The 115,343-nt window shown below is 46.6% G+C and carries 91 protein-coding genes and 8 tRNA genes (2 of these 99 running past the window's edge); 70 read left to right on the top strand and 29 right to left on the bottom strand.

All coding sequences use genetic code 11. The features are described 5' to 3' along the window. Nucleotides 1–42, bottom strand: partial view of a DNA polymerase IV gene (gene dinB / locus FHW36_RS22970; protein ID WP_145672423.1) — the beginning only. Its footprint begins 1,173 nt before the window's first position; only the first 42 of its 1,215 coding nucleotides appear in the window; the start codon lies at nt 40–42; its stop codon lies beyond the left edge, outside the window. Nucleotides 43–359: 317 nt separating this feature from the next. Here dinB and FHW36_RS22965 point away from each other — a divergent pair, with 317 nt between their 5' ends. Continuing rightward, a complete protein-coding gene (locus tag FHW36_RS22965; protein ID WP_145672421.1) occupies nt 360–1,028 on the top strand; it encodes an SdpI family protein in 669 nt (222 codons plus the stop codon). A gap of 95 nt (nt 1,029–1,123) precedes the next feature. On the opposite strand, the gene FHW36_RS22960 is transcribed toward FHW36_RS22965, so the two are convergent. Further along, nucleotides 1,124–1,570: a hypothetical protein gene (locus FHW36_RS22960; RefSeq protein WP_246121217.1), complete on the bottom strand. Its 447-nt coding sequence runs from the start codon at nt 1,568–1,570 to the stop codon at nt 1,124–1,126. 109 nt (nt 1,571–1,679) lie between these two features. On the opposite strand from FHW36_RS22960, the gene FHW36_RS22955 reads away from it, so the two are divergent. From FHW36_RS22955 to rpoC, 21 genes are all read left to right on the top strand, one after another. Further along, a complete protein-coding gene (locus FHW36_RS22955; protein WP_145672419.1) occupies nt 1,680–2,432 on the top strand; it encodes an XRE family transcriptional regulator in 753 nt (250 codons plus the stop codon). 323 nt (nt 2,433–2,755) lie between these two features. Next, nucleotides 2,756–3,082, top strand: coding sequence for a cupin domain-containing protein (locus FHW36_RS22950; RefSeq protein WP_145672417.1), 327 nt, complete (start codon nt 2,756–2,758; stop codon nt 3,080–3,082). Between the two features lie 70 nt (nt 3,083–3,152). Next, nucleotides 3,153–3,350: a 30S ribosomal protein S21 gene (gene rpsU, locus FHW36_RS22945; protein ID WP_145672416.1), complete on the top strand. Its 198-nt coding sequence runs from the start codon at nt 3,153–3,155 to the stop codon at nt 3,348–3,350. Between the two features lie 88 nt (nt 3,351–3,438). Further along, nucleotides 3,439–4,380, top strand: coding sequence for a tyrosine-type recombinase/integrase (locus tag FHW36_RS22940; RefSeq protein ID WP_394349244.1), 942 nt, complete (start codon nt 3,439–3,441; stop codon nt 4,378–4,380). 161 nt (nt 4,381–4,541) lie between these two features. Beyond that, nucleotides 4,542–4,841, top strand: a complete 300-nt coding sequence (locus FHW36_RS22935) for an HPF/RaiA family ribosome-associated protein (RefSeq protein ID WP_145672412.1) — start codon at nt 4,542–4,544, stop codon at nt 4,839–4,841. A 251-nt stretch (nt 4,842–5,092) separates the two neighbouring features. Then, nucleotides 5,093–5,166 (top strand) — tRNA-Thr (locus FHW36_RS22930). A 56-nt stretch (nt 5,167–5,222) separates the two neighbouring features. After that, nucleotides 5,223–5,307: transfer RNA gene (locus FHW36_RS22925), tRNA-Tyr, on the top strand. 189 nt (nt 5,308–5,496) lie between these two features. Beyond that, nucleotides 5,497–5,569: transfer RNA gene (locus FHW36_RS22920), tRNA-Gly, on the top strand. 20 nt (nt 5,570–5,589) lie between these two features. Continuing rightward, nucleotides 5,590–5,661, top strand: a tRNA-Thr gene (locus FHW36_RS22915). Nucleotides 5,662–5,926: 265 nt separating this feature from the next. Beyond that, nucleotides 5,927–7,114, top strand: coding sequence for an elongation factor Tu (gene tuf / locus FHW36_RS22905; protein WP_145672410.1), 1,188 nt, complete (start codon nt 5,927–5,929; stop codon nt 7,112–7,114). Nucleotides 7,115–7,215: 101 nt separating this feature from the next. Then, nucleotides 7,216–7,289: transfer RNA gene (locus FHW36_RS22900), tRNA-Trp, on the top strand. Between the two features lie 107 nt (nt 7,290–7,396). Further along, nucleotides 7,397–7,597: a preprotein translocase subunit SecE gene (gene secE, locus FHW36_RS22895; RefSeq protein ID WP_106527941.1), complete on the top strand. Its 201-nt coding sequence runs from the start codon at nt 7,397–7,399 to the stop codon at nt 7,595–7,597. After that, nucleotides 7,598–8,164, top strand: coding sequence for a transcription termination/antitermination protein NusG (gene nusG / locus FHW36_RS22890; RefSeq protein WP_145672408.1), 567 nt, complete (start codon nt 7,598–7,600; stop codon nt 8,162–8,164). Nucleotides 8,165–8,239: 75 nt separating this feature from the next. After that, nucleotides 8,240–9,439 (top strand): transglutaminase domain-containing protein, encoded by a 1,200-nt coding sequence (locus FHW36_RS22885; protein ID WP_145672407.1) that lies wholly within the window; start codon nt 8,240–8,242, stop codon nt 9,437–9,439. Between the two features lie 82 nt (nt 9,440–9,521). After that, a complete protein-coding gene (locus FHW36_RS22880) occupies nt 9,522–10,727 on the top strand; it encodes a transglutaminase domain-containing protein (RefSeq protein WP_145672406.1) in 1,206 nt (401 codons plus the stop codon). Between the two features lie 222 nt (nt 10,728–10,949). Beyond that, a complete protein-coding gene (gene rplK, locus FHW36_RS22875) occupies nt 10,950–11,393 on the top strand; it encodes a 50S ribosomal protein L11 (protein WP_145672404.1) in 444 nt (147 codons plus the stop codon). 43 nt (nt 11,394–11,436) lie between these two features. Next, nucleotides 11,437–12,126, top strand: coding sequence for a 50S ribosomal protein L1 (rplA, locus tag FHW36_RS22870; protein ID WP_145672403.1), 690 nt, complete (start codon nt 11,437–11,439; stop codon nt 12,124–12,126). A gap of 59 nt (nt 12,127–12,185) precedes the next feature. Continuing rightward, a complete protein-coding gene (rplJ, locus tag FHW36_RS22865) occupies nt 12,186–12,713 on the top strand; it encodes a 50S ribosomal protein L10 (RefSeq protein WP_145672401.1) in 528 nt (175 codons plus the stop codon). A 95-nt stretch (nt 12,714–12,808) separates the two neighbouring features. Then, a complete protein-coding gene (rplL, locus tag FHW36_RS22860) occupies nt 12,809–13,180 on the top strand; it encodes a 50S ribosomal protein L7/L12 (protein ID WP_145672399.1) in 372 nt (123 codons plus the stop codon). A gap of 217 nt (nt 13,181–13,397) precedes the next feature. After that, a complete protein-coding gene (rpoB, locus tag FHW36_RS22855) occupies nt 13,398–17,207 on the top strand; it encodes a DNA-directed RNA polymerase subunit beta (protein WP_145672397.1) in 3,810 nt (1,269 codons plus the stop codon). 121 nt (nt 17,208–17,328) lie between these two features. Beyond that, complete coding sequence (rpoC, locus tag FHW36_RS22850; protein ID WP_145672395.1) at nt 17,329–21,627, top strand: DNA-directed RNA polymerase subunit beta'; 4,299 nt, start codon at nt 17,329–17,331, stop codon at nt 21,625–21,627. A 198-nt stretch (nt 21,628–21,825) separates the two neighbouring features. Here rpoC and FHW36_RS22845 read toward each other — a convergent pair whose 3' ends face one another. Next, the gene (locus FHW36_RS22845) at nt 21,826–22,383 is read right to left on the bottom strand and encodes a hypothetical protein (protein ID WP_145672394.1); all 558 of its coding nucleotides are present in this window, start codon (nt 22,381–22,383) and stop codon (nt 21,826–21,828) included. 136 nt (nt 22,384–22,519) lie between these two features. Here FHW36_RS22845 and FHW36_RS22840 point away from each other — a divergent pair, with 136 nt between their 5' ends. The 13 genes from FHW36_RS22840 to FHW36_RS22780 all read left to right on the top strand — a co-directional run bounded on the left by FHW36_RS22840 (nt 22,520) and on the right by FHW36_RS22780 (nt 38,882). Further along, nucleotides 22,520–23,212, top strand: coding sequence for a DUF4397 domain-containing protein (locus tag FHW36_RS22840; RefSeq protein ID WP_145672392.1), 693 nt, complete (start codon nt 22,520–22,522; stop codon nt 23,210–23,212). 167 nt (nt 23,213–23,379) lie between these two features. Then, nucleotides 23,380–24,408, top strand: coding sequence for a glycerophosphodiester phosphodiesterase (locus FHW36_RS22835; protein ID WP_145672390.1), 1,029 nt, complete (start codon nt 23,380–23,382; stop codon nt 24,406–24,408). Nucleotides 24,409–24,527: 119 nt separating this feature from the next. Next, a complete protein-coding gene (locus tag FHW36_RS22830) occupies nt 24,528–25,142 on the top strand; it encodes an OmpH family outer membrane protein (protein WP_145672388.1) in 615 nt (204 codons plus the stop codon). A 238-nt stretch (nt 25,143–25,380) separates the two neighbouring features. Next, nucleotides 25,381–26,814: an APC family permease gene (locus tag FHW36_RS22825; RefSeq protein WP_145672386.1), complete on the top strand. Its 1,434-nt coding sequence runs from the start codon at nt 25,381–25,383 to the stop codon at nt 26,812–26,814. Nucleotides 26,815–27,484: 670 nt separating this feature from the next. Next, nucleotides 27,485–28,090 carry a DUF4254 domain-containing protein gene (locus FHW36_RS22820; RefSeq protein ID WP_145672384.1) on the top strand — a complete coding sequence of 202 codons (606 nt, stop codon included), beginning with the start codon at nt 27,485–27,487 and terminating at the stop codon, nt 28,088–28,090. Between the two features lie 12 nt (nt 28,091–28,102). Beyond that, the gene (locus tag FHW36_RS22815; protein ID WP_222429152.1) at nt 28,103–29,143 is read left to right on the top strand and encodes a glycosyltransferase family 9 protein; all 1,041 of its coding nucleotides are present in this window, start codon (nt 28,103–28,105) and stop codon (nt 29,141–29,143) included. A 105-nt stretch (nt 29,144–29,248) separates the two neighbouring features. Then, nucleotides 29,249–29,319 (top strand) — tRNA-Gln (locus tag FHW36_RS22810). A gap of 395 nt (nt 29,320–29,714) precedes the next feature. After that, nucleotides 29,715–30,296, top strand: coding sequence for an RNA polymerase sigma factor (locus FHW36_RS22805; RefSeq protein ID WP_145672382.1), 582 nt, complete (start codon nt 29,715–29,717; stop codon nt 30,294–30,296). 84 nt (nt 30,297–30,380) lie between these two features. After that, nucleotides 30,381–31,355, top strand: a complete 975-nt coding sequence (locus FHW36_RS22800; protein ID WP_145672380.1) for a FecR family protein — start codon at nt 30,381–30,383, stop codon at nt 31,353–31,355. 174 nt (nt 31,356–31,529) lie between these two features. Further along, on the top strand, nt 31,530–35,099 hold the full coding sequence (locus FHW36_RS22795) for a SusC/RagA family TonB-linked outer membrane protein (protein ID WP_145672378.1): 3,570 nt from the start codon (nt 31,530–31,532) through the stop codon (nt 35,097–35,099). Between the two features lie 19 nt (nt 35,100–35,118). Next, nucleotides 35,119–36,948, top strand: coding sequence for a RagB/SusD family nutrient uptake outer membrane protein (locus FHW36_RS22790; protein WP_145672373.1), 1,830 nt, complete (start codon nt 35,119–35,121; stop codon nt 36,946–36,948). A 27-nt stretch (nt 36,949–36,975) separates the two neighbouring features. After that, a complete protein-coding gene (locus FHW36_RS22785) occupies nt 36,976–37,335 on the top strand; it encodes a BACON domain-containing protein (protein ID WP_145672369.1) in 360 nt (119 codons plus the stop codon). A gap of 11 nt (nt 37,336–37,346) precedes the next feature. Further along, the gene (locus FHW36_RS22780) at nt 37,347–38,882 is read left to right on the top strand and encodes a sulfatase family protein (protein ID WP_145672367.1); all 1,536 of its coding nucleotides are present in this window, start codon (nt 37,347–37,349) and stop codon (nt 38,880–38,882) included. 100 nt (nt 38,883–38,982) lie between these two features. On the opposite strand, the gene FHW36_RS22775 is transcribed toward FHW36_RS22780, so the two are convergent. Next, nucleotides 38,983–40,047, bottom strand: a complete 1,065-nt coding sequence (locus FHW36_RS22775) for an SDR family oxidoreductase (RefSeq protein WP_145672363.1) — start codon at nt 40,045–40,047, stop codon at nt 38,983–38,985. A 103-nt stretch (nt 40,048–40,150) separates the two neighbouring features. On the opposite strand from FHW36_RS22775, the gene FHW36_RS22770 reads away from it, so the two are divergent. From FHW36_RS22770 to FHW36_RS22760, 3 genes are all read left to right on the top strand, one after another. Beyond that, on the top strand, nt 40,151–40,999 hold the full coding sequence (locus FHW36_RS22770) for a helix-turn-helix domain-containing protein (RefSeq protein WP_145672361.1): 849 nt from the start codon (nt 40,151–40,153) through the stop codon (nt 40,997–40,999). A gap of 70 nt (nt 41,000–41,069) precedes the next feature. Beyond that, nucleotides 41,070–41,858, top strand: a complete 789-nt coding sequence (locus FHW36_RS22765; RefSeq protein WP_145672359.1) for a TerC family protein — start codon at nt 41,070–41,072, stop codon at nt 41,856–41,858. A gap of 88 nt (nt 41,859–41,946) precedes the next feature. Continuing rightward, nucleotides 41,947–42,339: an acyl-CoA thioesterase gene (locus FHW36_RS22760; RefSeq protein ID WP_145672358.1), complete on the top strand. Its 393-nt coding sequence runs from the start codon at nt 41,947–41,949 to the stop codon at nt 42,337–42,339. A 2-nt stretch (nt 42,340–42,341) separates the two neighbouring features. Here the strand turns inward: FHW36_RS22760 and FHW36_RS22755 are convergent, their stop codons facing one another. Genes FHW36_RS22755 through FHW36_RS22745 form a run of 3 tightly spaced genes read right to left on the bottom strand, consistent with a single transcriptional unit; the run spans nt 42,342 to nt 44,245 of the window. Further along, nucleotides 42,342–42,737, bottom strand: coding sequence for a DUF1634 domain-containing protein (locus FHW36_RS22755; RefSeq protein ID WP_145672356.1), 396 nt, complete (start codon nt 42,735–42,737; stop codon nt 42,342–42,344). A 9-nt stretch (nt 42,738–42,746) separates the two neighbouring features. After that, nucleotides 42,747–43,580: a sulfite exporter TauE/SafE family protein gene (locus tag FHW36_RS22750; protein WP_145672354.1), complete on the bottom strand. Its 834-nt coding sequence runs from the start codon at nt 43,578–43,580 to the stop codon at nt 42,747–42,749. Between the two features lie 11 nt (nt 43,581–43,591). Next, a complete protein-coding gene (locus FHW36_RS22745) occupies nt 43,592–44,245 on the bottom strand; it encodes a FadR/GntR family transcriptional regulator (RefSeq protein ID WP_145672352.1) in 654 nt (217 codons plus the stop codon). Nucleotides 44,246–44,655: 410 nt separating this feature from the next. On the opposite strand from FHW36_RS22745, the gene FHW36_RS22740 reads away from it, so the two are divergent. Further along, nucleotides 44,656–46,590, top strand: a complete 1,935-nt coding sequence (locus FHW36_RS22740; protein WP_145672350.1) for a hypothetical protein — start codon at nt 44,656–44,658, stop codon at nt 46,588–46,590. A 43-nt stretch (nt 46,591–46,633) separates the two neighbouring features. Here FHW36_RS22740 and FHW36_RS22735 read toward each other — a convergent pair whose 3' ends face one another. Further along, entirely contained in the window at nt 46,634–46,966 is a 333-nt protein-coding gene (locus tag FHW36_RS22735; RefSeq protein ID WP_145672348.1) for a DUF4870 domain-containing protein, read from the bottom strand. A gap of 223 nt (nt 46,967–47,189) precedes the next feature. Here FHW36_RS22735 and FHW36_RS22730 point away from each other — a divergent pair, with 223 nt between their 5' ends. Both FHW36_RS22730 and FHW36_RS22725 read left to right on the top strand, forming a co-directional pair. Next, entirely contained in the window at nt 47,190–47,672 is a 483-nt protein-coding gene (locus tag FHW36_RS22730; RefSeq protein WP_145672346.1) for a DUF4126 family protein, read from the top strand. Nucleotides 47,673–47,738: 66 nt separating this feature from the next. Further along, a tRNA-Gln gene (locus FHW36_RS22725) sits at nt 47,739–47,809 on the top strand. 65 nt (nt 47,810–47,874) lie between these two features. Here the strand turns inward: FHW36_RS22725 and FHW36_RS22720 are convergent. Further along, nucleotides 47,875–48,228 (bottom strand): DUF5615 family PIN-like protein, encoded by a 354-nt coding sequence (locus FHW36_RS22720; protein WP_145672344.1) that lies wholly within the window; start codon nt 48,226–48,228, stop codon nt 47,875–47,877. A gap of 213 nt (nt 48,229–48,441) precedes the next feature. Continuing rightward, the gene (locus tag FHW36_RS22715; protein ID WP_145672342.1) at nt 48,442–48,672 is read right to left on the bottom strand and encodes a DUF433 domain-containing protein; all 231 of its coding nucleotides are present in this window, start codon (nt 48,670–48,672) and stop codon (nt 48,442–48,444) included. Between the two features lie 266 nt (nt 48,673–48,938). Between FHW36_RS22715 and FHW36_RS22710 the strand changes: the two genes are divergently transcribed. Further along, nucleotides 48,939–49,622 (top strand): S24 family peptidase, encoded by a 684-nt coding sequence (locus FHW36_RS22710; RefSeq protein ID WP_145672340.1) that lies wholly within the window; start codon nt 48,939–48,941, stop codon nt 49,620–49,622. Nucleotides 49,623–49,745: 123 nt separating this feature from the next. On the opposite strand, the gene FHW36_RS22705 is transcribed toward FHW36_RS22710, so the two are convergent. Next, nucleotides 49,746–50,405, bottom strand: coding sequence for a DUF1349 domain-containing protein (locus tag FHW36_RS22705; RefSeq protein ID WP_145672337.1), 660 nt, complete (start codon nt 50,403–50,405; stop codon nt 49,746–49,748). A gap of 148 nt (nt 50,406–50,553) precedes the next feature. Here FHW36_RS22705 and FHW36_RS22700 point away from each other — a divergent pair, with 148 nt between their 5' ends. The 6 genes from FHW36_RS22700 (at nt 50,554) to FHW36_RS22675 (ending at nt 61,237) form a co-directional block, all read left to right on the top strand. Further along, complete coding sequence (locus FHW36_RS22700) at nt 50,554–51,321, top strand: response regulator transcription factor (protein WP_145672335.1); 768 nt, start codon at nt 50,554–50,556, stop codon at nt 51,319–51,321. A gap of 91 nt (nt 51,322–51,412) precedes the next feature. Further along, nucleotides 51,413–52,498, top strand: coding sequence for a glycoside hydrolase family 43 protein (locus FHW36_RS22695; protein WP_145672333.1), 1,086 nt, complete (start codon nt 51,413–51,415; stop codon nt 52,496–52,498). 411 nt (nt 52,499–52,909) lie between these two features. Further along, entirely contained in the window at nt 52,910–56,128 is a 3,219-nt protein-coding gene (locus FHW36_RS22690) for a SusC/RagA family TonB-linked outer membrane protein (RefSeq protein ID WP_145672331.1), read from the top strand. A gap of 18 nt (nt 56,129–56,146) precedes the next feature. After that, entirely contained in the window at nt 56,147–57,640 is a 1,494-nt protein-coding gene (locus FHW36_RS22685) for a SusD/RagB family nutrient-binding outer membrane lipoprotein (protein WP_145672329.1), read from the top strand. A 27-nt stretch (nt 57,641–57,667) separates the two neighbouring features. After that, nucleotides 57,668–59,980, top strand: coding sequence for an arylsulfatase (locus FHW36_RS22680; RefSeq protein ID WP_145672327.1), 2,313 nt, complete (start codon nt 57,668–57,670; stop codon nt 59,978–59,980). 165 nt (nt 59,981–60,145) lie between these two features. After that, entirely contained in the window at nt 60,146–61,237 is a 1,092-nt protein-coding gene (locus FHW36_RS22675; protein ID WP_145672325.1) for a sterol desaturase family protein, read from the top strand. A 37-nt stretch (nt 61,238–61,274) separates the two neighbouring features. Here the strand turns inward: FHW36_RS22675 and FHW36_RS22670 are convergent, their stop codons facing one another. Both FHW36_RS22670 and FHW36_RS22665 read right to left on the bottom strand, forming a co-directional pair. After that, nucleotides 61,275–62,876 carry an NAD(P)/FAD-dependent oxidoreductase gene (locus FHW36_RS22670; protein WP_145672323.1) on the bottom strand — a complete coding sequence of 534 codons (1,602 nt, stop codon included), beginning with the start codon at nt 62,874–62,876 and terminating at the stop codon, nt 61,275–61,277. A gap of 286 nt (nt 62,877–63,162) precedes the next feature. Continuing rightward, nucleotides 63,163–64,011, bottom strand: a complete 849-nt coding sequence (locus FHW36_RS22665) for a hypothetical protein (RefSeq protein WP_145672321.1) — start codon at nt 64,009–64,011, stop codon at nt 63,163–63,165. Between the two features lie 117 nt (nt 64,012–64,128). Here FHW36_RS22665 and FHW36_RS22660 point away from each other — a divergent pair, with 117 nt between their 5' ends. Both FHW36_RS22660 and FHW36_RS22655 read left to right on the top strand, forming a co-directional pair. Continuing rightward, nucleotides 64,129–67,323 carry a SusC/RagA family TonB-linked outer membrane protein gene (locus FHW36_RS22660; RefSeq protein ID WP_145672319.1) on the top strand — a complete coding sequence of 1,065 codons (3,195 nt, stop codon included), beginning with the start codon at nt 64,129–64,131 and terminating at the stop codon, nt 67,321–67,323. 11 nt (nt 67,324–67,334) lie between these two features. Further along, nucleotides 67,335–68,762, top strand: a complete 1,428-nt coding sequence (locus FHW36_RS22655; protein WP_145672317.1) for a SusD/RagB family nutrient-binding outer membrane lipoprotein — start codon at nt 67,335–67,337, stop codon at nt 68,760–68,762. Nucleotides 68,763–68,884: 122 nt separating this feature from the next. Here the strand turns inward: FHW36_RS22655 and FHW36_RS22650 are convergent, their stop codons facing one another. The 7 genes from FHW36_RS22650 to FHW36_RS22620 all read right to left on the bottom strand — a co-directional run bounded on the left by FHW36_RS22650 (nt 68,885) and on the right by FHW36_RS22620 (nt 82,204). After that, on the bottom strand, nt 68,885–69,283 hold the full coding sequence (locus tag FHW36_RS22650) for an SMI1/KNR4 family protein (RefSeq protein WP_145672315.1): 399 nt from the start codon (nt 69,281–69,283) through the stop codon (nt 68,885–68,887). Between the two features lie 2 nt (nt 69,284–69,285). After that, nucleotides 69,286–71,031, bottom strand: a complete 1,746-nt coding sequence (locus tag FHW36_RS22645; protein ID WP_145672313.1) for an alpha-L-arabinofuranosidase — start codon at nt 71,029–71,031, stop codon at nt 69,286–69,288. 67 nt (nt 71,032–71,098) lie between these two features. Continuing rightward, nucleotides 71,099–72,352 carry a glycan-binding surface protein gene (locus FHW36_RS22640; protein WP_145672312.1) on the bottom strand — a complete coding sequence of 418 codons (1,254 nt, stop codon included), beginning with the start codon at nt 72,350–72,352 and terminating at the stop codon, nt 71,099–71,101. An 18-nt stretch (nt 72,353–72,370) separates the two neighbouring features. Continuing rightward, the gene (locus FHW36_RS22635) at nt 72,371–74,020 is read right to left on the bottom strand and encodes a RagB/SusD family nutrient uptake outer membrane protein (RefSeq protein WP_145672310.1); all 1,650 of its coding nucleotides are present in this window, start codon (nt 74,018–74,020) and stop codon (nt 72,371–72,373) included. A gap of 18 nt (nt 74,021–74,038) precedes the next feature. Beyond that, a complete protein-coding gene (locus FHW36_RS22630; RefSeq protein ID WP_145672308.1) occupies nt 74,039–77,230 on the bottom strand; it encodes a SusC/RagA family TonB-linked outer membrane protein in 3,192 nt (1,063 codons plus the stop codon). Between the two features lie 203 nt (nt 77,231–77,433). Continuing rightward, nucleotides 77,434–81,507 (bottom strand): hybrid sensor histidine kinase/response regulator transcription factor, encoded by a 4,074-nt coding sequence (locus tag FHW36_RS22625; protein WP_145672306.1) that lies wholly within the window; start codon nt 81,505–81,507, stop codon nt 77,434–77,436. A 626-nt stretch (nt 81,508–82,133) separates the two neighbouring features. Next, nucleotides 82,134–82,204, bottom strand: a tRNA-Gln gene (locus FHW36_RS22620). 205 nt (nt 82,205–82,409) lie between these two features. Between FHW36_RS22620 and FHW36_RS22615 the strand changes: the two genes are divergently transcribed. The 7 genes from FHW36_RS22615 to FHW36_RS22585 all read left to right on the top strand — a co-directional run bounded on the left by FHW36_RS22615 (nt 82,410) and on the right by FHW36_RS22585 (nt 92,744). Continuing rightward, nucleotides 82,410–83,933 carry a hypothetical protein gene (locus FHW36_RS22615; RefSeq protein ID WP_145672304.1) on the top strand — a complete coding sequence of 508 codons (1,524 nt, stop codon included), beginning with the start codon at nt 82,410–82,412 and terminating at the stop codon, nt 83,931–83,933. Nucleotides 83,934–84,020: 87 nt separating this feature from the next. Further along, nucleotides 84,021–84,599, top strand: coding sequence for an RNA polymerase sigma factor (locus FHW36_RS22610; protein ID WP_145672302.1), 579 nt, complete (start codon nt 84,021–84,023; stop codon nt 84,597–84,599). A gap of 92 nt (nt 84,600–84,691) precedes the next feature. Beyond that, entirely contained in the window at nt 84,692–85,735 is a 1,044-nt protein-coding gene (locus tag FHW36_RS22605) for a FecR domain-containing protein (RefSeq protein ID WP_145672300.1), read from the top strand. Nucleotides 85,736–85,842: 107 nt separating this feature from the next. Beyond that, nucleotides 85,843–89,199: a SusC/RagA family TonB-linked outer membrane protein gene (locus tag FHW36_RS22600; protein WP_222429149.1), complete on the top strand. Its 3,357-nt coding sequence runs from the start codon at nt 85,843–85,845 to the stop codon at nt 89,197–89,199. An 11-nt stretch (nt 89,200–89,210) separates the two neighbouring features. Beyond that, nucleotides 89,211–90,602: a RagB/SusD family nutrient uptake outer membrane protein gene (locus FHW36_RS22595; RefSeq protein WP_145672298.1), complete on the top strand. Its 1,392-nt coding sequence runs from the start codon at nt 89,211–89,213 to the stop codon at nt 90,600–90,602. 36 nt (nt 90,603–90,638) lie between these two features. Then, nucleotides 90,639–91,682, top strand: a complete 1,044-nt coding sequence (locus FHW36_RS22590; RefSeq protein WP_145672296.1) for a cyanophycinase — start codon at nt 90,639–90,641, stop codon at nt 91,680–91,682. Nucleotides 91,683–91,703: 21 nt separating this feature from the next. Continuing rightward, nucleotides 91,704–92,744, top strand: coding sequence for an isoaspartyl peptidase/L-asparaginase family protein (locus FHW36_RS22585; protein WP_145672294.1), 1,041 nt, complete (start codon nt 91,704–91,706; stop codon nt 92,742–92,744). A 56-nt stretch (nt 92,745–92,800) separates the two neighbouring features. Here the strand turns inward: FHW36_RS22585 and FHW36_RS22580 are convergent, their stop codons facing one another. Beyond that, complete coding sequence (locus tag FHW36_RS22580) at nt 92,801–93,070, bottom strand: hypothetical protein (protein WP_145672293.1); 270 nt, start codon at nt 93,068–93,070, stop codon at nt 92,801–92,803. A gap of 218 nt (nt 93,071–93,288) precedes the next feature. Between FHW36_RS22580 and FHW36_RS22575 the strand changes: the two genes are divergently transcribed. Continuing rightward, on the top strand, nt 93,289–93,870 hold the full coding sequence (locus FHW36_RS22575) for a Crp/Fnr family transcriptional regulator (RefSeq protein ID WP_145672292.1): 582 nt from the start codon (nt 93,289–93,291) through the stop codon (nt 93,868–93,870). A 59-nt stretch (nt 93,871–93,929) separates the two neighbouring features. Further along, nucleotides 93,930–94,328: a DUF4267 domain-containing protein gene (locus tag FHW36_RS22570; protein ID WP_145672290.1), complete on the top strand. Its 399-nt coding sequence runs from the start codon at nt 93,930–93,932 to the stop codon at nt 94,326–94,328. Here the strand turns inward: FHW36_RS22570 and FHW36_RS22565 are convergent, their stop codons facing one another. From FHW36_RS22565 to FHW36_RS22560, 3 genes are all read right to left on the bottom strand, one after another. Further along, nucleotides 94,329–95,309 carry a hypothetical protein gene (locus FHW36_RS22565; protein WP_145672288.1) on the bottom strand — a complete coding sequence of 327 codons (981 nt, stop codon included), beginning with the start codon at nt 95,307–95,309 and terminating at the stop codon, nt 94,329–94,331. Nucleotides 95,310–95,405: 96 nt separating this feature from the next. Next, nucleotides 95,406–95,570, bottom strand: a complete 165-nt coding sequence (locus FHW36_RS30595; protein ID WP_168741659.1) for a hypothetical protein — start codon at nt 95,568–95,570, stop codon at nt 95,406–95,408. A 106-nt stretch (nt 95,571–95,676) separates the two neighbouring features. Next, a complete protein-coding gene (locus FHW36_RS22560) occupies nt 95,677–96,195 on the bottom strand; it encodes an RNA polymerase sigma-70 factor (protein WP_186452564.1) in 519 nt (172 codons plus the stop codon). Between the two features lie 214 nt (nt 96,196–96,409). Between FHW36_RS22560 and FHW36_RS22555 the strand changes: the two genes are divergently transcribed. The 4 genes from FHW36_RS22555 to FHW36_RS22540 are packed head-to-tail and all read left to right on the top strand — an operon-like array spanning nt 96,410 to nt 103,851. Next, nucleotides 96,410–97,411, top strand: a complete 1,002-nt coding sequence (locus FHW36_RS22555) for a FecR family protein (protein WP_145672284.1) — start codon at nt 96,410–96,412, stop codon at nt 97,409–97,411. 21 nt (nt 97,412–97,432) lie between these two features. Continuing rightward, nucleotides 97,433–100,750, top strand: coding sequence for a SusC/RagA family TonB-linked outer membrane protein (locus FHW36_RS22550; protein ID WP_145672282.1), 3,318 nt, complete (start codon nt 97,433–97,435; stop codon nt 100,748–100,750). A gap of 18 nt (nt 100,751–100,768) precedes the next feature. After that, nucleotides 100,769–102,502 (top strand): RagB/SusD family nutrient uptake outer membrane protein, encoded by a 1,734-nt coding sequence (locus FHW36_RS22545; RefSeq protein ID WP_145672280.1) that lies wholly within the window; start codon nt 100,769–100,771, stop codon nt 102,500–102,502. A gap of 11 nt (nt 102,503–102,513) precedes the next feature. Continuing rightward, nucleotides 102,514–103,851 (top strand): alkaline phosphatase family protein, encoded by a 1,338-nt coding sequence (locus tag FHW36_RS22540; protein ID WP_145672278.1) that lies wholly within the window; start codon nt 102,514–102,516, stop codon nt 103,849–103,851. 54 nt (nt 103,852–103,905) lie between these two features. Here the strand turns inward: FHW36_RS22540 and FHW36_RS22535 are convergent, their stop codons facing one another. From FHW36_RS22535 to FHW36_RS22515, 5 genes are all read right to left on the bottom strand, one after another. Further along, nucleotides 103,906–104,844 carry a hypothetical protein gene (locus FHW36_RS22535; RefSeq protein ID WP_145672276.1) on the bottom strand — a complete coding sequence of 313 codons (939 nt, stop codon included), beginning with the start codon at nt 104,842–104,844 and terminating at the stop codon, nt 103,906–103,908. 10 nt (nt 104,845–104,854) lie between these two features. Continuing rightward, on the bottom strand, nt 104,855–105,853 hold the full coding sequence (locus FHW36_RS22530; protein WP_145672274.1) for a TlpA disulfide reductase family protein: 999 nt from the start codon (nt 105,851–105,853) through the stop codon (nt 104,855–104,857). A 139-nt stretch (nt 105,854–105,992) separates the two neighbouring features. Next, nucleotides 105,993–106,745 carry an SOS response-associated peptidase gene (locus tag FHW36_RS22525; RefSeq protein ID WP_145672271.1) on the bottom strand — a complete coding sequence of 251 codons (753 nt, stop codon included), beginning with the start codon at nt 106,743–106,745 and terminating at the stop codon, nt 105,993–105,995. Between the two features lie 6 nt (nt 106,746–106,751). Continuing rightward, nucleotides 106,752–107,246: a hypothetical protein gene (locus tag FHW36_RS22520; RefSeq protein WP_145672270.1), complete on the bottom strand. Its 495-nt coding sequence runs from the start codon at nt 107,244–107,246 to the stop codon at nt 106,752–106,754. A 20-nt stretch (nt 107,247–107,266) separates the two neighbouring features. Next, nucleotides 107,267–107,686: a LexA family protein gene (locus FHW36_RS22515; RefSeq protein ID WP_145672268.1), complete on the bottom strand. Its 420-nt coding sequence runs from the start codon at nt 107,684–107,686 to the stop codon at nt 107,267–107,269. 700 nt (nt 107,687–108,386) lie between these two features. Here FHW36_RS22515 and hisG point away from each other — a divergent pair. The 7 genes from hisG to trpD form a co-directional block, all read left to right on the top strand. Beyond that, a complete protein-coding gene (gene hisG, locus FHW36_RS22510; RefSeq protein ID WP_145672265.1) occupies nt 108,387–109,241 on the top strand; it encodes an ATP phosphoribosyltransferase in 855 nt (284 codons plus the stop codon). A gap of 14 nt (nt 109,242–109,255) precedes the next feature. After that, a complete protein-coding gene (gene hisD / locus FHW36_RS22505; protein ID WP_145672262.1) occupies nt 109,256–110,536 on the top strand; it encodes a histidinol dehydrogenase in 1,281 nt (426 codons plus the stop codon). A gap of 22 nt (nt 110,537–110,558) precedes the next feature. Beyond that, the gene (gene hisC, locus FHW36_RS22500; RefSeq protein WP_145672260.1) at nt 110,559–111,632 is read left to right on the top strand and encodes a histidinol-phosphate transaminase; all 1,074 of its coding nucleotides are present in this window, start codon (nt 110,559–110,561) and stop codon (nt 111,630–111,632) included. Next, nucleotides 111,629–112,765 carry a bifunctional histidinol-phosphatase/imidazoleglycerol-phosphate dehydratase HisB gene (gene hisB / locus FHW36_RS22495; protein ID WP_145672258.1) on the top strand — a complete coding sequence of 379 codons (1,137 nt, stop codon included), beginning with the start codon at nt 111,629–111,631 and terminating at the stop codon, nt 112,763–112,765. The genes hisC and hisB overlap by 4 nt, the downstream gene beginning before the upstream one ends. Nucleotides 112,766–113,000: 235 nt before the next feature. Beyond that, entirely contained in the window at nt 113,001–114,410 is a 1,410-nt protein-coding gene (locus FHW36_RS22490) for an anthranilate synthase component I family protein (protein ID WP_145672256.1), read from the top strand. Between the two features lie 2 nt (nt 114,411–114,412). Continuing rightward, a complete protein-coding gene (locus FHW36_RS22485) occupies nt 114,413–114,982 on the top strand; it encodes an anthranilate synthase component II (RefSeq protein WP_145672254.1) in 570 nt (189 codons plus the stop codon). Between the two features lie 62 nt (nt 114,983–115,044). After that, nucleotides 115,045–115,343: the 5' end (the start) of an anthranilate phosphoribosyltransferase gene (gene trpD / locus FHW36_RS22480; protein ID WP_145672251.1), read on the top strand. The gene runs 697 nt beyond the window's last position; only the first 299 of its 996 coding nucleotides appear in the window; its start codon is at nt 115,045–115,047; its stop codon lies beyond the right edge, outside the window.

Raw genomic sequence — 115,343 nt, 5'->3', positions numbered from 1 at the left:
CAGGTCGAAATGCGCAATGGTGCGCTGTTGTAAAGTAATCATAACTAAGTTGGTTTAAGGGATAAACAAGGACGGATCGGGTACACCGTATAAAAGCGATACGGATGGCGGACCGGGCAATGGGGAAGGATAGTAAGACAATAGGCCTGCCAGCCGGAATCACTTTCATCTGGACCTGCAATTTACTAATTATTTTAGTTTTGCTAATAAAATTAGCAAAAAAATATTCAAAAATCTTGCGCTGCTATTTTTCGTAACTTTAACGTAGCATATCTGGCATTCAATATGTAATGAGTAAGAGAGTGGAAATGAAGGACAAAGGGAGTATGTGAATGGTTTTACCTTTAAACTGATCTCCAATGAAACAACCGGATTTAACCAAAGAATTACTAATTCTCGCATTGTTGCTGGTCCCCATGGCTTACCTCGCCATTATCTGGAATCATTTACCCACCGCCATTCCCGCTGCAGCAAGCCCACTGGGTTCCCCGGAAATAAGGTCTAAAAGTGACTTCCTTTTACTGATGATTTTCCTGTTTTTTACAAACGGCCTGCTGTACTTCCTGTTCCGCTATATCCCTGCTGTGGATGAAAGCCAGTCTGTGCCGAAAGGAGAGGCCGTACATAAGGACTATTACCGTATCCGGTTTTTAATTCATACCTGCCTGGCCGTTTTTACCTGTGTCATCATATTCCTGGTAAGCCAGGGAAACCCGTTCGTCATGGAGCGCTGGGCATTCGTCGGGGTGGGGATATTGATCACCGGAATAGGGCTTTATCTCCGCAGGTTAAAACCCAATAATTACATAGGTGTCCGGACACCGTGGACGCTGCAGAGCCCGCAGATATGGAAAGAAACACACCTGATGGCCAGCAACCTGTGGACAAGCGCAGGTATTGTGACTATTATTGCCGGATTCTTCCTGTCGCTGATTACAGGGGTGTTCATCTTTTTCTTTCTCTCCATTGTACTGGCAGCCCTGCCCTACATTTACTCCTTCCGGTTATATAACAAGGATAAAGGATAATATAAACCTGCTTTGATTCCGTGGTCAATTCATACAAAAAGAAATGGCGTCCCTGATAAGGACGCCATTTAATATTTTTATAGAGAGATGATTGACTAGAACCATCCTTTGCCCAGCGCTTCGCGGAAAGGCCATGGAATGAGCGCCAGTATAATAACCAGTGCAAGTCCGAAGAAAATCAGGCCCAGCTTGTGTTTCTGCGCATCTGTAGCGGCTTTCTTTATTTTGGATTTACCAATATGTACCAGCGCAATGGCAATAACAGCCATGACTTCATGCTCTACGGTAAAAAATCTTAATACCGGTGTTTTCATCGCTACACTCATATCCGCAAAACCTTGTTTGGCCAGCGGGCTCACAAACATAAGGATCAACCCTACTAACAACTGCAGGTCACAGAAGATCATAAAGAAAAGTCCTGCTTTACTGTCTGCCGCGGTAAAGGGTGTTTTACCGGTAACACCTCTGAGAGAGCGGATCACTGCCCATATCCCAGCTAATAATATTGCCCATCTTAAGAACGAGTGTACATAGTTTAACATGTCGAGTTGGATTTTACCGGGCAAAAATAAGCGATGAATGTCGAATATATTTGGTAATTCATAAAAATATTTGCTAATTTTGTTAGCAAGGTACTAAATTATTTAGGTTATGTCCGTAGTATGTCAGAATTTGAAATATCTGCGTAAGCAAAAAGGCTGGACGCAGCAAGAGTTTGCCGATAAACTCGGTATCAAGCGTTCCCTGCTGGGGGCATATGAGGAAGAACGTGCAGAGCCCCGTACGGAGATCCTGGAACAGGTAAGTGATATGTTCCGGGTATCCATCGATGATCTGCTCCGGAGAGATTTGGGTTCCCAGAAAGATAGTTTCCTGGAAAAGCGCCGCCAGCTCAAAATGGGGACTTCCAGGCAAGCCATCCAGTTTGTGCCGGTAAAAGCGGCCGCCGGTTATCTCGCCGGTTATAATGATGATGAATTCATCGAGGAACTGAACACTTTTACCTTGCCCATGCTGGGCGCCGGCGATTACCGGGCTTTTGAAATTGCCGGAGACTCTATGCTCCCGGTTACTTCCGGCTCTGTCATCGTTTGCCACAAGGTAGATGGCTGGGAAGAGATCAAGAACAATGAAACGTATATTGTAGTTACTTCCCGCGAAGGAATTGTATTTAAGCGGATCCAGAAGAACAACCGCGCTAAGTCAAAAATCACCCTGGTATCCGACAATCCCCAGTTTGAGCCATACGGGGTAGAAATGGAAGAAGTACTGGAGCTTTGGCAATCCGACGCCGTTATCAGTAAAGCCGGCCAGCAAAGCCGTATGAGCGTTAACCACCTGGCCGATATGGTCAGCCAGTTACAGGACCAGGTAAGTCTGTTGAAAAAGAAGCTGAAAGACTAAAATAAACGTATTAGCCGTCATCCGGGGAAAGTTATCTCTCTCCGGGTGATTTCATTGATACTCCCACGGATATTGTTTTTTCGGGAGAGAAGGCAAGCCGGGGAGTTGCAGTTACTCCACTATATGCCACGCGTGGGTGGCCTTAATTTCTGTTGCTATTTAATAGGATCCCATTGGTACGGTGCTGCACTATTTGCCGGAATGGCCCCTTTGCAGGCATTTCCCCGGCAATCTTCGCTTGCTGCGGGAAGACATATGCCGCTTTGTTTCGTATTTCTTTCTTAAATTCGGGGTATCACAGCACACGTTAAATCAACCACAGCATGAGGTTTCATGTTTCTTTTGCCGAGTCTTTACGACAATTGCAGAAAAGCGATGATGATTTCGCGGTATTGTTTGAACACGGTTCTATGAGGGGGATTATTTTTGGTCCCGATGAAATAGATGGACAGGAGCCACATATCCAGGATGAAATTTACCTGGTGATACGGGGGAGCGGGGAATTTGAGCTGGAAGACAAAATAGTGCAGGTAGGAGTAGGCGATTTCCTGTTTGTACCTGCAGGGGCTACGCACCGCTTCCGGAATTTTACAGCTGATATACTGTTGTGGGTGATCTTTTATGGCCCGGAAGGCGGAGAATCAGAATAATTCGGCAATCTTTTGTTTTTTAATAAATCTTATATTATCTTTGCGTTCCTAAAAATAAGAGGCAAAAATTATGTTGATCATTGATTCTAAAGATTGCGAAAACATAGACAAGGCGCTTAAAAAGTATAAAAAGAAATTTGAGAAAGCTCGCATTTTACTGCAGCTGAGATCGCGCCAGTCTTTTACTAAACCATCTGTTAAACGTCGTAACGAGGTGTTAAAAGCCGTTTACAAGCAACAGCTGGCTACCGGTAAATTCGATGCTTAATTAATTGCGTTAGCCATAGGCTGACTGCAACTCAAAATATTTGATGATTGTAAGGTTATTTAATAACTTTACAATCATCAATCTTTTTGTGTTGAACGAGCCATTATATTCATTAGCAGAGCGGTTCATCTCCTATATCCAGCTCGAAAAGCGTTACTCCGCGCATACCTGCATTGCCTATCGCAATGATCTTCTCCAGTTTTTCGATTACATTACTGCCAGTTATAGCAACACCCCGGTAGGTGATATCAGTCATGTAATGATCCGCAGTTGGCTGGCCCACCTGATGGAAGATGCTATGACGGCTAAGAGTGTAAACCGGAAAATTTCCACGCTTAAATCCTTTTTCAAATATTGTCTCCGCCAGGGGCTTGTCAAACAGTCGCCTATGGTGAAAGTGATTGCACCCAAAATAAGCCGTCGTTTGCCGGGTTATATTGAGGAAAAGGGAATGCGCGCGCTGGAAGATAATATCAGCCCGGTATCTGTAAGTTCCCTGCATATTTTCGCCGACGATTTTGAAGGGACAACGCATCGCCTCATTTTTGAGATCTTTTACCAGACAGGTATCCGGTTGTCGGAGTTGATTGCTTTACCGGAATTCAGGGTAGACCGCAGCAACCTGTCGGTAAAGGTAATGGGGAAAGGAGGGAAGGAGCGTATTATACCAATCAGTGAACGGCTGTTGTCGCAGATAGCCGTATATATGGAGCAAAAGCGCGTTCACCTGGAGGAATTTGAGAGCGGTGTATTGCTGGTGCATCCGCATACAGGGCAAAGGTTATATCCCAAGTACGTGTACCTGATGGTGCGAAAATACCTCACGGAGCACCAGATCACTACCTTAAAGAAGAAAAGTCCGCATATCCTGCGGCATACTTTTGCTACTCACCTGGCTAATAATGGAGCAGACCTGAATGCGATCAAAGAGTTGCTGGGGCACTCGAGTCTCGCTGCCACACAGGTTTACACGCACAACACTATAGAGCAGTTAAAGAAGGTGTATAAGCAGGCGCACCCAAAGGCGTAGATTTTTTTTCAGCTTTTAACAAAATATTACGCGGTATAGCAGCATTGCATTAATAAAGTGACTATATTAGTAATGAAGTTCTTTTCTACTAAACGAGAGTGCCTATGACCATGGTTTACTAACTAGAACCTAGATTGTTAAATATTTAAAAAATTAGTGCTATGAACGTACAAATTCAAACTGTGCATTTTGATGCGGATGCTAAATTGATTGACCACGTGAACAAGAAAATTCAGAAGTTGAACACTTTTTATGATCGTATTGTAAGCGTGGATGTTTTTTTAAAATTGGATAATATAGCACATCAGGTTAAAGATAAAATAGCTGAAATCAGAGTTCGAATACCCCGTCAGGACCTATTTGTCAAGCACGAGTCCAAGTCTTTCGAAGAGTCGTTTGATTTAGCCTATGATTCACTTGTTAACCAGGTAAAACGTACTAAGGAAAAGAAATTTCAATAATTTTCTGAAATAATTTTGGAAATATTAATCTCTTTGCTACCTTTGCCATCCCGATTCAAAAAGAGGGTTGGTAAAAGTAGCAAAGTTCTTTATAGCAGGGCGTCTTCAGGGAAGTAGATAGATTTTTAAATATTTATAACAAACTGAAAAAAAGATTTTGAGAATTGAAAAAAACTCTTAATTTTGCGCTCTCTTTCAACGAGTTAAACGAACAGAAATACTTTAATTGAAAGAATGTTTTTTGAAAAGATGCCAGCATAGCTCAGTTGGCCAGAGCTACTGATTTGTAATCAGTGGGTCGGGGGTTCGAATCCCTCTGCTGGCTCATCGATTTTTGCTTTGTTCATGAAAAGTGACGGGCGACAAAATCCAAGAATGTTTGGGCAGGTTCCAGAGCGGCCAAATGGGGCGGACTGTAAATCCGCTGACTACGTCTTCATAGGTTCGAATCCTATCCTGCCCACCAAAACAGCGTGTTCCGCTTTTGCCCTTCGCAGAGGCGGAACATACTTGTTAAGTGAAAGGTGAGTAATTTAAGATACTAAGATTACCCTGGCCTTGTGCTACAACAGCCTTTTAAAGCTCTTTTTTTTATTCTATAATTCTATAAGTGAAAAGTTGCTATGTGTTGCTGGAAACTTAGTGAATTACATATGCGGGAGTAGCTCAGTTGGTAGAGCGACAGCCTTCCAAGCTGTAGGTCGCGGGTTCGAACCTCGTCTCCCGCTCGCATTAATGCAATTTTCAAGCTGTTGTAGCTCAGGGGTAGAGCACTTCCTTGGTAAGGAAGAGGTCGAGAGTTCAATTCTCTTCAACAGCTCAAATGAATTTTAGAAGAATAGTTGTAGTGAGTGAATAATCGCCTCAACAAACTCCATAAAATTCGAATTTCGGAATTCGAATTTGTAAATTCCGCACTCCGAAATTAAAACTTAGCGTTGTAGCTCAATGGAAGAGCAACCCATCTTCAACAGAAAACGGGGAGGCCATGAGTTCAATTCTCATCAACGGTACAAGTTTGTAAAACCGTTTTTTTAAAACAACTATCAATACAATCTTTACAAACCATCTAAAAAGAAAATACAATGGCAAAAGAAACCTTCAAGCGGGATAAACCCCACGTAAACATTGGTACCATCGGCCACGTGGATCATGGTAAAACTACTTTGACTGCTGCCATTACTACGATTTTGGCAAATAAAGGTCTGGCAGAGAAGAGAGGTTATGATGAGATCGATGCTGCTCCTGAAGAAAAAGAAAGAGGTATCACTATCAATACAGCTCACGTAGAGTATCAGACAGCTTCTCGTCACTATGCTCACGTTGACTGTCCTGGTCACGCTGACTATGTGAAGAATATGATTACCGGTGCTGCTCAGATGGACGGTGCTATCCTGGTGGTTGCTGCTACCGATGGTCCTATGCCACAAACCAGAGAGCACATCCTGCTGGCTCGCCAGGTAGGTGTACCTCGTATCGTTGTTTTCATGAACAAAGTTGACCTGGTAGACGATCCAGAATTACTGGAACTGGTAGAGATCGAAATTCGTGATCTGCTGTCTTCTAACGGTTTCGACGGTGATAACGTTCCTGTAATCCAGGGTTCTGCAACTGGCGCTCTCGCTGGTGACGAAAAATGGGTTGCTGCTATCGACCAACTGATGGATGCTGTAGATTCTTACATCCCACTGCCTCCTCGTCCGGTTGATCAACCATTCCTGATGTCTGTTGAAGACGTATTCTCTATCACCGGTCGTGGTACCGTTGCTACTGGTCGTATCGAACGCGGTCGTATCAAAGTTGGTGAGAACGTTGAAATCGTAGGTCTGCAGGAAGAACCACTGAAATCTACTTGTACTGGTGTTGAGATGTTCAAAAAACTCCTCGACGAAGGTGAAGCAGGTGATAACGCTGGTCTGTTGCTCCGCGGTATTGAGAAAACTCAGATCCGTCGTGGTATGGTTATCTGCCAGCCAGGTACCATCACTCCGCACACTGAATTCAAATGCGAAGTATACGTACTGAGCAAAGAAGAAGGTGGCCGTCACACTCCGTTCTTCAACAAATACCGTCCTCAGTTCTACTTCCGTACTACTGACGTAACCGGTGAAGTTGAATTACCAGCTGGTGTTGAAATGGTAATGCCTGGTGATAACGTTACACTGACCGTGAAACTGATTCAGCCAATCGCAATGGATAAAGGTCTGAAATTCGCTATCCGTGAAGGTGGTCGTACAGTAGGTGCTGGTCAGGTAACTGAAATCCTGAAATAAGCATTTCACAATATTAAAAGCCATTAGCTTCGGCGATTAAATGTCAGAAAATTTATATAGATTTGCTGACTGCTGAAAGCTCAACGCTAATGGCTTTATACACGGGTATGGTGCAACGGTAGCATACGGGTCTCCAAAACCTTTGATCTGGGTTCGAATCCTAGTACCCGTGCCAGGTCTAACAAAATAATTAAATGGTTGAATTGTTGTTATTACAAAATAAAACAAGTCAACCATTTTTTAGGCTTTAAACAATTGACCATAAATCGTTAACTTTACATAATGAATAAGATCAGAAATTATTTCCGCGAGTCTTATCATGAATTGGTTTATAAGGTGTCCTGGCCTACCTGGCAAGAACTCCAATCATCTACCATGATTGTTCTGATAGCAACAATATTTGTTACCGCGCTGGTTTGGGGGATGGATGCCGCTTCCAATTTTGTGTTAACACACTATTACGAAATTTTCAAAGCTAAATAAATGGATGCAGCCAATCTTCCTGCTCAGGAAACAAAGTGGTATGTACTCCGCGTTGTTAGTGGCAAGGAAAAAAAAGTAAAGGAATACCTGGATATTGAAGTACGCCGCTCCGATTGGGGTAACGTTATCAGCCAGATTTTCCTGCCGGTAGAAAAAGTTTATAAAGTGCAGGCTGGTAAAAAAGTAATGCGCGAAAAAAACTTCTATCCCGGTTATGTGATGATCGAAGCGGTAGATGGTAAAATGACCGATGAAGTAATACAAGCTATACGTAATGTATCCGGTGTTATCCACTTCCTCGGAAAGGAAAAACCTATCGCACTCCGTAAAGCTGAAGTCAATAAAATGTTAGGTAAGGTAGACGAACTGAGCGATCAGGGACTCACTATGAGCGAACCTTTTATCGTTGGCGAAACAATTAAGATCATCGATGGTCCGTTCAACGACTTTAACGGCGTCATCGAAGAAGTGATCGAAGACAAAAAGAAACTGAAAGTAACTGTAAAGATCTTCGGCCGCGCTACCCCGGTAGAACTCAACTTTATGCAGGTAGAGAAACTCGCATAAGTTTTTATAAACTCTTTATTGAAAAAGCGTTCCGATATTTCGGGACGCTTTTTTCTGTTTACCCGTATCACAACAATGAACATTCGATACCTGGCTGTAGCCACCTGTATTGCGCTTAGCACCACCACCTATGCACAAGTCAACATAAAGCAACCGGTAAAGCCAGCTCCCGCGGCAGCCGTTACCTATGCTCCTATTCCTGAGGCAGCTACTAACTCTTCAGCGGCCATGGGAACATATCTGCGCACGCATCTTGCTAGTCAGACGGATATGCTGAAAGCAATCTATGGTTGGATGGCTTCGCACATCACTTATGATATGGTGAATACATTCAAACCCGACTATTATAAAGATACTGCAGATGCTGTCCAAAAGACCCTGCAAACGCGCACCGCTGTATGCCAGGGATATGCCAGCCTGTTTGTGGATATCTGCCGGCATGCTGATATTCCTGCCTGGCTGGTGACTGGATATACCATCACCGGTGGTAAGATGGATAATGCCAGTCATGCCTGGGTAGCCGCATTTACCGGCAATAAATGGCTGCTCTACGACCCTACCTGGGGATCAGGTTATGTACAGAACAATAAATACGTGGCATCGCTCAACTGGAAACACTTTGGCGTAACACCTCCTGAATATATCCATACCCACGTGCCATTTGATCCATTGTTTCAGTTCCTGGATCATCCATTACGTCACGACGAAATCCGGGACAGTAAATGGACCGCAGCAGCCGGCAACCCGGTATTTGCTTACCCCGACACGCTCTCGGCGTTTGCCAGGATGAATGAAAGTCAACGGGCACAAAATGCGATCGACAGGATGGAGCACTACGGGATCACCAACCAGATGATCTCAGTAGAGCTGACTAACCTGAAAAACCTCGTTGCCTATACTAAGCAAAATGAACACGTGGCCACGTATAACCTGCAGGTAAGTGTAGTGAACCGCGCCAGCAGTCAATATAACGACCTGACTAATTCCTTCAACGAATACGTGGTGTTTAAAAATCAGCAGTTTACCCCCAACAAACCTGACCAGGAAATCCGGGATTGGGTGGATGGAATGGCGAAAAAATTGGAAGATATCGACAAATTGCTGAAGAGCGTTACCTCCAATGAGGCGCCGATCAGGAATAACATTGCAGAAATCAGTACAGCCGTGGCTGGTATGCGCCAAAGGATAACGGCGGAACAGGATTTTGTAACGAAGTACATTAAGACAGGCAAATTATTCCGGAAAAGATTGTTTTACAAACTGAGCTGGAAGTAGTTTTGCGGCCGGCATTTTTATATTTTAGTATGTCGGGTTTAGCACAAATATTTTTTTTATACTCCCTATATCTTCATCACATATGAAATCAGCCATTGCTGTACTGCTTGGGTTATTATTATTTATATCCGCAGGTGCACAGAAAGGTAAGCCGGTAAAGCCAGTAAAAGAAGAGGCTACCGCAGCTATTGTTCAGATACCGGAAACTGTAACCACTACGCCGGGGGAGATAGCCACATGGCTGAAAGCCCATACCAGGGGGAGCCAGGCGTTTCAGCAGTCGTTATTCAACTGGATATCCACGCATATTGCCTATGACGTGGAAAACATGAACAGGCCTAATAGCTACCGGGATTCGTTGGTAGCGATGACCAGGACCCTGCGTACCCGGAAGGGGCTTTGTACAGACTATGCAGTGTTATACGCCTGGATTTGCCGGGCGGGTGGAATTAATGCAGTTATAGTGAGTGGCTACGGCTTATTGCCGGATATGATGACGCCTGCAGGTTCGCACGACTGGGTAGCCGTGAAGGATGGCGGGCATTGGACGATTACGGATCCTACCTGGGGAGCTGGCGCCGTGGATAACGGGCGGTTTGTACCTGGTATTAACTGGAGCTGGTTCCAATTATCACCACAGTTGGCCGTAAAAAGACATATTCCATACGATCCGTTGTGGCAGTTGTTATCTTTTCCACTGCGTCATGATGAGCTGAATGCCCAAGGCTTTGCGGCGGCAGCCAAACGTCCGGTGTTTGCCTTTAACGATACCCTGAATGTTTGGGCACGGCAGTCGCGGTTAGAGCGATTGCAGGGAGCGGCGGCGAGGATACGGCGTTATGGCGGAATGAGTAATCCATTTATAGTATCGGAGCTGGACTGGATGGATCAGACCATCCGGGTGCTGGCGGATAACCAGCAAATAGAAGCCAGGAACCGGAGTGTAGATCAATTCAATGAGATTAACAGGAATTATACGGAGGTGGTGAAGCAGTATAACGAATATGTAGCCTTTAAAAACCATCAGTTTCTTCCGGAAATGAAGGATGAGGCGCTCAGGCGGATGATTGATGGGATTTCAGTGAAACTGCTGGGAGCAGAGAAGGCGCTTGCCGGGCTTCCTGTGGGAGATGACAGCATGCAGCATAATATGAAGGAATTATCTGATGCGATAGGAGAGATGAAGGAGAAGGTGGTAAATGAGCAGGTTTTTGTGAATAAGTATATAAAGACAGCCAGGGAGCAGCGGAAGGAATTGTTTTATGTACAAGTGGCGGATAAGTTGTAACTTTGGCGGTTTCGAATGATAAGGAAATTTTCCCGGGAATGCAATAGATTTGTAAAAAAAATGTGAACCAGAGCAAAAAGGATGCCCAATTTCAAATACTTTTTGACAATTTCACAATAATATATACCTTTGCATCCCCTTTAAAAGGTTATTTTAAGTTCCTTTTAGTTTTGGGAGTTCTCTGTTTGACGGGGGACGTTTAACCAAATTAAATCAAAAAACATGGCAAAAGAGATCGCAACGTACGTGAAATTGCAGGTTAAAGGCGGCCAGGCCAACCCTGCACCTCCAATTGGTCCCGCACTGGGTTCCAAAGGTGTGAACATCATGGAGTTCTGCAAACAGTTCAATGCCCGTACCCAGGATAAAATGGGTAAAGTATTGCCTGTGTTGCTGACTGTTTACACTGACAAATCTTTCGACTTCGTAATCAAAACTCCTCCGGCACCTGTACAGCTGCTGGAAGCTGCTAAATTACAGAGTGGTTCTAAAGAACCTAACCGTAACAAGGTGGGTAAAGTTTCCTGGGCTCAGATTGAGGCGATTGCACAAGACAAGATGCCTGATCTGAACTGCTTTACGCTGAACAGCGCTATGAAAATGGTAGCTGGTACTGCGCGTAGCATGGGTATTACTGTTGATGGTAAAGCTCCTTGGGAAAACTAATTGTTTCACCCTGTTGAGGCAGGACTTAAAATCATTTTGACAAATGGCAACTAAAAAGAGAAAAGTAGCTGACACGAAGGTGGAAAAAAATAAGGTGTATAGCCTGAAAGAAGCCTCCAGCTTAGTTAAAGATATCAACTGTACTAAATTCGACAGCTCTGTCGATTTACATATCCGCTTAGGCGTTGATCCTAAGAAAGCAGACCAGGCTATCCGTGGTTCCGTTACGCTTCCACACGGTACCGGTAAAACCAAGAGGGTTTTAGTGCTTTGCACACCTGATAAAGAAGCTGCTGCAAAAGAAGCAGGTGCTGACTTCGTTGGTCTGGATGAATTTATCCAGAAGATCGAAGCTGGTTGGACTGATGTAGATGTAATCGTAGCTACTCCTGCTGTAATGCCGAAAATCGGTAAACTGGGTAAGATCTTAGGTCCCCGTAACCTGATGCCGAACCCTAAGACCGGTACTGTTACTAACGACGTTGCAGCTGCGGTAAACGATGTTAAAGGCGGTAAAATCACCTTTAAGGTAGATAAAGCTGGTATCATCCACGCTTCTATCGGTCGTGTATCTTTCGCATCTGATAAAATTGAGCAGAACTCCCTGGAGCTGATCAATGCTATCATTAAGCTGAAACCAGCTACTGCAAAAGGTACTTACCTGAAAGGGCTGTCTATGGCAAGCACCATGAGTCCTGGTATTGTTATCGATACTAAATCTGTTCAAAACTAAATTGATCACGAGTTGTAGCCGTTATCTGTGAAGATGGGGCTTGCTACAAACGTTTTAATATGAATAAAGATCAAAAAAATGAAGTGATAGAACTGCTGAAAGGCAAGTTCTCTCAATACAGCAACTTCTATATCACTAACACTGAGTCCTTAACGGTTGCACAGGTGAATGATCTGAGGAAGGTTTGCTTTGACAAGAAAGTGGAAATGAAGGTGGCTAAGAACACCCTGATCCGTAAGGCACTGGAATCTCTGGACAGCGAAAAGTACGCAGGTGTTTATGACAGTCTGCATGGTGTAACTGCCCTGATGTTCTCTGACAGCCCCAAAGAGCCTGCATTGATCATCTCTTCTTTCCGTAAGGCTAACGGTAAACTGGAAAAACCAGTACTGAAAGCTGCTTTCGTTGCTGACGAAGTATTCGTAGGCGACAATCAGCTGAAAGCGCTGACCAACATCAAGACCAAGAACGAGCTCATCGGCGAAATCGTTGGTCTGTTGCAATCTCCTGCAAAACGCGTTATCGCTGCTTTGCTGGAAAAAGGCAACAAAGAAGGAGCTGCGGTGGAAGCACCAGCAGCAGAATAGTACGAATAGCTACCCGCTATCCGTATACAACATTGGCTTCCAAGTCACAATATAACTAACAACATTTTACAAACATTACATTAAAACATTATAAAATGGCAGACGTAAAAGCATTAGCTGAACAATTAGTAGGTTTAACTGTTAAGGAAGTACAAGAACTGGCAGACGTTCTGAAAGCTGACTACGGTATCGAACCAGCAGCAGCAGCAGTAGTAGTAGCAGGTCCTAGCGATGGAGCTCCAGCAGCGGAAGAAAAAACTGCTTTCAACGTAATCCTGAAATCTGCAGGTGCTAGCAAACTGAACGTTGTTAAGGTCGTTAAAGACCTGACCGGCTTAGGTCTGAAAGAAGCGAAAGAACTGGTTGACGGCGCGCCTAAAGCTCTGAAAGAAGGCGTAAGCAAAGCTGAGGCTGAAGACCTGAAAGCTAAGCTGACTGAAGCTGGTGCTGAAGTTGAAATTCAGTAATTCTTTGCTTAAGTATACATCTTTTAAAGGTCAAAAGTGCTTTTGCACTTTTGGCCTTATTCCCTTTGGGAAAGTGTCTTTTTCAGAGAGTCAAAACGGGGAATCACGTTAAGTGACTTTGACCATGTGCAGAAGGCATAAATAAATTGGGATGGTATTGGCAAAGAAATCTTAATTTCCCTAATTCTTACAAGTCATATAACTGCTAACTTCGAATATGTCTCTAAAAAAAGCCCAAACAAACGAAAGAGTAAATTTTGGAAAGATCAAACAAGTTACTGAGACACCGGATCTGTTGGCTATCCAAATCCAATCTTTCAAGGATTTCTTCCAATTAGAAACCACACCAGACAAGCGAAACAACGAAGGCCTTTTTAAAGTATTTAAAGAGAACTTCCCGATTACAGATACCAGAAATATCTTTAATCTGGAATTCCTCGATTATTTCGTGGATCCTCCACGTTATACTATTGAGGAGTGTATTGAGCGTGGGCTTACTTATTCCGTACCGTTGAAAGCGAAACTCCGCCTCAGCTGTAATGATGAGGAGCATGTGGATTTCCAGACAATTGTGCAGGATGTGTTCCTTGGGAACATTCCGTACATGACTCCCAGAGGTACTTTCGTTATTAATGGTGCTGAACGCGTAGTTGTATCCCAACTGCATCGTTCACCTGGTGTTTTCTTTGGTCAATCTGTACATCCGAACGGTACTAAAATCTACTCTGCAAGGGTGATTCCGTTCAAGGGCGCGTGGATGGAGTTTGCAACTGACATCAACAACGTGATGTACGCTTACATCGACCGTAAGAAGAAATTCCCGGTTACCACACTGTTGCGTGCCATCGGCTATGAAACAGATAAGGATATTCTGCAGCTGTTTGGCATGGCAGATGAAGTAAAAGCAGACAAAAAGAGTCTTGATAAATATGCCGGCAAAAAGCTGGCTGCCCGTGTTTTAAGAAGCTGGGTAGAAGACTTTGTGGATGAAGATACCGGTGAAGTGGTGAGCATCGAGCGTAACGAAATTATGCTCGAGCGTGATAGCATCCTGGATGAAGCGAACATCGAAACCATCGTAGACATGGGACTGAAGAGCGTTTTCGTTCAGAAGGAAGAGGTGAGCGGTGATTTCTCCATCATCTACAATACATTAAATAAGGATACATCTAACTCCGAGCTGGAAGCCGTTCAGCACATCTACCGCCAACTGCGTGGTGCCGATGCGCCGGATGATGAAACAGCAAGGGGAATCATCGATAAACTGTTCTTCTCCGACAAACGTTACGATCTCGGTGACGTAGGTCGTTATAAGATCAACAGAAAATTAGGTCTTCCTACCCCGTTAGACATGAAAGTGTTAACGAAGGATGACATCATCTCCATCATCAAGTACCTGGTACAGCTGACTAACGGTAAGGCGGAAATCGATGATATCGATCACCTGTCTAACCGTCGTGTGCGTACTGTAGGCGAGCAGTTATATGCTCAGTTTGGTGTTGGTCTTGCACGTATGGCCCGTACCATCCGTGAAAGAATGAACGTTCGTGATAACGAGGTATTTACGCCGGTAGACCTGATTAATGCGAGGACTTTGTCTTCTGTTATCAATTCCTTCTTCGGTACTTCCCAGTTATCACAGTTCCTGGATCAAACAAACCCGCTGTCTGAAATCACCCACAAACGCCGTATTTCCGCTCTCGGACCCGGTGGTTTGAGTCGTGAAAGAGCAGGCTTTGAGGTGCGTGACGTTCACTACAGCCACTATGGCCGTTTGTGTACCATTGAAACACCAGAAGGACCAAACATCGGTCTGATTTCTACCCTCTGCGTACACGCTAAGGTGAATGAAATGGGCTTCATTGAAACGCCTTACCGCAAAGTAAACAGTGGTAAAGTAGACATGCATAAAGTGGAGTTCCTGAGCGCTGAAGAGGAAGATTCTGTGAAGATTGCGCAGGCAAACGCCCCACTGGATGATAAAGGCAATTTCGTAAATGATAAGGTGAAATCCCGCGAAACCGGCGACTTCCCGATTCTCGACAGAGATGAAGTGGAGTTCATGGACGTGGCACCTAACCAGATCGTAGGTTTGAGCGCCTCCCTGATTCCGTTCCTGGAACATGATGATGCCAACCGTGCGTTGATGGGATCAAACATGCAACGTCAGGCAGTACCATTGCTGAATCCTGAGGTACCTATCGTAGGTACTGGTTTGGAAGGCAAAGCTGCACGTGACTCCCGTTTGCAGATTACCGCAGATGGTAATGGTGTGGTAGAATTTGTGGATGCAAACGAAATTCATGTTCGTTACGAGCGTGATGAAATGCAGAAACTGGTGAGCTTTGAAGACGATCTGATCGTTTACACGCTGACTAAATTCGTTAAAACCAACCAAAGCACCTGTATCAACCTCAGACCTTGCGTGAAGAAAGGTCAGCGCGTGAAAGATGGCGACTTCCTCACAGAAGGTTACGCTACCCGCGGTGGTGAACTGGCGCTGGGACGCAACCTGAAGGTAGCGTTTATGCCATGGAAAGGTTACAACTTTGAGGATGCGATCGTAATTTCTGAGCGTGTTGCACGTGAAGACCTCTTTACTTCCATCCACATTGATGAATATGAGCTGGAAGTTCGCGATACCAAACTGGGTGAAGAAGAACTGACACCGGATATTCCTAACGTGAGTGAAGAGGCTACCAAAGACCTTGACCAGAACGGTATTATCCGTGTTGGTGCGCACATCAAGGAAGGTGATATCCTGATCGGTAAAATCACTCCGCGTGGTGAGTCTGATCCTTCTCCTGAAGAAAAACTCCTGAGAGCGATCTTTGGTGATAAGGCTTCTGATGCGAAAGATGCGTCGCTGAAAGCGCCTCCATCAACAGAAGGTGTGGTAATCGACAAAAAACTGTTTAGCCGCGCTAAGAAAGATAAGAATTCAAAAACCCGTGAGAAAGCAGCGATCGAGAAACTGGAGAAAATTCACCAGAAGAATGCCGAAGACCTGCTGGAAGTGCTGATGAGTAAGTTGCTGGTATTACTGAAGGATAAAACCTCTCAGGGTATTACCAACACTTATGGTGAAGTATTGATTTCTAAGGGTTCCAAGTTCTCTCCGAAGAACCTGGTAAATATTGATTTCATGAACGTAAACCCACTGGGCTGGACAACAGACGAAGTGGTGAACGATCAGATCAATACACTCTTGCACAACTATAACATCAAGTTCAACGAAGAGCTGGGTCGTTACAAACGTGAGAAGTTCAACATCTCTATCGGTGATGAGCTGCCAGCGGGCGTACTGAAACTGGCGAAGGTTTACCTGGCCAGCAAGCGTAAGTTGAAAGTAGGTGATAAGATGGCGGGACGTCACGGTAACAAGGGTATCGTTGCCAAGATTGTGCGTGATGAAGACATGCCATTCCTGGAAGACGGTACACCACTGGATATCGTACTGAACCCACTCGGGGTACCTTCCCGTATGAACCTTGGACAGATCTACGAAACCGTATTAGGTTGGGCAGGTCTGAAACTGGGAGTACGTTTTGCTACGCCGATTTTTGATGGTGCTACTACCGAAGAAATTGCTGCTTATATCAGCGAAGCTGGATTACCTAGCTTTGGTCACGCGTACCTGCATGATGGTGAAACGGGAGATCGTTTCCACCAGAAAGCAACCGTGGGTGTTATCTATATGCTTAAACTGAGCCACATGGTGGATGATAAGATGCACGCCCGTTCTATCGGACCGTACAGTCTCATTACCCAACAGCCACTGGGTGGTAAAGCCCAGTTTGGTGGTCAGCGTTTTGGTGAGATGGAGGTGTGGGCACTGGAAGCATACGGTGCATCCAACATCCTGCAGGAACTGCTTACTATTAAATCAGATGATATCGTAGGTCGTGCCAAAGCATATGAGTCCATCGTGAAAGGTGACAACATTCCGAAAGCGGGTGTACCTGAATCCTTCAACGTATTGATTCATGAATTGCGTGGTCTGGGTCTGGATCTGAAATTTGACTAAGAGCTTTTAGCTACCAGCCATTAGCAGCACTGCTAATGGCTGATAGCTTGGATATTTCGCAGGAATAAAATTTTTGTCGCTGGCTTATCACCAACGGCTAACAGCTAAAAGCTAATTACAGATGGCTATCAAGAAAGAAAATCGTCCTAAATCAAATTTTAACAGCATTACCATCAGTCTGGCTTCTCCGGATGTTATCCTGGAGCGTTCATACGGTGAAGTGCTGAAACCTGAAACCATCAACTACCGTACTTACAAGCCGGAACGTGATGGTTTGTTCTGCGAAAGAATATTCGGTCCTGTAAAGGATTACGAGTGCTATTGCGGAAAATATAAGCGTATCCGTTATAAGGGTATTGTGTGTGATCGCTGCGGTGTAGAGGTAACGGAGAAGAAAGTACGTCGTGAGAGAATGGGACACATTCGTTTAGTGGTGCCCGTTGTACATATATGGTATTTCAAATCCCTGCCTAACAAGATTGGTTACCTGCTCGGTATGTCTTCCAAGAAACTGGAAACTATCGTGTACTATGAAAGGTATGTGATCATCCAGGCAGGTATGAAACAGGAAAAAGGTATGAACTACGGTGACTTGCTCACAGAAGAAGAATACCTGGATATCCTGGATACGTTACCAAAAGACAATCAGCTGTTACCGGATGAAGATCCTAACAAGTTTATTGCCAAGATGGGAGCGGAAGCGGTAGAAATGATGCTGGCCCGGATTGACCTGGACAGTCTTTCTTACCAGCTGCGTAACCAGGCTGCCACTGAAACTTCCCAGCAACGTAAAGCGGAAGCGCTGAAACGTTTGAGTGTAGTGGAAGCTTTCCGTGAAGCCAATGGTCGTGTAGAAAACCGTCCTGAATGGATGGTAATGCAATATATTCCTGTGGTACCACCAGAACTGCGTCCGTTAGTTCCTTTGGATGGTGGCCGTTTTGCGTCTTCTGACCTGAACGATCTTTACCGCAGGGTAATTATCCGTAACAATCGTCTGAAACGTTTGATCGAAATTAAGGCGCCTGAGGTGATCCTTCGTAACGAAAAACGTATGTTACAGGAAGCTGTGGATTCCCTGTTCGACAACTCCCGTAAATCCAATGCGGTAAAAGCGGAAGGTGGTCGTGCACTGAAATCCCTGTCAGACGTACTGAAAGGTAAACAAGGTCGTTTCCGTCAGAACTTGCTCGGTAAACGTGTGGATTATTCCGGACGTTCTGTAATCGTGGTAGGTCCTGAACTGAAACTACATGAATGTGGTTTGCCTAAGGATATGGCGGCAGAGTTATTCAAACCGTTTATTATCCGTAAGCTGATCGAAAGAGGTATCGTTAAAACCGTGAAATCAGCGAAGAAGCTGGTAGATCGTAAAGAAGCGGTGGTTTGGGATATCCTGGAAAACGTACTGAAAGGTCACCCGGTAATGTTAAACCGTGCTCCGACCCTGCACCGTTTGTCTATCCAGGCGTTCCAGCCTAAACTGGTGGAAGGTAAAGCGATACAGCTGCACCCGCTCGTGTGTTCTGCGTTCAACGCCGACTTTGATGGTGACCAGATGGCGGTACACGTGCCTTTGAGCAATGCTGCGATCCTGGAAGCCCAACTGCTGATGCTGTCTTCTCACAACATCCTCAACCCGCAGAATGGTACGCCTATCACCCTGCCTTCACAGGACATGGTGCTTGGTCTGTACTACATTACCAAGGGTAAGAAAACTATGGGAGATGTGGTGGTAAGGGGAGAAGGTAAAGCTTTCTACTCTGCTGAAGAAGTGATCATTGCACTGAATGAAGACCGCATCGACCTGCATGCTCACATCCGTGTGAAAGCTGATGTAAGAAATGCAAACGGTGAGCTGGAGAAAAAACTGATCGAAACAACGGTTGGTCGCGTACTGTTCAACCAGTTCGTACCTAAAGCTGCCGGTTATGTAAACGCCCTGCTGACAAAAAAGTCACTGCGTGAAATCATCGGTGATATCATTAAAGCTACCAATATCCCTGCAACTGCCAAGTTCCTGGATGACATCAAACAATTAGGTTTCCGCATGGCGTTCCGCGGTGGTCTGTCATTTAACATTAATGACCTGATCATTCCGGATGTTAAGCAGGACATGATTGATGGTGCTTCCAGTGAAGTGGACGAAGTTTGGGATAACTATAACATGGGTCTGATCACCAACAACGAACGTTACAACCAGATCATCGATATCTGGTCACGTGTGGATACGAAGGTAACAGAAACCCTGATCCGTGAACTGGCAACAGACAAGCAAGGGTTCAACTCTGTATACATGATGTTGGATTCCGGTGCGCGTGGTTCCAAACAGCAGATTAAACAGCTGGCTGGTATCAGAGGTCTGATGGCTAAGCCACGTAAGAGTGGATCTACTGGTTCTGAGATCATCGAGAACCCGGTATTGTCCAACTTTAAAGATGGTTTGAACGTATTGGAATACTTCATCTCTACGCACGGTGCCCGTAAGGGTCTCGCGGATACGGCGTTGAAAACAGCGGATGCGGGTTACCTGACCCGTCGTCTGGTAGACGTTGCGCAAGATGTGGTTATCAATGAAGAGGATTGTGGTACACTCCGTGGTATTGCTACTTCTGCATTGAAAGACAATGAAGAAGTGATCGAAACACTGTACGACCGTATCCTGGGACGTACTTCCCTGCACGACGTATTTGATCCTCATAATGACGAGGAACTGATCGTTGCTGCCGGTGCTGAAATCACTGAAGAAATTGCACACAGAATTGAAGAAAGTGCAATTGAAACCGTAGAAATCCGCTCCGTACTGACTTGCGAAAGCCGTCGTGGTGTGTGTGTAAAATGCTACGGTAAAAACCTGGCCAGTGGTTACACGGCGCAGAGAGGTGATGCAGTAGGTATCATCGCTGCCCAGTCAATCGGTGAGCCTGGTACACAGTTGACACTGCGTACCTTCCACGTGGGTGGTGTGGCCGGTTCTACTTCCGTTGAATCCGGTATGCCAGCTAAGTTTGACGGTACTGTACAATTCGATGGCTTACGTACTACCACCTACGAAAACAACGAAGGTGAAAAAGTACAGGTAGTTATTGGTCGTACCGGTGAGTTGCGTATCATGGACGTGAAAAACGATCGTCTGCTGGTTACCAACAACATTCCTTACGGTTCTACCCTGTTGGTTAAAGACGGACAGAAAGTAACGAAAGGTGAAATGATCTGTACATGGGATCCATTCAACGCCGTTATCGTGTCTGAAATACCTGGTAGCATTCGTTTCGACAGCATCATTGAGGGTATTACCTTCCGTGAAGAAGCAGATGAACAAACAGGACACCGTGAGAAAGTAGTAATTGAAACAAAAGACAAGAATAAGATTCCGTCTATCCTGGTAGAAGGTAACAAGGAAGTGAAATCTTACAACTTACCGGTAGGTTCTCATATCGTTATCACTGAAGGTGACAAGGTGAGAGCAGGTCAGGTAATTGTGAAGATCCCACGTGTTATCGGTAAACTGCGAGATATCACGGGTGGTCTGCCACGTGTAACCGAGCTCTTTGAAGCCCGTAACCCAAGTAACCCTGCTATCGTTTCTGAAATTGATGGTGTGGTAGCATTTGGTAACATCAAACGTGGTAACCGCGAAATCATCATCGAAAGCCGTGAAGGTCAGATCAAGAAATACCTGGTGCCATTAACCCGTCATATCCTGGTACAGGATGGTGACTTCGTGAAGGCCGGTACTTCTCTTTCCGATGGTTCTACTACGCCTGCCGACATCCTGTCTATCAAAGGACCGTTTGCTGTACAGGAATACCTGGTAAATGAAATCCAGGAAGTATACCGTTTACAGGGTGTGAAGATCAACGACAAACACATTGAGGTGATTGTTCGCCAGATGATGCGTAAAGTAAACATCGAAGATCCGGGTGATACCCGCTTCCTCGAGGGCGATACAGAAGACAGGTTCGATTTCTTCGAAGAAAACGATATGATCTTCGACAAGAAGGTTGTAACTGAAGCAGGTGAATCTACTAACCTGAAAGCAGGTCAGATAGTAACCCTCCGTCAGGTTCGCGAAGAAAACTCCTTACTGCGTCGTGCAGATAAGAAACTGGTAGAATTCCGCGATGCACAGCCGGCTACTTCCAGTCCATTACTGCAAGGTATCACCAAGGCGTCACTGGGTACCCGTAGCTGGATCTCCGCTGCGTCCTTCCAGGAAACCACCAAAGTACTGTCTCAGGCAGCTATCAACGGTAAAACCGATGATATGATGGGTCTGAAGGAGAATGTGATCACAGGTCACCTGATCCCAGCCGGTACTGGTTTACGTGAATTCGAAAACATGATCGTAGGTTCTAAAGAAGAATACGATATCCTGGCCTCTTCTAAGGAAGTGTTCCAGTTTGATGAAGAAGAATAGTGCTGCAAAGCATTTCACGAAATAGTAAAGAGGGAGTTTCTATATGAAGCTCCCTCTTTTTTTGCCATATTGTGAATGAATAAAATAGAACAGGCGCCTCAAAATTACTTTCGAGACACCTGTCATTTATTTGGGGCCAGCCATCAGGATGTTAAGAAAAGGGGATGAAATGGATGATGATTGCTTGCCAGCGTATTGTTATGAATTTTTCTGATCCTTTTGCAGGTCTTTCTTATCGTGCTGCAGGTCTTTTACATCATGCTGTTTATCTTTTCTTTCCCGGTTCAGTTGGTGTTTATCCTGTTGAATGTCTTTGTTATCGCGATTTCTATCCTTTCTGTCGGCCGTCAGATCTTTACCATCATGTGATAAGTCTTTTTTATCGTGATGGATGTCGCTGTAATCGTTTCTCAGATCGGCCTTATCTTTTGCCAGGTCTTTGGTATCCCCCTTTTTCCGGTCTTTGGCGATATCTTGCCGGTCTTTACGGGCATCATTGTAGTCATGGTGGAGGTCCTTACGGTTGTTGTTGATATCGTTTTTATCGTGCTGAATATCGCGGTTGTCTTGCTTTACTTCGTTACGATCGTGCTGGATATCCTTTTTGGAACGGTTAATATCCTTGTTGTCGTGTTGGATGTCTTTCCGGTCGTGGTGAATATCGATTTTATCGTGTTTAACATGGTGCTGGGCTTGTGCAGTGAAGGACGTCAATCCTAAAACAAGCGCAGGTACAAGGACAGTAGTGATTTTCATAATTGTTGTAGGTTTTAATATATGATAATTAATTTGTTTGTAAAGAATAGACGGTGCTGGATAATATTTGTTTAATGGGGGACTATTAAAAACCAATTAAAACCTATTTTTGACTTTGTAAAACGAAGTGGATTTCATGAAATACCTGATCATTCCTATAATTATTGGGCTGGTGTTGCTGGGAGCTTGTAAGAAGAACAGCGATAGTGCAGTACCGGATACACATGGCAACCTGATGTTTGTTAATGCTACGCAGATACTTAACGATCAGTTTAATGTAAGGCTGGATAGTATTGACTTTGCCAGCAATGTAGGTTATAAAACCAGTACGGGGTATAAATCTTTCCGGGCACAAAAATATAACCTGATTATTACCACTGCGAGTAATCCAACCCGGGTCATCTTCAATCAACAGCTCTTTTTACGGAACAATCGTTACTACACCGCTTTTCTTGGAGCGGATAGTACCAAAACTCTTCTGACAATGATTGTTACGGAAGATGACCTGGCTGTGCCGGCTGGCCAGGCCAAATTCAGGGTGATTGATTTCAGCCAGGGATTCAAGCCTAACGGAACGCCATTGGGGATAGATGTTTATTCAGATACTCTCCCCCGTTTTTTCCGGGGACTTGGGTTTCCATCGCAAACGGATTTTGCTCCGATAATGGGTGATAGTACCTACACGATTAATTTCCGATGGACAGATTCCCTTAAAGTACTGAAGTCGTATAAGATGCCGACACAAACCGGTAAGGTATACACGTTGATTACGGCCGGGTATCCGCTGGACTCAACGAAAATGGATATATTGCAGGTAAATCATAATTAATAGCCGGCTCTGGCCATCGATATAGCGTGAGGAAGTGTTTCAAATGAATACTTCCTCGTTTTTTTATGCATGACTATTAAAGCTTTATTTTAATTTAATACCCTATTTCCCCCTCCGGGGATGGAAATAAATAAATTGCACGCTATTTTAGAGAAAACGCCAATAACATGAACAATTGCAAAAAAGTATTGCTTATGGCTGGAATCGCCTTTATGGGGACTGGGGCGCAGGCACAACAACAGGCAGCCGGTCCTTACCTCGATGCCTATACGATTCCGGTAAAGCAAAAACAGGCCGTTATAGGAAAGATTTATGATAAGCAAGGTAATGTAGGTCCTGCTACCTTATTGGAAGACAAATCGGGGCTGTTTACCATCAAGAATGGCCTGTTACAGCTTAAGAAGAAGGTTGCCGTGGATGCTTCCGGCGAGGCCGTTTACCCGGTGAAGATTAAAGCGGGCGCAGATACTGCTGACTTTCTGCTAGTAGCCGACCAGTTTATCCGTAATAAGGTAGTAGCGCACCGCGGCGCCTGGAAACACCACGAGGGTAGCCAAAATAGTATTACCTCCCTGAAAGATGCGATTAAACTGGGTTGTGAAGGATCTGAGTTTGACGTGTGGTTGTCTTCCGACGGTCAGCTGGTGATATCCCATGACCCGGAAATAGGAGGGAAGAAGGTAGAAGCATCTACCCTGGCTGATTTACAGACAGTACAGTTAAAGAATGGCGACCGGGTTCCTACCCTGGAAGAGTATATCAATACGGCGATGGAACAGCATAAAACCAGGCTGGTACTGGAATTGAAGCCATCGGCAACAGGTAGGGGTGAATTGCTGGCCACCAAAGCAGTGGAGCTGATTCGCGCCAAAAAAGCCCAGGCCTGGATGTTTTATATCAGTTTTGACTATAATATTTGTAAGAAGTTGAAGCAACTGGAGCCAACGGCGAAGATTGCCTACCTGAATGGCGACAAAACACCAGCTGAATTACAGGCTGATGGGATCTGGGGGCTGGACTATAACCAGGCAGTATTTAAGAAAGATCTGCAGCTGATAGCTACTGCCAGGCAGCAAAAAGTAACCACCAATGCGTGGACAATCGATCATCCGGAAGTGATGGATATGTTATTGAAAGATGGTATCGACTTTATTACCACCAATGAGCCCGAAATCCTGCTGGATAAAGTAAAGTAGCGATATTAGTTAAAACCTAGCTAAAAAACGGTATCCGGAATTTGAAAATCCGGTAAAAGCAGTATTTTAGCCGTTCCATTTTTAAAAATGTACTAAAAGAAGCAAATCCACCTATTAACATGCGCACTCGTAAACAATTAGTGACTAAAGGATTATTAGCGGCATTAGCAGCCGGATTATTGATGTCTTGCCAGGGAAACAAAGCTGGTAACAGCACTACGCCAGCCGCCACCCCTGCCGCAGGAACCAATACTGCTGCTGCGGGCGGTTTCAAAATGGCGTATGTAGATCTGGATTCATTAGAAGCACATTTTGAATATTTTAAAGAGAAAAGAGCGGTACTGGAGCAGAAGCAACAGCAGATGGACAACCAGCTGCAAGGCAAGGCCCGTGCTTTACAAAGCGAATATGCTGACCTGCAGCGCAGAGCCAATACCCTCACACAGGAGCAGGGAGAAACAGCCCAGCGCAGTTTGATGTCTAAACAACAGCAACTGGAGCAGGAAGCGCAGAATTTACGTGCTGCCTATACGGAACAGGAAACTAAGTTCAACGAAGAACTCCAGAAGAGACTGGATGCTTTCCTGAAATCCTTCAATGCCGACAAACGTTACGCGTTTATATTCTCTTATCGTAGCACTGCCAGCAATATTCTGTATAAAGATCCTGCCTATGATGTAACAGCAGATGTTATTAAAGGCATGAACGCACAGGATTCAACGCCTGCTAAATAACTGATTAGCGTCAACAAGCTTTTTATTGTCCCGGTTCGTCAGGAACCGGGATTTTTTATGTCAGTTATGTTATACCGGGAAAATCACGGGAATAGGTTAGCAGTTAACAGCAGATGTTATTATATTGCAGGAAGGAATATATAAGGTGTAACCCTGTATAAGCCCACAAAACAAACTATTTTATTCTACCTTATTCCCCCCGGTCTTTTATGCGCCGGGATTTTTTATAGTGAATCATATGGAAATCAACCAGACTAAATCGTTCAAGCCATCGCTGAGTTTATTGGATGCCACCATGATTGTGGCGGGTTCCATGATAGGCTCCGGTATTTTTATTGTCACTGCAGAAATTGCCCGCAGCGTGGGTGGCGCTGGCTGGATCACCGCCATGTGGGTGCTGGCAGGCGTGGTAACGCTTATTGCGGCCCTGAGTTATGGAGAGTTGTCGGGTATGTATCCCAAGGCCGGTGGCCAGTATGTTTATCTCCGGGAGGCTTACAACCCGTTTATAGCCTTCCTGTTTGGCTGGACACAGTTTGGCGTGATCCAAACAGGAACTATTGCCGCGGTAGCAGTGGCTTTTGCCAAGTTTACCGCCTACCTGATTCCGGGGTTCAGTGAAAAAAACATCTTGCTGGATGCGGGTATTGTACAGATTTCTGCCGCGCAGATAGTAGCTATTATTTCCATCATCTTACTAACGTTTATCAATACCCGTGGTGTACAGCATGGCAAGGTAATACAAACGGTCTTTACGCTGGCGAAGCTCTTATCGCTATTTGGATTGATTATTTTCGGATTCGCCATTGGCGCCAAACAGGAAATCTGGCAGGCAAACTGGCAACATGCCTGGGATGCCACTGCCGTAAGTTCGCCCAATGGAGAGGTGATTACTGCAGCACTGTCGGGGCTGGCGTTATTTGGCGCTATTGCGGTATCTATGAAGGGATCGCTGTTTTCCAGCGATGCATGGAATAACGTAACTTTTATTGCGGGGGAAATTAAGAACCCGGCTAAAAACATTGGCCGTTCGCTGTTCCTGGGAACGTTGATTGTAACGATTATTTATGTGAGCTGCAACCTGATGTACCTGGCGGTGTTACCGCTGAATGACATTGCCTTTGCTGCCAACGACCGTGTGGGCGTGGCTGCAGCGGCTAAAATATTTGGTTCCAGCGGGGCTATTATCATCGCTGTGATGATCATGATCTCTACTTTTGGATGTAATAATGGACTGATATTATCAGGCGCCAGGATTTATTATACGATGGCAGAAGACAAGCTGTTTTTCCGCCAGGCCGGCATGCTCAATAAATACAGCGTACCTGCTCATGGGTTATGGATCCAGTGCGCCTGGGCTTCGCTGCTTTGTTTAACAGGCCGTTACAACGATTTGCTGGCGTTGGTGATCTTCGGCGTATTGATATTTTATGTGTTAACTATACTCGGTATTTTTATTTTAAGAAAGAAGCGCCCTGAAGTTGCCCGTCCGTATAAAGCTTTCGGATACCCGGTGTTACCAATGATTTACATCATTGTAGCTTCCTCGTTGGCATTGTTGCTGCTGGTATTTGAAACCAGTTATACCTTACCCGGACTTGGAATTATCTTGTTGGGTATTCCGCTGTATTACCTGGCCATGGCGCGTCAGCGCAAGGGCAGTTTGAGCTAAAATGGACAAATAAAACAGAGATTTACCACGAACGTTGTATAAAAAAGTGTGGCCACTGCAATCGGTATTGCAGTGGCCACATTTAATTTGCACTAAGACACACGGCGATAGTGATGTCTGAAAAATGAGCCCTAGACGATTTAGAAAACCCGGTAATTATTAGAGAATATTTTTAACATAGGATATTGTCAACGTTAGCGAAGGAATCCCATAAAAAAGATGTAGCAAGAGGCTATGCCATTTTATGAAACGTCTGTGATTTGACCCTGTAATTTGTGACCTGGAATTTGTTAACAATTACAGCAATGATTTATAAACCCTCAATAAAAGTATAGCCATTAGAGTAGTTGATTTTTACTGCATTCAAAAGATATTCAAACAAAAAACAGCAAATAACTATAAAAGTATTTATTGCCAACTATGGTGTGTAACTGCATCATTTTTAGGGTAAAAAAGGAAATAAGGTGGTATAACCTTGACGGCATCTCAACCCCAAGATAACCATTAAAAGCCTTCACGATTTGCATTCTCGAACATTCACATGACAATCTTTTACAATAAGCGTATGGTGTCCACCATGCGCTTTTTTGTTGTAGCATAGTTATCACCGGTATTGTTTCGCATCATGTAAAAACTAATACTGATATTTCCTTTTTTGTACATTTGCGGCATGTTTACAGAACTGTCTATAAAGATATTTAACCAGAGTATCGCCGCCTATCATGAGCACAATGATGTGCATCAGGCTATTTCTAATCCGTATGAAAAAAGCAGCATTGAGCATTTACTTTTCCTGAAAAACTGGATCGATACGGTACAGTGGCACCTGGAAGACATTATCCGGGACCCGAAAATAGACCCGGTCGCCGCATTGGAACTCAAGCGCTGGATTGACCGTTCTAACCAGGAGCGTACGGATATGGTGGAGTATATAGACAGCTATTTCCTGGACAAATATAAAGAGGTAGTGCCGGCGGCAGATGCCAGTATTAATACCGAAAGTCCGGCCTGGGCAATAGACCGTTTGTCTATCCTGGGACTGAAGATTTACCATATGCAGGAGGAAGCTACTCGTGCAGATGCTACGCCTGAGCACCGGGCAGCCTGCCAGCGTAAGCTGGATATTTTACTGGAACAGCAAAAAGACCTTTCCACCGCTATTGAAGCATTGCTGGCGGATATTGCTGCAGGTAGAAAATTCATGAAAGTGTATAAGCAGATGAAGATGTACAATGATCCTTCTCTCAATCCCGTTTTATACAAAACCGAACAATAAATCCGCAATCATTTGGGCACTGTAAAAACGATACTGGTTACCCGGTTGTCGGCCATGGGAGATGTGGCCATGACCATCCCTGTTATAAAGCAGGTGCTGCAAGAGAACCCGGAAGTGGAGATTGTTTTTGTGACCAACCGGAACTGGGGCGCCTTATGCGCAGGTATACCGCGCTTGCACTTTTTCCCTGCAGATGTGAAGGGAATTCACAAGGGGGTGAAGGGATTATATCGCCTGTTCCGGGAAGTGCAGAAGCAGTGGCGCATTCATGCGGTGGCCGACCTGCACAATGTGCTGAGATCAAAGATTGTCCGGACATTTTTCCGTTTCACGGGCACCCCGGTCGCCGCTATCGACAAAGGACGTGCGGAGAAAAAGGCGCTCACCCGCCAGGAAAATAAGGTACTGCAACCACTGACCACTACCATAGAGCGATATGCTATTGTTTTCCGTCAATTGGGACTGCGTTGTCAAATGGGGCAACAACCCGTTTTTCCGCTCCGTTCTTTGCCTGAGAACGTTTTGGCGGTGACTGGTCCAAAAGCCGGTAAAAAGTGGATAGGGGTGGCTCCTTTTGCCACTTACCGCGAAAAAATGTACCCGTTGGAAAAGATGGAAGCAGTATTGTCGTTACTGGTGCAGGAACCCGGGCAACAGCTGTTGCTGATGGGGGGAGGGCCGCAGGAAGTAGCGCAGCTGACCGCTGTGGCGGAGAAATTGCCCGGCGCTATTGTAGTAGCAGGCCGTTTTTCACTGGCAGAAGAAATGGCGATCATCAGCCAGCTGGATGTAATGATCAGTATGGACTCTGCCAATATGCACCTGGCATCGCTGTTTGGCGTACCCGCCGTATCCGTTTGGGGAGCTACACACCCATTTGCCGGTTTTATGGGATATGGGCAATCCCCCAACCATGCTGTACAAATTGATGACCTCGCTTGCAGGCCTTGCTCTGTATTTGGCAATAAACCCTGTTTCAGAGGCGATCACGCCTGTATGGAATGGATAAAACCCGCACAGATAGTGGATAAGGTAAATGGCGTGATTTCCTGATGGGCCATAGTAGCTGGTTTGAAAGGATATTTAAAAAATATTGTAAGTTTTTTTTGCAGAAATAAAAAAAGTTATACTTTTGCCATCCCAAACAATAAAGGGTATTGCCCAATAGTATAATGGTAGTACGACAGATTTTGGTTCTGTTTGTCTTGGTTCGAATCCAGGTTGGGCAACTACAAAAGGACAAAGTGGTGATTCCATTTTGTCCTTTTTATTTTGCCATCTGCCGGGACAAAACTGTCTACCATCGTACTCCCCACGCACCACAAAAATTCGTTGCCACTATTCAGATATTTATCGCATCCTTATCCTTCATATTTTCTCACCAGATATCTTAGAAATTGGCGAAAATCGGTTTCTAAGCTCAGCATACTTTGAAACCGGTGACAACCGCCGGAGAAACGATAGTCCATAGCGGCTATCTCCCCAGGGTTGGTTTGCATTTATTTATTCCCTTCTCTTTGACATATATATAAATCTCTCGCGAATCAATTATCTTCGTTACTTTCTATTGCGGGCACGCGTAAATGTAATTAGTCAACCAATATCAACCGCAATCTCTTAATCTATGCAGGATTTAACAGATGGAGTTTTACTGCAGCGGCTATCGGAAGGAGATGAGCAGGCCTTTACCCTGTTATTTAAGCGCTATAGCCATAAGATATACACGATAGGATTAAAATTGATGAAATCGGCGCCAATGGCAGAAGAGCTGGTGCAGGAAGTATTTCTGCAGGTATGGCAAAAGCGGGTAGATATGCAGAGAGTGGTATCTTTCAGGGCTTATCTTTTCACTATTACGCGCAACCAGGCAATAGATTATTTGCGCCATATACGCAGGCAGGAACTGCGTGAACAAGCCGGGGGAGCTTTGTTGGAAGCATTGGGACAGGATGTGGGAGATTGGTTGGCAGAAAAGGAATATGCCATAGTTATTCACCAGGCAGTAGATCGTTTAAGTATCCGCCAGAAACAGGTATATCACCTGATGAAAGGAGAAGGGTACAAACGCCGCGAAACAGCCGAAATACTGCGTATGTCTCCCGAAACCGTTAAATCACACCTGGCGGAAGCAATGCGCGCCATCCGTCAATATTGCCAGGCATACTTGAAATTCCTCCCTTTACTACTGGCGTTTTTCCGCTCCTGAGAATTTTTTCTTTTCTCCTCCCCCAACATGTTCCGTTGTTTCGTCTTTGTAACGGGATGTATCCACCAGGCATCTATTTAATGTATGTTATCATCCGGGGAAATAAAAAAATTATTAAGTAAATATCTCAACAATACCTGTACACCCGAAGAACGGGCGTTGCTGCTCGATGAGCTGGCCGCAGCCAACATAAACCTGGAGCAGGCGATAGATGAGTACATAGCGTCAGAAACGGGCCAGGCAGCATTGTCAGCAAAGCAGTCGGCTGCCATCTTGCAGCATATCCTGGGGCATCCGGCGAGGCAGCGCGGCGCCGGCATGCGGCGTATAGCTATTAGTGTAGCTGCAGCGGCAGTGCTGTTTGTAGCGCTGTTGCAGATAAAGCGGGTAATAAGTCCTCCGCCTGTAAAGGAAACATCCTATACTATTGTAACTACTGCAAGAGGGGAGCAGCTGGCGTTTACTATGCCAGACAGTACTAAAGTGTGGCTTAGTGCAGATTCGAAGATAATATACCGTTTCGGGGTAACAGATAAGGTGCGGGAAGTGACGCTTAGCGGAGAAGCTTATTTTGAGGTGGCTCCCGATGCACACCGGCCATTTAAGGTACTGTGTAAAAAGGCAATGGTAGAAGTGTTGGGTACGGCCTTCAATATCAGCGGATATGCGCAGGATAGCGTGTTGCGTACTACGTTGTTGTCTGGCAGCATAAAACTGCATAGTGGAAATCAGCAACAATTGGTATACCCCGGTTATACAGTGAGCATCAGCAACCAGCGGGAAGCTATCAGAATTGCCCGTGCAGATACTGCCCAGGTAATGGCCTGGCGCAGTGGACAGATTATTTTTGACAATGCCGATTTGTCAACGGTTATGAATACCATCTCCCTTTGGTACAATGTAGACGTGGAATACCGTGGTGTTATGCCAAAGAAGTATTTCCTTGGCCTGGTAGATCGCAAGGTGGGATTGCCCATGATGATCGCCTTCCTCGAAGAAAATGGGGTACATACCCGGTTGGAAGGAAGAAAGCTGACCATCCTTCCGGGAGGCATATAATTATTAACAACCAAAATACAGTCAAATGAAAACGTAAAGAAGTATCCGACGACAGCATATTACAAAAAGGCCGGAAGCGCTTGCAACACTCCCGGCACAGTCTGAGTATCTGCTGTTAAACCATTCGTTCTCGTAAAACAAAGATTCCACATCAAACCCAAACATTACAAATGTATGGAACTAACCGTTCTTAGCAAAGTCCCGCGCTTTAAGGGACTTGCTGCACCCATCACTATGCCTTCCAAAGGAGCTGATGGCAAACAAATGCTCTTCAAAAAATTACAGTTGACAATGAAACTCACAGCTGTTATCATGCTGGCCATTACCTTGCAGATCAGTGCCAAAAGCGTTGCCCAGCAGGTAAATATCCACGCCTCCGGCATTACTTTACCCAAGGTATTCAGCTTGCTGAAACAACAAACCGGTTATTCTTTTTTATGTGATCAGCAGCTACTTCAAAATGTTGGGCCATTGAAGTTGCAGTTGCGCAACGTATCGCTGAAAGAAGCGTTGGATGCCTGTTTTACAGGATGTTCTCTCACTTACGTAATTCATGAAAAAGAGCAGGTGGTATTTATCCGTCGAAAACCGCTACCGGAAGTTACGGTTGCCGACCAGGATATTCCTGTACGGGGTAAGGTAACAGACGATGCCAGCCAACCTATTCCAGGTGTAACCATCATCGTTAAACGTACTAAGCAAGTATTTTTTACCAACGATAAGGGGGAGTTTGCCTTCAAAGCTGCTAAAAGCGACGTACTGGAATTTACGCATATGGGATTCAAGTCTGTTGAAGTAACAATTAGTCAGCAACAAGAAATAACGGTACAGTTGCTCACTGCCAGCAAAGACCTTACGGACGTGGTTGTGGTGGGCTACAGCACGCAGAAAAAAGTAAATCTTACTGGTGCAGTGACTGCTATTAAAGGTGCGGCTTTGGAAAGTCGCGCTGTGGTAAATGCTACACAAAGCTTGCAGGGAGCGGTACCGGGATTGAATGTCAGCGTTGGTGGCAATACCAAACCCGGACAGAGTTTTAATATGAATATCCGTGGGGTAGGTAATCTGAGTAACAGCGATAAACCTTATGTGCTGGTAGACGGCATGGCCATGTCTTTGTCTGATGTAAATCCCAGTGATATTGAGTCTATCTCTATCCTCAAAGATGCCGCCGCCTCCGCGATATATGGCGCCAGGGCGCCTTACGGCGTGATATTGGTCACTACCAAACAAGGGAAGGCCGAAAAGACTACGCTGTCTTACTCCAATAATTTTGGCGCCACCTCCCCGGTGAAGCTGCCGCAAATGGTGAATTCCTACCAGTTTGCGCAATACTTCAATGCCAGCACTTTCAATGCCATGGGTATACGACAGTATTCCGATGATAAGCTGAAAATGCTCCAGGATTATATCAATGATCCTACCAACAAATCTATTTTCCCTGAGGTAACAGACAACTTCTACTCCAATTGGGAAAATTCTGCCAATGGCGTAGCTAATACCGACTGGTTTCGTTTTCACTATAAGCCGTATTCTCTCCGTCAGTCGCATAACCTCAGTGCCAGTGGGGGAAATAAAGCTACACAGTTTTATGTATCTGGCGGGTACTACGATGATAATGGTATGATGCGGTATGCTGACATCAATTATAAGCGTTTTAATTTTAATGCCAATGTAACGTCACAGCTCACCAGCTGGGCAAAGCTAAAGGCCAATACTAAATTTGTGCAGTCCAGGTACCGCGCACCTTTCAATGGTACTTTTGAAAGCTTATTTTTCCATAACCTGGCGCGTATGCGTCCTAATGTATCTGTATATGACCTGAATGGAAATTTTACGGAGATGTCTGCCGTACCTTACCTGCGTTCGGGTTCAAAAGATGAGGTAAATGGCTATAACGCTGCTTTGCTTACCGGGCTGGAATTACAGCCGGTAAAGAACTGGAAGATATTTGTAGACCTGAATATCATGCGGGATAATACGGAGGAGGAGGTATTAAAGCTGCCGGGTGTGATCTATGGTATCGATGGTACCCCCAAATATGTGAACCGTTCCGAGTTGGCTATCCCTATCCTGGGAAGTTATTCGCGTTCGACGGACGCCAATATGTACATTTCTCCCAATATATATACTTCCTATTCCTATACGCTGCAGAATAAACATTTTTTTGACGTCATGCTGGGTTTTCAGCAGGAGAAAAATACCTATAATAGCATGACCGGTGCGGCACAGGACCTGATCAGCAGTACGCGCCCTGGATTATCGTTATCTACCGGTTCGCAAACAGTAGCGGAGAGTCGTACCCACTGGGCTACGCGGGGCTTTTTCGGGAGATTGAACTATAATTATAAAGGCAAGTACCTGGCAGAAATCAACGGCCGTTATGATGGTTCATCAAGGTTTGCTGCGCAAAACCGCTGGGGATTTTTCCCTTCACTTTCTTTAGGATATAACATTGCAGAAGAACCATTCATGATATCGCTGAAAGAGCAGATCAGCATGTTGAAACTCCGCGCATCCTACGGATTCCTGGGCAACCAGTCGGGTGCCGGGTTATATTCTTTTACACAGGTGATGAACGTAACCGTGCCGCAGCCTGGCGGTACAGGAACCCGTTGGTATTTCCAGAATGGCCGGGAAGCCTACATTGCGGCGCCAGATCCTTTCAACCAGCTGGTGACCTGGGAAAAAGTGGAAAACGGTAACCTGGGGCTCGACTTCCTGCTGCTGAACGACCATCTTTCCGGTAGTTTCGATATTTATCGCCGTACTACCCGCGATATGCTGGGGCCTTCGCTTGATATTGCAGATATGTATGGTGGTACACCTCCTTCTTCCAACAATGCCAGTCTGCGCACTAACGGGTGGGAGTTGTCGCTCAGCTGGAAAGGCCGTATCACCAGGGATATCACTTATTCCGTAGGGGGATTGGTCAGCGATTATCATTCAGTGGTGACCAGCTACCAGAACCCTACCCGCAACGACCCTGCCGGCTCCTGGTATGAAGGGAAACAAATTGGAGAGATCTGGGGCTACCGTACCGGGGGATTAATACAAACAGCAGACGAAGCAACTGCTTTCAATAAACTAAACCATTCCTACCTTTCGGCTGTAGCCTGGATGCCTGGCGATGTTAAATACCTCGACCTGAATGGAGATGGAAAAATAGATCGTGGCAGCAACCGCCTGGGCGACATGGGGGATATGACCATTGTGGGCAATACTACACCACATTATGCCTATTCCTTCAGTGGAAGTATCCAGTGGAAAGGTTGGGGATTTAATATGATGTGGCAGGGCATTGGGAAAATGAATTACGCCCCCAAAGCGGGTGATGCTTACTTCTGGGGCTCGGGCGCTCTGGCACAGGTAACGGTTTTCAAACAACATCTCAACTACTGGACGCCGGATAACCCGGGTGCTTACTATCCCAATCCTTATGCAGCGCCTGCCGGTACGATCAATTCATTTACTGCGAAAACACAACAGGTTGCCGACAGGTACATGCAAAGTGCTGCCTACCTGCGGTTGAAGAATATAGTACTCTCTTACACGCTGCCGCAAGTATGGGTGGACCGGGTACATATGAAGAAATGTAACATTTTTATTTCCGGAGAAAACCTACTCACCATTACAAAACTGGCTGGTATGCTTGATCCCGAAACAATTGTGGGCGGCGTAGACCCGGGTAAACTATACCCATTGAGTAAAGTATATGCCGTTGGTATCAATATAAGTATGTAATCTATAACAATGTAACGCAATGATACGCACTATAAAACTTTTAGTATTCCTGTTTGTATTGCAGTGGTGTTGTTCCTGCAATAAAAATTTCCTGGACCTGCAACCGTTGGATGCATTGAGTACAGTAGGAGGATTGGCATCTCCTAATGAGCTTAGAATGTATCTTAATCAATTTTACCAGGGAACGTTTCCTTCGCAGCCTACAGGGATAGGAGGAACAGGTATTGCTTTCGATGACGCTTCGAGCGATAACATGATTTTCTCAGCTGTTAATAACCGCCTCAATGGGGTATTGGCCATTAGTAATGCTACAGCCATTACAGAGTATAAGTCGATACGGGGTATTAACTACTTCCTCGAGCATGCCGGTAATGCCAAAGGAGATACCACTTTGATTAATCGTTACCGGGGTGAGGCACTTTTTTTCCGGGCTTACTTCTATTTCGGAATGGTAAAGAAATATGGTAATGTTACCTGGGTAAACAAAGTGCTTCCGGAAGACCAGGAGTTGATGCAACAACCACGGGATGAGCGTACGCTGATAATTGACTCTGTATTATCGGACCTGGATAAAGCTGTGCAATTGTTGCCTGTACAATCTAACAGCGCTTCCATGCGCCTGCACCGGGATGTGGCGTTAGCCTTTATATCCCGGGTAGCATTATACGAAGCTACCTGGCAGAAATATCACCGGGCTAAGAATGATGCCTTTTACAGTCCGGGCATTTCTGATGCGAAAATTACCGGTTATTTCACCCAAGCCAAGGTGGCAGCTCAACAGGTGGTGAGTGGTGGTAAATGGTCTATCTACAATACCGGGAGGCCTTTGCAGGATTATGCAGATTTGTTTATCACCACTGATTTATCTGCCAATCCCGAAGTATTGTTCTGGAGGAAATATAATTACAACGATAATATTGGTCACAGCGTGAGCAAGTATATTTCCACCGATGGGGGTGATCTTGGGGTTACGCTTTCGTTGGTAGATGACTATCTGGGCATTGACGGCGCTCCTTTTACAGGCGCTGCACGTCAGCAGGCACAGGAAGTGTATAGCAATGAGTTGTTGTCTTCCCGCCGTGATCCCCGTTTATCGCAAACAGTAGGTATTCCTGGGCAGCCACTGAAACTGGGTGGGGTATTGGTGCCTGCTTATCCTCCATTGAACCAGACCGGGTTTAACCGTAGCACCACTGGTTTTCCGTTGCATAAGTACCTGGAGTATAACAATCTACCGGCCGTTACAGATGATAATCAGAGCACAGCGCCAGCTATTATTTTCCGTTATGCAGAAGTGCTCCTGAATTATGCAGAAGCAGTAGCAGAGCTGGGCGGCAGTGCAGGCGAAATCAGTGCTATCCTGCAGCCGTTGCGGTCCCGTGCGGGCATGCCTGCCCTGGATGCAGACCGGGAATATAATACTGATGCTGCTTATCCATTCCGTACACTCAGTAAAACATTGCAGGCCGTACGGCGGGAACGCCGGGTAGAGCTGGCCTGTGAAGGCTTCCGGATGGATGATATTTTTCGCTGGGCAGCTGCGGATGAATTGTTGACTGGCAAAAGACCACTGGGCGCCTTGTTCGCCGGTAGCGACCTGGATCAGCAGAATAAGCCCGGCGGCTTTTATAGTTCGGCATTATTGTATTATGACACCGCGCCTGCAGGCAAGTCTATCAACTTTTACCTGAGTGGCAGTGCGGGCGACGCATTGCGGTATATTGATCCTTATAAGAATGTATTGCCGTCAGGATATGGCTTTAAATCAAATCGCGATTATCTGCTGCCAGTACAGGACAGAATGTTACAGCTTACCAACGGGCAATGGAAACAAAACCCGGGATGGTGAATTTTCTTCCCAGTAAAAACGTATATTATGAAGCACTTAATGTATATATTGTTGGTGATATCACTGATGTCCTGCGGCAAAGATAAACAGCCGGTAAAGCCACAGCCTTCGCCCTTCAGCGCCGTATTGGAAAATAATGCAAATACTTTCCCTGCATCGGGTGGCACTGCCAATATTGTTATTAGCGCCGGGGCCGATGGTTGGTGGATTACCCTGCCTGCATCCAACTGGTGTAATGTAGGCCGGTTATATGGTTCCGGCGACGTAAAAGTGCCAGTTACTATCAAGCCGAATACCAGTGGGGCAAAGCGTAATATTACCATTACTGTAAAACCTACTTTTAATTTATCACCGGTGACCCTCACCGTAGAACAGTTGAATCAATGAAACAGTGTAACATGAAATTGCCATTCCGTTTCCTTGCTGCAGTCCTTCTGCTTATAGGAAACAGCACCTTGGCCCAGCAACCGGCTCGTCACCCTGCGAAAACAAATATTGTCATCATTGTCTCCGATGATCACGCTTTTCAAACCATCAGCGCCTATGGCAGCAAACTGGTACAAACGCCTGCCATTGACAGGATTGCCCGCGAAGGAGCCATCTTCAACCGGGCTTATGTGACCAATTCCATATGTGGTCCCAGCAGGGCGGTTATCCTGACGGGAAAATACAGCCATAAGAATGGTTTTAAAGACAATCTATCTCGTTTCGACAGCAATCAGGATGTATTTGTGAAACGTTTACAGGCAGCCGGTTACCAAACCGCCTGGATAGGTAAATGGCACCTGGAAAGTACCCCACAGGGATTTGACTACTGGAAGCTATTACCTGGTCAGGGTATGTATTATAATCCTGATTTTCTTACCATGGATGGCAAAAAGGAACGGAAGGAAGGATATGTTACCAACCTGGTGACCGACGAAGCAGAGCAATGGTTGTCGGGCCGCGATACCAGCAAACCGTTTTGCCTGGTTATCGGGCATAAAGCCACTCACCGCACCTGGATGCCAGATACCTGCGACCTGGGCATGTACGATAATCGTACATTCCCTTTGCCTGCCAATTTCTATGATACGTATGATAACCGGTATGCTGCCGCACACCAGGACATGAACATCGCGCATACCATGCGATTAGGGTATGATCTTAAAATGCACCCCGACACCGGCTTTGGTAAAGATAACTTCGGCCGCATGAATATGGCGCAGCGCGCGAAATTTGACGCCTACTACAAACCCATAGAAAGGGAATTCGATGCGCAACACCTGAGTGGTAATGCGCTCACCGAATGGAAATATCAACGCTATATGCGCGATTACCTCAGTACTGCGGCCTCGCTGGACCGTAATATTGGCCGCGTATTGGATTACCTGGATGCACATCATCTCACAGAAAATACCCTGGTTATCTATCTTTCCGACCAGGGATTTTATATGGGAGAACATGGCTGGTTCGACAAGCGATTTATGTATGAAGAATCATTTCGCACGCCTATGGTCATACGTTATCCAGGCAGAATAAAGCCAGGTACCCAAATCAATGATTTTGTGATGAACCTGGACATCGCGCCTACCTGTCTGGATGCTGCAGGAGTAGCTATACCAGCGGCTATACAGGGGAAATCATTGTTGCCGGTATTACAGCATAAGTCAGCCAACTGGCGCAAAACCATGTACTATCACTATTATGAAAGCGGGGAGCATGCTGTGATCCCTCATTTTGGTATCCGTACTTCCCGATACAAACTGATTCGTTTTTACCAGGTCGCAGATAAATGGGAATTGTATGATTTGCAGAAAGACCCGCATGAGATGCACAACCTGTATGGAGAGAAGGGGATGGAGAAAACGACAGCTGCACTGATGAAGGAGTTGCAGATGCAGATCGCGAAGTATGAAGATACGGAGGCGATGGAGATAGTGGGAAAGAAGTAAGAAGAATGAATATTATAAAAGACCACGGCTATACGGCGTGGTCTTTTATGAAAGTAAAGAGGGCAAGGGTCTTATTAGAAATCGCTGCCCTCTGCGCTTATCACGGAATCACTTTCCACTCCCTGAAGTTGTCAAAAATTTCCATAAACATAGCCGGTGTTTCTACAAACTCATGAAACCCTGCCCGGCGGGCTTTGGAGCCATCTGCAAAGAAGTCGTAGTCCCAGGAGAAGACGAAGTCGCCGAATTTCCAGGACGATACTTCGGCGTAAGTATGTTGCAGCCCATATTTTTTCATCATGGTATTCCACAATGCTTCTTTATCGGCCATCACTACTTCCAGTTGCATAGGTAGTGGCGGTGCTACTTCCATATCAAAATAACGGGCAATACGGGGCCAAAGATCCGACCAGCGAAACAGGTCGCCGTTGTTGATATTAAACGCCTGGTTGGCGCCGGCAGGACTGTTTGCAGCCCACGCAGTAGCTTTGGCCAGCAGGCGGGCATCTGTCATTTCCATCAGCTTATCGTAGGCGCCTGGCTTGCCAGGAAAACGTAGGGGAAGTCCCAGCTCTTTGGAAATGGCAGCATATACGGCGATCACCATAGCCAGGTTCATCGGGTTGCCCAGGGCAAAACCACCTACTACGGAGGGACGTATGGCCGACCAGGTCCAGAACTGCCCCTGTTGCTGCTGTTCCAGGTAATGTTGTTGTTCCATGTTGAACTCTGGTGGCATAAAAGTGCCGGCATCTGTTTCTACCGCGGGTGTTTTAAAGGGGCCCAGATGCGCGCCATATACTTTATATCCCTGCATCAGGCTGATGTGTTGCAGTTGTTGGGCTACCGGGGGCACCGTTTCTACAACGTTGCGCAGCATGGTAAGGTTAGGAGCTACCAGCCCTGACCAGCTGTTGCTGTCCTGGTAGGCGGCATAAAATATATGCGTGACCGTAGTCAGTTGCCCGAGTTTTTGCCGGCTGTCTTCTTCACTCAGCAGGTCTACTGCAATATGTGTTACGTGATCGGTATTGCTGCCTCCCCTCCGTGATAACCCTATGACATCCCAGGCCCCCTGCTTTAGCAGGTAATTAATCAGGTTCCGGCCTATAACGCCCTGTGCACCCGCTACCAATGCTACTTTCCGTTGATGATGCTGTTCCATATTATGTTGTATTTTTACTGGTAATTTTTCACCAGACAAAGATCCACCGGAAACGGCTGGCGGCCCTTGTATCAAAGCAGGGTAAATTGGTATATTTTCAACCATGAAGAGATATATACAGCACGAATACCTGAAGGTGTCGCATTTTACCAGCGAAGAATGGCAGCATCCGGTACATAATCATAATCATTTCGAACTTATTTTTATTCACCGGGGCAGCGGTACGCATCATATTGGAGATATGAGTTATCCTTACACCGGGCCTTGCCTGTTTCTGCTGGCGCCCTGCGATGCGCACCACTTCCATATTGCTACTGCAACTACTTTTACTTTCATCAAGTTTACCAATGTATACCTGCATGGTACCGGCAACCTGCAATTACAGCAGAACTGGAACCGGGAGCTGGATAGGCTGTTGCTGCAGGCTCGCGAGCAGAGGGCTTTTACAGATCCTACCGGCCGGATGGCTACCCTGATGGGATTAATTAACGGGGAGTGGAAAGAGGAGAAGCAAGAGAACAGTGAAACCATTTTTTTCCTGTTACAGACATTGTTTGCAATGATCAGGAAATGGACCTTTACCGGTGGTATGGCGTCTGCAGGTCCGCATCCGGGCGCCCGTGTAACAGCTATCCTGAATTATATTCATGAGCATATTTACGATGTAGCCGAAGTACAGGTGGAGCAGCTGGCGCATATTTTCGGGTATTCCAAACATTACCTGGGTACTTTTTTCAAAGAGCAAACTGGAAGCACGTTGCGCGACTATGTGAATCAGTACAAATTACGGCAACTGGAAAACCGGTTGCACTATAGTTCGCTGTCATTAAAGGAAATTAGTCATGAGCTGGGGTTTAACGACCAGAGTCACCTGAATAAATTTTTCCGGAGATATCATACGATCAGTCCTTCCGCTTACCGCGAACAATTACAGGCGCCAGCATCTGAATAAGTGTAATTTCCGCGCTGTTGAAAAAGACACTATCTTAGCCCCACACACAACCTATATATAACTGCGAATTATGGAACAGCTGCTTACCGTGGATGCATTGATAAGCCTTTTTACACTCACTGTGCTGGAAATTGTACTGGGTATCGACAACATTGTATTTATTTCTATCTTATCCGGAAAATTACCGGAGAGCCAGCAAAGGAGGGCCCGGCGACTGGGACTGGGACTGGCTATGTTTGTGCGGGTATTGCTGTTGCTATCGATCAGTTGGATTATGTCGCTCACACAACCGCTATTTAATCCGGGTAGCTGGATCGGCATGCAAAATCCCGAATGGCTGGAAAAAACGGCCCTTTCCGGCAGGGACCTGATCCTGCTGATAGGCGGACTTTTCCTGATTTATAAAAGTACCGCTGAGATCCACGAAAAACTGGAGGGAGGGGAGCATGGCAATCCCAATGCCAAAGCCCTGAAATTCGGGCAGGTGATCATCCAAATACTGTTACTGGACATTGTATTTTCCCTCGATTCGGTAATTACTGCTGTAGGTATGGCCGACCATGTAGAAATTATGATTGCGGCCGTAGTGATAGCTGTTGGCGTTATGATGCTGGCTTCTGAAACGATCAGCCGCTTTGTAAACCAGCACCCTACCGTGAAAATGCTGGCCCTGTCCTTCCTGTTGTTGATTGGTGTATCACTGATCGCTGAAAGCTTTGACCAGCACATCCCGAAAGGATATATCTATTTTGCGATGGCTTTCTCCGTATTTATAGAGGCCCTCAACCTGCGTATGAAAGCAAAATCCGATAAGCCGGTAAAGCTCCATCAGCCCGAGATGCCGGAAACGAAGAAGTAAGCGGGTATCTGCCGGGGAAAATTAATTATAACAGTAACGTATATAAGAAAGAAATAGCTTTGCCATTTTAGCGCATAAAATCATTGTCATGAATTTTTACACACGGAAATGGGTAAAGCCGGAAGACCTGAATGCACACGGAACGTTGTTTGGCGGAAGTTTGCTGCGTTGGATAGATGAAGAAGCTGCCATCTACTCCATTATCCAACTGGGCACCAATCGATGCGTAACCAAGTACATGTCTGAAATCAATTTCATCAACTCTGCCCGCCAGGGCGATATTGTAGAATTGGGCATTAAGGCCACGCATTTTGGCAGGACTTCTCTCACACTCACCTGCCAGGTAAGGAATAAGATTACGCAGAAAACTATTCTAACGATCGATAAGATGGTGTTTGTAAGCGTAGATGAGCAGGGGCGCCCCGTGCCGCACGGCAAAACGGAGATTACCTATACCGATGAGCGGTTACGGGAAGAATAGATTTATATTTTCAGGCCGCCGAACATGCTGAACAAGATAATGCCCAATACGATGGTGGTAATCGCCACATATAACCGGTCTTTTTCTACAGCAAATGCCACCAGCGAAAAAAAGATGCGGAGAATAGGCGTGGCCAGTAATACCAGTACGCCCAGCTGTATAATTTCGGTCGCATTACCAGTGGCTACTCCCCGGAAGATACCGCGGAAAGAGGTATACCCGGCGCCTTCGCCGGTAAACTGAGAATAATCCGGTATGCTGGCAGCTCCTTGTTGAGCGAGGTAGGCGATACCACCCAGTAATGCGATGCTGCTGGCAGTAACGACGCCAACTCTCAACACCTGCCCGATGAAAAGTTCTATATCGCGATCTCTTAATAATTTCCTGACTAGTTTCATTAGCAATCATTAAAACTGGTGATGTAATCCGTTATAGATCATTTCCAGGGCCACAAAAGAAATGGCGATACAAAAAATGATCCGCAATGTTTTGGGATTCATGATGGTGAGCAAACGGGCGCCGGTAAAAGCACCGCCCAATACGCCCAGTACCACGGGAAACGCAATACCCGGATCTATATATCCTCTTTGCAGGTACACCACTGCGCTGGCGGCAGCAGTAACGCCAATCATGAAATTGCTGGTGGTAGTGCTCACCTTAAAGGGAATGCGCATAGCACCATCCATGGCCAATACTTTTAAGGCCCCGGAACCGATGCCCAACAGCCCGGATAATACGCCGGCCAGCAGCATAATAGAGAATCCACCTCCCACATTTTTTAGTTTATAGCTGACTTCTCCTGCAGGAGTAGGATAGCTGCCATTGAGGTTTAACAGGTAAGACAGTTTACTGCCGGTTTGTGCTGCATGCTCATTTTTTTTCCGGATGGTCATCAGGGCGGAAAAGATGAGTACTACGCCGAAGAGGATAGCGATGGTGTTAACCGGCGTAAAAATGGCAATAAGCGCTCCTCCTACAGCGCCTGCCGTGGTGGCTATTTCCAGGAACATGCCCAGTCGCACGTTGGTAATGCCTTCTTTGATATAGGCCGTAGCTGCCCCCGAAGAGTTAGCGATAGAAGCCAGTAGGGCAGCGCCGATAGCATAACGGATATCTACATGAAATACCAGCGTCAGCAAAGGAATGACTACCACGCCTCCCCCCAGGCCGGTTAAAGAGCCCAGCAACCCCGCCAGGTACGCACCTCCCAGGAGGATAAGGCTAAAAATCAGGATATTCATCTTACAAAAAATTAATAGTTGTTGTCTAGTATATCCTCCATAGACTGGCGGGATAATTTGGCGTTTCCACTTTTGATCGCCTTATAGAGTGCCTCATGGATATGGTGACTAATAGCAAAGTGACTGATGCTCTGGGTATCCCGTTTGGCAAAGAAATCACGGATCACGCTGGTGAAGCTGCGGTATAGATCGGCTAGTACGTGGTTGCCCGATGCCTTGGCAATAGCCATGTGAAAGGCGATGTCGGCTTCCATGCAGGGTTGGTATTGTTGGTCCAGGATGGCTTTTTTGCGGTGGTCCAGTTGTAGCCGCATTTCATGCAGGTCGTCTGGGGTATGATTTTCCGCTGCCAGTTTTACAATTTCATAGTCCAGCATGCGCCTTACCTGGTTAATTTCTTCGAAGTCGGCCCGCCTGAGGCGCTGATCCAGGGATTCTGCCTGAACGGATTCATTAATAAAAGTGCCGGCGCCCTGTTGTACCCGGAGTATGCCCGACATGGCCAGGGTTTTGATGGCTTCCCGGATGGTAGAGCGGCCCACCGCATACTGCACCATTAATTCGGGCTCAGCCGGTATTTTCTGGCCAGGCTTGTATTTTCCCTGGGAGATATCTTTCTGGATGGCGTTAATGACCCGGTCCGATAATTTGGAGGCTTGTTCCATATATTCAATTTTACAATTGTAAAGATATGATGTTTATTTAAACATCTGATGTTTAAATTCGAAAAAACGGAAAAAAGCAAAAAAAGGAGAAAAGTCACTATGATGACTATATGTTTTTTAGAGAGATAAAAACAAAAGGGTGTACCTGTTTGGATACACCCTTTATCTTTTCTATAAAGAAAGCATTTGGGACAACTAACAAAGGGAAGAAAGGCCGTATATACGTAATAGTAAGTTCAGACTCAGGATGCAGGTTTTTCAATTTTTCCATATGATCCTTTCCCATAAATGAACTCTGATGCAAAAATACATGCGGGTGGCGGATTACAGGTATTTTGGGCCTCTACAACGTAACTACACTACGTCATTTTTTATATCTACAAAACATCTACAAATAGTATTTTTGCGGAATGAACCATATCCAAAAAGGCCTGGTATTTTTATTATGTACCATAGTTAGCCTGTTATATAAAGTTGATTTGTCGGCCCAAACGGTAGTTGACTCGCTGAAGCGGGTGTTGGTCCAGCCGGGCCTCACACCTGAAGAACAGGTGCTGACAAGGCTGAAACTGAGTCGTGCCCTGCTCAGCACCAATCGAAAGGAAGCGTTTGCTAATGCCCAGGTGGCTTTGTCGATGAGCCGTTCCCTGAAGGATAGTAAGTACGCCGCACAATCCCACTCTTCCCTGGTATCATTAATGTATGGCCAGGAAGATGTAAAGCGGGTAAGATTGCAGTTAGACAGTGCCTTTATGCTGGCCGAACAATCGGGCGACCCTTATACCCTGGAAAATGTGTGGTATAGGAAAGGTTGGCTGGAAAACCGTATCGGTAAACCGCATGATGCCGTGAAGAGTTTCCAGCAGGCATTAAAATTCGGAGAAAAACAACCGCCCAACAGCTACGCTACCAGCATCTATTATAATCTTTCGGCAGTATATGGTGATTGGGACGACCTGGAAAACCAGTCACGGTATGCTTTTGCGAGTCTCGATGCCGCCAAACGTTTTCCCGATCCGGATGATATCTGCAACGCTTACCAGGCTATTGCCACCAGCTATGAGCACCGCTTTGCGGGTGATAGCAGTGCACGTAACCTGTTGGATTCTTCCCTGTATTATAACCGGCTGGCCATTCAATACTACCTGGAAAACAAGAACAGGATCAGCTTTCCGAGTGTATTGGGCATATTGGCATTGAATACGGCTAACCTGTATGCCGAGTATTTTCCGCGTAGCTACCGCGATTCCGCACAGCATTATTTAAGAATAGCCAAGGAGATAGGTGTAGCTACCGACCAGCAGGAGATCATTGCCAGCAGTTACGGGATGCAGAGTAGCTTTGAACTGGCTGATGGGCATTACGATGCGGCGGCTGGCCTCTTATTAAGCGGGTTACATACCTTGCAACAATCGCCTACCCCGGATAATAACCTGATGGCGCATTTTATGAGTTCCCTGTCTGAGGTGGCGGAAAAGAAGGGGGATTTGCCAGCGGCGCTCAATTATGCGCGGGAGCATAGCAAATATTATGCGGCTGCCTTTGATGCGGAAAAAATGGCGATTGCCAAAAAGCTGGAAGCCCAGTACCAGGCGCAACAAAAGGAGCAGGAACTGATATCCTTACAGGAAAAGGCCGCTTTTAATAAAAAGCTGAATATTGTATATGTGATACTAATTGTTGCCTGTATACTGGCGCTGCTATTCCTTTTCCGTTCTTATCACTTCCGGTTGAAATCAACCATTCAACAGCAGGCATTGCTGGAGAAAGAAAAGCGGGATGCGATATTACAGGTTCGGCTGAAGGAAGAAGAAGCAAAAACACTGGAGCTGGAAAAGCAGGAGGCTGCGCTGCAGGCACAGCTGCAAAGCGAAGCTGCTGCCCGTTTACAGGCAGAACAACAGTTGATGCAGGCCCAGAAGGAGCAATTGCAGAAAGACCTGCTGGCAGGTACTTTACAGGTAGAGCAAAAGAATGAACTGCTGCAAACCCTGCAGGCGAAGCTCCAGGAGAAGTCGGGCGACCGTAACCTGATTGGGCAGATCAGCCGTATGATAGACCAGGACCGGCGTTTGGATGAGGATTTTGAAACGTCAAAAACGGAGTTAGAAAATATTCACCCTGAGTTTTTTACCCGTCTTCAGGAAAAGGCCGGGAATTCCCTTACCAGGCTGGATTTGAAGCATTGCTCCTATATTTCTATGGGATTGACTACAAAAGAAATTTCTTCCAGGATGGGAGTGGCGCCAAAGAGTATCCTGATGTCGCGCTACCGGATTAAACAGAAACTGGGGTTGGGGAAAGACGAGGGGCTGGATGCTTACCTGATGACGGTGGCCAGTTAATAATAATGAAACGGGGACGCAGTAAACCCGCGTCCCGGTTTCATCAGGCTTGTAAAAAAGCAAATTTGTTCTCAAACATTTTTCCGATCACCGGTATAGGTTTCTGCACGCCGTTGTTGGCGTTGATAATGCCAAAAATCATGAAGATAAATGGCAGAAAGCCGGCAATCGACAGTACACCAGACAGGGCAGCCGGTAAAATGGCGATAACAATACCCACAGCAATAGACCATACGATGCTTGCGATAGCCAATCCCAGGGCCTGTTCCAGGTGATAGCTTACCAGTGAAGTCCTTTCTTCTTTACTTTTTACAAAAGCGATAATCCATCCTATAATTGTGATGTAAGCAATCATCGCCCATTGATTTGTTTTCATAGCTGTTGAGGTTTTTTTAGTTAAGAATGATTTAGCGCAAAAGTAAAAGGAGGGTGTGGCAATTGGGAAAAAGTAGCTACTACATGATATCTACAATCACCGGGAAATAACACTACAAAAAAGCTACATTGATTTTAATTAATTGATTATAAAAATATTACGAGTTATTTTTTATAATATCATTAAAAAATGCCGGTGGCATAATGATTGATGCGCTGCTGTTATGAAGAAAGCATTATTACCTACCTTTTTCCGGGCTATTGGTTTAGGAATAGTGACCGGGATGCGCAGTGCAATGGGTCCTGCATTTACCAGTTACTTTGTTAACCAGCAACCATCGGGCAAGCTACGCAGATCGCCTTTGCGCTTTATGCAACATCCTGCTACGTTGCATTACCTCCAAACCATGGCGGCGGGGGAACTGGTAATAGATAAGGCGCCGGGCGCTGGAAATCGTATAGCCGCACCCGGTATAGCCGGCCGGGCGCTTGCCGGCGCTTTGTCGGGCGCCACTTTATACCAGGCGCAAAATGGAAAAGCATGGAAGGGTGCATTGATTGGCGGCCTTACGGCCATTGCTGCGGCGTACGCATTTTTCTATTTGCGCCGTGAAACAGGAAGACGACTACCTATAAAAGATGCGGCACTGGGAGGCGTGGAAGACGCCATAGCCGTGGGTATTGCAGCCGTGTCTATCAGGAAATAATGAAATTTATTTTCACAAATGTTGTTTTATTTAAGAAAAAAACTACATTTGCATCCCGTTAAACAATGCCTAATAGTATAATGGTAGTACGACAGATTTTGGTTCTGTTTGTCTTGGTTCGAATCCAGGTTGGGCAACAAAAATCGGATAAGCGCAATAAAATAGCCGCTTGTCCGGTTTTCTTTTTAGGGGAGTACATCGGTTATTGACCTTTCCTGATCTTCACAAAATCTTTGTATACGACGGTAAATGCTCCAGGAAGTTCATGCTTATGTTGATTGACTACAGTCAAACACAAATCAGCCTTAGCAGAAGGATTTAACCCCACTAATCTCAGCAACATCACGCCATGATGTGCTTTGCCTAACCGATAGACCAATTCACCGAAATCTTTATCCTGCGTGATTAACAATGCATCTTTTTCATGGGCTATTGCTAATACTTGTTCATCACTAATTCCATGCGACTGCTCTGCAATAGAAAAGATTTCATAACCATCTTCTCTTAGCTTTTGTACAATAGGTGCGTCGACGCTTTCGTCAGAAACAAACCTCATAACAATATGGATGAATTTTTTTTAAATGAGAACAGATCATAGAAAGATATGAAGGTAGAATAGCCATGTATTGTTACATCGATAACAATATTGATAGTCTTTGTGAAAGGTACGAAAAAGAGTAAATACAGAAAGTGTTTTTGGTAGTGAGGCTCTTCTGATAGCTGGAAATTGTTGCCTGATGCCTTTATGACGAGGAAGGTCTCCGCTTTATCAACTGGCAATGGGATAGTAAAGCGTGTCTTTTAAGTTCCGGGCGGCAAAAGCCAGGGCCGCCTGAATAGCTTCAAGGGTAATATGTGGATGGGCTGTAAGAATATCTTCCATTGTTTCACCTGCAGATAATTTCTCCAGGATGAGCTCAACGGTAATACGTGTGCCCTTAATGACAGGTTTCCCCATCATAATTCCTGGATTTATTTCTATGTATTGTAGTATGTCCATTTGAATATTAGATAAGACACGACCAAGCAGGTAAGAACCCTAATTAATTCCAACTATCGCTTGTGAATAAAGGTACTACAAAAATGATAAAAATTTTGTCAAAAGTTGTGACTGTTTTCAATGTTGATTTTTTTGCTATCATTTTGACTTATATTTACCTATTCTGATTTTTAATGTTGTAATTGGATTTCAATACAATATTAAGTCGAAAAATTAGAATGTTAAAAATAAAAAATCGAAAATTCGACTAATTCTTCAGCCTTACTATGACCCAACTTAACAGATTAAAAGAGGCAGTAGCGATTTTGAAGAAGACCAGAAGAGATCTTACTAATCAATTAATTTCAAGAGAATTATCATATAATTCGCGAAATTATATGTCAGATATTCTTGGTGGATCAAAAGGTATAACCAAGCTTTTCCTGGAAAGGTTGGAGGTCGTATATTCGATTAGTGGAAAATGGATAACGACGGGGAAAGGGAAGATGTTTATTGACGTAGAGACGAATAACAACATTGTAACCGAGCAGCCAATACCTTATCGGCGGAAGCGGCGTCAAGCCGAGTGGATTGGCGTGCCGATATTTGATGTTCCCATAACGCTGTCAGTTATTAATCACGAAAGTACGCCTGTTGGTTATGTAACCATTCCCTTGTTTAAAGACTGTGCATTTGGTATCCGAATTTCAGGAGACGATATGCGACCTAAAATCTGTAACGGCGATTACATACTTTGCAAAGAGGTAAATATAAATGAGATTATCATGGGAGATGATTACCTGGTACTTACTCACAATGGAAATGAAATAGTAAGATACGTATACCCTCATGAAAAGCAAGACGATTGTATTTCACTGAACACGGGAAATCAATCGAAACCTTCAACAACGCTTGCTATATCGGCAATACGTAAAATGTACAAGGTGAAGGGAGTGATTAAAAGCTATTAGAATAAATGTTGGCTACTGCACTGCTGATAAATACTCAAGTCAAAAAAAGGACAAAGTGGGATCAATTCCATTTTGTCCTTTTTTATTACCCCGGCTGGCTGGCGGATCTTTTATTGCTGGCTATTATTTCTCAGGGGTCGCATTATTTTTCAACCAGTTCAACCTGCGCTGATCCGGTAGATGCTTTACGGTGAAGCTTTCAAACTTCGCTTCAAATCCTTGCCCGTCAGGTGATGCCGCCATCAGTCCCACCATTACGGGGTGGTTGTCTTTCAGCGGTGCATTGCGGGTCATGATATAGTTTTGATCATCCAGGGAATAATAAATTTCTACCGCATCTAATCTCCGTACCGCTTTTATCCAGATAAAGGGAGGTATTTTGTTGAGCGGGGTAACGCTCCAGTCGCTTACCGTATGCGTAACTACGGTACTGACATTGAATTTCCCGTCTACAAATTCTACTCCTGTTTTAATATAGTTTTGTTCATCTGTTCTGATCATTAACCCCATTTGATCGAACCGCGCTTTATAATCTCCTGTAATCTTCACTTTGGCTTCAAATTCCCCACCATAAGTGGCATAGTAAAAAGGAGCGTCATCTACGGTAAATCCGTAGTGAGAGATACGCCAGTAATCTGTTTGAGGTGTAACAAACATGGTGAGCGACTTATTCTTTATCTCCCATTTTGCGGGTTCATTGAACCATTGCATTTTTTCAAGGCTCTGGGCAGTAAGCGATTGCATGGCCATGAACGCCACTAAGCTGACAATAATTTTCTTCATATCGGTGATCATAATATTAATGAATGGACGCTGTGTCCTGTGTATGCAACAGAAAATATCCCGGTTAACCATCCCGGTTGGCTACCTTTGCAAAACTAAAATGTTACCGGGTAACGCCCAATGGTGAATAATAACCATTTTGACAGATATGAATAATATTCATACCGCATTGAATGATACGCTGCTCAGTCAAACTTTCAATGATGAGCAGCAGCCGGGGCTGCAATTGGCCACCGGCCGGTTTATAGCACAGATGTATGCAAAACTGGAAAATGCCATCAGCGTATTGAGCGACCTGAGCGCCAATACCAGCTATATCTATAATGGGGGCATAGCAGCTGGTCTGGGACTCCCTGTTACCGGCGATGTAACGGAAATCAACTCAATCTGGGAAGAAGATATATTTAGCCGCATTCATCCCGACGACCTGCTGCAAAAGTATGCACTGGAATTGCAGTTCTTTCAGCTGCTAAAGTCTGTAGCAGTGGCAGAGCGCGGAGATTACCAGGTACAGAGCACTATCAGGATGAAAAACGGGGAAGAGCAGTATGCGGCGGTACAACACCGTATTTTCTATATTTTAAGTGCGGGCAATGGCAGTATATGGCTGGCCCTTTGTTTGTATAGCCATTGTTATCCGCCTGGCAACATAGAGCGGTACCAGGGAATGATTGTTAACACACGTACCGGTCAACTCATCACACCCGATAAGGAGCAATGTAACGACTTGCTGTCGCACCGGGAGAAGGAGATATTAAGGCTCATCAAAAATGGAAGAAGCAGTAAAGAAATCGCCGGAAAGCTATCTATCAGTATCAACACCGTACACCGTCACCGGCAGAATATTCTCGAAAAATTAAAAGTATCCAATTCCCTGGAGGCTTGCAGGGTTGCTGAAATCATGGGGCTGATCTAAACTTGCTACTTACATATATTGAAAATAAGCCATCGTGTTATGTTTTGTGTGTAATAATTGTTATATTGACATATAAAAAATTCCACGTACTATGAAACATACTATCCGATATAGTTTGTTGCTGCTAACTGCAGTGACGTTGATCACCAGCGAAAGTTGTCAATCACCCGGTGTTAGTAAAACCGCGGAGATGAAAGACTCCACCGTGTTTCTTTCGCCGCCCCTGATTACTTCGATGTATACTGCCGATCCATCTGCTCATCTGTTCGAAGGGCGTATATATCTATACCCATCGCACGATACCGCCACCGGCACGCCGGAAAATGATAACGGGGATCATTTCAATATGATGGATTTTCATGTGTTTTCGATGGATAGCGTTGGCGGCAAAGTCACTGATCACGGTGTGGCGTTACACATCAGGGATATTCCCTGGGCGGGCCGGCAGCTTTGGGCGCCAGATGCCGCTTTTGCGAATGGCACCTACTATTTGTATTTCCCCGTAAAAGATAAACAAGACATTTTCAGGATAGGAGTGGCTGCTGCGCAAAAGCCGGGAGGGCCTTTTGTGCCAGAAAAAACGCCTATAGCGGGCAGTTACAGTATCGATCCTTGTGTTTTTAAAGATGACGATGGATCTTACTACCTGTACTTTGGCGGTATATGGGGAGGACAGCTGCAACGCTGGAATAATAATGTGTATGATTCGGCTGCCAGGTTGCGCCAGGGAAGCGAACCGGCTATTTTACCGCGTATGGCAAAGCTGGATAAGGATATGAAACATTTTTCTGAAACAGTAAGAGAGATTAAAATACTGGATAGCGCCGGAAATCTGTTTAAGGAGAAAGATAACGACAAGCGCTTTTTTGAAGCCGCCTGGGTGCACAAGTACAAGGGTAAATACTATTTTTCCTACTCAACAGGTGATACCCATAATATTGCATATGCTGTTGGCGATAACCCTTATGGGCCCTTTACCTATAAAGGCGTCGTGTTGAATCCCGTTAAGGGTTGGACCAATCACCATTCTATTATTGATGTAAACGGGAAATGGTATTTGTTCTACCATGATACGCAGTTATCGGGGAAAACACATTTACGCAATGTAAAAGTAGCGCCACTGGTGTATCATGAAGATGGAACGATTCAAACTATCAGCGCTTACCACGGAAAATAAGTACAAGTAGTTTGTTAACCCAAAATTTTTGCGCAAAGATTTGCGTTTTTGAAAAGCCTTTGTATATTTGTCTACAGTTTTAGTAGACTAATAGAAATTTACCACCACCAGACGCCGGTATCCCGGCAAAAAGTCTTTGTCCCACCACACAAAGCAGGCAAATAATTTATCAACAAATGTTACTTCCCTGAAGTAGCACAGGTCACTATTTTTTAAACATTTTCAACCATGAATCAGCTATTGAACAACAATAGAAAGAAAGCACTGCATACTGACAGGTTACTGTCTGTTGGCTGTTGTTGTTGCTGCTGCTAAACACTTTCCAGGTATTTCCGAAATTATTTAAATGACGGCTCATGCCGTTGTCAGGACCTGTTTTGCCCATATCTCTCCACTATTAATCAATTTTTTATGTTGAAATATTTACGACAAATAATGTTGTACGCATTCCTGTTACTACCAGGAATTATCATGGCGCAGGCGCCCATTATTCTCAAAGGAAAAGTGATCGATCATAAAACGGAAGAAGCATTGCCAGGTGCATCTATTCGCGTGAAAAACGGGAAAGTTGGCACCCTCGCTGATGCCACCGGTAATTATCAGCTTAGCATTACCCAGCTACCACAAACACTGTTGGTCACCTTCATTGGCTATCAGCCGCAGGAAATCGTGGTTACCAAAGACAATCTCCACCAGGTCATTCAACTGGAGCAGCAGCAGTCGCTATCAGAAGTAGTGGTTACTGCGGTAGGCATTAAAAGCGCCACCCGCTCGCTGGGATACAGCGTAGGTGAATTAAAAGGCGCCGCGCTGAAAGATACCCGGGAGCCTAATGTGGTAGCGGCGCTTAGCGGAAAAGTGGCCGGCGTGCAGATCAATAATTCTGGTGGTTCTCCAGGTGGTTCATCTACCATAAAAATAAGGGGTAACAGCTCCCTGCTGGGAAGTAATGCACCACTATTTATTCTCGATGGTATCCCGGTGGATAACTCCATCCAGGATATCCTTCCTATTTCCAACAGCGTGTCGCTGGCTACTCCTTCCAACCGGGCTATCGATCTCAACAGCGCTGATATTGCCAGTGTAACGATATTGAAAGGGCCTGCTGCCGCTGCGTTGTATGGTATCAGGGCGGCAAATGGCGCCGTGGTGATCAATACCAGGAGAGGCAGTTCGCTAACCGATAAAACTTTCGGCGTAAGCTACAGTGGCTCCTTTACGGTAGATAAGATCAACCGCCGTTTACAACCACGCCAAACCAGTTTCTCCAACGGCATTGGCGGGCAGTATGTAAAACCGGGCACCACCGGCTCTGATGAAAACTGGGGCGCTTTACTGGATACCCTTACCTACAGCAATATTCCCAGCAACTTCGACAAGCATGGCACCATTGTCGGTAAAAGTGATCCGGCGTCCAACGGTATCCCTGTGAACAGGTATGATAATATCGATAACTTTTTCGTGAACGGCTATACGAACGATCATAATATCAGCTTCTACGGTAATACGGGGAACGCAGGGTATTATTTTTCTTACGGTAATCTGAAACAAACCGGTATCATTCCCACTACAGATTTTTATCGTCAAACATTCCGGTTTAACGGCGACTATAATGTGAGCAACCGGCTAAAACTTTCCGGTGGCGTTAATTATATTAAAGATGGCGCAGATAATCGCGCGCTCATGGGAGGCTTTAATACCAATGTAATACGGGCATTGATAAATACGCCTTCCAACTTCGATATTACCAATGGCTACTCCGATGCCTGGAAACATCCGGAGTCTTATAAGCTGCCGCCAACCACGGCCAAGCCCTGGGGCGACAGCCGCTCTTACGCCAATGGCATTGGGTGGGATAACCCTTATTGGTCGCTCAATATGAACCCGCAATCGGACGAGGTGAACCGCTTTATTACTTTCGCCGAAGCCAATCTTGATATCACCAGCTGGTTGAAAGGTACGGTGCGGTATGGCATCGATAACTATACCGATGTACGCAAAGGCGCCTTCAGCCGGGGAACTTCCGGCGTGTCTACAGGTACCGTGAATGATGTGAATTACGCCCGTAGAGATAATAACCTGGATGTATTACTGATTGCGGAAAAGAAATTGAGCAAAGACCTGCAGTTGACAGCAGTAGCAGGTTACAACTACTATAATTCCTGGAGAAACCAGGTAAATACACGCGGCGATGGATTAACAATCCCGGGGAATTTCAATATTTCCAATGCAGCTGCTACCCAAACCTTTAACCAGACTATCCGTAAAAAACTGGTGGCCGGATATGCCGATCTGAAGCTGGATTTTAAACGCTGGCTGTACCTGGAGCTAACCGGTAGAAATGAATGGACCTCTACACTCGCCAAAGGAAAGAATGCTTTCTTTTACCCCAGCACCAGCGCCAGCTTCGTTTTTACGGATGCGCTGCATTGGAGCAGCAGCTTCCTGAACTTTGGAAAGATACGCGCTACCTATGCGCAGGTGGGTAACGATGCCGATCCCTACTCATTGGAAACCTATTACGTACCTACCGCCAGCAGTGGATGGATACAAAGCGCCATCAGCTTTCCATTCAACGGTAAACAGGGGTTGAGCTATAGCGCCACTATCGGTAACCCCAACCTGAAGCCAGAACGCATCAGCACCTGGGAAACAGGGCTGGATCTGCATTTTTTCCGCGACAAAACACAGCTGGAAGTAGTATACTATCACAACACCAGTAAAGATCAGATTATCCCGGTTACCCTGCCGTATTCTACCGGCGCCGCCTATACGCTTACCAATGCCGGTAATATTGTAAATAGGGGACTGGAGGCTACTTTACAGCAACGGATTATCAATGGCCGGAAATTTAACTGGACCGCCACCGCTTTGTTCAATAAAAATATCAGTCGCGTAAATTATATCACTGACAATATTTCCAGTGTGAGCCTGGGCGGTATATGGATGGAAGCCCGTGGACAGGCAGGACAGCCTTATGGCGTATTTTATGGCATTGACGTAAAACGCAATGCGGCCGGTAAACCGGTAATTGATGATAATCCTGCCAGTGCCAACTATGGATATCCGCTGGTAAATACCGCATTTACTAAAATTGGCGATCCCAATCCCGATTTCAACGTAGGGCTGCGGAATGAGTTCCGGTATGGTGCTTTTACTTTCTCTTTCCTGCTGGATGGTCGTTTCGGGTTCGATATTTTCAATGCCCCACGCTTGCAGATGGTATTTAATGGCGTAGATGCTGCTACGGTAAACAGGGGCTCTCAAACAGTTTTTGAAGGCGTAACCGCTTCCAAAGGCGAACCCAATACCATTCCTGCGGTATTGTCGCAGGCCTGGTACCGCAATACTTTCAACATACAGGGCCTCTACGTAGAACATGACCTGTATTGGGTAAAACTGAAAGATGTCAACTTTACCTATGCCTTACCACAGCAGCTTTTAAAGCCAGCGCATATAGAAGCCGCCAGTGTAACGCTTACCGCCAGGAATTTCCTGTTGAGCACTAACTATACCGGTAGCGATCCCGACCTGGGTAGTCGTAATGGTTTGTCGAATGCCGCTGGTATTGACTTCTGGACTACGCCCAATACCAAGAGCTATGGTATTGCATTGAACGTTTCTTTTTAACCACCTCAATCTATTAGTATGAAAGTCTATCAATATTTAAATCGTATATTCGTTGGCGTTAGCATTATCATATTGCCGGTGGCCTGCTCCCTGCAGGAAACCAATGTAAACCCCAATGCATCCACAGAAGTATCTGTCAGCGCTGTATTGACCGGGGCGGAGGTAGCCCTGGGATTCAATGTGGGTGTGAACGCGGGGCTTATTGCCAACATATACATACAGCAGGCATCCGGTGCTAATGGTGATGCTGCTTCATTCGATAACTATACTACTTCCAGCCAGTATTTCAACAGTACCTGGAAAGGATTTTATGGGGATGTACTGGATGAACTGAAGATTGTAAAGACCGCCGCCGCGCAACAGCAGTTGCCTTACTACAGCGGTATTGCACGGATACTGAGTGTTTATAGTTACGGTACGCTGACCGATCTTTTTGGAGATATCCCTTATAAGGAATCTCTATACGGGAATAATATTACCAATCCCGCCTATGACAAGCAGGAAGATATTTATAAGGATCTGCAGGCGCAGCTGGATTCAGCATTGTTGGAATTGGCGGCGCCGGCTGCTAATAACAAGGGCGCTTTGCCGGCGTCAGATGATGTTATCTTCGGTGGAAATATAGACCGCTGGAAATCGTTCGCGTATACGTTGAAGGCCAGGTATGCTATTCATCTTTCAAAAATAAACAGTACAGGTGCTGCGCAACAGGTGCTGGCTGCCTTGTATGATGGCAGCAGGTATCGGGGGATAGCCGATAATTCTGCCGATGCCCAGGTGGTATTTGGTGCTTCCACCACCAACGCTAATCCATTTTATCAGCAGAACAGTAACCGCCCGGGCTGGATTGGATTGGGCGCTTCTTTTGTGAACCTGCTTAATGGTAACGCGGTAACAGATGATCCTACCAGGCCGGAAGGGGCACTGGTAGATCCACGCCGCGCCTATTTTGCGACGCCTTATCCTGTAGGCAGCGCCACTTACAGGGGAAGTGCACCTGGTGTACCAGGTGCTTTCTCTGTTATTGGCAGCTATTATGGAACGGCTACCAGCCCGGTTATCCTTACCAGCTTTGTGGAAGCCAAATTCCTGGAAGCAGAAGCACGGTGGCGGATTAACCCGGCTGATCCTTTGGTGAAAGCATCATTGGAAGCGGCCATCAGGGCCTCTTTCGCCAAGGTGATCAGCAATAGTTCCGATCCCTATGCCACACCAGAGAAGCAGCTGGCTTATATAACGGCAAAGACTACCCTAAAAGGAGAGTCGACCACCGACCTTAATACGCTCATTACGCAGAAATATATAGCCCTGTTCCTGCAACCGGAAGCCTGGAGTGATTACCGCCGTACCGGTTTCCCGGCGTTACCATTGGCTAAAAATGCTGCTAGTGTGGCCAACCCGGAAGGTAAGATTCCCCGCAGGATTCCTTATCCGCAAAATGAAGTATCCCTGAATATTCATACGCCCGTTGGCTCCGGTTATCAGACACCAGCACTTTGGTGGGACAAATAATCTAATGGCCAACACAAATAACTTCACATGCAGTATTTACCTTCTTACAAAACGTTTTTTACCATAGCGCTGCTTTCCGGCGCTTCCGCATATGCCCAGTATAGCCCTGAAAAGCCCTATGCAGGCAAGGTAGGTGCTACCTTGTCGCAGTCTACCGTGGCTGCTTCACCTTTTAATCCTGCTGCCCCAAAAGGCGCTCCCAATATTGTTTACATCATGCTGGACGATGTTGGCTGGGGCGCCAGCAGCGCCTTTGGGGGATTGGTAGAAACGCCCGTATTTGATAGTCTCGCCAATAACGGTCTGCGTTATACGAATTTTCATACCACAGCGATATGCAGCCCCACACGCGCTTCCTTGTTAACCGGACGTAATCACCATTCTGTCAATGTGCCTACCGTAATCGATGCGGCTGTTAATTTCCCGGGGCATAATGGTTATATGCCTTTTGAGAAAGGGACTATTGCAGAAATATTAAGGGAAGATGGTTACAATACCTATGCTGTAGGGAAATGGCATATTACGCCCAGCCCTGACCTTACGCCGGCAGGGCCTTTTAACCGCTGGCCTACCGGTCGCGGTTTTGATGCCTTCTTCGGTTTTATGGGGGGAGAAACGGATCAGTATACGCCTGCGCTCTGGGAAAATACCGTGAAAGTAGAGCCAGACCTACATGGCCAGCATCTCACTACGGTATTGGTAGATAAGGCTATCGCCTATATTGCCGCCCAGCATTCCGCTGCACCGGATAAGCCTTTCTTCCTTTATTTTACTCCCGGCGCCACGCATGGGCCACACCAGGTAGATAAATCCTGGGTAGAGAAATACAAAGGCAAGTTTGATGCAGGATGGGATGTATACCGGGAGCAGGTATTAGCCCGGCAAAAGAAACTGGGACTGGTGCCCGCCAATGTAACATTGCCTCCCCGCAACCCCGGCGTGAAACCCTGGGCATCCTTGTCTCCGGTAGAGAAGAAAGTATTTGCCCGCTTTTTTGAAGTATATGCAGGCTTTTTATCCCATACTGATTATGAAGTAGGAAGATTAATCAGTTACCTGCGCGATACCCGGCAACTTGATAATACCCTGGTAGTATTGATTATCGGGGATAATGGCGCCAGCAAGGAAGGAGGACTCAGCGGACACGTACATGGCATTAACGAATATATTAACGGGAACCTGTTTACCGAATCATACGACAGCAGGATTAAAGAGATAGATAGCTTATATGATAAAATAGGCACGCCCCAATCGGGTCCTAACTACCCGGTAGGCTGGGCGCAGGCTACCAATACGCCTTTCCGTTACCTGAAGCAGGATGCCAACAGCGAAGGCGGCACCCGTAATCCGCTGATCATTTTTTGTCCAAAGCTGATTAAACAGGGAGGTATCCGCACGCAGTATTCTCATGTGAACAGCGTTACGCCTACTGTACTGGAACTGGCTGGATTAACCGTGCCGAAAGTAATTAATGGTTATCCACAAGACAACCTGGAAGGTATCAGTCTCGCCTATACGATTAACAATCCCGCAGCAGGGAGCCGGCACCATGTGCAATACTATGAAATTGCCGGTGGGCGCAGCATTTACAAAGATGGCTGGAAAGCAGCCGTGGCACATGAACGGGGAACTCCTTTCAGCAACGATAAATGGGAATTGTACAATCTCAATGAAGACTTTAACGAGCAACATGACCTGGCTGCTGCCAGTCCCGCAAAGCTGAAAGAGTTGCAGGCCTTGTTTGATGAGCAGGCGTATAAGTATAAAGTATATCCTTTGCTGGGCGACAGTACCCGTATTACGCCGGCATTACTCACCCGGGGACCGCTGGATAGCCGGCGCAGCGCTGTTTTGTATCCGGGGCTAACGCAGGTGCCTACACGCTCGGCGCCTTTCCTCAGCGAGCAGTCATTTATCATTAATGCCGATGTAGAATTAAAGGACGACCAGGCGGCAGGGGTGTTACTGGCCATTGGTGGCCGCTTTTCGGGGTTTACCCTTTTTGTGCAGGATGGCAGGTTAAAAGCCGTGCATAACAATAACGGCCGGTTAACAGACCTGACTGCCTCGCGTAAACTTACTGCTGGCAAAGCCATCCTGCGTTATGAGTTAAAATATACACCGGCGCGGCGATTAACAGATCCTGCTGGTACTGAAATACTGTACGTCAACGATGAAAAAGTTGCAGAGCGGACTATTACCAAGGAAGATGCGGTGATTACACCTTACGACGAAGGGCTGGACATAGGCAGGGATCAGGGATCGGCAGTATCGCCGTTGTACAGATCGCCCTATACATTTACCGGTAAGCTGAACCATGTAGAAATTATACATCCTTAACCCATTTAAAAAACGATTTATGACACTGGCAGATATCGTATTGATAACAAAGAAAATTGCTATCGGCATTGTAATTTTTTTAATACCGCTAATAGTAATATCCGGCGCTATTTGGTTTGTATTTAATCTGTTAAACAATTAACGTATCACTTAAAACCTTTCATTATGACAGCACCTGCAAAAACAAGTACACAGGTCATCCTGCGGGATTCGTTGGTGAGCCTGCTGCTATATGTATTGCCCATTGCCCTGATGTTGCTTTCCTTTTATTTTAGTGGAAGCAAACCCTGGTTAACCACTGCCGCAACACAGCTGCCTTTCCGTATGCCAGCCATCCTGGAGGCAGTATTTCAAAACCTGAAAACATGGGGGCTGCCGGCTATTATGATAGCGGTGGGTGTAGTGGAATTTTCAGTAGGGCTATACGAAAACAAATGGACGAAGAATGAGCGAATACTGGATGTGGTATGCTTTATCCTTCCTAAAGTGGTATTAAGACCTATGATTGCCTATTTCGGGTTGAAGCTGTTGCCCTGGGTGTTGCCACAGGCCAAAGATGCCTTTGCCTGGGTACCGTTCTGGTGGGGATTTGCTATCATGGCAGTAGCCGACGATCTTACCCAATATTGGTATCATCGTTTGCACCACCAGTTGCCCATCCTGTGGCGTTTTCACCGTACGCATCATTCGGCGCCCTATATGGGAATGGCGATGGCCAGCAGGCAGAATATTATTTATACGGCTTTCTTTTCCCAGATATATCTCACGGTAGCGCTTACCTATCTGGGTTTAGGGTATCCGGCGCTCTTTGTGGGGGGTATCAAATCTTTGATCACAACCGGTGCACATAGCAGTATCAAATGGGATAAGCCGTTTTACACCATCAAGTGGTTAAAGCCTATCGGCTGGGTCATGGAACGGCTCATATCTACGCCGGCCACCCACCATGCACATCATGCCGATACCACGGATGATGGTATCGGATACTATAAAGGGAATTTTGGAAATATGTTTTTTATCTGGGACCTTATTTTTGGAACCGGTATTGTAACCCGGCAGTATCCCAAGGCCTACGGCTTAAAACATTACAAGGAGGAAGAATGGTATGCGCAGTTGTTGTGGCCTATTTTCAAATCGAAGAAAGAGGGCAGTGAGCTGGCTGCAGACGGACCTATGGTAGGAGATGAAATAGCGGCGCCGCTGCCGGTTGCTTCGCCCAAAGCTGCCCCGGTGGCAGTGCCGGCGCAGGCGATATAAAAATAGCAAGGGCTGATTTTCTGATCAGCCCTTGTTTTTATTTTTTCTCTTCATGATATTCCTGCTCTGTATTGATAGACCAGATATTGTTTTTGGTAACAATACCTTCCGTAATGTTGTCTACGGCCACCATAGCGGTTAGCATGGAGTGGTCGGAGTTGTTGTATTTATGCATACCATTGCGGCCCACGAGGAAAAGGTTTTCGAAGGAATCGATATATGTTTTTAACTCCTCAAACCGGGCATAGGTACCCCAATAGGCCGGGTAAGTTTTTTCCATGCGTAGTACGGTAGCATCCAGCACATCGGAAGGCTGGGCCAGGCCTATTTTGCATAGTTCATTGATGGCGGTCTGGCGGATAGCGTCGTCTGTCAGCTCCCAGAAATCATCGCCTTTATTACAGAAGTATTCCATTCCTACCCAGGTGGTATCCGGATCTTTTACCATATAGGGGCTCCAGTTGTTGAAGAGCTGGAGGCGTCCTACTTTCACATCTTTTTCCTGTATATAAATCCAGGTATCTTTTAAGGTGATGGGTTTGTGTTCTTTCGTTTTCTTATCCTCGAAGCTCAGGTTTTTCAATAAGATACCGATGGTGATAAAGTCGCGGTAATGCAGTCCTGCTGCTATTTCCTGTACATTAGCAGGGATATCTGCTTCCAGGTCGGCTACCAGTTCCTTGATGGGCATGGTAGAGAAAAAGTAATCGCCTTCCAGGGTGATTACTTCGCCGGTGGCGCGGTCCAATGCTTCAATAGCGGTTATCTGGTTGCCGGAGGTATGGATTTTTCTGACATCGTGCTGCATTAATACGGTGCCGCCTTTGTTGATTACCTGGTGTGCCACCTCTTCCCAAAGCTGGCCGGGGCCATGTTTAGGGTATAGGAATTGTTCGATCAGGCTGGTTTCTACATTTTTTTGTTTGAGGTCTTTCGGTTTGCCGGCTTCCACAGCAGATTTTACTGCATGCGCAATGGCTTTACCGATGGAGATCCCTTTAATTCTTTGTGCGCCCCATTCGGCCGAAATAGCTTTGCAGGAAACGCCCCATACTTTTTCGGTATAGTCTTTAAAGAAGAGGTGGTACAAGGTTTTACCGAAGCGGTTGATCATAAAATCTTCCAGGGTGCTTTCATTTTTCCGTTGAAAGACTTGTGCCCACAGATAAGATACCATGATGCTGATGGTAGTGGCGAAGCCGAGTTTACGCAGGGTATCTACCGATAGTTGTATAGGGTAGGTGAAGAATTTATGCATGAAGTAAATACGCGACAGGCGTTTTCTCACCAGCATGATCAGGTCGGGATTGGGTGCTACCAGCGTATCGATACTGTGATTATTTCGCGGGGATTTTATTTCCTTTGTTTTCTGTTGATAGCTGATAGAAAATATTTCTGCGGCTTCTTTATCCAGTGGCATCATGTTCATCCACCAATCCATTACGCGGTCTGATTTTGAGAAGAAACGGTGGCCGCCAATGTCGATGCGGTTGCCTTTATAATTGACTGTTTTGGAGATACCTCCTATGTCGGTACTTTTTTCGAGTACCACCGGAATGATGCTGGTGCGTTGTAATAGTTCATAAGCAGCGGTTAACCCTGCCGGGCCAGCGCCAATGATGATAGCTTTCTTTTGCATGAGCGAATGAGGTTGTTGAGTAAATGGTTTCTGAGGTGAGCTGATATAGCGCTTATTGGTCTGGTATGTTGTGTCGGAGTGGCATTCCCCGCACATGAAAATGATGGAACCTTTTGAACGATGGCATAGCAAAACGGTTTTACGCAGGTATTACCGGCAACAGCAATACCTGTTTTGAGGGTTTATATGATAAAGGGTTAGCAGCAGAAAGTGAGGGCTGCCTGCACTATACAATGATAGGATTAGTTACTGAATTGCGATTGCAGCCATACGGCAAGCGGGGAAACTAGAAATTCCATTTATAAAAATAGATTGGTACATTTTTTCCTTCACTGATGGTAACATAGCCGTCATTACGGGGTGTGATGGTAATACCTTCTCCCTGTTTTTCTTCGATATAGGGAAGCTCTTTGGCTGGTTGCGCCATCGCTTCTTCCACTGTTTCATTGCTGTTGCGGTGCCAGTAGTAAATATGGGTCAACGTTTTTATAACAATGTGGTGGCCGTCTTTAGAAATATCTCCGGAGGTAACCCAGGTATAGGGGAGCTTTATTAACTTTTCCAGCACTACTTTATCTCCATCTTTAAAGAGGATGGAACCGGCTTTATAGAGACTGACTTCCTTTTCTCTTTTACTGATAATATAGATTTGTTTATTGATAGGGTCTATCAGCAACGATTCCGCATCCCGTGGGCCGTTGGGATATTTAAGCGTTAGTATATCTGGTGTAATACTTGTTTTTTCTTCCGGTAATTTTTCTGGTTCCGGGAAACGGTAAATGCGGATATGTTTCCGGATACCGGCGTTGTCGCCAATATCGCCTACATATACATAGTGCTTGCCTTTTACGGGGCCGGCGCCTTCAGCAATATCTTCCCAGTCGCGGTTACTCACGCCTTCCAGCTCAATGGTGCTGATCAGCACCGCTTTACTGTTGAGCAGGTATACTTCCGGTTTGGTGCCGCTGTCGTTATGCGTCCAGTAGCAGCCTTTCAGCGGTACGCTGGAGGCAATGCCTGAAGCCTCCTTCACTTTGTCGGTAGTCAGTTGCCCGAGCACTGCCGGTGGCGCGGTCTGCGCCATTACGGAGGTAGATAAGAGTCCAGTCAGTAGTAACAATATGAGTAAACGCATATGTTAATTTACGGAATTTATACAGGACGGCAGCTGGCATTTTACCTATTGACATTCAGCAATTATTATTATATTTTGTATAACATAATATTTCACCAAGATCTAACCCGCTTATTCATGAAAAAACTATTCACTATCCTATTAGTGTGCTGTACTGTTTCTCTGATGTCTGTAGCCCAATCCCACCTCCTTACCGGTAAGGTTACAGGCGAGAAAGGGGAAGGCTTACCGGGCGTAAGCGTACAAATTAAGAACACTAATAAAGGCACGTCTACAGATCCGGAAGGCCATTACCAGCTGGATGCCGGAAAAAATGATGCCGTACTTATTTTCCGCCTGGTAGGGTACCTCACTACTGAAATCAGTACCTCGGGAAAAAGCAGCATTGATGTGGTATTAAAGCAGGATACCCATAACCTGGACCAGGTGGTGGTTACCGCCCTGGGTATCTCCCGGAAAGAAAGAGCCGTAGGCTACTCAGTACAGGAAGTAAAAGGCAGCAACCTTACGCTGACCAAAGAGCAGAATGTACTGGGCTCTTTGTCGGGGAAAATTGCCGGTGTACAGGTAGTCGGCGCTTCGGGCGCCAGTATGGGAGGTACGCAGAAAATTAAGCTCCGGGGTATCAACTCCATTAATGGCCAGGAAGAGCCGTTAATTGTGGTAGATGGCACACCGGTGAGCAATAACAACTTCGCGGGCAGGAATGGCCCCGATTTGGGTAACCTGGCCCAGGATATTAACCCGGAGGATATTGAATCGGTGAACGTGCTGAAAGGCCCCGCTGCTTCTGCTTTGTACGGGTTAAGAGGACAGTACGGCGTTATCCTGATCACCACGCGGCAGGGAAGCCGCAAGGGAAGCAAGAAGGTAATGGTGGACGTTAACTCTGCCTTTTCCATAGAAAAAGCGGGTAACTTTATGCCGCTGCAAAACATCTACGGGGCCGGTAGTAGTCAGCAGTTTAGTACCATCACCGTAAACGGGCAAACGCAGTTGCTGGCATCCGGCACCGATGAAAGCTGGGGCCCTAAAATGGATGGAACGCCGGTGCGCCAGATGTACAGCTTTTACCCCGCCGATCCTGACTATGGAAAGCTGACGCCCTTCAGTCCGCATCCCGACAATGTAAAAGATTATTTTGTAACCGGTACTACATTCAATAACAACGTCAGTATGTCGGGAAGCGGCGAAAATACTACGTTCCGCCTGTCGTTTAATCATACAGATATCAAAGGAATAGAGCCTAATACTTATCTCAAAAGAAATAACCTGGGGTTTAACGGCTCGCTTAACCTGAATTCCAAAGTAACGGTATCTACCAGTTTTAATTACGCCAATAATAAAGGACAGCGCCCGGCGCAGGGCTACTACAACGGTTCCCGTAACTTTTATCAATGGTTCGAACGGTCGCTGGATATGAAGAAGCTGCGGCAATATAAATATCCCGATGGTACTTTTTATCACTGGAATCATGAAGATGTGGATGACCCGGATTTTCTGAAGAAACCTGGTAGCGATTGGAACAATCCTTACTTCGAAGCCTATGAAAACCTCAACCAGGATGGGCGCGATCGCTTCTTTGGTAATGTAGGCCTTACTTACGACGTGTTGCCTGGCCTGAAGGTAAGCGGCGCGGTAAGAGCGGATATGTTTACCCAGCGCATCAAACAGCGGAAGGCCTATGGTGGCAGGGATCTCAATGAATACTATGAAGCTGAATTTGAGAATAAAGAGATGAACTATGAATTGTTGGCGCAGTATAACAAAACATTTGACAAATGGAGCCTGAATGCCAATCTCGGCGCCAATCTACTTACCCAGCGTTATACCGGTATTATGGGAAGAACCCAGGGAGGTTTATCAGTGGTGAATTTCTACAATCTTTCCGCCTCCATCGATCGACCGGATGTGTCTAATTACCTGCGGAGAAAGGAAGTGCGCAGTGAGTATGCAGCCGTTTCGCTGGGGTATGATAATATCTATTACCTGGATGCTACCATCCGTAATGATATTTCTTCCGCCCTGCCAACCAATCATAACTCTTATTGGTATCCTTCTGTATCGTTGAGCGTAGTATTCAGTGAGCTGCTGAAATGGGAGCCACTTTCCTATGGCAAGTTCCGCATCGGTTTTGCGAAAGCCGGTTCTGACCTGGATCCTTACCAGATTTACGAATCCTATTTACTGGAGGCGCCTTACAAAGGACGTGATAACAATCCTTACCTGCCTATGCATCTGCCTTCCACGCTTAATAACAATGCAATACGGCCATCGCTGGGCAACTCCTTTGAAACAGGCGTGGATGTGAAAATGCTGAAGAACCGGGTGGGACTGGCCTTTACCTGGTATAACCAGCAGAATATCGACCAGGTACTCAGTATCCCCGTATCGGGTGCTATTGGTTATGTGAGTACCGTGATCAACGCCGGTAATATCCAGAACCAGGGCGTGGAGCTGAGTCTGAATGCCACCCCTGTGCAAACAAAATTATTCAACTGGTCGTCTGTACTGAATTTCAGCCGGAACCGGAGCCTCGTAAAGAAATTGTATCCCGGTTTAAACACCCTGCAACTGGATGCCAATACCTATTCCCGCGTGAGCGTTTACCTGAATGCAGATGTGAATGCGGCCTTTGGTACCCTGGTGGGCAATGCTTACCAGCGTGATCCCAAAACCGGTAAGATCCTGCTGGATGCCGCAAATTTGCCCATGTTTAAAGAGAACCACAATTTTGGCAGTGTAGTTCCTGATTTTACCGGTGGATGGCAAAACACCTTCCGCATAGGGCACTTTGATTTGTCGGCCATGATTGATTTTCAATCCGGCGGTAAATTTTTTAGCTGGACAAAAATGCTGAGTGTGAAATCGGGCCAGGCGCCGGAAACAGCCGCCATGAATGATCGCGGTAAGAATGTACGTGATCCGCTGGCAGATGGCGGTGGTGTAAAAGTAAATGGTATTTCCAGTGTTACCGGGCAGGAGGTGACCGCCTATGTGGATGCCAAATCCTATTATCGTACTACGCTGGGCACCTCGATATATGAAGAATGGTTGTATGATGCGAGTTATATTAAGTTGAGAGAAGTACGTGCAGGCTATACGTTTACCCGGGAAGCACATCGCCACCTGCCGTTTAATAGCATCAATGTGGCCCTGATAGCCCGCAACCCGGTGATGATATACCAACAGGCGCCTAAAGGACTGGATCCTTCAGAACTGTCTACCGGCAGGTCTTCTATCAGCTGGCTGGAAACAGGACAGCTGGCATCTACCCGGTCATTTGGTATTAACCTGAATATTTCCCTGTAAACCCGATCATCATGAAGCAGTTACTATATACTATTTTCGTAGTATCGTTTACGTTAGTTGGATGTACAAAGTTCTCCGACGACCTTAACCGGAATCCAAATTTGCCGGATACCTTTTCTAACCCAAAGTTGTTGACGTATGCCATCCTGAAAATGGATACTACCGCCGCTACGCCTTATGGTCTGTTGTACGTGCAGCACCTGTCGGAGAAAGTTTATACCGATGCCTCCCGTTATATCAACAACTCTTTTGAGTTCTCTAATTTTTATGCAGATGCGTTGATGAACCTGAACCTGATTATTAAAACGTCGCACTTCAATACCGATGAAGGATCGGCCAATAACCAGCTGGCAGTAGCCCGGATATTGAGGGCTTATTTTTTCTGGTATATCACCGACCGCTGGGGCGACGTACCTTATAAAGAAGCCTTACAGGGCAGGGCAAAGATAGACCCGGCCTATGATAGCCAGAAAGATATTTATACTGATTTGTTTAAAGAATTGACGGAGGCCGCGGCGCAGCTGGAAAATAGCAACCCGGCCAAAGGCGACGTGTTGTACTACGGCGATACCGGCAAATGGAAACGTTTTGCTGGCACCTTGCATGCCCTGATGGCATTGCGGTTGTCGAAAGTGGATCCTGCCTGGGGTAAACGGGAATTTGCCGCGGCGCTTACTACCGGTATTTTTACGGGGAATGATGATAATGTTATTACCCAGCATTTGCCGGAAACCGCGTACCAGAACTATTGGTACTATGTATACAGTATACAGGGCCGCCGGTGGTACTGTATCAGTAAGCCCCTGGTAGACTTTATGAAGCCCCTTGGCGATCCGAGGTTAAAAGTATATGCGGCCACTAACAGCAGCGGCGATTATGTAGGAATGCCCTATGGCCTGGAAGGCAAAGATGCGCAGAATATTCCGGCAGGTAGTGTGTCGTTCCAGGGAACAGCTATCCGCAAACAGGATGCTACCGCTTACGTAGTTACATATGCGCAGGTGCTGCTGGCACGGGCGGAGGCAGCCAAGCTGGGTTGGATTCCCGGTGGCGATGCCGCTGCTATGGCAGATTACAATGCGGCTATTGAAGCTTCCGTTAATCAGTGGACGGGTTCCTCCACTGGGTTGGCAGCCTATATGGCCCGCCCGGAAGTAGCGTATAATGCTGCTACTGCCATTAAACAAATTGCCTATCAACGTTGGGTGCATTTGTATATGAATGGCTATGAAGCCTGGGCAGAATGGAGAAGAACGGGCTACCCGGAGCTGACACCCGCCCCCGGAAATAATAATGTTCCTATTCCGCGGCGGCAGGGTTATCCTTTGTCGGAGCATAATATCAATACTAAAAATGTGGAGGCCGCCATTGCTGCACAGCCGGGACTGCATGGTAAAGACGACCTGACCGGCCGCGTGTGGTGGGATGTAGAACGATGATTCACGCGAAGGCGCTCACGCAAAGACGCTCACGCAAAGACGCTAAGGAGCAAAGCAGCAAAGAAATTTATAAGCTCCTTAAGAGCTCATGTCTTGACAAATTTTCTTTGCTGCTTTGCTCCTTAGCGTCTTTGCGTGATATTCATCCACTGTATGCCTTCCTTAAAAGTGTCGGCAAATGAAGATTGCTGGTCTGAATTTCTGAAGATCCCTCTTTTGTTTTTTAAGAAACCGATTGTCTGGTGATGCCCGGGAAAATTGGCAAAGCCTATAAAGTTTTTATTGTCGCTTTTCCTGAATTCATGCAATATCCGGTGGATAGGCCATATAACATAACCGCTGCCGGGTAATTCCTGGTGTGCAAATCCGTCTGTTTGCAGGTAGAGTTCTGTGAACTCTACCGGGAATCTAAATCCCAGCGCGGTTTCTGTTTCGGCAATCATTTCTATCAATGCACCTTTATTAAGCGGGATACTGTCTGTTTTCCATTGTTGAATAATGCCCTCTGTCCAACTTTTCATAACTACGGTTGTTTTTTTTCTATCACAACGTATGCCACCGACATTGGTGGCAAGACTACTTTAATACCGTTCTGTGTAAGGGCGGCATTGGCCTTTACATTTTCATAATCCTTAGGGCCTCCGGCGGAGCCATCCGGACCGTTGCCATTTACAAATACTTTTCTGCCAAACCCGGTAACACCTTCTCCGCCGTTGAGTGTATACCAATAGAACCGGTTGCCGGCATTAAAATTTTTGAAGGTAAGCTGTACATTCCGGGGCGTATTTCCTTTGTTGACCAATACCGTAGATATTTCTCCTGAGCTGAAAGTAGAGGCATAGGAGAGAATGCTGGTATTGGTGGCAGTGGTATTGATGCACCTGTCGCCTAATGTTTTTTGCAAGAAGTAGAGGTAATAAAAGGCAGGGCGGGGATTCCATTTTGATTCACCGGAGGCAGCGTCGCCGGTGCTGAAAAGGCCATGGTCATTTCCATTATCCCATGCGTTGGAGAGGTCCCAGCGGCTGGCCATTCCAAACTTATTTTTCATCAGCTCTTCCAGTACCATCACCGCATGCATGCCTGCTACCTGCGACACCATTTGTTGGGAGCCGGTAGCAAAAATATTCCATTCCGTAAGCGCCAGGGGCCTGGCGCTCACGCCGGCAGCCTGGCAGGAGCTGGTAACAAAGTCGCAGATGCCTTTGGTAACGGTGCTGGCAGATGCCAGTATTTCCAGCGGGGTAGAGTTGGTATTGTAAGGCGTATAGTAGCTGTGTACAATAAAATAATCTGCTATGTTGCCGGCTTGTTGTAATACGCCACTGTTCCAGCTTTTATCGGTAGGCGTGGCCCAGCTGGCGGGTTGCTGCTCCAACAGCTGTACGCCAATGTAAATTGGCTTACCAATTTCGGTAGCCGCTTTACGGAGAGAGTCGATAAATATTTTAGCATGGCGGCCATACAGGTCGCCGGTTACCAGTAAGGGTTGCCCGTCCTTATTCTGCGACTGGTCGATGCGATAACCAGCTTGCCAGGTGCCATTGCTTTCGTTGCCTATTTCCCAGTATTTCGTGCGACCATTATCATACCTCACCCAATCGGCGGCGAGATGGGCGGCAGCGGCTACAGGATTCGGCCCTGTACCATACCTGGCATAACCGTAGTTGAGCGTAATGATACCTTCATTGCTGGTTTGTTGCAACATGCGGTAGTAGTTATCCAACGAAAGCGTCCAGCTATCGTTATTACGCCCGAACCAATAACCGGCATTCGCCATGGTGCCATTCATATCAGGAAGGTTGGCCGGTGCATCGGCTGGTAAATTTCCGGGGGCGGCATTCCAGAAGTAAACGCTGCTGAGGTTACCGCCAGGAAACCGGATAATGCCGGGATGAAGTTTGGTAATATGCCCCAGCAGGGCGGGCTCGGTCACCATCTGTGTCATATACAGGTTGGCATTGTTGCCAAACAACGCCGGTGAAATTTTTGTAACAATTGTAGCTGCGTCCACGTTCACCGTGTCATTGGCGCTTGTTGGTACTATCGCTTCTTTAAATGCAGGCGCAGTAAAGCTCCTGGCGGTCCATCCCTCTTTAAAAAAACCTTCTGTCAGTGCGGTAGCCGGATCGGGGGGCGTAACTACGGTAATAACAGTATCAGGATGATTACCGTTGTTATTGTTGTTGGGTAAGGTAGACTTTTTACCACAGGCTGCTAACGAACAAAACAGGAGACAACGTAGTGTGCTATCGTTTATGTTTTTCATCTGAACAGATTATGCTTCCCTTTGAATACCGCGCACCCTGCCCATGAGGCGGGCGCGCGGTTGACCACTATTTTATCTTTACGATCCTGAAGTTGTCGTAGGCGGTATTGTATACGTCTACACCAGCACTTTCTGTGATGATACGGTATCCGAAAGTTACCTTGCCATCGCTTTTCAGCAGGTCGCCCATTACTACAGCAGCTGCACCGGTACCTTCCACCCCGTTGTCGGCAAGCCGGAATGCAGAGAGGTTAACCGTTACCGTTTGCCATTTGTTTTTGGTGTCAAAGGTTTTGTTGTCGGCGTTTTGCCATGGCATATACCGGAAAGCATATTTATCGTTGAAGCGAAGTACGTTGATGCCGGCTGTCCATGGCTCTTTGGTATTGATTTCGAATTTCAATGCATACTGAGCAGCTTCTTTAGTAAGTACATCGGTGGCAAACATGGCTACATCGTTGAAGTTGCCAGACCGGTTGCCATTCCACCATCCGCCATCATTAGCGCCCACGCCACCAAAGATGTTCTGTAGATATCCGCCACGGGTGCCTGGAAATAGCGCAGCGTCGCTGGTTCTGTTAGCGCCCCACCAGGCCCAGTTGAATACAGGTGGTTCACCGCTTTCGCCGCTGTTGGTCAGGTTACTGATCACATCTCCGCTGGCATGGTCATTTAAAGGTCCGTCAGACATCGCAGTACCGAATTTGGCATGTATGACCAGCCGGCCGGTATCGCTGCCCAAATCGGGCATAATGAGGCCTGCACGTGTACCCGCAGCGTTGGTGGCAACCGATGTCACTTCTTTTCCCCCGGGGAACGTGATCTTATCTATCAGGAACAGGCTGGAACCATAAATAATAAGGGAGTCGCCGGGAAGTGCATTTTCATTGGAAATAGCCGCTATAGATGGAGGTGGGATATCCACTACAAAAGTATACGTGAGTTCCCCGTGGGTGGTAACCAGGTGGATCTGGTTGGGCACTTTGGGATCCGTAGCTTCGGTAGGTGCGTTGGACGGGATCGTGAGAATGATATGTGTACTGGTATTGTAAGTAGGATTAAAGTAGGCGTTGGCGCCATTGAAAGCAATACTTACCACTCCTCCCAGGTTTTGACCAGTAATGAGGATCAACGTACCTGGCAAGGCTTTGGTGAACGTGCTGTCTTGCAGGGTAGAATCGAGCATAGTGACTTTATTGATCACCGGCGGACCGGACTGGTCATTGTTTTTAGAGCAGGACAGGAGCAGGCACAAGATGGCCAGCATACCTGTAACCAGGCCGCCATATTGTTTATGAAATGCAGGATTATTGTGCGTCATACAAGTTCATTTTGAAGATTAATAAGGATAAGGTACCGGTGGTTTCCGGAGATTGGGAGCGGCCGATAATTCAGCGGCCGGCAGTGGCAGCAGGAAGTTGCTTTCTGTTACCGGGTAAAATGCCGGTGTATCAGAGGTGACAGTCCAGCTGGTAGCATTGGTTTCCTTATCAGGTACAATGCGGTAGGAGCCTTTGTCCTGTGCATTCAGTATGCTGATTGCCTTTAGTGGATTGTAATAATGCAGGCGCAGGATGTCGTACCACGCTTGTCCTTCCATGGCCAGTTCCAATCTTCTTTCCTTATAGATATCATCCCAGGTAATGCTGGTTTTGGGTAGCAGTCCGGCGCGCTGACGCACGGCATTAAAATAGGTAAGCGCCTCTCCGTCGGCCGTGCTGGCGGCGTTGCCGAGTATTGCTTCTGCATATATAAGGTATACATCTGCTAACCGCAGCATGTATGTGCTAATTTCTGTATGCTGTTGGGTTACTTTTCCATCATTGTCTTCCGGCCGGCCTACTACATATTTTTTCACCCATGCCCGGGTGTTATATCGCTCGGTTCCATTATATCGCCAGGGAACTTGTAGTTCCTGGATGATTTTCTTGCCGGGATTATTGGGATCATCTACCGACTGATGAATATAAGCGTAATGATCACCAGGGTACATAAAGGTGCCTTTACGTCTTTTGTCGTTGGGAGAATATAATTTTAGCTGGTCCAGCGAAGCGCCCAGGTCACTGCCCCATCCATCCGCAAAGCCGGTGATTTCGGAGCCATAGGCGAGGAATGCCTGCACGCTGTTTTGTGTACCCCAGTCGCCATCATATTTCCATTGCAGGGAGAACAGGCTTTCGGCGTTGTTATTATTTTTCGTCAGGAACAGGTCTTCATAATTACTCATGAGTGCTGCGCCGCTGTTGCTGATCACATCTTTGGCAAACCATTTTGCACTGTCGAGATCAGTTTGTCGCCGTGTTTGGCCACTGCCTACGCCTGCGCGGGTAAGGTATGCTTTTGCCAGCATCCCTTCGGCCGACCATTTGGTTAAGCGACCTTTTTGCACCGGTACAGTGGGCAGGTTGGCGGCTGCATAGCGAAACTCGCGGATAATGAAGCCCCATACAGATTCTACGGTATTGCGACTGATAGAAGTATCTGTTACCAATACGTTGTTATCCACAATTACCGGCACCGGTCCCCAGTTCTGCACCAGGTAGGAATAGGCGAGTGCCCGCATAAAACGGCCTTCTGCAATAGCGCCGTTTTTAACGTTGTCGGGTACGCTCTTGGCTGTGTACTTGGTAACGTTGTTGATAGCCATATTGGATTGTGCTACCACGTTGAAGAACGCTGTCCAGGAACTGTATACTTCCGGCGTAACATCGGTGGTTTGCATGCGGATATTTTCTACCTGGTAGGAGCCCGACATAAGCACACCGCCTCTTCCATCGCCTAAGCCGTGGGAGGCTTTGTCGTTGTAGGCAAACCATACCAGGCCATAGAGCGGGGCGGTACCAGCCCATACCTGGTCGGAAGTCTGGTAGAAGTTGGCATCCACAATGCTGTCTTCCGGTGGCCTGTTCAGGAAGTCCTTGCTGCAGCTACCCAGGATAGCCAGTATTACGAATGCGGTCAGGTATTTTGTATATGAACGATAATTCATGGTCATTTTTTTACTGCTTTAAAAATCAACTGCAACGCTGGCAGAATACATCCTGGTTAAAGGATAGCGGCCGCCATCCACGCCATAGAACTGGCTGTTGAGTTGTACTTCTTTACCAATGGAAGCGCCTACTTCCGGATCATAGCCCTTATATTTTGTGAAAGTGGCCAGGTTTTGTACGCCAACAGAAAGCCTTACCGCTTTTATAACCGGTTGCTTTCTCAGGAGCGAGTTAGGTACATTATATCCCAGTTGCACATTCTTGATCCGTATGTAGGAGCCGTCTTCCACGAAGAGATTGGTGAAGCGGTTGCCGTTGCCATTTACATCTGAACCGGTAATCCTGGGTACTTTGGTGCCGGGATTGAGCAGGGTAGATTTATCTCCGTCGTTGGTAAACCGGGCATAGTCGAAAGCTTCTACCAGCAGGTTGCGTCCGAGGTTGATGTTATTGGGGTTGGTATTTTCAAAGCGCAGATAGTTGTAAATATCATTGCCTTGTGAACCGGTAATCAGCACGCTCAGATCAAAACCTTTATAGGAAAAGGTATTGGTGAACCCGAAGGTAAATTTGGGCCAGGGATTCCCGATAAAGGTCTGGTCACGGGAGTCGATTACATTGTCGCCATTCAGGTCTTTGTATTTGATATCGCCTACCCATACGCCGCCGTCTTTTGATACATCGAGGCGACTGCCATCTGCTTTTGTGGGGATAGCGCTCTTGTTGATCTCATCTACGGAAGCGAATATGCCATCGGCCACGTAGCCATAAAACAGCCAGGGTGCTTGTCCTACAGCGGCGCGTTCACTGAAGTTGTTCATATACCAGGCGCTGTGAGAAACAAAGGCGTTGTCTGAATAAAACTGGAGGATTTTGGTTTTAAAGGAAGAGATATTAAAATTGGTTCTCCACACAAAACCGCTACCGCTCTTGATATTCACGGTGTTTAAGGTGATACCGAAACCTTTGTTCTGCAAGGAACCGATGTTGATGGTGGGAGGTGTAATGGCGCCTTCCCCCTGTGTGCCCATGTAGGCGGGTAAAGGATTTAGCAGCAGGAGGTTATCTGTTTTTTTGATGTAGTAGTCGCCTTCCAGTTGTATCCTGTTGTCCAGCACACTGATGTTGAAGCCTATATTTTTTGTGGTGGTAGATTCCCATTTTATGTTTTCATTCCCATATAGCGCCGTAGCGAAACCGGTTCCCCATGGAGTGGTTACGGCGTTGAGCCGTGCATATTGTGCGCCGCCGCCACCGGTGTTGCCGGTGGTGCCATATTCTGCCCGCAGTTTGAGATCATTGATGAAGCTCGCATTTTTCATGAAGGGTTCATTGGAAATGCGCCATGCTGCTGATACAGAGGGAAAGTAGCCCCATTTGTTGTTGGTGCCGAAGTTGGAAGATCCGTCTGCACGGCCGGCCAGCTGGAGAATATATTTATCGTTGTAGATATAGTTGATACGTCCGAGGTAAGACTCCAATGCGCCGGAACCTTTGCCTGAACCGGTGGTTTGTCCCTGGGCATTACCGAGATTGAGTGAAGGGATTTCGTTGCTCGCGAAGCCGGTACGGGAAGCGGAAAAGCTCTGGTAATTCCAGGCCTGTGCTTCATGGCTGGCCATTACACTGATGCTGTGTTTCCCGAATGTTTTATTGTACTGTAATAGTTCATTGAGGTTCCAGTAGAAATTTTTGTTGGTACTGATGCTGAGGGTAGCTTTTTCATTGGAAGCATATCCCAGCTGGTACGTAGGCGTAAATTTAGATCCATCGGCATATTCGAAGTTGCCGTTAAAGCTGGTGCGGAAGGTAAGCCCTGGTATAAGATTTAGTTCTGCGCTCACGCCGCCGAGGCCTCCGGTTCTTTTATAGTTGTTGTTAACCAGGTTGGCGATGGCTACCGGGTTGAGCGGGGCGTACTGCGCGTTGTTACCAAATTCATTAGTAGTGGCGCCGCCCCAGCTGCCATCCGGATTTTTTACAGGGATATTAGGCGCAAGATTGATCGCGTTTCTGATTACATCTTCGCTGGTAGCGCCCAGCTTTTCTTTCGTCTGGTAGAAATTAAGGGAGGTGCTTAATTTGAGCCAGTCGAATGCTTTGTTATCGAGATTGAGCCGGAAGGAATAGCGATCAAAATTAGACCCAATGGCCACCCCTTGTTGGGAGAAGTATTCGCCGCCCATATAGTAGTTGGTGCTTTTATTCCCGTTGCTGACGGTGATCTGGTGTTTTTGTAAGGGAGCTACTTTAAAGAGCGCCTGTTGCCAGTTAGTGCCTGCGCCGAGCACAGAAGGATTTTTGAACTCTGCTGTGGGTGTGCGATTCAGCTGGCTGGCAATTTCGTTGCTCATCATGGCAAATTGCTGCAGGCTCATCGTATTCACTTCTTCCGGCCTTTCCTGGGAAGTATAGAGATAGTTATAACTTACTTTCAGGCCTGCCTGTCCCCTTTTGGTGGTAATCAGTACCACCCCGTTGGTGGCGCGGGAACCATATACCGCAGTGGCAGAAGGGCCCTGTAATATTTCCATGGACTCAATATCAGATGGATTGATACCTGCCAGCGGGTTCACGGAACTGGTAACGCCATAAGATACCACTGCCGGTTGTATCTGTACGCCATCTATCACATACAATGGCTCATTGGTGCCACCGATGGTATTTACACCGCGGATATTAACGGAGATACCACCACCGGGTTGACCGGAATTCTGGGTTACATATACGCCGGCGGCGCGGCCCTGTATGGCCTGGTCCAGGGTAGTGTTAATCGTTTTGTTGATATCGGCAGAAGAAATAGATACCTGGGCGCTACTCTGGTCTGTTTTCTTCATGGTGCCGTAGCCTATTACCACTACGTCCTGCAGAGAGCTCCTGGATTCGCTGATAATAATATTCTGAACAGCGCCATTGCCTACGGTTACCTCTTTCGTGCTAAAACCAATAGAGCTGACGGTGAGTACCTGACCAGGGGCAGCAGCAATACTGAATTTACCCAGGGCATCGGTGGCTACTCCGGTGGTAGTGCCTTTAAAAACAATAGAGGCACCGGGCACAGGTTGTCCGGACTCGTGGGCAGTAACGGTACCGGTAATTTTTTTTCCTGGAGGTGGATTTTGTGCGCTTGCAGTAAAAGCAAGGGCACAGCAAGTGATCGTTAGCCATATCCATAGAGATGGCCTTCCAGTAATACTGGCTCTTTTCATACGTGGAGAAATTAAAAATTTTTAAAAAAGGAATCTTCTACTGACTTTGGTTTTGCTATTTCATAGACGTAGCATTGTGGCGATGAGGATAAAGTTATTCTTATTGATCCTAACGCAGGGTATCCGGATGTTTATAATTCAGGTTATTATGTTGCATGGCAAGGGTATCAAATGTATATGGACGAGGGTATATTTTGTTGCAATTATTCTTTTTTCATGGTGGCAGCATAGGCGGAAGGCAGCACCTGGTACATCATTTTGAAGTACTTAGTAAAATATTTCGGGTTGTTGAAGCCCACTTCGTAGGCTACTTCTGCCACATTCATTTCTGTTTGGGTAAGCAGTTGGGCTGCCCGTTGTAAGCGTACTCCCCTGATAAACTCAATAGGAGGCTGCCCGGTAATACTATAGATGCGCCGGTAAACGGACACCCGGTTCATGAACAGTTCCCGGCTTAGTTCTTCTACGGAGAAATTGGCGTTGGATAAATGTTTATTCACAATTTCCAGGGCTTTTTGGATGAACTTTTCATCGGCCGATAATATGGTGGTGGTATCTTTTGGTGGTGGCAACACGACCATTTGTTTGGCTGGCGCCTTGCGTGCCAATAGGTTACGTACCCGGGAGAGCATAATTTCAAACCGTACGGGTTTAATAATATAGTCGTCTGCACCGTTTTCCAGTCCGCGCAACTGTTCTTCTTCCGCTGCGAGGGCGGTCAGTAATATCACGGGAATCTGCCGGGTGCGGCTATCGCTTTTGATTTTGGTACAGAGGGCCAGGCCGTTCATGGCAGGCATATTTACATCGCTTACTACCAGGTCGGGATGGGCCGACAGGGTTTTTTGCCAGCCGCCGACGCCATCGGTTGCCTCAATAATATGATAGTGAGCTTTCATGTTTTCTTTCAGGTAAAAGCGGAAGTCGTCGTTATCTTCTACCAGGAGGATGGTTTGTTGCTCTTCCTGTTTAAGCCTGGTGGCAGGTTCAGGAGTGATGGGTTCGGGCAAGGCAGGAGCCACTAAGTTGGTGGTGACGGTAGGTTCCGGCGGCATAGTGGTAGCCGGCAGTATTTCCAGGGGTACGTGAAGGGTAAAGGTAGTTCCCTTATTCACCTCGCTGTTCACCCTAATGGAGCCTTTACAGAGTTTGATGAATTCCCGGGTAATGGCCAGGCCTATACCGCTGCCCTGGTTTACAAATCCGCCGGGAGAGTTGCTGTGGAAAAACTGCTCAAAGATTTTCTCATGCCGTTCCGGGGGGATCCCGATCCCGGTATCTTCGACCCGGATTTCGAGAAGGGCCTGATCGTTTGTTAGGGTATAGCTGGTAAATACTTTTACACTGCCCCCGGAGAGGGTGAATTTAAAGGCATTGGAGAGCAGGTTAAATAATATGCGCTCTATTTTATCGTGATCGAAGCTGGTAAATAAGGTTTCATTTTCGGCAAAAAAGGAAAATTCCACCTGTTTGCGTTCAGCCAGGTCTGTAAACGAGTATACCACGTCGCGGATAAACGCGATAATGTCGCCATTAGCCGGATTTAACTTTAGCTCCTGCATTTCCATCTTCCGAAAATCCATCAACTGGTTAGCCAGGTAAAGTAGTCGTTTGGCATTACGGCGGATCAGGTATAGCTTGTGGCGGAAGTTATGGTCGGCTTCATGGGCAATGACTTCCTCCAGGGGCGCCATGATCAGCGAAACGGGTGTTTTGAATTCGTGACTGAGATTGGTGAACAGTTTGATTTTGAGCATGTCCAGTTCGTGCAACTGCCGGGCTTCGCGCCTTTCCTGTTCCAGCGCAAAACGGCGCTGCGCCCGGCGAAGTACAATCTTTCTCAGCAGCAGCAGGATAGCCGTTATCAACAGCAGGTAAGCGATGTAGGCCAACGGCGTGGCCCAGAAGGGTGGCAGGATGCGTATATGCAAGGAGATGCCCTTCCATTGATTCACCTGGTCATCGCTGACTACCCGCAGGTATAAGGTATAGTTGCCGGGGTTGATATTGGTGTAGTTAATACGCCTGGATTTTCCATCGGTGGTTTGCCATTCTTTATTAAACCCTTCCAGTTTATAGGCATAGGTATAGCGGTTTTTATCGGTATTGGTAAAATCGAGTGTGGCGAAATCGATGGAAAAATCGTTTTCATCATGTCGCAATACGATTTCCCGGGTTTCCGGCATCGCGGCAGGGAGTATAACGTGGTGGTGTATGGTTTCATTTACCGCAATGGTGCGGTTAAATAGTTGCAGGCTGGTAAATACAATGGGTGGTTCCTGCCGGATGGGTTTTACAGCTGCCGGGTTAAAAATATTGAAGCCATCGTAGCCACCAAATGCCAGTTCGCCGGATTTGAGTTTGAGTGCGGCGTTGATGTTAAACGCATTGCCCTGCAGGCCATCTTTTTCATCGTAGTTATGGCAGTTGATGTTGATCCTGCCATTCTTTTCCGGTAGCACCGTTATTTTACTCAGGCCATTGGAAGTGCTTACCCAAAGGTGATGGTCGTTGTCTTCCAGGATGGAAATAATGTTATTATCGGGCAGCCCGTCTTTCATACGAAAAACGATGAACTGTTGTTTGTCGGGATCATAGGCACTAAGTCCATCGCGGGTACCAACCCACATGATGCCGCGGCTGTCGCAGAGCAGGGAGTTGGTATTATCATTACTTAGTTGGTGCGAGTCGTGCAGGTAGTGAATGTATACGCCTTTAGCTTTATCCAGTACATCGATGCCGTAGGCAGTGCCTATCCATAAATTGCCTTTGCGGTCTTCCGCCAGGTCCGTAATGAAATTGGAGTGAACGGAGTTGGGAATGTTGGCATTGTTGTGGTAGAACAAACCGGCCGACTGATCGAAGCGGTCGAGGCCTCCTCCCAGGGTGCCAATCCAAAAATTCTGCTGACTATCCTTATAGATCTTCCATACACTTTTGCTACCCAGGCTGTTATTGGCGGCGCCTGGCCGGTAATGGGTAATGCGGCCGTTGTTGTAGTGGTCGAGGCCACCGAAGTAGTATCCAATCCACAGGCTGTTATCACTGTCTAAAAACAGGCTTAAGATGACGTCGCTGCTGATGCTGTTGTCGTTACCCGGATCATGTTTTAGCTGTGAGAATGTATTGGCCTGGCGATCGAAATAGATAAGCCCTCCGCCGTTGGAGCCGATCCATATATTTCCTTTCCTGTCTTCCGTAAAGCAGTTGACATCGTTATAGCTTAAACTCTGCGGATCGGCGTATTTGTGTACATACAATGAAAACTTCATCATGTTTTCTGCGTAGTAACTAACGCCCCGTTTGTAGGTACCGCACCAAATGATGCCCAGGTTATCTTTATACAGGGTATAAATGGTGTTTTCGGCGATGCTCTTTACATCCTCCGCACGTTTTCGGAGATAATAACAGCTGAAGTCGGCCTTATTCAATACATTGATACCACCATGATCGGTACCTATCCAGATATGTCCTTTTTCATCCTGTACAATACCGTTAATGATATCGTTGTTAAGCGCGCTATTTTTGGATGTGAGCCGTCGTACAGTGCCGGTTTTGCTGTTGATATAAACGATGCCGAAATCGGTGCCTGGCATATATATCCATTTGTCGAACTGCGCATCGGTAAAGAGGCGGAGGGATAACGGCCGGTTATCGATGAAGCGGGTGAGTGTATCGGTATGAGACAGCAGTTGCCCGTTTTTTTCCTGTAGTATATCCAGCTCGCCGTTGATGTAAAGAACGCCTAACTGCCCCTGCGCAGTGGGTGTAATATCTGCTACCGGTACACCTGCATGGTATTGCCAGCGTTGTGCTTTTTCCCCCGTCAGCTGATAGATGTTACCGTCCTGGTAGCCTATCCAGCAGGATTGGCTGGTTTGCTGTAGGGCGGTAATTCCGGTAATGGGCAGGCCTTTACTTTTTAGCCAGCCGGCGGCATTGGTAAATTGTTCGGTAACCGGATCATACAACACATCGCCATTCCGGGTGCGTATAAACAACCGGTTGCTGGGGGCGGCAGTAATGGCGGTAACATAGTCGTCGGAGATGGAAGTGGAATCGGTGGCACTATGCCGGAATACCCTGCAGTTAAAGCCATCGTAGCGATTCAGGCCACTCATGGTACCAAACCACATGAATCCACGATTATCTTTAAAGATGCAATTTACCTGGTTATTGGAAAGACCGTTGTTTACATTCAGCGAGGAAAACTCCTGGGCATTGGCAGGTAGCAGGAGATATAATAACAGTGAGATCAGTAGCGTTGTCTTTAACATAACGTGTGGTAGTGGCGTAGTATAAATATAACATATTACGAGATAAAAGCAGTGGAGGATTAGTTGTCGTTTTTACATTTAAAAGCATTAAGGGAGTGAGAAATTTATCATCATATGTATAATGCATATAGGTAGCTATAAAATTATATCAGGTGCTAGCTATTTTAATAAGTGTTGAATCTTTAAAATTTGTAAACTTGTATAATGACATCACCAGCATTATATCATCAGATTAAAAATGCTCTTATCAAGCAACGGTAGGCTATTGCTGCTTCTCCTGAGATGGGAGAGAAGCTTGCACAGGATTTGGGTATTGCTGATTTATATATAGATAAAGCAGGCGTAACTGCCGGAAAATCTGTTTCCGGAAAAGCGCCTCAAGGACAGTTCGTTTAAGGTGTCCTCTATTACCGTGAGCATAAATTCGATAAATACAGTGGAGTTCCCCGATTTGTCGGCAATACTGAGTGCTTTGTAATAGTCCTGCTGGCTTTTTTTACCACCGCTTCGATGGGAAGAAATTTAACTCCTGCTTAGATTTAAAAAAAATGATAGTATCATGTGATACTATCATTGCGGCGTGCTATTTAAAAATTAAACCCACTCTCAGAGTGGGTTTTTTATTGTTGCCTGACCTGGATTCGAACCAAGACAAACAGAGTCAGAGTCTGTCGTACTACCGTTATACTATCAGGCAATAGTAAATCAGGACCGCGAAATTATAACTTTTCTCATAAATACCAAATTTTTAAGCCCTTTTTATTACGGTTTGTGAAAAAAATATCCCGTAATAGCGTGGCAGCCAGGTATTTATATGCCACTGAATTGTCATTTCAGCCTCTTCCCTTATTCTTGTAAGCGCAAGCGCATTTGTAAAACCCTGCAATCAATACCCTCAAATTATGCTGTTAACAACCACTACTTCTTTCCTGCGTCCCTCCTTTATCTTTGCCCATCGCCGGAACCAACTGTTACTGGCAGGTGCGGTAGTAATGGCCGTGATTAAAATGGTGGTGTTTAAACATTTTTTTCCATATATGGATTTTACGTCCGATACCGGGTCCTATATGGAAACAACCCTGAAGCATATGGATTATAATATCTGGCCTATCGGGTATTCCAAGTTTCTATGGCTGTTTCACCAGGTGTCGCACTCAGAAACCGTGCTGGCAGTATTGCAATTTACTTTGCTGGAGATAAGCGCTTTCTTCTTTTATTTCAGCGTGGTATATATCTTTCATCCCGAAAGCTATTTCCGTTACGGGTTTTATGCTTTCCTGCTCATCAACCCCTTGTTTCCTTTCCTGGGCAATTATTTTATTTCAGATGCCTTGTTTTTGTCATTGGGACTGACCTGGATTACCTTGCTGTTGTGGATCCTGCACAAGCCTACCACCACTTTGCTGGTATTGCATGGGCTGGTGTTGGGGGCGGCATTTACCATACGTTATAACGCCATGTTTTATCCGCTGGTGGCATTGATTCCTATCCTGTGCTCCCGGTACCGGCCCTGGCAGAAGATAACAGCTATTTTGCTGCCGGTGGTGCTGATTACCGCCTTTGTATTGTTTGTGCGCCAAAAGAGTTATGAGCATGCGGGCATACGTTTGTTTTCCGCTTTTAGCGGCTGGCAGATGATGAATAACTCCATGTATATGCTGCAGTATGTTAAAATAGATTCCACTGGCGTACCTGCTGAGTTGGAACCTATGCACAAGCTGGTGTACCAGTATTGTACCTTGTTGAAACAGGGCAAAGGCAGGATAGATCCCCGTGTGGGGTCGGCATTTATGTGGGATAACGGTGGACCTCAGAAGATCATGCTGGCGCGTTATAACCAGGCGCACCCGGGAAAAGATACCTATACAGGCTGGGCGAATGTGGCGCCCCTGTTTGGTAGTTATGGTGTGTACATGATAAAAAAATATCCCTGGGACTTTTTGCACTATTACATATGGCCTAACGCCAAACAGTACCTCTTCCCTGAAATGGAAGTGCTGGCAGCTTATAACCGCCCTTATATGGGATCCAACCTGCAAAATGTGGCAGCTTTCTTTACAGATGGCGCAAAAGAAAAGCCCGTTGGTAAATACGGAGATACACAACTAACGCTCATGGCTATATTTCCCTGGCTGATCGTTGTTTGTCATGTACTGTTCCTGGAGGAAACGATCCGTTACCTTATCAGGAAAGGCATCAGGCGTACCTCCCGTAAATTTAACCTTGCCCTGTTGTTATGCTGGACTTTCATCCTGCTCAACTTTGGCTTCAGCGTGTTTGCAGCACCTATTGTGCTGCGTTACCAGGTATTGCTCATCGTATTATTGCTGGGATATACGTTGTTGCTGACAGAGATCATCGATATGCCGGAGCGCTCGCCGGAAGAAATAGCGGCGGAAGATGAACTGGTGATGCTGGGTATCTGAACAAAGAAGATATGCCCGATAAAGTTTTTTTCGCTGTATCTTAACCAGCAGAAGAAGCCTGTATTGTGTACATCTTTTTCACCGGTCATGTTCAGCATACAACAACAGCGCATGGATGTTTATGAAGACGACAATCATATTTATTGGGAGCGCCTGAGAAAAGGCGACAAACAGGCGTTGTTCGCGTTGTATAATAACACCTATTCACATTTGCTGCGATTTGGATTGAAAATGGGGAGCAACGATGAACTGGTAAAAGATTGTATTACCCAGTTGTTCCTGCAGCTATGGACCAAGCAGGCTACACTGCCACCGGTAACAAATGTGCAGGGCTATCTGTTTACCGCCCTGAAGCGGCAACTACTCGATCAGTTGGCCTACCAGGCTAAGATCCATGCGGCTATTCACCGGATGACCGATAAGGAAGCGGAGAATGAGCTGTCGTACGAAGAAATGATTATCCGCAGCCAACAGGACGAAGAAATCAAGCACCGCCTGCAACAGGCACTGAAAGCGTTAACTCCCCGGCAGATAGAGCTGGTAAGGCTGAAATTTTTTGAAGGAATGACCTACGAGCAAATTGCCGCCCAGACATCGCAAACCGTGAAAACGGCCTATAATACGATCTATGATGCCATCAAGACGTTAAGAAAAGTGCTGAAATAAACAGCACTCTTTCTCTCTCCCAAAAAAATATTGAAGAATACTTAGGAAAAAAGCTGCTTTATGCCGTCTGTATATCCAAAGGCATTACCTACATGAATTTCCAGGATTACGAAGCCATCGATTTTGCTTGCGATGAATCTTTCCAGCGCTATTGCCTGGAAGAGCAGGAGGCAGATATGCAGTTTTGGGAAAACTGGATCATCCGGCATCCTGAAAAAAGCGCTGCTGTAGCCGAAGCCCGCCATATGGTGATCTTGCTATCGGCTGGCCAGGGCAATCGCCTGGAGCAGCTAAAGCACCTGGAAGATGGGATTGCACGCTATGAGTTACTGCATCAGGCATTGTTGGAAGAAACTGCCCCTGTAACAATACGCCAGTCCCGGCGTGTATGGCCATATGCCGCCATGATCGGAGGGATACTTGTGCTGGCTGCCGGCGTATTATTTTTTTTACGGCATCAGTCCGGCCCTGCTGAAAAGGCCACCGCTATCGTGGCTGGCGGCGAGCCGCGGAAAACGGTGGTATTGCCCGATGGCTCTGCAATCGTTTTACGGCAAAACAGCGCCATACAACTGGCGCCAGGATTTAATCACAGCAACAGGAGCCTCACCCTTACCGGTGAAGCCTTTTTCGATGTTACCCAAAATGCACGGTTTCCCTTTATTGTACATACCGCTGCACTCGATATCAAAGTGCTGGGCACTGTTTTTAATGTCAGCGCTTATACAGGTAGCGGACAAACAGCCACCGCCCTGTTTAAAGGAAAGATAGAGGTAACGCTGGCCGGTAAACCCGCACAGAAAATAGTATTAGCACCTAATCAGAAATTAACAACCAATACAACCACTCCTCTTACAGTAGCGCCATTGGATGCAGACCCGGTAAATCACAAAGCCAGGGAAATTGCCTGGGTAAGAAACCGGCTGGAAATAGAGAATGAACCGCTGGAACAAATCGCTGCCAAATTGGAAAAATGGTATGGCATCCGGGTCGTATTTGCCGACGATACCGTGAAGCAGTACCGCTATTCAGGGACTTTCGAGAGTGAAACAATCATAAAAGCGTTGGACGCGCTGCAATTATCGTATCCATTTAATTTTAAAATGCTCAACGGAGAAATTATTATCAGTAAGTAAACGATATATCAACCAAAAATAAAAAAGGGGAAGTGCTGGAACACTTCCCCCGGACTTAGGTCAGAAAAATGTCGGATTTGATCATTTACTAAACCAACATCAAAGGTATGTTAAAACTTGTATTCCTGGAGTGGAGGGGAAAACCTGTTCCCACCGGCAAACTGCTGCTAACTATGAAATTGACAGTCTTTCTTTTTTTAATCTGCCTGCAGGTACAAGCCACTTGTTCCGCACAGGAAACCATTACCCTGCAGGCAAAAGAAACCAGTATCAGGCAACTGCTGAAAACACTGGAACATCAAACCGCCTACCGGTTTGTGTTTCATGATAAAACACTGCCCGCCGATAAAAAGGTCGCCGTTTTTGCCAAAGAGGCTACCCTGGATGCGGTAATGGCCCAGGCGCTCGCCGGTACAGGACTGGCCTACCGGCTCAAGGAAGACGGGCTGGTGGTGATTTACGCCGATGCAGCCGCTAAGGCGGCAGTGGACATTGCCATCCATGGAACCGTGCGGGGAACAGATAATCTTCCGCTCCCCGGTGTTACCGTAAGAGCAACCGGCACTACCATCGGTACCCTCACGCATACCGACGGTACCTATACCCTGAATGTACCCGACAACGCTAAATCGCTCCAGTTCTCCCTGGTAGGCTATGTAAGCCAACAGGTAGATATTGACCAGCGATCCGAAATAAATGTGAAGCTCATTGAAGATATCAAAACCCTGAATGCGGTAACGGTTACTGGCTATACGAACTATGCCCGGGATAAATCTACCGCCGCTTCCGGCGTAGTGGGCGCCGATAAAATTACCCAGGTACCTATGGCCAGCTTCGACCAGATCCTGCAGGGACGCGTGCCCGGCATGGTGGTATCTGCCGGCTCCGGCCAGCCCGGCGCCAGTGCTAAAGTAACCATCAGGGGCGTTGGTACTATCAATGGCAGCTCCGCTGCCCTCTACGTAATGGATGGAATCCCCATCGAATCCGGCCAATTCCAGGGTATTAACCCCGAAGATATTGCCTCCGTTACGGTACTGAAAGACGCATCCGCCAAAGCCCTGTACGGATCCCGCGGCTCCAACGGCGTGATCGTAATCACTACCAAAAAAGGCCAATCCGGTAAAGTGGGCATCGCGTATAAGTCGCAATACGGTTTTTCCAACATGACCACCCCCAAATACCAGATGATGAATTCGGCCGAAGTGCTGCAGTTCCAGGAAGAAGTAGGCCTGGAAACCGGCGAAAGTAATGGCCCCGGCTGGGATTATTCTCCCAAAAATCCTGACTATGCCACCAAAACCCCACAAGAACAACAGCAAGCCAACCACATCCTCGATAGCCTCAGAGGCATGAACACCAACTGGAGAAAAATATTCCTGCAAACAGGTAAGTTCCAGGAACATCAGTTAAGCGCCAGCGGCGGCAATGATAACGTGAGATTTTATAGCTCTGTGAATTATTTCGATCAACAGGGTATCGCCCGGCGGTCGGGACTCAGACGCTATAGCCTGAAAAATAACGTAGACTTTAATGCCGGCAGATTAACCGCCAATATTAACATCGGGCTCGCCTACTCCGAGTCCTCCTTTATCCGGCGGGAAGGCTCCAGCAACGGCGATAACACCTTGTCCGCCGTCTACTATGCCATGCCCTACGAATATCCCTACGCGCCCGATGGTACACTCATGACCCGGTACAACCGCGACAAATATCCCACATTGGACCCCCGTGAAGGCAGCCGTGCGCTGGAAGCTATGTTGAATACCTCCAGCAAAGAAAATCAGCTGAAAAGTATTATCGGTACATCGCTGAATTACCAACTGGCAAAAGGACTGGTGGCGAAAACGCGACTGGGATTGGACTTCAGGGAAACTGTTGCTGAACAATATGTCAATCCCGATTCTTACTCCGGCTATAAAATTGACAACGGTTCCAAAGGCAGCTTCGGCGAAGGCACTACCCGCAACTTCACCCTGGTAAGTACTTCAGGACTTACCTGGTCTAAAATAATTAACAAAATGCATGACTTCGAAGTATCCGGATACTTCGAGTTTACAAAAAATAACTACCGTTCTTTCGATTATACCGGTTACGACCTCGATGGCCGCCTGCCGGCTACACCGGCTGCCATTACCCCAGGTTCGCCCTACACGCCGTTGCTGCATGGCGGCCGTACACAAAGTGCATTGGCATCGTATATTGCAGTAGGCCGTTATACCTTCAACGAAAAATATACCGTCAACGCCAGCTACCGGCGTGATGGCGCTTCCACCGTGCCGATCAACAACCGCTGGCATGGTTTCTATTCCTTTGGCCTGGGTTGGGAAGTGAAGAAGGAAAATTTCCTGGCAGATAACAACTTTATCAATAACCTGCGCTTCCGTGCCAGCTACGGTACTTCCGCGAATCCATTTTCCGGGCTCGGACCATTCGCCTATTTCCGTACCTATAAAACAGACCAGTACGGTGGCATCCCTGCTATTGTCCCTGCGCAACCCGGTAACCCGGCCTACGACTGGGAGTATGCCAAAGAACTTAACGTAGGCTTCGATCTCGGTGTATGGAATAACCGCATCCGCCTCGTTACCGATGTATATAATAAAGTAACCAACAACCTGTTTGTAGATCAACCGATGTCCATCACCTCAGGCTTCTACAGCATGTTCCTGAACTCAGGCGCCATGCGCAACAGGGGGATAGAAGTGGATATCCAGGGAGATGTGATCCGCCGTAAAGACTTTACCTGGAGTGTAGGCGCCAATTTTGCCTATAATAAAAATGTGATCACCGACCTGGGTGGCGCAGGCGAATTTACCCAGGGTCTTTCCCAGATTGTAAGAGTAGGATTACCCTACGGTTCCCACTACGCGCCTAAATGGGCCGGCGTAGATCCCGAAACCGGTGATCCGCAATACTACGATCGCCAGGGTAAGAAAACTTCCAACTACAACGAAACAGCACTGAGCGTAGCAGAATTTGGTACCTATATTCCCCCCTTTACGGGTGGTTTCAATACGTCGCTTAACTGGAAAGGATTTTATGCCAACGCCCTGTTTACGTTTGCGGATAAAGCCATGCGTTACCTGAACGAAGACTATTACAACGAAAATCCTTCTTTCGCCAGCAGCAATCAATCGAAGCGTATGTTGTACGACCGCTGGAAAAAGCCCGGTGATCACGCCATCCTGCCCAGGATCACTGCTGCGCGGAACTACTCTTCGAAAGATATCCAGGACGCTTCTTATATCCGTTTAAGGAATGTGAACATCGGGTATAACTTCCCGAAACAATTATTAACGCATTTGAAATTTGTACAGGGTATACAAGTATTTGCGCAGGCGCAAAACCTCTATACCTGGACCAAATGGAAAAGCTTTGATCCGGAAAATAATACTGGGGAAGGCATGTTTGACTATCCCAGTGCTCGGACCTACACCTTTGGCCTGAATGTTAATTTCTAAAATCAGCAACTATGATGTTTCGTCATTTAAAATATATCGCACTACTGCTGCCGTTCGTTTTATTTTCCTGCAACAAGCAGCTGGACCTGCAACCTACCGACTCCATTATTGACCCGGAAAGAACCTTCCGCAATGTGGCCGACCTCAATGGCGGACTGCTGGGCGCTTATACGCAGCTTACCTATAATACAATCTATAGCGTTTCGCTGGTAACAGATGAATGTATGTTGCCCAATGAAAACAACCTGGGAAGAGGCATTGCCACTTACCGCTGGCAAATAGACCCGGGTACCACTACCATTACCGGTTCTTTTGGAGAATATTACATTACACTGGATCGCGTGAACCGGGTGCTGGCCGCTATTAACCGCGTGCCCGCCAAAGGCGATGATATTGCCCTGAAAGACAAATACCGTGGCGAAGGACTGGCACTGCGCGCCTATTGCCATTTCCAGCTGTTACAGAGTTATGCAGAAGCATACGACCCGGCCGCCATGGGCGTGCCCCTGATGGATACTTCCATCAACAGTTTCCCCGCCCGTAATACTTTTGGAGAAGTGATGGCAGGTATAGAAAAAGACCTGCAGCTGGCCAGTACACTGATTCCTGCCGATGCAGACGATAATACCAGGATTACCCGTACCGGTGTTGCCGCCATCCGTGCCCGCGTAGCACTGTACCAGAAAAAATGGGAGGATGCCATCACCTATGCCACGGAAGCCATTGATGCCCTGCCATTGGCTACTGCCAGCGAATTTCCCGGTATCTGGAAAGATACCAAATCGGCCGAGGTGATCTGGAAACTGAAACAGGTAGCCGGCGCAGATGACCCGGTAGGCGCTATCTATTATGATGGCGACATCGTGTATTATGCACCTTCCTTTGAACTGATTAACCTGTTTGACAAGAATAATGACGTGCGTTATCCTGCTTACATCCTGTATGATGATACCCGCGGCGATGGCACCTCAAAATATATCGTGAACAAGTATTTCGGCCCTGCTGGTAATCCTGGCCTGGCTGATATCAAGTTGTTCAGGACCGGGGAAATGTACCTGATCCGTGCCGAAGCGCTGGCGGAAAAAAATAAAGTGACCGACGGCGCCGCTGATCTCAACGCCCTGCGGGCTGCCCGTATCAATGGTTACACGCCGGAGGCATTTGCCGGAAAAGATGCCCTGATCAACGCTATTTATACCGAACGTTTCAAAGAACTGGCCTTCGAGGGACAACGATTGTTTGACCTCAGAAGAAGAAATCTTTCTGTAACCAGGAACCCGGAAGATGCCATCAATGCGCAAGGCAAAGTATTGCTGAAGCCCGGCGACAAGGGATATGTTTTCCCTATTCCTGACGCAGAAACCAAAGCCAACAAAAACATGAAACAAAACCCGGGCTACTAGTCTTCCGGGTTACGGTAAAACCATAACAACGATCAGATGAAAATAAATCAGCTCTTTTTTCCGCTTATAACGGCAACGGCTACCTGTTTTTCCGCCTGCTATCAATCTGCCCCCAAAATGCCCGTTATTCCCGGGCGTCCTGCGTCCATCGGTTTTATTGGCGATACGGCTGATGTTTCCACGCCAGTGAAAGGCGGCGTGGTGTTGATTGGTGGTGGAGGTAATGTAGACGGCGCTTTTCAATGGATGCTATCGCGCAGTGGCGGTGGAGATGTAGTGGTACTCACTGCTTCCGGCAATGGCGGCTATAACGCAGATATCGATTCGCTGGGGAAGGTTAACTCAGTGGAAACCCTGAACATTACCAATCGGGAGTTGGCCAACAACGACACGGTGGCGTACCTTATCCGCCATGCAGAGATGCTGTTTATTGCCGGTGGCGATCAGTCGAGATATATGCAGCAATGGAGAGGTACCAAAGTAGATGCAGCCATTAATTACCTGCTGCAGGAAAAGAAAGTGCCGGTAGGCGGCACCAGCGCTGGCTGCGCTATTTTGAGCGGTTGGTATTACAGCGGAGAAGGAGGAAGTGCCGTATCCAATGCGGTACTCGCCAACCCATATGATTCACTCGTAAAGCTGTACAACAACGACTTTCTCCACGCACCATACCTGCAGCAGGTAATCAGCGACCAGCACTACCTGAAACGTCACCGCGAAGGCAGACATGTTACCTTTATGAGCCGTATTATAAAAGACAATGCTGTTTTCCCGCGCGGTATTGCACCTGACGAGAAAACGGCGGTATGTATCGATGAAAACGGGATGGCCACGGTATATGGCGTAAGCAAAGCCTGTTTTATTATGACAGATAGTCTTAAAAAACCAGAACTTTGTGAGAAGGGTCACCCGTTGGAATGGAACCATGCCGGGCAGGCATTGAAAGTGTATGAAATTCCTGCTTCGGCCAGTGGCAACGGCAGCTTTTCCGTAGCCGACTTCGACCCGGCCAAAGCCAGCGGCGGTAGCTGGTATTGGTGGTGGGTGGAAAAAGGGCAACTGAAGAAAAAAGCAATTTGATGATTTCTAATAAAGTTTGATATGAAAGCACGGTTTAGTTATTTGTTTTTCCTGGTATCCTGGATATCGTTTTTAACGCCGGCTATGGCGCAGGAAAAAATGCCTTCTTATGTATTGGTGATCCATGGTGGAGCTGGTACTATCCTGAAAAAGAATATGACGCCGGAGAAAGAAGCTGCTTATAAAGCTTCCCTGAAGAAAGCCCTGGAAACGGGCTACCGGGTACTGCAATCAGGCGCCAGCAGTCTCGATGCGGTAGAAGCTACGGTAAAAGTACTGGAAGACGACTCCCTCTTCAACGCCGGTAAAGGTGCTGTATTTACACACGATGGCCGGAATGAGCTGGATGCTGCTATCATGAACGGTAAAACTAAAGCTGCCGGTGCAGTAGCGGGTGTTACCACCGTGCGCAACCCCATCACCGCCGCCCGCGCTGTGATGGAAAAATCAGAGCACGTGATGCTGGTAGGCCCCGGTGCTGATAAGTTTGCCAAAGAAGCAGGACTGGTCATAGTAGATCCTTCCTACTTCAGAACAGAAACGCGCTGGAACGACCTGCAAAGGGCCTTGAAAGATGATTCTATTGCGGCACTTAAAACGCACGTATCGAATAGCCCCGGCAAGCTGGGTATTAAGAACAGGGATTATAAATTCGGTACTGTTGGCGCGGTGGCCCTGGATAAACAGGGTAACCTGGCGGCTGCTACTTCTACCGGAGGTATGACGGATAAAAAATTCGGTCGCATCGGCGATTCGCCCATTATTGGCGCGGGTACCTACGCCAATAACGAAACTGCTGCTATCTCCTGTACCGGCTGGGGCGAATTTTATATTCGTAATGTAGTAGCGTACGATTTATCTGCCCTGATGGAGTATAAAGGCTATACGGTGCAACAGGCGGGCAAAACAGTGATTAAAAAAGTAGGCGATATGGGTGGCGATGGCGGCCTGATTGCGCTCGATAAAAAAGGTAATATGACCATGTCTTTCAATACAGAAGGCATGTACCGCGGTAGTGTTACCAAAGACGGTAAAATAGAAGTCTTTATTTATAAAGATTAATAAACAATATAAACGGATGCAGGTAACATTACTTACCTGTATCCGTTTATATCTTATCACTTCATGGGGCCTTTTTCGGCATCATCTTCTTCCGGAAATGTAGGATTGATATCTTCGTCGGTAATATGCTCTTCTTCCAGCAAATCATCTATTTGTTCATCTTCCATTTCTTCTTCTTCCAACTCATCCGAATGGTCGGCCGCTGACCGTGATTGCTCATCCTGGTTGCCTTTGGGCGGTACGGGTTGCTGCTGGTTCAGCACCACATCATCCGGCTGCAGGTCATTGTCCCGCAGTGGACCAGGTGTTTCAGGTACTTTTTGCATAGCGTTTTTATAGAATCAGCTCCAAACACTACACCATGTAGAAGTGATTGATTTACAACTGATCAGTATTTTACGAGTGCGTAAAGAAATACACAACACCGGCGATTTATTTCACCAGGTGCTTTAATATTTCTTCTTTGCGTTGGCGGGAAACAGGCACCAGGCTACCATCTTCCATAAAAGCAGCTCTTTTGATAATTTTTATACATTTGATACTTATGAACCAGCAACTAGTCGCATCCATTAGATATCTGATCCGCTTGTCGGAAGAGGAAGAACAAATGTTACCTGATTTCGTTAAACGGGTTACGCTGAAGAAAAACGAATACTTCCTGCAGGAAGGAAAGGTAGCCACCCGGGTGGCCTTCATAGAACAGGGGCTGGTCAGGTATTTAACGAACCATAACGGAGAAGAGGTCACTTTTTATTTTTCCAGCGAAAATGAGTGGGTTGGGCTGCACGAAAGTATGCTCACCCGTACGCCATCTACCAAAAGTATTATCGCGGTGGAACCCACTATTTTATGGACCATTTCTGCGGAAGATTTGCAGCGCCTGTACGACACTTTCCGGGAGGGTGATCGCATGGGGCGGCTCATCATAGAAGACGTATTTATCAGGTCGGCGAAGCAAATTACCTCCCTTTATACGGGAACACCGGAGCAACGGTACCACGAGTTTTTTGAAATGTTCCAGGCCATACAACATCGTATCCCACAGTATATGATTGCATCTTATATAGGCGTAAAGCCGCAGTCGCTTAGCCGGATCCGGAAAAGGATGGCCAAGGGAATTAATTAACCTGGGTGCATGAAATCCTTCTCTGCCTGACGGAAATTTGTGTTATAAAACTATCAGCTATGACACGTTCAAATTTCTTTAAGTACCTCACTATCTGTTCCGGGTTAATATTGGTATATATCGGTTTAAAATTCCTGTTGCAGCCGGAAGCAGGGGAGATTGGTTTTGGTTTGCATTTCCAGGAAAATGGAGATTACTCTTTTCACTACATCAAAGGTATCCGCGATTTATTTACCGGCATGATCATCGTGCTACTGGCGGCTATGAATGAAAGAAAAGCCCTGATCGTAGTGTTGCTGGTGGGTATCATGATTCCTTTTACAGATATGACGCTGGTATTACAGGCTACACATGGTAATGTAATGACGGCCATGCCGCATATTACGGCGATTGTTTTAACCGCCATTGCTGCCGCCGGAACCTGGTTTTCCGGCCGTAAGGCAATACTGCCGGCCTAATTATTCGTATACGATCTGGCTTTTCCGGAAAATATCTCCCCAGGTTTTGATAAAGGATGGCAGGAGGAAAGATTCCTTTCTTGCAATAAATACCACATGAAATGCCTCCGGTCCCTGCATGACGTAGTAGAGTTGCGATTGTGGCGCCTGTACCGCAGACACCGGGCTTTCTACTTTAAATAACGCCCAGCGGCGTTTGGGGAGATTTTCTTTCGCCAGCAAAGTCACGGTAGCATTGGGGGATTGCTGCAGAGCGGCCCCCGTAAAGCTTTTAATAGCCTGGTCGATACTAGTTACCTGGCCCTGTTCCATCGTCATTTCATTCAGCAGCTGGGTCCAGTTATCCGGGGTTTCATTTTCGGGCAACAACTGGCGGGTGGCCAGGTTATCCACATCCGTATCTATAATGGCCTTCCATTTTTCCGCGGCGGGAAAAGCGATTTTCAGGCGTTCTTTCCGGCTGGCCTTCCCTGTTTTGAATGAAGCGCCCACCTGGTGAAATAATGGCCGGAAATCGGCTGAAAATGGCAATAAGGTAGATGCTGTCAGCAGGTATACCTTGTTATTCGTATAAGACACGAAAATGCTGGCGAAAAAGGTATCGGGTATGTTAGGTTCCTGGTGTATTTCATCCATCCGGAACTGTCGCTTTCCTTTATTGATGATAGTACTGGAATCTACCAGCTTAAAATAAGGGTTGTGACGGGTATAATTCAGCAGTTTTTTTACTTCCGCGTACAGACTGGACCTGGGCGCATCGATAATAGTTACATTGAATTTTTCCGGCATACGCTGCGTACTGTCGGCAGATAACCGCCCTGCCAGGAGTTTTACAGGCGACGGAGCAGGCGCCTGCATTACCTGCCACCCCGCAGGGATACCCACCGAAAAGTTATGTACCGTATCGCGATAGGAGGTTAATTCCTGGCCATGCGAGAAAAAAGGAAGCAGCAGAAAACAGTACCACAATAAGTATTTCATCCCGGTTATTTGGCACAAATAAAACATAATATTTTAAATATTATGTAGTGATATGTGAAAATACGGGTGTCGAAATCCTCGCCAGGCCAGGTGTTTTTACGCGTTTACAGCTGTATTGGCAGGTGGAATAGGTGATGGAGCCACCTTATCGGTGCTGCGCATCAAGGCAAATAAAATAACCATTAACGTAAGCAGTATGATGATCATCCATACCCAGGTGGTGTTGCTCTTCCTCTTGTGATGAATTTCTACGTGTGCCATATCAGTAACGTTTTGGTGTAACAATAAGTTGAACGATACAAAGTTCGTTATAATATGCCACAATCACCATACCAGAGGGGGATAATACTGCTTAAATTTTGAGGGGCTAAATCAGGCTGCTGGCAGCCACCAGGAGCATACCGAGGTAATGTTCTTCTTTTAATTCCCGGCGCAGTACCTGTAACGCCTTGCTCATATGTTTTTCCACTGTTTTTACAGAGATACCCATTTCCTGTGCAATCGCCTTGTAGCCCATATTCCCGTAGTAGCTGAGCATAAAGACCTCTCTGCATTTCTGTGGCAGGATATTAATGCTGCGGGCAATTTTATTTTTCAGCTCATATTGTTCCAGGTGAAGAGGGGGCACCACCTCCTGCTGATGAGCCTGGTGGATGAGTACCCGGTGGTGGTTTTCTTTGAGCAATTGGTTCCGCAGCTGGTTAGATACTTTATATTTTACAGCATTGTTAAGATAACCAACGATATTCACGGCTTCCGGCAATTCATCTCTCCGGGTATATAAACTGATAAATACTTCCTGGATAATATCTTTCACTTGTTCCCGGTCTTTTAATACGCGGAAGGCCTGGTTGCTGAGTACGATCACCAGCTCCCGGTACAGCAACTCAAACGCTTTTGTGTTGCCGCTCCTGGCTGCCTGCCATAAGTCATTGCAAGTATGATGATCAACCGGGTAGATAAGAATATAGTTTTGCGTGCAAAGATATTTACTGGGCCAGGGTTTGTATGTTAAGTTATAGTGAACATTGCTCCAATGTTAACTAAATATGAATTCCGGTTTTTTGAGGAAAATCAGATGGGGGTAAATAGCGGTTGAAGTGATAACTATACAAATACCCATGCTGATGACGCCATCGCGCCTGCAATATTTACTGGAAAAATACCTGGATGGTACCGCTACTGATGCGGAATTGGCAGCGTATAATCAATGGTACGACCAACAGCCCAACCCGGACGGCCACCTGTTTACTGCCGGAGAAGCGGATGACATGTACCGGGTAATTGCCACCGGGATAGGCGCCCGGAAAAAAGTGTATTACCTGCACTGGGTAGCTGCTGCCGCCGCCGCAGTTGTTATCATAGCCCTGGGTATGTGGTGGATTTCAGGGATAACGTCGTCGCCTATACGACCTGTGCTGGCCGAAAAAAAGTCGCCTGTACCCGATACCACCGTGGTACAAAACGTGAAGGCCCAGCCACAGGTACTCAGTTTGCCCGACGGCTCACAGGTAGTACTATATCCCAACGCATCGATACGCTACACCACACCATTTGCTGCTAAAGACAGAACCATCTGGCTGCGCGGAAAAGGATTTTTTAATGTGGTCCGCAACGCCCCATTACCTTTCACCGTTATCAGCGAGGGCATAGCTACCACGGCATTGGGCACTTCCTTTACCATTTACTCGGTGCATCAGGATGTGAAAGTATTGCTCCATACCGGTAAGGTAATGGTAAAGTCCACTGCGCAAACGCGCTACCTGCAACCCGGGCAACAGCTGACCTGTAACATCACTACAGGTATTGCGCATGTGCAGCCGCAGCCAGGCAGGCCTGCTGCAGCGCCGGCCGTTGCTTTCGGATCGCTGCAGGGCTTTGCCGCCACTTTTGATCAAACACCATTGTCCGCCGTGCTGGATTCCATCGCCGCAGGGTATCATATACATATCAGTCGCCAGCCACATGTCTTCGATGATATCGCCTTTTCGGGAATGATCCGGGACACCGACTCGCTGGCACAGGTACTGCATCGCATGGCCATGTTACACGATTTAAAAATAATATCAACAAGTACCGGCTACCGGATAGAGAAAAAGTAACTCACTAAATATTTGCGCTTTATGACACATCGCTACCTGCTAGTGAAGGGCGAAGCCTTGCCCTCTAAACACCTGCAGCACTACGCTAAATTTTTCTGCCTGTTGCTACTGATGGCTTTTATCCACCTGGTGCCGGCACAGGCGCAAAGAAAAACATGGATCAAAGGATTGATTGAAGACGAAAAAGGACAGCCCGTTCCAGGCGCCTCCGTACAGATGAAAAGTGGCGCCGATAGCATCAAAAGCTTTGCCGTAACAGACGTCCGCGGCGTTTTTACTTTCGATAATACACATCAACAGGGACCATTTGTATTCACAGTAGCCTACGTGGGATATGTGACCCAAACAATTGTCAAAAACAGTCTCGATCCGCAAAAAGAACAATCTATTTATGTAGTGCTGAAAGAATCTTCTTCCGCACTCACAGAAGTAGTAGTGGTGGGATACGGTACCCAGAAGAAGCTAAATCTCACAGGCGCCGTAGACCAGGTGGGTAAAGAAGTGTTTGAAAACAGGCCCATGACCAGCGCTACCCGTGGATTGCAAGGCGTATTGCCCAACCTGAATATCCGCATGACAGATGGGAAACCTATCCGGGGTGCTACCTACAATGTAAGGGGCACCACCTCCATCGGTGCCGGTGGAAGCGCCCTGGTACTGATCGATGGCGTACCCGGCGATCCCAACCTGCTCAACCCAAATGATATTGAGAGCGTATCTGTACTGAAAGATGCCGCCTCCGCCGCTATCTATGGCGCCCGGGGAAGCTTTGGCGTGGTATTGATTACCACCAAAAGCCCGGCAAAGAACAATACACAGCTCACCTACGCCAGCAACTATTCTCTGAACGACCGTACAATTAAGCCTAAATTTGTTACTAACGGGTATGAATGGGCCAAAAATTTTGATGAAGCCTATTACGCCTGGAACGACTATAAATCGCATCCGGCAAAAGCCAACAGTGTATTCCCTTTTTCGCTCGACTATCTCGATGAATTGAAACGCCGCAACGACGATCCATCCCTGCCTAAAACAGATATAGATCCCACCACCGGCAACTATGTATACTATGGTAATACCGATTGGTTCAAGGAACTGTATGCCGACAGAAACCCATCTACCGAACAAACGCTGACCGCTTCCGGTGGTAATGCCAAGTCGGAGTACTATCTCTCCGGCAGATATATGGCGCAGAATGGCATTTTCCGTTACAACCCCGATAAATACAAAATGTATAACGTACGGGCAAAAGGAGCAGTACGACCATTCGACTGGCTGAAACTGGAGAATAATTTCGATTTCTCCCAACGTACCTATTTCTTCCCTATCCTGAACCATCCCAGCAATACGCCTGTTTGGAGAAGGATTTCCGATGAAGCATTTCCTATCGCTATGCTGAAAAATCCCGATGGATCACTCACGGAAAACGCTGCGATCGTCTTTGGCAGCTTCTTAACAGGTAATAACTATTCTGATCAGACACAATTGCTGCTGAGAAATACCTCCCGTTTTACCACTTCTTTCCTGCATGATAAACTGCATGTAAACGGCGACTTTACCTATGCTTACACTTCAAGTGTAGAAACTCGTTTATACACGCCCGTGCCTTACAGTAAGAAACCCGGTGAAACCCTGGTGCGCGGCGAAAGCAAAATGAACGAAGAAAACGACAGAACCACCTACACCGGATTAAACTTTTATGCCGACTACGAACAGCGACTGGCAAAAAATGCGTTTAAAATACTGGTGGGCTATAACTATGAAAATACCCTGTTCAAATCCAGGTATTTCCAGCGCGATGGACTGATCAATGCCAGCCTGCCCGATTTTTCGCTGATGAATGGATTGAACTATACCCTCACCGGCGGGGGCTATGAATGGAGAACATTGGGCGGCTTCTTTCGTTTAAACTACAACTACGATGAGCGTTACCTGCTGGAAGTGAATGGCCGTTACGATGGTTCTTCCAAGTTCCCGCAGTCTCAGCAATTTGGTTTTTTTCCTTCTGCTTCCGCCGGATGGCGGGTGTCTAAAGAGAGGTTCTGGCATATCTCGCCCAAAGCGGTGAGCGACGTTAAACTGAGAGTGTCGTATGGCGCCTTGGGTAATGGTAACGTTAATCCTTACCAGTTTTTACAAACTATGTCGGTGAGTAAATTACCGATGTCTATCAACGGTATTCTTCCAGACTATACCCAACAACCCAACGTAATTCCGAATGGCCTCACCTGGGAAAAGTCTACTACTCTCAACGGCGGCGTGGATGTAGCTTTCCTGAACAGCCGGTTAAAAGTAACCTTCGATAAATATACCCGCTATACCACTAATATGTTTACCGCAGGACTGCCGGTGCCGGCTGTATTTGGCGCCAGCGTACCCAAAGGAAACTATGCCGACCTGAAAACAAAAGGATGGGAATTGTCGGTGAACTGGGCCGATCAGTTCCAGGCCGGTGGCAAGCCATTGGCCTATAGTCTGGGCGTGGTGTTGTCTGATTACCAGTCTTTCATTACCCGGTTCAATAATCCCACCAAGTTGATCAATACTTACTATGAAGGCATGCGCGTAGGTGATATGTGGGGATTTGTGAATGATGGCTACTTCCAGAGCGCCGACGAGATTGCAAAATATGATGTAAACCAGTCCTTCATCCGGGTATCCAATGCCAATACCCTGATGCCGGGCGATATCCGGTTCAAAGACCTCGATGGCAACAAGAAAATAGACCAGGGTACCGGCCGGCTGGATAATCCGGGCGATCAGGCCATTATCGGTAATTCAGAACCCCGCTACGCTTTTGGTATCACAGGTAGTGCCAACTGGAATAATTTCTTCCTGAGCTTCTTCTTCCAGGGTATTGGAAAACGCGACTGGTGGCCTGGTACAGATGCCTCCCTTTTCTGGGGACAGTATAACCGTCCTTACAGCTGGATGCCTGAACAGATCATGGACAACCGCTGGTCGGAAACTAATCGCGATGCTTACTTCCCCCGGTTCAGAGGATATACGGCGCTTAACTCCAATGCAGAGTTAACGGTACCACAATCCAAGTATGTACAAAATGTAGCGTATATCCGCCTGAAGAATCTAACCGTTGGATACAACCTTCCACAACAATGGGTATCCAGGGTGAAGATGAAAAATGCACGCATCTTTTTTACCGGACAAAACCTGTGGACATGGTCGCCCATGTACCGCATCATGAAAACACTGGACCCGGAAGTAATTGAAGGCTCTGACCCTGAATTAAACAATAACGCAGGTGGTATTGGTGCCGGTAACGGGATGGCCTATCCGATGTTGAAAACCTACACTGTAGGTCTGAGTGTAACTTTTTAATGATTAATGTTTACCAAGATGAAAAAGCATATTTATCTATTGCTGGTGCTGGCGGCAACCGCCTGTAAAAAGGATCTGAACCTGAAACCATTTGATAAACTAAGTCCGGAGAATGCGTTTAATACAGAAGCAGACCTGCAATTGTATGCCAACTCCTTTTACAAGATATTACCTGATGGAAATGCCATTATCAGGGGTGATGTGATGAGTGATTATATGGCCGGGAAGGATGTAAATCCATATATCCGTCCAGGGGCGTATTCTTCCACGTCGTCTACCGGTTGGAGCTGGAGCGATTTACGCAACATTAATTACTTCCTCGAACATTATAACCAGGCTAATATTCCTACCGAAGCAAGGAATCATTTTGCAGGTATAGCGCGCTTCTTCCGGGCTATGTTCTACTTTGAAAAGGTGAAACGTTTCGGGGATGTGCCCTGGTATAGCAGAACCATGTCTATTAATGATCCTGATCTCTATAAAGGCCGCGACCCGCGTGTAAGCGTAATGGATAGCGTATTGGCCGACCTGGATTTTGCGTGCGCCAATATCCGTTCCAAAAAGGATAATACGGCCTCCCAGGTAACCAAATGGGTGGCATTGGCTTTTAAATCCCGGGTATGCCTGTTTGAAGGTACTTTCCGTAAGTACCGCCCGGAGTTGAGTTTGCCCGATGCGGCCAAGTGGCTGAAAGCTTCGCTGAGCGCAGCGGATGAACTGATCAGTAGCGGACAATATTCCCTGAATACTGCCGGAGATGCTACCATGAACTATCGCAGCCTGTTTATCAATGAAATGCCAAATGCAAATGAAATTATACTGGCCTATGTGTGTAATAAAAGTCTGCGTGTGTTCAATGATGCCAACTGGTTCTTTACCAGCGCTACTTACGGCAATAGGATCAGCCTCACCAAAACATTTACAGACACTTACCTGAACATCGATGGCAGCCGCTTTACCGACAAGCCGGGCTTCGATTACCTGCCGTTCAATGAAGAAGTAAAGAACAGAGATTTACGCTTGCAGCAAACCATTCGTATGGGTAAATACAGTCGCGATGGCCAGATAGCGCCGCCGGATTTTACGTATACCTATACCGGTTATCAACCGCTGAAGTTCACTCTGGATGCTAAAGCAACCGATGGGGTAGCGGAAAACTACAACTCAATTCCCATCATCCGCTATGCGGAAGTATTGTTGAATAAGGCCGAGGCGAAAGCCGAACTGGAGGGCACTCTTCAGGCAGCCGACTGGAACCAGACTATTAAGCCGTTGCGCGCCCGTGCCGGCTTGAAAAATACAGATCTGCCGCTAACAGCGGATCCTTATCTCAGGGATAATTTTTACGGTAATTTAAACCCGGTATTATTGGAAATCCGCCGGGAGAGAAGTATCGAGCTGATCCTGGAAGGTTTCCGTTTTTACGACCTGATACGCTGGAACCTGGGCCTGCTGCTGACTAAACCATATGTAGGGCTATATGTACCTGCTATGGATGTATTGATGGATCTGAATGAAGATGGTAAGCCGGATGTTTCTTTTGTAAAGAAAACGCCTGCTACGAAAGTGCCAGGGGTATATTATTTCCTCATAGATGACGACCAAACCAGGTTGTCGGCCGGGACCAGCGGTAACCTCATCTGGCTGGATAATATCGAGAGGAAATGGGAAGATTATAAATACGTATATCCGATACCGTTAAATGACCTGACATTAAACCCTGCATTATTACAAAACAAAGGATGGGAATAATTATGAAAAACATGAAGCGATTAACCGGTTTGCTGCTGCTGTTGCTGATGAGTGGTTATTCATTTGCACAACACGCTGAACATGTTGTATTGATTACGATCGATGGCTTTCGCCCCGAGTTTTACACCGATCCTTCCTGGGGAATGGTCAACCTGCGAATGATGAAGGTGAACGGTGCCTGGGCCGACGGGGTGAATAGTGTATTTCCTACCGTTACCTATCCCAATCATACTTCTTTGATCACGGGGGTAACACCGGCTAGGCATGGTATTTATTACAATGCGCCATTTGAACCCAAAGGAGCCACCGGTATCTGGTACTTTTATTACGACAGTATCAAAGTTCCCACGCTGTTTGACGCGGTACATAAAGCCGGCAGGAAATCAGCTAACGTGATTTGGCCGGTATCGGTCGGCGCGCCTATCGATTACAACATTCCTGATGTGTGGGCCGTAGGTAAGAAAGACCGGCGGGAACTGATGGCCAGCGTGTGTACGCCGCTCTCGTTATGGCAGGAAGTGCAGGAACATGCCACAGGTAAACTCGGTGCAAAGGATTTTACTATGGAAGAAGAGGAAATGATCATGGATGAAAATGTAGCGCGCATGTCGGCCTACCTGATCACCACTTATAAGCCTGCTTTTACCACGGTGCACCTGGCTTGCACAGATCATTACGAACATGAGCAGGGCAGGGATGGATTTTTGGTGAGAAAGGCGGTAGCCGGTGCCGACAGGGCGTTAGGCACCATTATAGAAGCACTGAAACGGGCAGGAATATACGAGCGCACAGCTGTTGTGGTGACCGGCGATCATGGTTTTGTGAATATCGATAAAACTTTTTCTCCCAATATCTTGCTGGCCCAAAACGGCCTGTTAAATAACGCATCCATGGGCGATTGGAAAGCACAGTTCCACGTTTCCGGAGGCGCTGCTTTCCTTCATCTGAAAGATGAGCATGATGTAGCTACCAGCAATAAGGTGCTGGACATTTTACAGGCATTACCTGCGGAGCAACGTCAGCTGTTTAAAGTAATCAGCCATATAAAATTGGAAGCTACAGGGGCTGATCCTCATCCGGCTTTTGCACTGGCAGCTACGCGAGGTGTAACCATTGGTGGCGCTACTACCGGCGAACTGGTAAAAGGTGCAAAAGGAGGGACCCATGGTTATTTCCCGGATTTTAAGGAGATACAAACCGGCTTCGTGGCTTATGGCGCGGGGATCAGTAAAGGCGGGCATGTAAAAGAAATGAATGTAACGGATGTAGCGCCGGTAGTGGCGCAACTGCTGGGTTTATCGCTGGAAAAAACAGATGGTAAAGTGCCGGCGGGGCTGCTGGAAAAATAATTTCGTCTTCATTAAAAAGGGATGGTCTCCACTACGGATGCCATCCCTTTTTCTTTATTCAACGCTGATACTTGTTTCTCCATGCTCGTTGTCCGGATAGTGCATATTGGCATTATACTGCAGGAGCAATACCAACATTTCTTCCGGGGCATCGGGGATAGTAGCCATCTGGAAATAGCCGTTGCGTATAATCATGCCCCGGCTGTTGCCATGGATAGCATATAAACGGCGGAAGGCCGGGATGTCCTTTGGCAACAGGTGATATTGCGGCAGCATAGTGGCGGGAGCTGTTCCCGGCTGCAGATTAACGCCGATAAAAATGAAGTTGGTGTCGTTGGCGAGTCGTTGTGCAAGGGCACAGAAGACCCGGTAAGCTCGCATGCTGGCAGTATCTGATGGGGCATAGGTTTGAATAGCCCACATCTTTTCGCCGGGAGCATTGGTAACCAGGTGGCCTCCCTGGTTATTATATAAAGTAAAGGCCGGCGCCGGCTCTCCCTGGCGCACGTTGTACCAGATGCGGAACAGGGAATCGTATTTCATCCGCTGGCGTGCCGGTATAACGAATGCCAGGTCTGCTTTTACTTCTTTCAGTATGCTATAGTCATCGTTAAGAGCGGTGCGCCCGGCAGCTACCCGTTGGTAGTAGGCCCATCTTACCTGGTCGCTTTGTACATTGTAAAGCACATATTTCAGGCGCATGTTGCTGCCATTATCGAAGCTGGTGGCAACTCCTGCGAGGTGGCGCATCTCAAAGAAACCATCGAGGTAGCTATTGATGATGCTGTCATTACCTTGCGTGGCCAGCAATGCATTGTCTGGATCCAGCTGCGGCAGTAGTTTGATGGCAGCTTTGCTGGCTGTGGCGCTGTCCCGTGCGCCATCAGCAGCTATTTTGCGCATAGCGGTCAGCTGATGTTGTATACTTGCCTGTTGCGCGGTAGCAGATAGGCCCCATCCTGCAAGTAACCATAATAGAAGGCTATATTTCATGGATCTTTTTTTATTTGGTTTGTGCCAGTGCTTCTTCCAGCAATTGTTCCAGCGATTTCCCGGTGCGGTCCCACACGGTCACTACTTTACCATCGGCGCCTATGATCACGGCAAAGGGAACGAAACCGAATCCAAATACTTTGCGGAAGCCATTTTCATCAAATCCTTTGGGATCGCGTGCCTGCGGCCATGGCATCTGTTCCTGGCCGAGTGCTTTTTTCCAGGCAGCATCTACGGCGTCCACAGAAATACTGAGAATTTCTACACCCTTTTCATGAAAGGTTTGGTATACTTTTTTGAGATGAGGTATTTCCAGGCGGCAGGGGTGGCACCAGGAAGCCCAGAAATCAAGCATGAGTACTTTGCCGCGGAAACGGTTGTAGTTAACGGTATCGCCATTTACACCCAGGGCTTTGAAGTCGGGCACTACGCGGCCTGGCTGTGATCTCGACATAACGTCTTCCCGTTGGGTTACCAGTTTGCCATACCACGATTGCCGTGCATGAGCTCCCATAGCATCCAGGAAAGCTTTTACGCGGGAATAGGGGTACTTTCCCCAGTAGTTGGCGAGGAAAGCTCCCACCTCAGAATCAGGGTATTTAGCGAGAAATTCCGTGGTACGGTCAGGATTAGAGGGGTTTGTCATATCCTGCAAATAGTACTGGTATTCATCGTTCAGCTGTCCGCCTTTTAATTGACGGCCATTCATTCCGAAGTAATCCGTTTGTAGCTGGTAATGGGTGTTTTCGAGGAATACAGGTACGACATTTCCGTTGATGCAAAGCGTAACTGGTTGAGGGTAATCCAGTTTCCCTTTTACGATAAACTGATGCCCTTTGATATCAGCTTCTCCTAGTACGACTTTGTTATCTTCAAGCGCCAGCAGCTTTATCTTGCCATATTTTACATCCTTTACGGCTCCTTTGATCACAAACCCTTGTGCCAGCCCCGGCAACCGTAGCAGGAGCAACAACAGTACGCAACAGGCGCTATATCTTATTTTAGTCATATTTGTGCGCGTTTATTAGAGGTAAGACAACGCACTATGCATAAAGGGTGAAGGCAATGCAGTAATTCTTTTAAAAAAGCCGCATTTTTATATAAACAGCGGATCGTTTTAGTAGCCGGGTTAGCAGCATACGGGTAGCTTATAGCTGGAGAGCAGGCAACCCTTCGTGTATCACGGGGGCAATAACAGTAGCGTCGTCGGGTTTCACTTTGCGTACAGAATTTACCGGCCAGCAATCCAGTTGACCGGCTGGTAACTTATATCTTAATATTTCGCGTATATCCGTGTCTGTGAGGGACGGTTTAACCCATTCCTCCGCCAGTTCGTTGGTGAGCATCATCGGCATTCTGCCGGCATTGTCGCCCCCATTATGGATTTGTGCCATTAATGGATTAGCGCTGCGTGTCAGCAGGGTAAAGGTGGGGATACGCTCCGGCTTATCCACATCCCAGGAGTTGGACAATGCCCACAGGCCGGCAATAAAAAATATTTCCTGTTCCCTGGATTTGATATGATAAGCTACCTTATTTTTCCACCCGGGTACCTGCCGGTATTCGAAGAAGCCGGTAGCGGGTATCAGGCAGCGCTGGTGCCGGATTGCATTCCACATGGTACCATTTTCCAATACCTTTTCACTACGGGCGTTCAGGTATAATTGGCGCTGTCTTTTTACTTTCTCCAGGGTATCTAACAGTTTTGGTATAGGCCCCCAGGTGAATTGTTCCAGCTGCAGGCCATTACGATGCGTAATCACCGGCCATTGAGGATAAGACATCCCGATTTTATGCCAGGTGGGATCAAAGTGAATATCCAGGTTGCCACCGGCTTTCAGCTGGGGCAGATATTTGAAAATACTCTCTATGTTGGCACTGAAGGCAATATCGTAACACATAATAAGTTAGTCGTAGTCTATATCAGATAAAGGTACTTTTATTTCTTCATTGGCGTATTTCAGGGAAAAATACAACTCTCCGTAGTGCAGGTATAACTCTGCCTGAACTTCTTCCTGTTTGTCCGGCCTCCAGCTGGTTTTGCGGGAAATGTACCTTCTTACCGCAGGATCCATATATAGAGGTGGTAGCCATACTTCCTGCTGTAACAGCGCCGCATATACTTTGTAGCCTTCCGGCTGCGAAGCGGCGATATATAACTTGTCTATTTCTTCCGGGTGATGCACCTGGTAAATATATTTCCGGTGGTCAAAACGGATCTGCTGAAAGTGAATGTTGGCTTCGCCTATGTCTTTGTACGGAGTAATGAGAAATACTTCCCTGATGTGCGTATCTGTATTATTTCCTCCGGCGGGATAGCTTTGCCGGACAAATAAGGTAAAGCCGTGATCAAGCAAGGCCTTTACCAGTTCAGGCGTCAATAATGCCAGTGGATTATGCATGACGGGACCGGTTTCATGGTTTATTTACGCATATCTACAATCACGGCGGTAACTACGCCCCATACCTGGAAGTCACAGTCTTCTGTGATCACGATGGGTTTATAAAACGCATTTTCGGGATGCAGTACCCAGCTACGCCCGGCTTTTACCAGGCGTTTCACGGTATACTCTCCGTTTAATGCCGCTACAATGATATCGCCGGTACCGGGGCGGATGGAGCGGTCTACCACTGCCATGCAGCCATCAGGGATATTAGCGTCTGTCATACTATCTCCTTTCACTTTAATAATGAAGGAACTATTGGGATTGGGTTGCAGGATCCGGGAAAGATCTATTTCTTCTTCCTGGTAATCCAATGCGGGGGTTGGGAACCCTGCGGGTATGCTGGTGTTAACAAACGGCAGGGTTATATCCAATACGCGCTGTTTCAATGCTTCCATATAACTATCGTTTTAATAAATACTAATAATATTAGCAAATTAAAGCTAAAATAATTAGTTAAAAAAATCAATTAACAGATCGTTTACAATGCTGAAAAACCGGTCTGGAAGCTAATAAACAGCAGATCAGCAAGATGTGTAGGATAAGTGCTAAAACAGGCGCAGTGAGAATTTTTTGGTGTACCATTTACCAAACAAAAGTGATGAAAATAGTTGTGTAAATAGTGTAATTTAATAATATGTATTTTAAAATAATATCTTTATCGCGTTTTAAAACGATACCTGTTACGTATTGTAAACAGTTCTTTGATCATTAAACCCAATACCAATGAAAAAACGTTGTTACCCCTGTTAGCGGGCCTCCTGGCTTTTTACTCCTGCACTGTCAGCAAGTGTCTTCAGCGCCAACTGATTATTCCCGAATAATCATCTTTCGGGTATTATCCTTTATCATCAACATTCCGCTGAAAGATAGATAAGTGCTAACATTTATTTAATGGAGACAATTCAAAAAAAATCTTTGATTTATCATTTTCATTACTATTTTTGTACCCGAATTATGACAACAAACATACATATACATCATCACCATCATATCTTACCAGCACGGTAGGCAGGGGATGATTTTGTGTATATCACCATATTACATCATCAACAGGGGCTTACCGAAGAGGTAAGCCCCTTTTTATTTTTACCCAGGATGAAATTAAAAATTGCAATCCAGAAATCAGGCCGCCTGCACGACGATTCCATCAAATTGCTGAAGGAATGCGGCATCGACATCAACAATGGTGTGAACAAGCTGAAAACAGAAGCAACCAACTTTCCGCTGGAAGTGTTTTTCCTGCGCGATGATGATATTCCTCAATACATTGAAGATGGTGTAGCCGATATCGGCATCGTGGGTGAGAATGTAGTACTGGAAAAACAAAAGCAGGTAAACATCGTACAGAAGCTGGGATTCGGCAAATGCCGCTTATCTATGGCGGTGGAGAAATCAGTGGATTACACGTCTGTAAAAGACCTGCAAAACAAAAGGATTGCTACCAGCTATCCCGTAATTGTTGAAGATTTCCTGAAACGCAATGGTATCACCGCTGAAATACACGAAATCAGTGGTTCGGTAGAAATAGCGCCGGGCATAGGTTTGGCGGATGCTATCTGCGACCTGGTGAGCAGTGGTTCCACCCTGTTCATGAATGGACTGAAAGAAGTAGAAACTGTTCTCAAGTCAGAAGCTGTATTGGCTGCCTGTCACCAGCTTACAGCTGAACAACAGGTGCTGCTCGATAAACTACTGTTCCGTATCCAGGCGGTGAGAAAGGCGAAGAACAATAAATACATCCTGCTCAACGCACCCAATGATAAACTGAATGAAATCATTGGATTGCTGCCAGGCATGAAAAGCCCTACCGTACTGCCATTGGCAGAAGCTGGCTGGAGCTCTGTACACTCCGTACTCAATGAAAATGATTTCTGGGATATCATCGAAAGCCTCAAAGAAGCCGGCGCACAAGGTATCCTGGTGGTGCCCATCGAAAAAATGGTGATCTGATAAAAGAGTCAATGATGCAAACAATTAGATTTCCGGAAAAAAATGCCTGGGCAGCCCTGCTGCAAAGACCTGTAATGGATACTTCCGCGCTGGAACAAAAAGTGAATAACATCCTGCAGGAAGTGCGCGACAATGGCGACAAAGCCATCAGAAAATTTGCCGCCGAATTTGATAAGGTAACCCTGGAAAATATCCAGGTGCCAGCCGCCGCTTTTGCCGCAGCAGAAGCGGTACTGGAACCCGCCCTGAAAGCGGCGATCCAGCAGGCAGCCAAAAATATTACCACCTTCCACCGCGCACAACAGGAAAAAGTGCAGGTGATTGAAACCATGCCCGGCGTGCAATGCTGGCGCAAACCCGTAGCCATTCAAAAGGTAGGTTTATATATTCCCGGTGGATCAGCACCCTTGTTTTCCACCATCCTGATGTTGGGTATCCCTGCCATGATAGCAGGTTGTAAAGAAGTGGTACTATGTACACCGTCCCTGCACCCGGCCATCCTCTACACCGCACAGTTGGTAGGCATTGAAAAAGTGTTTACCATCGGAGGTGTACAAGCCATTGGCGCTATGGCATATGGTACGGAGTCCGTACCACAGGTATATAAGATCTTTGGCCCCGGTAACCAATACGTAACCTGCGCCAAACAGCTGGTCAACAAAAGCGGGGTAGCCATCGATATGCCGGCCGGCCCTTCGGAAGTGGCCGTACTGGCAGATGATAGCTGTATCCCGGATTTTGTGGCAGCCGACCTGTTATCACAGGCTGAACACGGCCCCGATAGCCAGGTAGTACTGGTAACCACCAGCGAAAGCGTCATCACCAACGTGACCAACGCCCTCAATGCCCAGCTGGAAAAGCTGCCCCGTAGAGGAATTGCCACGACTGCGCTGGATAACAGCAAAATTATCCTGGTGAAAGATATTGATACTGCCATAGATATGTTGAACGCATATGCGCCGGAACACCTTATCTTAGCTTGTAATGGCGCCGAAAACCTGGCAGACAGGGTCACCGATGCAGGGTCTGTATTCATGGGTAACTACACTCCTGAAAGCGCAGGCGACTACGCATCCGGTACCAACCATACCCTGCCCACCAATGGTTATGCCCGCGCCTATAGCGGCGTATCGCTGGACAGCTTCGTGAAGAAAATTACTTTCCAGCAGATTTCACCGGAAGGACTACAAAACATTGGCGCCACCATCGAAGCTATGGCCGCAGCAGAGGGACTGGAAGCACATAAGAACGCCGTGACCGTAAGATTACAGCAACTGGAGATACCCAACTCATAATAATCACCTAATTACAATCGATATGTTTAATCTCGATACCCTGATCAGGGAAAATATAAAAAGACTGGTGCCATATTCTACTGCCCGGGATGAGTTTAAAGGAGAAGCGACCATTTTCCTGGACGCCAATGAAAATAATTTCGGATCACCGCTGCCGGTAAATTATAACCGCTACCCCGATCCGATGCAGTGGAAACTGAAATATAAAATGGCCGAAATAAAAGGCGTGCCGCCACAGAATATTTTCATCGGCCACGGCAGCGATGAAGCAATTGATGTACTGTATCGCTGCTTCGTAAACCCCGGTGTGGATAACGTGGTGCTCTGTCCGCCTACTTACGGCATGTACGAAGTAAGTGCGCACATCAACGATGCCATTGTACGCAAAGTGAGCCTTACACCTGATTTTCAGCTAGACATCCCTGCGCTGCAACAAGCCATCGATGAAAATACCAAACTGATTTTTATCTGCTCTCCCAATAACCCGACCGGCAACTCCATTAACCGTGCGGACATTGAATTGCTGTTGAACAACTTCGATGGCATCGTGGTGATCGATGAAGCTTACATTAATTTCTCCCGCCAGAAAACATTCATACAGGAGCTGACAGAATACCCGAACCTGGTAGTACTGCAAACCCTGTCCAAAGCCTGGGGACTGGCAGGGCTCCGGATCGGGATGGCCTTTGCCAGCGAAGATATCGTCAATACTTTCAACAAGGTAAAACCTCCGTACAATATCAGCCAGGCCACCAATGAGCTGGCCTTACAGGCGCTGGACAATGTAAGCCAGGTAAACGAGTGGATCCGCGAAATCGTGATAGAGCGCGACCTGCTCTCTGCCGGCCTTATTCAGCTGCCGGAAGTACTGGAAATTTACCCCAGCGATGCCAGCTTTATCCTGGTAAAAACTACCGATGCCAAAGGTATTTATAACTATCTCATTGAACGCGGCATCGTGGTGCGCGACCGCTCCAAAGTAGAGCTGTGCATGGGCTGCCTGCGCATTACCATCGGTACTCCCGCCGAAAACCTGCACCTGCTGGAAGTATTGAAATCTTTTAACCTGAAAAAAGAAACGCCTGTATCTGCATGAAACGTGTACTCTTTATAGATCGCGATGGTACCCTTATCAAAGAAGTACCACCCACCTACCAGATCGATAGCCTGGATAAAATAGAGTTCTATCCCAAGGTATTTGTGAATATGGCCCGGATAGCGGCCGAACTGGATTATGAACTGGTGATGGTTACCAACCAGGATGGCCTGGGTACAGCGTCTTTCCCGGAAGACACCTTCTGGCCGGCACAAAATATGATCATGAAAGCCTTCGAAAATGAAGGCGTGAAATTCGATGAAGTATGTATCGACCGCTCTTTTCCGGCCGATAATGCGCCCACCCGTAAGCCTCGTACCGGTATGCTCACTAAATACCTGGATGGCAGCTACGATCTGGCCAACTCTTTTGTAATAGGCGACCGGATCACCGATGTACAGCTGGCTAAGAACCTGGGCAGCAAAGCCATCTGGATCAATGAAGGCTCCGGCCTGGGCAGCGCGGAGATCGGCGATGATGTGGCCGCCCTGCAATCTGTGATAGTGCTGGAATCGACCGACTGGAACCGTATCTATGAATTCCTGAAACTGGGATTGAGAACGGTAACGCATGTACGAAAAACTAACGAAACGGATATCAGCATTGAACTGAACCTCGACGGTACTGGCAAAGCCAATATTCATACAGGACTGGGCTTCTTTGATCATATGCTCGACCAGATTGCCCGCCATGGCGCTATCGACCTGAATATTACCGCTAAAGGCGATTTACATATAGATGAACACCATACCATAGAAGATACTGGTATTGCTTTGGGAGAAGCCATTGCAAAAGGCCTGGGCGATAAACGCGGTATTGAAAGATATGGTTTCTGTTTGCCTATGGACGACTGCCTCGCGCAGGTGGGAATCGACTTTGGCGGCCGTAACTGGCTGGTATGGGATGCGGAGTTTAAAAGGGAAAAGATAGGAGAGATGCCTACCGAAATGTTTTATCATTTCTTCAAATCCTTCTCCGACGGCGCTAAATCAAACCTGAACATCCAGGCAACGGGTGAAAATGAGCACCATAAGATAGAAGCGATCTTCAAGGCATTTGCCAAAGCCATTAAGATGGCCGTGAAGCGGAACCCTTACAATATGCAGCTGCCATCTACAAAAGGAGTATTATAAGTGACACGCGAAAAAAATTTGCATTTTATAAAAAAAATGCCCATTTTTGTCCCGCTATGCAAAATATCATTACAAATAAACATTGGTGGTGGCACGGAATCAATTCCTGATCTGTGTTACAGTGCCATGTTTCGTTTAGAAATATATTTGGAAGGCCCGCTGTTACACAGCGGGCCTTCTGGCTTTTTATACCATTCTATTTCAACAGAAAAACAAACATTTCACCCAATATATCATGCGTACCATCCAAGTAAACACGAGATCGAAACAGATGCTGGCAGACATTTTCACGCCAGTGGGGATATATCTGCGGCTCCGCGATAAATTCCCCGGTTCCATCCTCCTCGAAAGCACCGACTACAGGGCCAGTGAAAACAGCTATTCCTTTATCTGCGTAAAACCTATTGCAGGCATCGAAGTTACTTCTACCACTAAGTTTGAATTCAAATATCCCAACCTGCCGGTAGAAAAGAAAGAGCTGAAAAACAGCCAGAGCGTGCTGGATGAATTGCAGAAATTCCTGGGCAACTTCTCTTTTAGTGGCAAACACCCCGTACCAGGTGCCCAGAGCCTCTTTGGCTACACCACGTTCGATGCGGTACAGTTCTTCGAAACCATCGAATTCAATAAACAAAAACAAGCCGGTAATACCATCCCCCTGATGCGCTACCGCTACTATCAATATATCATTGCCATCAATCACTTTAAAGATGAACTCTTTCTTTGTGAAAACCAGGTAGAAGGTCTCGATAGCGAATTTGACCTGGTAGAATCACTCATACGGCATAAAGACTCACCGGGGTATCCATTTGCCGCCACCGGAGTAGAGGAAAGCAATATGACAGATGCAGCATACATGCAAATGGTGGAAAAAGGCAAGCAACACTGTTTCCGCGGAGATGTTTTCCAGGTAGTACTCTCCCGTTCCTTCCAGCAGTCCTTCCGTGGCGATGAATTCAATGTATACCGCGCCCTCCGCTCCATCAACCCTTCTCCTTATCTTTTCTTCTTCGATTACGGCGACTATAAACTAATGGGTTCTTCCCCTGAAGCGCAGATCGTAATTACCAACGGCAAGGCCACCATTCACCCGATAGCAGGCACTTTCCGCCGTACCGGGGATGATAGCCAGGATAAGTTGCTGGCAGAAAAACTGCTGGAAGATCCAAAGGAAAATGCAGAACATGTGATGCTGGTAGACCTGGCCCGCAATGATCTGAGCCGCAATGCCACCGAGGTGGAAGTGGCTTCCTACCGGAAAGTACATTTTTACTCGCACGTGATTCACCTGGTGAGTGAAGTAACCGGGAAAGTGGATCCAACTATGAATCCTTTTGCCCTGCTGGCATCGTCCTTCCCTGCAGGCACACTTTCCGGCGCTCCCAAATACAGGGCCATGGAAATCATTGATCAATATGAGCCCACTGCCCGCGGCTTCTATGGCGGCTGTATCGGTGCGGTAGGCTTCAACGGCGACTTTAACCACGCCATCATGATCCGTTCCATACTTAGTAAAATGAATACCCTGTACTACCAGGCCGGAGCGGGCGTAGTGGCCAAGTCAGTAGCCTCTTCTGAACTGGAAGAAGTCAATAACAAACTCAATGCATTAAAACAAGCCATCCTGCTGGCACAAAAAATTTAGTGATGAATATCCTCGTTTTCGATAATTACGACTCCTTTACATACAACCTCGTTCATCTCGTGGAAAAAATCATCAACGGCAAAGTCACCGTGGTGCGCAATGATGAAATTCCATTGGAAAAAGTAAACGACTACGATAAAATTATTTTATCTCCCGGCCCTGGTATCCCGGAAGAAGCAGGGCTATTGCTGCCGCTCATTAAAGAGTATGCCCCCACCAAATCCATCTTTGGGGTATGCCTCGGCCAGCAAGCCATCGGACAGGCTTTTGGCGCTTCTTTAACCAACCTGAAAGAAGTATACCACGGCGTGGCTACCCAGGTAAACATTATTGCCGACAACGGGCGCCTGTTTAAAGGCATGCCGCGCCAGATCCAGGCAGGTCGCTATCATTCATGGGTGGTCGACGAAAGTACGCTCCCCGCTGAATTAATCGTGACTGCCAAAGATGACGACGGCTTTATTATGGCATTGCAACATAACAAATACGATGTAAGCGGTGTACAGTTTCACCCCGAAAGTGTACTGACGCCACAGGGGGAGCAAATCCTGCGAAACTGGCTACAGCAATAAATAACAGCCTTAACGTATGAAACCATTTTGTTAAAAAAGCTAAAAGCCAACAGCTAACAGCTATGAAAAAGATTCTCAATTATCTCTTCGAACATAAAACCTTCTCCCGGGAAGCAGCAAAGGATATCCTGATCAGCATTTCCAAGGGTATGTACAATGAAAGTGAACTGGCCGCTTTCATGACAGTTTTCCTGATGCGCAGTATCACCATCGATGAGCTGCTCGGCTTCCGCGATGCACTGCTGGAGCTTTGTGTACCGGTAAACCTGAATGGTTACGATGTACTGGACATCGTAGGCACCGGCGGGGATGCAAAAAATACCTTTAATATTTCTACCTTGTCGTGCTTTGTAGTAGCAGG

The organism is Chitinophaga polysaccharea, assembly GCF_007829335.1.
GTDB classification, from domain to species: Bacteria; Bacteroidota; Bacteroidia; order Chitinophagales; family Chitinophagaceae; genus Chitinophaga; species Chitinophaga polysaccharea_B.
This window is presented reverse-complemented; position numbering and strand designations above follow the sequence as displayed.

Bases quoted from the DNA above. Each gene is read 5' to 3' on its own strand.
- FHW36_RS22700 (WP_145672335.1), top strand. From the start codon at position 50,554: ATGAATAATATTCATACCGCATTGAATGATACGCTGCTCAGTCAAACT.
- hisC (WP_145672260.1), top strand. From the start codon at position 110,559: ATGTTTAATCTCGATACCCTGATCAGGGAAAATATAAAAAGACTGGTG.
- FHW36_RS22655 (WP_145672317.1), top strand. From the start codon at position 67,335: ATGAAGCAGTTACTATATACTATTTTCGTAGTATCGTTTACGTTAGTT.
- FHW36_RS22935 (WP_145672412.1), top strand. From the start codon at position 4,542: ATGAACGTACAAATTCAAACTGTGCATTTTGATGCGGATGCTAAATTG.
- FHW36_RS22780 (WP_145672367.1), top strand. From the start codon at position 37,347: ATGAAATTGCCATTCCGTTTCCTTGCTGCAGTCCTTCTGCTTATAGGA.
- FHW36_RS22840 (WP_145672392.1), top strand. From the start codon at position 22,520: ATGAAATACCTGATCATTCCTATAATTATTGGGCTGGTGTTGCTGGGA.
- FHW36_RS22825 (WP_145672386.1), top strand. From the start codon at position 25,381: ATGGAAATCAACCAGACTAAATCGTTCAAGCCATCGCTGAGTTTATTG.
- FHW36_RS22680 (WP_145672327.1), top strand. From the start codon at position 57,668: ATGCAGTATTTACCTTCTTACAAAACGTTTTTTACCATAGCGCTGCTT.
- FHW36_RS22675 (WP_145672325.1), top strand. From the start codon at position 60,146: ATGACAGCACCTGCAAAAACAAGTACACAGGTCATCCTGCGGGATTCG.
- FHW36_RS22545 (WP_145672280.1), top strand. From the start codon at position 100,769: ATGAAAAAGCATATTTATCTATTGCTGGTGCTGGCGGCAACCGCCTGT.
- FHW36_RS22640 (WP_145672312.1), bottom strand. From the start codon at position 72,352: ATGACGCACAATAATCCTGCATTTCATAAACAATATGGCGGCCTGGTT.
- FHW36_RS22705 (WP_145672337.1), bottom strand. From the start codon at position 50,405: ATGAAGAAAATTATTGTCAGCTTAGTGGCGTTCATGGCCATGCAATCG.
- FHW36_RS22580 (WP_145672293.1), bottom strand. From the start codon at position 93,070: ATGCAAAAAGTACCTGAAACACCTGGTCCACTGCGGGACAATGACCTG.
- rpoB (WP_145672397.1), top strand. From the start codon at position 13,398: ATGTCTCTAAAAAAAGCCCAAACAAACGAAAGAGTAAATTTTGGAAAG.
- FHW36_RS22630 (WP_145672308.1), bottom strand. From the start codon at position 77,230: ATGAAAAGAGCCAGTATTACTGGAAGGCCATCTCTATGGATATGGCTA.
- FHW36_RS22530 (WP_145672274.1), bottom strand. From the start codon at position 105,853: ATGACTAAAATAAGATATAGCGCCTGTTGCGTACTGTTGTTGCTCCTG.
- FHW36_RS22525 (WP_145672271.1), bottom strand. From the start codon at position 106,745: ATGTGTTACGATATTGCCTTCAGTGCCAACATAGAGAGTATTTTCAAA.
- FHW36_RS22600 (WP_222429149.1), top strand. From the start codon at position 85,843: ATGTTAAAACTTGTATTCCTGGAGTGGAGGGGAAAACCTGTTCCCACC.
- hisD (WP_145672262.1), top strand. From the start codon at position 109,256: ATGCAAACAATTAGATTTCCGGAAAAAAATGCCTGGGCAGCCCTGCTG.
- FHW36_RS22710 (WP_145672340.1), top strand. From the start codon at position 48,939: ATGACCCAACTTAACAGATTAAAAGAGGCAGTAGCGATTTTGAAGAAG.
- FHW36_RS22635 (WP_145672310.1), bottom strand. From the start codon at position 74,020: ATGAATTATCGTTCATATACAAAATACCTGACCGCATTCGTAATACTG.
- FHW36_RS22785 (WP_145672369.1), top strand. From the start codon at position 36,976: ATGAAGCACTTAATGTATATATTGTTGGTGATATCACTGATGTCCTGC.
- rpsU (WP_145672416.1), top strand. From the start codon at position 3,153: ATGTTGATCATTGATTCTAAAGATTGCGAAAACATAGACAAGGCGCTT.
- FHW36_RS22565 (WP_145672288.1), bottom strand. From the start codon at position 95,309: ATGAAATACTTATTGTGGTACTGTTTTCTGCTGCTTCCTTTTTTCTCG.
- FHW36_RS22625 (WP_145672306.1), bottom strand. From the start codon at position 81,507: ATGTTAAAGACAACGCTACTGATCTCACTGTTATTATATCTCCTGCTA.
- FHW36_RS22665 (WP_145672321.1), bottom strand. From the start codon at position 64,011: ATGCGTTTACTCATATTGTTACTACTGACTGGACTCTTATCTACCTCC.
- FHW36_RS22800 (WP_145672380.1), top strand. From the start codon at position 30,381: ATGTTATCATCCGGGGAAATAAAAAAATTATTAAGTAAATATCTCAAC.
- FHW36_RS22745 (WP_145672352.1), bottom strand. From the start codon at position 44,245: ATGGAACAAGCCTCCAAATTATCGGACCGGGTCATTAACGCCATCCAG.
- FHW36_RS22805 (WP_145672382.1), top strand. From the start codon at position 29,715: ATGCAGGATTTAACAGATGGAGTTTTACTGCAGCGGCTATCGGAAGGA.
- FHW36_RS22720 (WP_145672344.1), bottom strand. From the start codon at position 48,228: ATGAGGTTTGTTTCTGACGAAAGCGTCGACGCACCTATTGTACAAAAG.
- FHW36_RS22750 (WP_145672354.1), bottom strand. From the start codon at position 43,580: ATGAATATCCTGATTTTTAGCCTTATCCTCCTGGGAGGTGCGTACCTG.
- FHW36_RS22595 (WP_145672298.1), top strand. From the start codon at position 89,211: ATGATGTTTCGTCATTTAAAATATATCGCACTACTGCTGCCGTTCGTT.
- FHW36_RS22790 (WP_145672373.1), top strand. From the start codon at position 35,119: ATGATACGCACTATAAAACTTTTAGTATTCCTGTTTGTATTGCAGTGG.
- FHW36_RS22610 (WP_145672302.1), top strand. From the start codon at position 84,021: ATGTTCAGCATACAACAACAGCGCATGGATGTTTATGAAGACGACAAT.
- nusG (WP_145672408.1), top strand. From the start codon at position 7,598: ATGGATGCAGCCAATCTTCCTGCTCAGGAAACAAAGTGGTATGTACTC.
- FHW36_RS30595 (WP_168741659.1), bottom strand. From the start codon at position 95,570: ATGGCACACGTAGAAATTCATCACAAGAGGAAGAGCAACACCACCTGG.
- FHW36_RS22685 (WP_145672329.1), top strand. From the start codon at position 56,147: ATGAAAGTCTATCAATATTTAAATCGTATATTCGTTGGCGTTAGCATT.
- FHW36_RS22650 (WP_145672315.1), bottom strand. From the start codon at position 69,283: ATGAAAAGTTGGACAGAGGGCATTATTCAACAATGGAAAACAGACAGT.
- FHW36_RS22575 (WP_145672292.1), top strand. From the start codon at position 93,289: ATGAACCAGCAACTAGTCGCATCCATTAGATATCTGATCCGCTTGTCG.
- FHW36_RS22645 (WP_145672313.1), bottom strand. From the start codon at position 71,031: ATGAAAAACATAAACGATAGCACACTACGTTGTCTCCTGTTTTGTTCG.
- FHW36_RS22540 (WP_145672278.1), top strand. From the start codon at position 102,514: ATGAAGCGATTAACCGGTTTGCTGCTGCTGTTGCTGATGAGTGGTTAT.
- rplJ (WP_145672401.1), top strand. From the start codon at position 12,186: ATGAATAAAGATCAAAAAAATGAAGTGATAGAACTGCTGAAAGGCAAG.
- hisG (WP_145672265.1), top strand. From the start codon at position 108,387: ATGAAATTAAAAATTGCAATCCAGAAATCAGGCCGCCTGCACGACGAT.
- FHW36_RS22485 (WP_145672254.1), top strand. From the start codon at position 114,413: ATGAATATCCTCGTTTTCGATAATTACGACTCCTTTACATACAACCTC.
- tuf (WP_145672410.1), top strand. From the start codon at position 5,927: ATGGCAAAAGAAACCTTCAAGCGGGATAAACCCCACGTAAACATTGGT.
- FHW36_RS22955 (WP_145672419.1), top strand. From the start codon at position 1,680: ATGTCCGTAGTATGTCAGAATTTGAAATATCTGCGTAAGCAAAAAGGC.
- FHW36_RS22605 (WP_145672300.1), top strand. From the start codon at position 84,692: ATGAATTTCCAGGATTACGAAGCCATCGATTTTGCTTGCGATGAATCT.
- FHW36_RS22845 (WP_145672394.1), bottom strand. From the start codon at position 22,383: ATGAAAATCACTACTGTCCTTGTACCTGCGCTTGTTTTAGGATTGACG.
- FHW36_RS22770 (WP_145672361.1), top strand. From the start codon at position 40,151: ATGAAGAGATATATACAGCACGAATACCTGAAGGTGTCGCATTTTACC.
- FHW36_RS22880 (WP_145672406.1), top strand. From the start codon at position 9,522: ATGAAATCAGCCATTGCTGTACTGCTTGGGTTATTATTATTTATATCC.
- FHW36_RS22765 (WP_145672359.1), top strand. From the start codon at position 41,070: ATGGAACAGCTGCTTACCGTGGATGCATTGATAAGCCTTTTTACACTC.
- FHW36_RS22885 (WP_145672407.1), top strand. From the start codon at position 8,240: ATGAACATTCGATACCTGGCTGTAGCCACCTGTATTGCGCTTAGCACC.
- FHW36_RS22715 (WP_145672342.1), bottom strand. From the start codon at position 48,672: ATGGACATACTACAATACATAGAAATAAATCCAGGAATTATGATGGGG.
- FHW36_RS22660 (WP_145672319.1), top strand. From the start codon at position 64,129: ATGAAAAAACTATTCACTATCCTATTAGTGTGCTGTACTGTTTCTCTG.
- rpoC (WP_145672395.1), top strand. From the start codon at position 17,329: ATGGCTATCAAGAAAGAAAATCGTCCTAAATCAAATTTTAACAGCATT.
- FHW36_RS22570 (WP_145672290.1), top strand. From the start codon at position 93,930: ATGACACGTTCAAATTTCTTTAAGTACCTCACTATCTGTTCCGGGTTA.
- FHW36_RS22590 (WP_145672296.1), top strand. From the start codon at position 90,639: ATGAAAATAAATCAGCTCTTTTTTCCGCTTATAACGGCAACGGCTACC.
- rplK (WP_145672404.1), top strand. From the start codon at position 10,950: ATGGCAAAAGAGATCGCAACGTACGTGAAATTGCAGGTTAAAGGCGGC.
- FHW36_RS22760 (WP_145672358.1), top strand. From the start codon at position 41,947: ATGAATTTTTACACACGGAAATGGGTAAAGCCGGAAGACCTGAATGCA.
- hisB (WP_145672258.1), top strand. From the start codon at position 111,629: ATGAAACGTGTACTCTTTATAGATCGCGATGGTACCCTTATCAAAGAA.
- FHW36_RS22520 (WP_145672270.1), bottom strand. From the start codon at position 107,246: ATGCATAATCCACTGGCATTATTGACGCCTGAACTGGTAAAGGCCTTG.
- FHW36_RS22585 (WP_145672294.1), top strand. From the start codon at position 91,704: ATGAAAGCACGGTTTAGTTATTTGTTTTTCCTGGTATCCTGGATATCG.
- FHW36_RS22670 (WP_145672323.1), bottom strand. From the start codon at position 62,876: ATGCAAAAGAAAGCTATCATCATTGGCGCTGGCCCGGCAGGGTTAACC.
- rplL (WP_145672399.1), top strand. From the start codon at position 12,809: ATGGCAGACGTAAAAGCATTAGCTGAACAATTAGTAGGTTTAACTGTT.
- FHW36_RS22960 (WP_246121217.1), bottom strand. From the start codon at position 1,570: ATGTTAAACTATGTACACTCGTTCTTAAGATGGGCAATATTATTAGCT.
- FHW36_RS22535 (WP_145672276.1), bottom strand. From the start codon at position 104,844: ATGAAATATAGCCTTCTATTATGGTTACTTGCAGGATGGGGCCTATCT.
- secE (WP_106527941.1), top strand. From the start codon at position 7,397: ATGAATAAGATCAGAAATTATTTCCGCGAGTCTTATCATGAATTGGTT.
- FHW36_RS22735 (WP_145672348.1), bottom strand. From the start codon at position 46,966: ATGAAAACAAATCAATGGGCGATGATTGCTTACATCACAATTATAGGA.
- FHW36_RS22830 (WP_145672388.1), top strand. From the start codon at position 24,528: ATGCGCACTCGTAAACAATTAGTGACTAAAGGATTATTAGCGGCATTA.
- FHW36_RS22795 (WP_145672378.1), top strand. From the start codon at position 31,530: ATGGAACTAACCGTTCTTAGCAAAGTCCCGCGCTTTAAGGGACTTGCT.
- FHW36_RS22695 (WP_145672333.1), top strand. From the start codon at position 51,413: ATGAAACATACTATCCGATATAGTTTGTTGCTGCTAACTGCAGTGACG.
- FHW36_RS22740 (WP_145672350.1), top strand. From the start codon at position 44,656: ATGAACCATATCCAAAAAGGCCTGGTATTTTTATTATGTACCATAGTT.
- FHW36_RS22490 (WP_145672256.1), top strand. From the start codon at position 113,001: ATGCGTACCATCCAAGTAAACACGAGATCGAAACAGATGCTGGCAGAC.
- FHW36_RS22550 (WP_145672282.1), top strand. From the start codon at position 97,433: ATGACACATCGCTACCTGCTAGTGAAGGGCGAAGCCTTGCCCTCTAAA.
- FHW36_RS22965 (WP_145672421.1), top strand. From the start codon at position 360: ATGAAACAACCGGATTTAACCAAAGAATTACTAATTCTCGCATTGTTG.
- FHW36_RS22730 (WP_145672346.1), top strand. From the start codon at position 47,190: ATGAAGAAAGCATTATTACCTACCTTTTTCCGGGCTATTGGTTTAGGA.
- FHW36_RS22835 (WP_145672390.1), top strand. From the start codon at position 23,380: ATGAACAATTGCAAAAAAGTATTGCTTATGGCTGGAATCGCCTTTATG.
- FHW36_RS22515 (WP_145672268.1), bottom strand. From the start codon at position 107,686: ATGGAAGCATTGAAACAGCGCGTATTGGATATAACCCTGCCGTTTGTT.
- FHW36_RS22775 (WP_145672363.1), bottom strand. From the start codon at position 40,047: ATGGAACAGCATCATCAACGGAAAGTAGCATTGGTAGCGGGTGCACAG.
- rplA (WP_145672403.1), top strand. From the start codon at position 11,437: ATGGCAACTAAAAAGAGAAAAGTAGCTGACACGAAGGTGGAAAAAAAT.
- FHW36_RS22690 (WP_145672331.1), top strand. From the start codon at position 52,910: ATGTTGAAATATTTACGACAAATAATGTTGTACGCATTCCTGTTACTA.
- FHW36_RS22950 (WP_145672417.1), top strand. From the start codon at position 2,756: ATGAGGTTTCATGTTTCTTTTGCCGAGTCTTTACGACAATTGCAGAAA.
- FHW36_RS22755 (WP_145672356.1), bottom strand. From the start codon at position 42,737: ATGAAACTAGTCAGGAAATTATTAAGAGATCGCGATATAGAACTTTTC.
- FHW36_RS22820 (WP_145672384.1), top strand. From the start codon at position 27,485: ATGTTTACAGAACTGTCTATAAAGATATTTAACCAGAGTATCGCCGCC.
- FHW36_RS22615 (WP_145672304.1), top strand. From the start codon at position 82,410: ATGCTGTTAACAACCACTACTTCTTTCCTGCGTCCCTCCTTTATCTTT.